Source organism: Brachybacterium sp. GCM10030268, from assembly GCF_042666305.1.
Taxonomy (GTDB): Bacteria; Actinomycetota; Actinomycetes; order Actinomycetales; family Dermabacteraceae; genus Brachybacterium.
Genome location: NZ_JBHTCW010000001.1, coordinates 113,727 through 226,541, shown reverse-complemented (window position 1 = coordinate 226,541; position 112,815 = coordinate 113,727). Strand labels below are relative to the sequence as shown.

Annotated in this window: 102 protein-coding genes and 1 riboswitch (2 of these 103 running past the window's edge); of the genes, 50 read left to right on the top strand and 52 right to left on the bottom strand. The window is 71.8% G+C overall.

Annotation, left to right across the window (positions count from 1 at the left end; genetic code table 11):
• Positions 1-32: the start of a flotillin family protein gene (locus tag ACFQRD_RS01040; protein ID WP_377803295.1), read on the bottom strand. The gene continues 1,534 nt to the left of window position 1, outside the view; only the first 32 of its 1,566 coding nucleotides appear in the window; its start codon is at positions 30-32; its stop codon lies off the left edge, out of view.
• Positions 33-250: 218 nt separating this feature from the next.
• Here ACFQRD_RS01040 and ACFQRD_RS01035 point away from each other — a divergent pair, with 218 nt between their 5' ends.
• Positions 251-1,654 carry an MFS transporter gene (locus tag ACFQRD_RS01035; RefSeq protein WP_377803294.1) on the top strand — a complete coding sequence of 468 codons (1,404 nt, stop codon included), beginning with the start codon at positions 251-253 and terminating at the stop codon, positions 1,652-1,654.
• A gap of 201 nt (positions 1,655-1,855) precedes the next feature.
• Here the strand turns inward: ACFQRD_RS01035 and pgi are convergent, their stop codons facing one another.
• The gene (gene pgi / locus ACFQRD_RS01030; protein WP_377019042.1) at positions 1,856-3,553 is read right to left on the bottom strand and encodes a glucose-6-phosphate isomerase; all 1,698 of its coding nucleotides are present in this window, start codon (positions 3,551-3,553) and stop codon (positions 1,856-1,858) included.
• A 290-nt stretch (positions 3,554-3,843) separates the two neighbouring features.
• Here pgi and ACFQRD_RS01025 point away from each other — a divergent pair, with 290 nt between their 5' ends.
• From ACFQRD_RS01025 to ACFQRD_RS00995, 7 genes are all read left to right on the top strand, one after another.
• Positions 3,844-5,484 (top strand): ABC transporter substrate-binding protein, encoded by a 1,641-nt coding sequence (locus ACFQRD_RS01025; protein WP_377794522.1) that lies wholly within the window; start codon positions 3,844-3,846, stop codon positions 5,482-5,484.
• 168 nt (positions 5,485-5,652) lie between these two features.
• The gene (locus tag ACFQRD_RS01020; RefSeq protein ID WP_377019043.1) at positions 5,653-6,582 is read left to right on the top strand and encodes an ABC transporter permease; all 930 of its coding nucleotides are present in this window, start codon (positions 5,653-5,655) and stop codon (positions 6,580-6,582) included.
• The gene (locus ACFQRD_RS01015) at positions 6,572-7,525 is read left to right on the top strand and encodes an ABC transporter permease (RefSeq protein WP_377019044.1); all 954 of its coding nucleotides are present in this window, start codon (positions 6,572-6,574) and stop codon (positions 7,523-7,525) included. Before ACFQRD_RS01020 ends, ACFQRD_RS01015 begins: the two co-directional genes overlap by 11 nt.
• On the top strand, positions 7,522-9,396 hold the full coding sequence (locus tag ACFQRD_RS01010) for an ABC transporter ATP-binding protein (protein WP_377803293.1): 1,875 nt from the start codon (positions 7,522-7,524) through the stop codon (positions 9,394-9,396). Before ACFQRD_RS01015 ends, ACFQRD_RS01010 begins: the two co-directional genes overlap by 4 nt.
• A 192-nt stretch (positions 9,397-9,588) precedes the next feature.
• Positions 9,589-11,511, top strand: coding sequence for a translational GTPase TypA (gene typA, locus ACFQRD_RS01005; RefSeq protein WP_377019046.1), 1,923 nt, complete (start codon positions 9,589-9,591; stop codon positions 11,509-11,511).
• A 4-nt stretch (positions 11,512-11,515) separates the two neighbouring features.
• Positions 11,516-11,953: a hypothetical protein gene (locus ACFQRD_RS01000; protein WP_377019047.1), complete on the top strand. Its 438-nt coding sequence runs from the start codon at positions 11,516-11,518 to the stop codon at positions 11,951-11,953.
• A gap of 18 nt (positions 11,954-11,971) precedes the next feature.
• Entirely contained in the window at positions 11,972-12,553 is a 582-nt protein-coding gene (locus ACFQRD_RS00995) for a CDP-alcohol phosphatidyltransferase family protein (RefSeq protein WP_377803292.1), read from the top strand.
• Here the strand turns inward: ACFQRD_RS00995 and ACFQRD_RS00990 are convergent.
• Positions 12,492-12,767 carry an acetyltransferase gene (locus ACFQRD_RS00990; protein ID WP_377803291.1) on the bottom strand — a complete coding sequence of 92 codons (276 nt, stop codon included), beginning with the start codon at positions 12,765-12,767 and terminating at the stop codon, positions 12,492-12,494. The genes ACFQRD_RS00995 and ACFQRD_RS00990 overlap by 62 nt on opposite strands.
• Positions 12,768-13,020: 253 nt before the next feature.
• Here ACFQRD_RS00990 and fdxA point away from each other — a divergent pair, with 253 nt between their 5' ends.
• Genes fdxA through ACFQRD_RS00975 form a run of 3 tightly spaced genes read left to right on the top strand, consistent with a single transcriptional unit; the run spans position 13,021 to position 15,974 of the window.
• Positions 13,021-13,350: a ferredoxin gene (gene fdxA / locus ACFQRD_RS00985; RefSeq protein WP_377019050.1), complete on the top strand. Its 330-nt coding sequence runs from the start codon at positions 13,021-13,023 to the stop codon at positions 13,348-13,350.
• 3 nt (positions 13,351-13,353) lie between these two features.
• Positions 13,354-14,523, top strand: a complete 1,170-nt coding sequence (gene dapC / locus ACFQRD_RS00980) for a succinyldiaminopimelate transaminase (RefSeq protein WP_377803290.1) — start codon at positions 13,354-13,356, stop codon at positions 14,521-14,523.
• A 53-nt stretch (positions 14,524-14,576) separates the two neighbouring features.
• Positions 14,577-15,974, top strand: coding sequence for a citrate synthase (locus tag ACFQRD_RS00975; protein WP_377803289.1), 1,398 nt, complete (start codon positions 14,577-14,579; stop codon positions 15,972-15,974).
• A 108-nt stretch (positions 15,975-16,082) separates the two neighbouring features.
• On the opposite strand, the gene ACFQRD_RS00970 is transcribed toward ACFQRD_RS00975, so the two are convergent.
• The 3 genes from ACFQRD_RS00970 to ACFQRD_RS00960 all read right to left on the bottom strand — a co-directional run bounded on the left by ACFQRD_RS00970 (position 16,083) and on the right by ACFQRD_RS00960 (position 18,973).
• A complete protein-coding gene (locus tag ACFQRD_RS00970; RefSeq protein ID WP_377019270.1) occupies positions 16,083-16,958 on the bottom strand; it encodes a hypothetical protein in 876 nt (291 codons plus the stop codon).
• 79 nt (positions 16,959-17,037) lie between these two features.
• Positions 17,038-18,036 carry a 2,3,4,5-tetrahydropyridine-2,6-dicarboxylate N-succinyltransferase gene (gene dapD, locus ACFQRD_RS00965; protein WP_377803288.1) on the bottom strand — a complete coding sequence of 333 codons (999 nt, stop codon included), beginning with the start codon at positions 18,034-18,036 and terminating at the stop codon, positions 17,038-17,040.
• A 43-nt stretch (positions 18,037-18,079) separates the two neighbouring features.
• The gene (locus ACFQRD_RS00960; RefSeq protein ID WP_377019054.1) at positions 18,080-18,973 is read right to left on the bottom strand and encodes a hypothetical protein; all 894 of its coding nucleotides are present in this window, start codon (positions 18,971-18,973) and stop codon (positions 18,080-18,082) included.
• A 64-nt stretch (positions 18,974-19,037) separates the two neighbouring features.
• On the opposite strand from ACFQRD_RS00960, the gene ACFQRD_RS00955 reads away from it, so the two are divergent.
• The 5 genes from ACFQRD_RS00955 to ACFQRD_RS00935 all read left to right on the top strand — a co-directional run bounded on the left by ACFQRD_RS00955 (position 19,038) and on the right by ACFQRD_RS00935 (position 23,144).
• Complete coding sequence (locus tag ACFQRD_RS00955) at positions 19,038-20,816, top strand: FAD/NAD(P)-binding protein (protein WP_377019055.1); 1,779 nt, start codon at positions 19,038-19,040, stop codon at positions 20,814-20,816.
• A gap of 43 nt (positions 20,817-20,859) precedes the next feature.
• Positions 20,860-21,993 (top strand): succinyl-diaminopimelate desuccinylase, encoded by a 1,134-nt coding sequence (gene dapE / locus ACFQRD_RS00950; RefSeq protein WP_377019056.1) that lies wholly within the window; start codon positions 20,860-20,862, stop codon positions 21,991-21,993.
• On the top strand, positions 21,990-22,736 hold the full coding sequence (locus tag ACFQRD_RS00945; protein ID WP_377019057.1) for a TIGR00730 family Rossman fold protein: 747 nt from the start codon (positions 21,990-21,992) through the stop codon (positions 22,734-22,736). The genes dapE and ACFQRD_RS00945 overlap by 4 nt, the downstream gene beginning before the upstream one ends.
• A complete protein-coding gene (locus ACFQRD_RS00940; RefSeq protein ID WP_377019058.1) occupies positions 22,733-22,894 on the top strand; it encodes a hypothetical protein in 162 nt (53 codons plus the stop codon). The genes ACFQRD_RS00945 and ACFQRD_RS00940 overlap by 4 nt, the downstream gene beginning before the upstream one ends.
• A 79-nt stretch (positions 22,895-22,973) precedes the next feature.
• Entirely contained in the window at positions 22,974-23,144 is a 171-nt protein-coding gene (locus ACFQRD_RS00935) for a DUF3117 domain-containing protein (RefSeq protein ID WP_377019059.1), read from the top strand.
• A gap of 234 nt (positions 23,145-23,378) precedes the next feature.
• On the opposite strand, the gene ACFQRD_RS00930 is transcribed toward ACFQRD_RS00935, so the two are convergent.
• On the bottom strand, positions 23,379-24,041 hold the full coding sequence (locus tag ACFQRD_RS00930) for an O-methyltransferase (RefSeq protein ID WP_377019061.1): 663 nt from the start codon (positions 24,039-24,041) through the stop codon (positions 23,379-23,381).
• Between the two features lie 124 nt (positions 24,042-24,165).
• On the opposite strand from ACFQRD_RS00930, the gene ACFQRD_RS00925 reads away from it, so the two are divergent.
• Positions 24,166-24,582: a twin-arginine translocase TatA/TatE family subunit gene (locus ACFQRD_RS00925; protein ID WP_377019062.1), complete on the top strand. Its 417-nt coding sequence runs from the start codon at positions 24,166-24,168 to the stop codon at positions 24,580-24,582.
• Between the two features lie 199 nt (positions 24,583-24,781).
• On the opposite strand, the gene ACFQRD_RS00920 is transcribed toward ACFQRD_RS00925, so the two are convergent.
• Genes ACFQRD_RS00920 through ACFQRD_RS00905 form a run of 4 tightly spaced genes read right to left on the bottom strand, consistent with a single transcriptional unit; the run spans position 24,782 to position 29,527 of the window.
• Positions 24,782-25,933 carry a P-loop NTPase gene (locus ACFQRD_RS00920; RefSeq protein WP_377019063.1) on the bottom strand — a complete coding sequence of 384 codons (1,152 nt, stop codon included), beginning with the start codon at positions 25,931-25,933 and terminating at the stop codon, positions 24,782-24,784.
• Complete coding sequence (locus ACFQRD_RS00915) at positions 25,930-26,643, bottom strand: DUF1003 domain-containing protein (RefSeq protein ID WP_377019064.1); 714 nt, start codon at positions 26,641-26,643, stop codon at positions 25,930-25,932. Before ACFQRD_RS00915 ends, ACFQRD_RS00920 begins: the two co-directional genes overlap by 4 nt.
• Before the next feature lie 2 nt (positions 26,644-26,645).
• Positions 26,646-27,974 (bottom strand): magnesium transporter MgtE N-terminal domain-containing protein, encoded by a 1,329-nt coding sequence (locus tag ACFQRD_RS00910; RefSeq protein ID WP_377019065.1) that lies wholly within the window; start codon positions 27,972-27,974, stop codon positions 26,646-26,648.
• A gap of 14 nt (positions 27,975-27,988) precedes the next feature.
• The gene (locus ACFQRD_RS00905; protein ID WP_377019066.1) at positions 27,989-29,527 is read right to left on the bottom strand and encodes an aminopeptidase P family protein; all 1,539 of its coding nucleotides are present in this window, start codon (positions 29,525-29,527) and stop codon (positions 27,989-27,991) included.
• Positions 29,528-29,564: 37 nt separating this feature from the next.
• Here ACFQRD_RS00905 and ACFQRD_RS00900 point away from each other — a divergent pair, with 37 nt between their 5' ends.
• Positions 29,565-30,449 (top strand): PHP domain-containing protein, encoded by an 885-nt coding sequence (locus ACFQRD_RS00900; protein WP_377019067.1) that lies wholly within the window; start codon positions 29,565-29,567, stop codon positions 30,447-30,449.
• Positions 30,446-31,075, top strand: a complete 630-nt coding sequence (locus tag ACFQRD_RS00895; protein WP_377019069.1) for a MarC family protein — start codon at positions 30,446-30,448, stop codon at positions 31,073-31,075. Before ACFQRD_RS00900 ends, ACFQRD_RS00895 begins: the two co-directional genes overlap by 4 nt.
• Before the next feature lie 146 nt (positions 31,076-31,221).
• Here the strand turns inward: ACFQRD_RS00895 and ACFQRD_RS00890 are convergent, their stop codons facing one another.
• The 4 genes from ACFQRD_RS00890 to ACFQRD_RS00875 all read right to left on the bottom strand — a co-directional run bounded on the left by ACFQRD_RS00890 (position 31,222) and on the right by ACFQRD_RS00875 (position 35,756).
• The gene (locus ACFQRD_RS00890; protein WP_377019071.1) at positions 31,222-32,991 is read right to left on the bottom strand and encodes a DEAD/DEAH box helicase; all 1,770 of its coding nucleotides are present in this window, start codon (positions 32,989-32,991) and stop codon (positions 31,222-31,224) included.
• A 78-nt stretch (positions 32,992-33,069) separates the two neighbouring features.
• Positions 33,070-34,800 (bottom strand): metallophosphoesterase, encoded by a 1,731-nt coding sequence (locus tag ACFQRD_RS00885; protein WP_377803287.1) that lies wholly within the window; start codon positions 34,798-34,800, stop codon positions 33,070-33,072.
• Positions 34,801-34,806: 6 nt separating this feature from the next.
• Positions 34,807-35,028, bottom strand: a complete 222-nt coding sequence (locus ACFQRD_RS00880; RefSeq protein WP_377019073.1) for a DUF3107 domain-containing protein — start codon at positions 35,026-35,028, stop codon at positions 34,807-34,809.
• Positions 35,029-35,084: 56 nt separating this feature from the next.
• The gene (locus tag ACFQRD_RS00875; protein WP_377019074.1) at positions 35,085-35,756 is read right to left on the bottom strand and encodes a TetR/AcrR family transcriptional regulator; all 672 of its coding nucleotides are present in this window, start codon (positions 35,754-35,756) and stop codon (positions 35,085-35,087) included.
• Positions 35,757-35,869: 113 nt separating this feature from the next.
• On the opposite strand from ACFQRD_RS00875, the gene ACFQRD_RS00870 reads away from it, so the two are divergent.
• Positions 35,870-39,157, top strand: a complete 3,288-nt coding sequence (locus ACFQRD_RS00870) for a PD-(D/E)XK nuclease family protein (RefSeq protein ID WP_377019076.1) — start codon at positions 35,870-35,872, stop codon at positions 39,155-39,157.
• A complete protein-coding gene (locus ACFQRD_RS00865; RefSeq protein ID WP_377019077.1) occupies positions 39,154-42,660 on the top strand; it encodes an ATP-dependent helicase in 3,507 nt (1,168 codons plus the stop codon). The genes ACFQRD_RS00870 and ACFQRD_RS00865 overlap by 4 nt, the downstream gene beginning before the upstream one ends.
• Positions 42,661-42,730: 70 nt before the next feature.
• Here ACFQRD_RS00865 and ACFQRD_RS00860 read toward each other — a convergent pair whose 3' ends face one another.
• A complete protein-coding gene (locus ACFQRD_RS00860) occupies positions 42,731-43,693 on the bottom strand; it encodes a phosphotransferase (RefSeq protein WP_377019078.1) in 963 nt (320 codons plus the stop codon).
• Positions 43,694-43,742: 49 nt separating this feature from the next.
• Between ACFQRD_RS00860 and nudC the strand changes: the two genes are divergently transcribed.
• From nudC to ACFQRD_RS00845, 3 genes are all read left to right on the top strand, one after another.
• Positions 43,743-44,660, top strand: a complete 918-nt coding sequence (nudC, locus tag ACFQRD_RS00855) for an NAD(+) diphosphatase (protein ID WP_377019080.1) — start codon at positions 43,743-43,745, stop codon at positions 44,658-44,660.
• 59 nt (positions 44,661-44,719) lie between these two features.
• On the top strand, positions 44,720-46,879 hold the full coding sequence (locus ACFQRD_RS00850) for an ATP-dependent DNA helicase UvrD2 (RefSeq protein WP_377803286.1): 2,160 nt from the start codon (positions 44,720-44,722) through the stop codon (positions 46,877-46,879).
• 426 nt (positions 46,880-47,305) lie between these two features.
• Positions 47,306-47,611, top strand: a complete 306-nt coding sequence (locus ACFQRD_RS00845; RefSeq protein ID WP_377019082.1) for a WhiB family transcriptional regulator — start codon at positions 47,306-47,308, stop codon at positions 47,609-47,611.
• Between the two features lie 98 nt (positions 47,612-47,709).
• On the opposite strand, the gene ACFQRD_RS00840 is transcribed toward ACFQRD_RS00845, so the two are convergent.
• Positions 47,710-47,868 carry a DUF5679 domain-containing protein gene (locus ACFQRD_RS00840; RefSeq protein ID WP_209901997.1) on the bottom strand — a complete coding sequence of 53 codons (159 nt, stop codon included), beginning with the start codon at positions 47,866-47,868 and terminating at the stop codon, positions 47,710-47,712.
• A 591-nt stretch (positions 47,869-48,459) separates the two neighbouring features.
• Between ACFQRD_RS00840 and ACFQRD_RS00835 the strand changes: the two genes are divergently transcribed.
• On the top strand, positions 48,460-49,056 hold the full coding sequence (locus tag ACFQRD_RS00835) for a SprT-like domain-containing protein (RefSeq protein ID WP_377794354.1): 597 nt from the start codon (positions 48,460-48,462) through the stop codon (positions 49,054-49,056).
• Here the strand turns inward: ACFQRD_RS00835 and ACFQRD_RS00830 are convergent.
• On the bottom strand, positions 49,044-49,637 hold the full coding sequence (locus tag ACFQRD_RS00830) for an NUDIX hydrolase (RefSeq protein WP_377803285.1): 594 nt from the start codon (positions 49,635-49,637) through the stop codon (positions 49,044-49,046). The two genes, ACFQRD_RS00835 and ACFQRD_RS00830, sit on opposite strands and share 13 nt — an antisense overlap.
• Complete coding sequence (locus ACFQRD_RS00825; protein WP_377803284.1) at positions 49,627-51,207, bottom strand: zinc-dependent metalloprotease; 1,581 nt, start codon at positions 51,205-51,207, stop codon at positions 49,627-49,629. The genes ACFQRD_RS00830 and ACFQRD_RS00825 overlap by 11 nt, the downstream gene beginning before the upstream one ends.
• Before the next feature lie 114 nt (positions 51,208-51,321).
• Between ACFQRD_RS00825 and ACFQRD_RS00820 the strand changes: the two genes are divergently transcribed.
• The 3 genes from ACFQRD_RS00820 (at position 51,322) to ettA (ending at position 54,997) form a co-directional block, all read left to right on the top strand.
• The gene (locus ACFQRD_RS00820; RefSeq protein WP_377803283.1) at positions 51,322-52,455 is read left to right on the top strand and encodes a PDZ domain-containing protein; all 1,134 of its coding nucleotides are present in this window, start codon (positions 51,322-51,324) and stop codon (positions 52,453-52,455) included.
• Positions 52,452-53,153 carry an HAD family hydrolase gene (locus ACFQRD_RS00815; protein ID WP_377803282.1) on the top strand — a complete coding sequence of 234 codons (702 nt, stop codon included), beginning with the start codon at positions 52,452-52,454 and terminating at the stop codon, positions 53,151-53,153. The genes ACFQRD_RS00820 and ACFQRD_RS00815 overlap by 4 nt, the downstream gene beginning before the upstream one ends.
• A gap of 161 nt (positions 53,154-53,314) precedes the next feature.
• The gene (ettA, locus tag ACFQRD_RS00810; RefSeq protein WP_377019089.1) at positions 53,315-54,997 is read left to right on the top strand and encodes an energy-dependent translational throttle protein EttA; all 1,683 of its coding nucleotides are present in this window, start codon (positions 53,315-53,317) and stop codon (positions 54,995-54,997) included.
• A gap of 171 nt (positions 54,998-55,168) precedes the next feature.
• On the opposite strand, the gene ACFQRD_RS00805 is transcribed toward ettA, so the two are convergent.
• On the bottom strand, positions 55,169-56,728 hold the full coding sequence (locus ACFQRD_RS00805) for a hypothetical protein (RefSeq protein WP_377803281.1): 1,560 nt from the start codon (positions 56,726-56,728) through the stop codon (positions 55,169-55,171).
• Between the two features lie 283 nt (positions 56,729-57,011).
• Between ACFQRD_RS00805 and glgP the strand changes: the two genes are divergently transcribed.
• On the top strand, positions 57,012-59,603 hold the full coding sequence (gene glgP / locus ACFQRD_RS00800; protein WP_377803280.1) for an alpha-glucan family phosphorylase: 2,592 nt from the start codon (positions 57,012-57,014) through the stop codon (positions 59,601-59,603).
• Positions 59,604-59,637: 34 nt separating this feature from the next.
• Here the strand turns inward: glgP and ACFQRD_RS00795 are convergent, their stop codons facing one another.
• Positions 59,638-60,591, bottom strand: a complete 954-nt coding sequence (locus tag ACFQRD_RS00795; protein ID WP_377803279.1) for an acyl-CoA thioesterase — start codon at positions 60,589-60,591, stop codon at positions 59,638-59,640.
• A 68-nt stretch (positions 60,592-60,659) separates the two neighbouring features.
• On the opposite strand from ACFQRD_RS00795, the gene ACFQRD_RS00790 reads away from it, so the two are divergent.
• Positions 60,660-61,190, top strand: a complete 531-nt coding sequence (locus tag ACFQRD_RS00790; RefSeq protein WP_377794347.1) for an acyl-CoA thioesterase — start codon at positions 60,660-60,662, stop codon at positions 61,188-61,190.
• 51 nt (positions 61,191-61,241) lie between these two features.
• Here ACFQRD_RS00790 and ACFQRD_RS00785 read toward each other — a convergent pair whose 3' ends face one another.
• The 4 genes from ACFQRD_RS00785 to ACFQRD_RS00770 are packed head-to-tail and all read right to left on the bottom strand — an operon-like array spanning position 61,242 to position 64,851.
• Positions 61,242-61,718 carry a globin gene (locus ACFQRD_RS00785; protein WP_377794346.1) on the bottom strand — a complete coding sequence of 159 codons (477 nt, stop codon included), beginning with the start codon at positions 61,716-61,718 and terminating at the stop codon, positions 61,242-61,244.
• 16 nt (positions 61,719-61,734) lie between these two features.
• A complete protein-coding gene (locus ACFQRD_RS00780; protein ID WP_377019095.1) occupies positions 61,735-62,685 on the bottom strand; it encodes a mechanosensitive ion channel family protein in 951 nt (316 codons plus the stop codon).
• Entirely contained in the window at positions 62,678-63,748 is a 1,071-nt protein-coding gene (locus ACFQRD_RS00775) for a FecCD family ABC transporter permease (protein ID WP_377803278.1), read from the bottom strand. The genes ACFQRD_RS00780 and ACFQRD_RS00775 overlap by 8 nt, the downstream gene beginning before the upstream one ends.
• Positions 63,745-64,851 (bottom strand): FecCD family ABC transporter permease, encoded by a 1,107-nt coding sequence (locus ACFQRD_RS00770; protein WP_377803277.1) that lies wholly within the window; start codon positions 64,849-64,851, stop codon positions 63,745-63,747. The genes ACFQRD_RS00775 and ACFQRD_RS00770 overlap by 4 nt, the downstream gene beginning before the upstream one ends.
• 105 nt (positions 64,852-64,956) lie before the next feature.
• Between ACFQRD_RS00770 and ACFQRD_RS00765 the strand changes: the two genes are divergently transcribed.
• Positions 64,957-66,009: an iron-siderophore ABC transporter substrate-binding protein gene (locus ACFQRD_RS00765; protein WP_377803276.1), complete on the top strand. Its 1,053-nt coding sequence runs from the start codon at positions 64,957-64,959 to the stop codon at positions 66,007-66,009.
• Positions 66,010-66,032: 23 nt separating this feature from the next.
• Here the strand turns inward: ACFQRD_RS00765 and pepN are convergent, their stop codons facing one another.
• Both pepN and ACFQRD_RS00755 read right to left on the bottom strand, forming a co-directional pair.
• Positions 66,033-68,651: an aminopeptidase N gene (gene pepN / locus ACFQRD_RS00760; protein ID WP_377803275.1), complete on the bottom strand. Its 2,619-nt coding sequence runs from the start codon at positions 68,649-68,651 to the stop codon at positions 66,033-66,035.
• Between the two features lie 64 nt (positions 68,652-68,715).
• Positions 68,716-69,387, bottom strand: a complete 672-nt coding sequence (locus ACFQRD_RS00755) for a TetR/AcrR family transcriptional regulator (RefSeq protein WP_377803274.1) — start codon at positions 69,385-69,387, stop codon at positions 68,716-68,718.
• Positions 69,388-69,452: 65 nt separating this feature from the next.
• Between ACFQRD_RS00755 and ACFQRD_RS00750 the strand changes: the two genes are divergently transcribed.
• Genes ACFQRD_RS00750 through ACFQRD_RS00740 form a run of 3 tightly spaced genes read left to right on the top strand, consistent with a single transcriptional unit; the run spans position 69,453 to position 72,190 of the window.
• Entirely contained in the window at positions 69,453-69,827 is a 375-nt protein-coding gene (locus tag ACFQRD_RS00750) for a hypothetical protein (protein ID WP_377803273.1), read from the top strand.
• Positions 69,828-69,865: 38 nt separating this feature from the next.
• Entirely contained in the window at positions 69,866-70,381 is a 516-nt protein-coding gene (locus ACFQRD_RS00745) for a hypothetical protein (RefSeq protein ID WP_377803272.1), read from the top strand.
• Positions 70,382-70,423: 42 nt separating this feature from the next.
• Positions 70,424-72,190 (top strand): ATP-binding cassette domain-containing protein, encoded by a 1,767-nt coding sequence (locus ACFQRD_RS00740; RefSeq protein WP_377803271.1) that lies wholly within the window; start codon positions 70,424-70,426, stop codon positions 72,188-72,190.
• Positions 72,191-72,215: 25 nt separating this feature from the next.
• Here ACFQRD_RS00740 and ACFQRD_RS00735 read toward each other — a convergent pair whose 3' ends face one another.
• The 3 genes from ACFQRD_RS00735 to ACFQRD_RS00725 form a co-directional block, all read right to left on the bottom strand.
• Entirely contained in the window at positions 72,216-72,899 is a 684-nt protein-coding gene (locus ACFQRD_RS00735; protein WP_377019103.1) for a DUF402 domain-containing protein, read from the bottom strand.
• A 121-nt stretch (positions 72,900-73,020) separates the two neighbouring features.
• The gene (locus ACFQRD_RS00730) at positions 73,021-74,118 is read right to left on the bottom strand and encodes a fatty acid desaturase family protein (protein ID WP_377019104.1); all 1,098 of its coding nucleotides are present in this window, start codon (positions 74,116-74,118) and stop codon (positions 73,021-73,023) included.
• A gap of 63 nt (positions 74,119-74,181) precedes the next feature.
• Positions 74,182-76,020 (bottom strand): sensor histidine kinase, encoded by a 1,839-nt coding sequence (locus tag ACFQRD_RS00725; RefSeq protein WP_377803269.1) that lies wholly within the window; start codon positions 76,018-76,020, stop codon positions 74,182-74,184.
• A gap of 38 nt (positions 76,021-76,058) precedes the next feature.
• Between ACFQRD_RS00725 and ACFQRD_RS00720 the strand changes: the two genes are divergently transcribed.
• Complete coding sequence (locus ACFQRD_RS00720; protein ID WP_377019106.1) at positions 76,059-76,745, top strand: response regulator; 687 nt, start codon at positions 76,059-76,061, stop codon at positions 76,743-76,745.
• Positions 76,746-76,802: 57 nt separating this feature from the next.
• On the opposite strand, the gene ACFQRD_RS00715 is transcribed toward ACFQRD_RS00720, so the two are convergent.
• The gene (locus tag ACFQRD_RS00715; protein ID WP_377803268.1) at positions 76,803-78,059 is read right to left on the bottom strand and encodes a protein kinase; all 1,257 of its coding nucleotides are present in this window, start codon (positions 78,057-78,059) and stop codon (positions 76,803-76,805) included.
• Between ACFQRD_RS00715 and ACFQRD_RS00710 the strand changes: the two genes are divergently transcribed.
• Complete coding sequence (locus ACFQRD_RS00710) at positions 78,058-79,371, top strand: hypothetical protein (RefSeq protein WP_377803267.1); 1,314 nt, start codon at positions 78,058-78,060, stop codon at positions 79,369-79,371. The genes ACFQRD_RS00715 and ACFQRD_RS00710 overlap by 2 nt on opposite strands.
• 38 nt (positions 79,372-79,409) lie before the next feature.
• Here ACFQRD_RS00710 and ACFQRD_RS00705 read toward each other — a convergent pair whose 3' ends face one another.
• The gene (locus ACFQRD_RS00705) at positions 79,410-81,272 is read right to left on the bottom strand and encodes an ABC transporter ATP-binding protein (RefSeq protein ID WP_377803266.1); all 1,863 of its coding nucleotides are present in this window, start codon (positions 81,270-81,272) and stop codon (positions 79,410-79,412) included.
• Complete coding sequence (locus tag ACFQRD_RS00700) at positions 81,269-83,092, bottom strand: ABC transporter transmembrane domain-containing protein (RefSeq protein WP_377803265.1); 1,824 nt, start codon at positions 83,090-83,092, stop codon at positions 81,269-81,271. Before ACFQRD_RS00700 ends, ACFQRD_RS00705 begins: the two co-directional genes overlap by 4 nt.
• Before the next feature lie 124 nt (positions 83,093-83,216).
• Between ACFQRD_RS00700 and ACFQRD_RS00695 the strand changes: the two genes are divergently transcribed.
• The 5 genes from ACFQRD_RS00695 to ACFQRD_RS00675 all read left to right on the top strand — a co-directional run bounded on the left by ACFQRD_RS00695 (position 83,217) and on the right by ACFQRD_RS00675 (position 87,037).
• Entirely contained in the window at positions 83,217-83,834 is a 618-nt protein-coding gene (locus ACFQRD_RS00695) for a disulfide bond formation protein DsbA (protein WP_377019112.1), read from the top strand.
• Between the two features lie 63 nt (positions 83,835-83,897).
• The gene (locus ACFQRD_RS00690) at positions 83,898-84,389 is read left to right on the top strand and encodes a ribose-5-phosphate isomerase (RefSeq protein ID WP_377794331.1); all 492 of its coding nucleotides are present in this window, start codon (positions 83,898-83,900) and stop codon (positions 84,387-84,389) included.
• Entirely contained in the window at positions 84,389-85,429 is a 1,041-nt protein-coding gene (locus ACFQRD_RS00685) for an Fpg/Nei family DNA glycosylase (RefSeq protein WP_377803264.1), read from the top strand. The genes ACFQRD_RS00690 and ACFQRD_RS00685 overlap by 1 nt, the downstream gene beginning before the upstream one ends.
• Positions 85,426-86,490 (top strand): alpha/beta fold hydrolase, encoded by a 1,065-nt coding sequence (locus tag ACFQRD_RS00680; protein WP_377803263.1) that lies wholly within the window; start codon positions 85,426-85,428, stop codon positions 86,488-86,490. Before ACFQRD_RS00685 ends, ACFQRD_RS00680 begins: the two co-directional genes overlap by 4 nt.
• A gap of 10 nt (positions 86,491-86,500) precedes the next feature.
• Positions 86,501-87,037: a GNAT family N-acetyltransferase gene (locus ACFQRD_RS00675; RefSeq protein WP_377019116.1), complete on the top strand. Its 537-nt coding sequence runs from the start codon at positions 86,501-86,503 to the stop codon at positions 87,035-87,037.
• On the opposite strand, the gene ACFQRD_RS00670 is transcribed toward ACFQRD_RS00675, so the two are convergent.
• The 6 genes from ACFQRD_RS00670 to ACFQRD_RS00645 form a co-directional block, all read right to left on the bottom strand.
• Positions 87,038-87,490: an ankyrin repeat domain-containing protein gene (locus ACFQRD_RS00670; RefSeq protein ID WP_377019117.1), complete on the bottom strand. Its 453-nt coding sequence runs from the start codon at positions 87,488-87,490 to the stop codon at positions 87,038-87,040.
• Between the two features lie 9 nt (positions 87,491-87,499).
• Positions 87,500-89,596 (bottom strand): ATP-binding cassette domain-containing protein, encoded by a 2,097-nt coding sequence (locus tag ACFQRD_RS00665; RefSeq protein WP_377803262.1) that lies wholly within the window; start codon positions 89,594-89,596, stop codon positions 87,500-87,502.
• Positions 89,597-89,606: 10 nt separating this feature from the next.
• On the bottom strand, positions 89,607-90,188 hold the full coding sequence (locus ACFQRD_RS00660; RefSeq protein WP_377019119.1) for an ECF transporter S component: 582 nt from the start codon (positions 90,186-90,188) through the stop codon (positions 89,607-89,609).
• Positions 90,189-90,234: 46 nt separating this feature from the next.
• Positions 90,235-90,342: riboswitch (TPP riboswitch) on the bottom strand.
• A gap of 34 nt (positions 90,343-90,376) precedes the next feature.
• Entirely contained in the window at positions 90,377-90,943 is a 567-nt protein-coding gene (locus tag ACFQRD_RS00655) for a glycosyltransferase (protein ID WP_377803261.1), read from the bottom strand.
• A 19-nt stretch (positions 90,944-90,962) separates the two neighbouring features.
• Positions 90,963-93,008, bottom strand: coding sequence for a M13 family metallopeptidase (locus ACFQRD_RS00650; protein WP_377803260.1), 2,046 nt, complete (start codon positions 93,006-93,008; stop codon positions 90,963-90,965).
• A gap of 49 nt (positions 93,009-93,057) precedes the next feature.
• The gene (locus tag ACFQRD_RS00645; RefSeq protein WP_377019122.1) at positions 93,058-93,873 is read right to left on the bottom strand and encodes a hypothetical protein; all 816 of its coding nucleotides are present in this window, start codon (positions 93,871-93,873) and stop codon (positions 93,058-93,060) included.
• 73 nt (positions 93,874-93,946) lie between these two features.
• On the opposite strand from ACFQRD_RS00645, the gene ACFQRD_RS00640 reads away from it, so the two are divergent.
• Both ACFQRD_RS00640 and ACFQRD_RS00635 read left to right on the top strand, forming a co-directional pair.
• Complete coding sequence (locus tag ACFQRD_RS00640; protein WP_377803259.1) at positions 93,947-95,005, top strand: ADP-ribosylglycohydrolase family protein; 1,059 nt, start codon at positions 93,947-93,949, stop codon at positions 95,003-95,005.
• 2 nt (positions 95,006-95,007) lie between these two features.
• Complete coding sequence (locus tag ACFQRD_RS00635) at positions 95,008-95,730, top strand: endonuclease/exonuclease/phosphatase family protein (protein ID WP_377803258.1); 723 nt, start codon at positions 95,008-95,010, stop codon at positions 95,728-95,730.
• 29 nt (positions 95,731-95,759) lie between these two features.
• On the opposite strand, the gene ACFQRD_RS00630 is transcribed toward ACFQRD_RS00635, so the two are convergent.
• Together ACFQRD_RS00630 and ACFQRD_RS00625 are read right to left on the bottom strand one after the other, a co-directional pair.
• A complete protein-coding gene (locus ACFQRD_RS00630) occupies positions 95,760-96,566 on the bottom strand; it encodes a PIG-L family deacetylase (protein WP_377803257.1) in 807 nt (268 codons plus the stop codon).
• Positions 96,563-97,804 (bottom strand): glycosyltransferase, encoded by a 1,242-nt coding sequence (locus tag ACFQRD_RS00625; protein WP_377803256.1) that lies wholly within the window; start codon positions 97,802-97,804, stop codon positions 96,563-96,565. Before ACFQRD_RS00625 ends, ACFQRD_RS00630 begins: the two co-directional genes overlap by 4 nt.
• 115 nt (positions 97,805-97,919) lie before the next feature.
• On the opposite strand from ACFQRD_RS00625, the gene ACFQRD_RS00620 reads away from it, so the two are divergent.
• Entirely contained in the window at positions 97,920-98,519 is a 600-nt protein-coding gene (locus tag ACFQRD_RS00620) for a class I SAM-dependent methyltransferase (RefSeq protein ID WP_377019128.1), read from the top strand.
• Between the two features lie 18 nt (positions 98,520-98,537).
• Here ACFQRD_RS00620 and ACFQRD_RS00615 read toward each other — a convergent pair whose 3' ends face one another.
• The 7 genes from ACFQRD_RS00615 to ACFQRD_RS00585 form a co-directional block, all read right to left on the bottom strand.
• Positions 98,538-99,158 carry an FAD-dependent monooxygenase gene (locus ACFQRD_RS00615; protein ID WP_377803255.1) on the bottom strand — a complete coding sequence of 207 codons (621 nt, stop codon included), beginning with the start codon at positions 99,156-99,158 and terminating at the stop codon, positions 98,538-98,540.
• Complete coding sequence (locus tag ACFQRD_RS00610; RefSeq protein ID WP_377803254.1) at positions 99,155-99,631, bottom strand: FAD-dependent oxidoreductase; 477 nt, start codon at positions 99,629-99,631, stop codon at positions 99,155-99,157. The genes ACFQRD_RS00615 and ACFQRD_RS00610 overlap by 4 nt, the downstream gene beginning before the upstream one ends.
• Before the next feature lie 33 nt (positions 99,632-99,664).
• Positions 99,665-101,437 (bottom strand): DUF222 domain-containing protein, encoded by a 1,773-nt coding sequence (locus tag ACFQRD_RS00605; RefSeq protein ID WP_377019130.1) that lies wholly within the window; start codon positions 101,435-101,437, stop codon positions 99,665-99,667.
• Positions 101,438-101,831: 394 nt separating this feature from the next.
• Positions 101,832-102,473 (bottom strand): response regulator, encoded by a 642-nt coding sequence (locus ACFQRD_RS00600; protein WP_377019131.1) that lies wholly within the window; start codon positions 102,471-102,473, stop codon positions 101,832-101,834.
• Entirely contained in the window at positions 102,461-103,828 is a 1,368-nt protein-coding gene (locus ACFQRD_RS00595; RefSeq protein ID WP_377803253.1) for a sensor histidine kinase, read from the bottom strand. Before ACFQRD_RS00595 ends, ACFQRD_RS00600 begins: the two co-directional genes overlap by 13 nt.
• A 108-nt stretch (positions 103,829-103,936) precedes the next feature.
• On the bottom strand, positions 103,937-104,428 hold the full coding sequence (locus tag ACFQRD_RS00590) for an SRPBCC family protein (RefSeq protein WP_377803252.1): 492 nt from the start codon (positions 104,426-104,428) through the stop codon (positions 103,937-103,939).
• A gap of 32 nt (positions 104,429-104,460) precedes the next feature.
• Positions 104,461-105,528, bottom strand: coding sequence for an NAD-dependent epimerase/dehydratase family protein (locus ACFQRD_RS00585; protein WP_377803251.1), 1,068 nt, complete (start codon positions 105,526-105,528; stop codon positions 104,461-104,463).
• 105 nt (positions 105,529-105,633) lie between these two features.
• On the opposite strand from ACFQRD_RS00585, the gene ACFQRD_RS00580 reads away from it, so the two are divergent.
• Positions 105,634-106,368 (top strand): TetR/AcrR family transcriptional regulator, encoded by a 735-nt coding sequence (locus tag ACFQRD_RS00580; protein ID WP_377803250.1) that lies wholly within the window; start codon positions 105,634-105,636, stop codon positions 106,366-106,368.
• On the opposite strand, the gene ACFQRD_RS00575 is transcribed toward ACFQRD_RS00580, so the two are convergent.
• Positions 106,352-106,666 (bottom strand): hypothetical protein, encoded by a 315-nt coding sequence (locus ACFQRD_RS00575; RefSeq protein WP_377019136.1) that lies wholly within the window; start codon positions 106,664-106,666, stop codon positions 106,352-106,354. The genes ACFQRD_RS00580 and ACFQRD_RS00575 overlap by 17 nt on opposite strands.
• A gap of 219 nt (positions 106,667-106,885) precedes the next feature.
• Between ACFQRD_RS00575 and ACFQRD_RS00570 the strand changes: the two genes are divergently transcribed.
• The 5 genes from ACFQRD_RS00570 to ACFQRD_RS00550 all read left to right on the top strand — a co-directional run bounded on the left by ACFQRD_RS00570 (position 106,886) and on the right by ACFQRD_RS00550 (position 110,233).
• Complete coding sequence (locus ACFQRD_RS00570; protein WP_377019137.1) at positions 106,886-107,173, top strand: FmdB family zinc ribbon protein; 288 nt, start codon at positions 106,886-106,888, stop codon at positions 107,171-107,173.
• 61 nt (positions 107,174-107,234) lie between these two features.
• Positions 107,235-108,491 carry a formamidase gene (gene fmdA / locus ACFQRD_RS00565; protein ID WP_377019138.1) on the top strand — a complete coding sequence of 419 codons (1,257 nt, stop codon included), beginning with the start codon at positions 107,235-107,237 and terminating at the stop codon, positions 108,489-108,491.
• Positions 108,492-108,546: 55 nt separating this feature from the next.
• Positions 108,547-109,074, top strand: a complete 528-nt coding sequence (locus ACFQRD_RS00560) for a hypothetical protein (RefSeq protein ID WP_377019140.1) — start codon at positions 108,547-108,549, stop codon at positions 109,072-109,074.
• Positions 109,071-109,673, top strand: coding sequence for a class I SAM-dependent methyltransferase (locus ACFQRD_RS00555; RefSeq protein ID WP_377019141.1), 603 nt, complete (start codon positions 109,071-109,073; stop codon positions 109,671-109,673). Before ACFQRD_RS00560 ends, ACFQRD_RS00555 begins: the two co-directional genes overlap by 4 nt.
• The gene (locus ACFQRD_RS00550; RefSeq protein WP_377019142.1) at positions 109,670-110,233 is read left to right on the top strand and encodes an AAA family ATPase; all 564 of its coding nucleotides are present in this window, start codon (positions 109,670-109,672) and stop codon (positions 110,231-110,233) included. Before ACFQRD_RS00555 ends, ACFQRD_RS00550 begins: the two co-directional genes overlap by 4 nt.
• On the opposite strand, the gene ACFQRD_RS00545 is transcribed toward ACFQRD_RS00550, so the two are convergent.
• From ACFQRD_RS00545 to ACFQRD_RS00535, 3 genes are all read right to left on the bottom strand, one after another.
• Positions 110,226-110,909 (bottom strand): alpha/beta fold hydrolase, encoded by a 684-nt coding sequence (locus ACFQRD_RS00545; protein WP_377019143.1) that lies wholly within the window; start codon positions 110,907-110,909, stop codon positions 110,226-110,228. The genes ACFQRD_RS00550 and ACFQRD_RS00545 overlap by 8 nt on opposite strands.
• Positions 110,910-110,915: 6 nt before the next feature.
• On the bottom strand, positions 110,916-112,628 hold the full coding sequence (gene ilvD / locus ACFQRD_RS00540) for a dihydroxy-acid dehydratase (protein ID WP_377019144.1): 1,713 nt from the start codon (positions 112,626-112,628) through the stop codon (positions 110,916-110,918).
• Positions 112,629-112,704: 76 nt separating this feature from the next.
• Positions 112,705-112,815, bottom strand: partial view of a PKD domain-containing protein gene (locus ACFQRD_RS00535; RefSeq protein WP_377019145.1) — the 3' end only. Its footprint extends 945 nt past the window's final position; only the last 111 of its 1,056 coding nucleotides appear in the window; its start codon lies beyond the right edge, outside the window — the gene reads right to left on this strand; the stop codon is at positions 112,705-112,707.

Below are 112,815 nucleotides of genomic sequence, written 5' to 3'. Positions count from 1 at the left end.
GCGCCGCCCAGGATCGGTATGAGTGCTTCCATGGAGTCCCCTCAGTCAGTAGTGGGCGGATCTGCTCCGTCCGAGACCCGCCGAGGGACAGTCTTCCATCGAACGCCGCTGTATGGCGGTCGATCTCAGAACCGGACCAGATGCCGCTGACCTGGGGCGATACGCTAATCGCCGGCACGGCCCCAGCGCTCGTCTCACGATGTGTGCAATTAGTCCGCATGATGGGATATGCGGGCTAGGGTCGGCGCTCGTGAACAGCACTCCGCCTTCTCCTCACCTCACGTCCGCGCCTGCGGCGGCACCAGCCAACACGCGCGGGCGCGTCATCACCGCGTCGATGGTCGGCACGACGATCGAGTTCTTCGACTTCTACGCGTACGCCACTGCGGCGTCCCTGGTCTTCCCGCAGCTCTTCTTTCCCACCCAGACCCCGGCGAACCAGCTGCTGAGCTCGTTCGCGGTCTTCGGAGTCGCGTTCGTGGCCCGGCCGCTGGGCTCCCTCATGTTCGGTCACTTCGGGGACCGCGTCGGTCGCAAGACCACGCTGGTGGCGAGCCTGCTGGTGATGGGCATCGCCACGTTCCTGATCGGTGTGCTGCCCACCGCATCGACGCCCGGCTTCGCGTTCCTGGCGCCGGCCATCCTGGTCCTCCTGCGCTTCTGCCAGGGCGTGGGTCTCGGCGGGGAGTGGTCCGGCGCCGCGCTGCTGGCGACCGAGAACGCCCCGCCGGGCAAGCGCGCGCTGTACGGGACGTTCCCGCAGCTCGGCGCGCCGATCGGGTTCATCCTCTCCAACCTGCTGTTCGTGGTCCTCAGCGTCACGATGACCGACGAGCAGTTCATGACCTGGGGCTGGCGCCTGCCGTTCCTGCTCTCGGCCATCCTGGTCGTGGTGGGCCTCTGGGTGCGGCTGAAACTCATGGAGAGCCCGGCGTTCCAGAAGGTCATCGACGAGCAGCGGGTCGCCGCGGTGCCGATCGCCCGGGTCTTCCGCACCGCCTGGAAGCCGCTGATCCTGGCCACCATCGCCATGGTCGCCACCTACGTGCTCTTCTACCTGATGACCGCCTTTCTCATGGTCGTCGGCACCACCGTCGCCGACGAGGAGACCGCCCGCGCCGCCGCCGAAGCCGCCGGCAACGAATTCAATCCCGACGCCTTCACGCCCGGCCTCGGCTATGAGCGGCCCGAGTTCCTGACCATGCTGATCATCGGCGTCGTGTTCTTCGGGATCTTCACCCTGGTCTCCGGTCCGCTCGCGGACCGGATCGGTCGCCGCAAGCTGCTGCTCGGCGTCACCGCCGGGATCGCCGTCTTCGGCCTGCTGATCGAGCCTCTGATCCACGCCGGCACGATCGGTGTGATGGCCACGCTGATCCTCGGATTCACGCTGATGGGCCTCACGTTCGGACCGATGGCGGCGTTCCTCCCGGAGATGTTCACGGCCGACGTCCGCTACACCGGCAGCGCGGTCAGCTACAACATGGCCTCGGTGATCGGAGCCGCGCCCGCCCCGTACGCGATGATCGCGCTGTGGCAGCTGATGGACGGTCCGCTGTGGCTGGTGGGCGGCTACCTGACGCTCGCCGCATTCATCACGCTCGCCGCACTGCTCATCGGCAAGGAGACCCGCGAGATCGACTACCTGGCGTGACTGCGTGACTGCGTGACTGCGTGACTGCGCGACTGCGCGGCTGCGCGGCTGCTGCGTGCGCGGTCACGTGGTCGACGAGCACGGTTCACGTCAGAAGAGGGCGGCCCCGTCAGGGACCGCCCTCTTCCGGCGCTCAGGTTCCTGCGCTCAGCGTGTCGGGGCCCGGCGCGCTCGACCGAGCGCCCGGCGCCCGCGCGCCGCTCAGCTCTCGCGGTGGCTGCGGTAGTAGCGGATCAGCGAGGCCGTCGAGGAATCCTCGCTCCCGATCGCCGCGTCGTCCCCGGCCACGGCCGCACCGAGGTCCTTGGCGAGCTGCTTGCCGAGCTCCACGCCCCACTGGTCGAAGGAGTTGATGCCCCACACGACGCCCTGGACGAACGTGATGTGCTCGTACAGGGCGATCAGCTGGCCCAGCACGGACGGCGTGAGCTTCGGCGCCATGATCGACGTGGTGGGACGGTCGCCGGAGAACTCCCGGGCGGCCACCAGCGGTCCCTCCGTGCCTTCGGCCCGTACCTCCTCGGCGCTCTTGCCGAAGGCCAGCGCCTTGGTCTGGGCGAAGAAGTTGGCCAGGAACAGCTCGTGGACGTCCTGGTCCCCGTCGGCCAGCGCGTGGTTGGGCGTGGCGAAGGCGATGAAATCGGCCGGGACGATGCGGGTGCCCTGATGGATCAGCTGGTAGAAGGCGTGCTGACCGTTGGTGCCGGGCTCGCCCCAGAACACCTCGCCGGTCTCCGTGGCCGCGGTCGAGCCGTCCCAGCGCACGGACTTGCCGTTGGATTCCATGGTCAGCTGCTGGAGGTAGGCCGGGAAGCGGTGCAGGTACTGGGAGTAGGGGAGGACCGCATGGGTCTCCGCCTCCAGGAAGTTCACGTTCCACACGTTGATCAGGCCCATCAGCAGCGGCACGTTCGCCTCGGCCGGCGCGGTGCGGAAGTGCTCGTCCATCGCGTGGAAGCCGGACAGCAGCTCCTCGAACACCTCCGGGCCGAGCACGACGGCCAGCACCGTCCCGATCGCGGAGTCCACGGAGTAGCGGCCCCCCACCCAGTCCCAGAAGCCGAAGGCGTTGTCAGGATCGATCCCGAAGGCCTCGACCTTGTCCAGCGCGGTGGAGACGGCCACGAAGTGCTTGGCCACGGCCTCCTTCTCCTGCTCGGGCGTGAGCGCGGCGTTCTCCCGCAGGCCCGACAGCAGCCACTGACGAACCAGGCGCGCGTTGGTGAGGGTCTCCAGGGTGGTGAAGGTCTTCGACGCGACGATCACCAGGGTGGTCTCGGGGTCGAGGTCCTCGGTGGTGGCGTAGGCGTCGGTCGGGTCGATGTTCGAGATGAAGCGGGCCTCGAGGCCGTCCTGGGCCAGGGGACGCAGCGCTTCGTAGACCATGACCGGTCCCAGGTCGCTGCCGCCGATGCCGATGTTGACCACGGTCCGGATCGGCTTGCCGGTCACGCCGGTCCACTGGCCGGAGCGGACCGCGTTCGCGAAGTCGTACACCCGGCGCAGGGTGGCCTGGACGTCCCGATCGATCTCCTGGCCGTCCACGACCAGGGCGTCCGGGGTGCCGACGGGCCGACGCAGCGCGGTGTGCAGCACGGCGCGGTCCTCGGTGGTGTTGATGTGCTCGCCGGCGAACATCGCGTCACGGCGCTGCTCGACGCCGACCTCACGGGCCAGCTGCTGGAGCAGTTCCATGGTCTCGGGGGTGATCAGGTTCTTGGACAGGTCCACGTGGAGGTCGGCGGCCTCGAGGCTGAAGCGCTCCGCGCGGTCGGGATCGGCGTCGAACCATTCGCGCAGGGAGCCGGTCAGCTCGAGGTCGTGCGCCTCGAGCGCCTCCCAGGCGGCGGTGGAAGTCGGGTCGACGGGGGCGGACGAAGCGGCGTTCGAAGCAGTCATACCGCCATTGAACACCGTCGGCCGCGATCGCCGACACCCCGCGGGAGTCGCGTCGAGCGCCCCTGTGCGCATGTGTGCTGTGCGCGCCCTGCCGCGCTCGACTCCGGGCGGACCGCCGCGCTGGACATCTGCGGGGCGGGCGCCGTGCGACAGGGCGAGGTGTCGCGGACGAGACCGAAGCGTTACCGACAGGTGGACTGTCGTTGACAGCCGAGGGTGCACACTGGCTTAAGCGTCGTGTGTGACGAAGCACGATGACCACAGCCCGAGTCATCTCCGAGGAGACCCCCATGGCCTTTTCCCGACGATCCCTCATGTTCGGTACCGCAGTCACCGGCGCTGCCGCGACCCTCGCCGCCTGCTCCGGTGGGGGAGACGGTGGCGGTTCCGGCGACGGCGGAGGATCCGGCGAGCCCGTCCTGGCCAATGGCACCGAGCCCCAGAACCCGCTGATCCCCACCAGCACCAACGAGGTCGGTGGTGGCCGCGTGGTCACGTCGATCTTCTCCGGGCTCGTGTACTACACGGCCGAGGGCAAGGTCGAGAACGAGATGGCCGAGTCCATCGAGTCCGAGGACAACCAGACCTGGACCATCACGCTGAAGGCCGACCAGAAGTTCTCCGACGGCACGCCGCTGACCGCGAAGAACTATGTGGACGCCTGGAACTTCGGGGCGAACGCCACCAACGCTCAGCTGAGCAACTCGTTCTTCGAGCCCATCGAGGGGTACGACGAGGTCTCGGCCGACGACGCCACCGAGGACATGACGATGTCCGGCCTCGAAGTCGTCGACGACACCACGTTCACGGTCAAGCTCGTCTCGCCCCAGTCGGACTTCCCGAGCCGCCTGGGCTACACCGCGTACTCCCCGCTGCCGGAATCCGCCTTCGAGGACATGGAGGCCTTCGGCGAGAAGCCCGTCGGCAACGGGCCCTACATGGTCGACACCTGGACCCACGACTCCGAGATCGTGCTGGTCCCGAACCCCGAGTACGCCGGCGCCCGCCCGGCCCAGAACGCCGGCGTCACCTTCGTGATCTACGCGGACAACGACACGATGTACAACGACCTTCAGTCGGGCGCCGTGGACGTCACCGACCAGATCCCGGACTCCGCGCTGGAGTCCTTCGAGGACGAGCTCGGCGACCGTGCGGTGAACGCCCCCGGAGCGGTGTTCCAGTCGTTCACGATCCCCAACTACGACCCCCAGTTCCAGGGCGAGGTCGGCAAGCTGCGGCGCAAGGCGATCTCCTACGCCATCGACCGTGACTCGATCTGCGAGAACCTGTTCTTCGGCACCCGCACCCCGGCGACCGACTTCGTGGCTCCGGTGATCGACGGCGGTGGCCAGACCGATATCCCCGGCGCCGAGGTCCTCACCTTCGACGAGGCGCAGGCTCAGGAGCTGTGGGCCCAGGCGGAGGAGATGGAGCCCTTCGAGGGACCCTTCACCCTGTCCTACAACGCCGACGGTCCGCACCAGAGCTGGGTCGAGGCAGTCTGCAACTCGATCTCCAACGTGCTGGGCATCGAGGCGTCCGGACAGCCGTTCCCGGCCTTCGGCGAGTTCCGCGAGCAGATCACCAACCGCGAGCTCGAGGGATCGTTCCGGTCCGGCTGGCAGGCCGACTACCCGTCGGTCTACAACTTCCTCGGACCGCTGTACTCGTCCGCCGCGGCCGATGGCGGCGGCAGCAACGACGGCGACTACAAGAACCCCGAGTTCGACGCCCTGCTCGAGGAGGGCCTGGCCGCTCCCGACCAGGATGCCGCGCTGGAGAAGTACAAGGAGGCTCAGGCGATCCTCCTCGAGGACCTGCCGGTGATCCCGCTGTGGTACCAGAACACCTTCGGCGGTTACTCGGACCTGGTCTCGAACGTGGAGTACGGATGGGACACGGTGCCGCTGTACTACGAGATCACCAAGTGATCCTCTGTGACGGATCAGACGTCGTTGCGGTCTGAACCGAACTGATCCGTCACACCCGTCAGCGGGGATCGGGCCGAGCCCGGTTCCCGCTGTCGTGCGCCCGGTACCCTTCGTCCCGGGCTGCCCGCCGGGGCCTGTGCCCCGAATCCGACGTCGAAAGCGAACAACGTGATCTGGTACATCGTGCGGCGATTGCTGCAGATGATCCCCGTGTTCCTCGGTGCCACCCTCATCGTCTATCTGATGGCCTTCGCCTCCGCCGGCGATCCCATCGCGACGATCGCCGGGGACAAACCCATCTCCGCGGCCATCGAGGACCAGCTGAGGCAGCAGTACAACCTCGACAAGCCGGTCCTGATCCAGTGGCTGATCTACCTGGGGAACCTGGTCCAAGGCGACTTCGGCGTCGGCTTCAACGGCCGGCCCATCGCGGATCAGATCGCCGCGGCGTTCCCGGTCACGTTCCGGCTCGCGATCATGGCGGTGGTCATCGAGGCAGTCTTCGGTGTGATCGCCGGCGTGATCTCCGGGCTGAAGAAGGGCACGCTGATCGACACCACGCTGCTGATGGTGTCCCTGCTGCTGATCGCGGTGCCGACCTTCGTCATCGGCTTCGTCGCCCAGTTCGTGCTCGGCGTCCAGCTGGGCGTGGTGCCCGTCAATGTCGGCCGCGACCCGTCCTTCGTGAACCTGCTGGTCCCGGCCACCGTGCTGGGAGCCGTCTCCTTCGCCTACGTGCTGCGCCTGACCCGCACCTCGGTCGCCGAGGTCGCCACGGCCGACCACGTCCGCACCGCGACCGCGAAGGGCCTCTCCCGCGGCGGCGTGATCACCAAGCACATCCTACGCAACTCGCTCATCCCCGTCGTCACCTTCATCGGTGCCGATCTGGGCGCCCTCATGGGCGGGGCCATCGTCACCGAGCGCATCTTCAACATCAGCGGCATCGGCTCGCTGCTCTTCCGGGCCATCAACGACGGTGAGAGCCCGCTGATCGTCTCGATCGTGACGCTGCTGGTGATCATCTTCCTGCTCGCCAACCTCATCGTGGACCTGCTCTACGCCGTGCTCGACCCGAGGATCCGTTATGCCCAGTGAAGCCCGCGCCATCCGCCCCTCGGCGGAGCACTACGTCGCGCCGCTCGAGGAGACCCCGCTGCAGGCCGTCGACGCCGTCGACACCACCGCGACACCGCGTTCGATGTGGGGCGAGGCCCTGCACAGCCTGATCCGCAACCCGGTCTTCATCATCTCCGCGATCATGATCCTGGGACTGCTGTTCATCGCCGCGTTCCCCGGCGTGTTCACGGATCAGGACCCGACCTACGGCGACCTCTCGCAAGCGCGGGAGGAACCCAGCGGCGAACATCCCTTCGGCACCACGATCCAGGGCTACGACGTGCTCGCACGCACGCTGTACGGGGCCCGCGCCTCGGTGACGGTCGGCTTCTTCACGATGATCCTCTCGACGCTGATCGGCAGCGTGCTGGGCTCGATCGCGGGCTTCGTCGGCGGCATCTTCGACGCGATCCTCTCCCGCGTCACCGACATCTTCTTCGCGGTCCCCCTGATCCTCGGCGCCATCGTGATCGGCAACCGCTTCGACAACATCAACGTGTGGATCGTGGTCCTCGTGCTCGGCATCTTCGGATGGACCAACATCGCCCGCATCATGCGCGGCTCCGTCATCTCGGTGAAGAACCAGGACTTCGTGACGGCCTCGACGGCACTCGGCGCCTCACGCACGTCGATCCTGCTGAAGCATGTGATCCCCAACGCGATCGCCCCGGTGATCGTCACGGCCACCGTGAACCTCGGCGTGTACATCGTGGCCGAGGCGACCCTGACGTTCCTCGGCGTCGGGCTGCCGCCCTCGGCAGTGTCCTGGGGCGGGGACATCTCCACCGCGCGGGACGCTCTGCGCTCCCAGCCGATGATGCTGTTCTACCCCTCGTTGGCGCTGGCCATCACCGTTCTGAGCTTCATCATGCTCGGTGACGCCGTGCGCGACGCCCTCGACCCGAAGGCGAAGAAGCGATGACCACCACCTCTCCGCAGTCCCAGCCCTTCTCCCAGCCGGAGAACCCGGGAGGGAAGCCGGCCGAGCCCCTGCTCGAGCTCTCCGATCTCGAGATCACGTTCACGACCTCCTCGGGTCCCGTGCAGGGCGTCCGGGCCGCGAATCTCGAGGTCTATCCCGGCGAGACCGTCGCGATCGTGGGCGAGTCCGGATCGGGCAAGTCCACCACCGCGATGAGCATCGCCCGGCTGCTGCCCGAGAACGGTTCGGTCACCGCCGGCTCGATCCGCTTCGCCGGACGGGACATCACCGATGTGCCCATGCGCGAGATCCTCGCCCTGCGCGGCAGCGAGATCGGACTGGTCCCGCAGGATCCGATGAGCAACCTCAACCCCATGTGGAAGGTCGGCTCCCAGATCCAGGAGGCTCTGACCGCGAACAACGTGGTCAAGGGCTCCGCCGCGCACGAGCGGACCATCGAGCTGCTGAAGGAGGCCGGCCTTCCCGATGCGGAGCGCCGCGCCAACCAGTACCCGCACGAGTTCTCGGGCGGCATGAAGCAGCGTGCGCTGATCGCGATGGGCCTGGCCGCGCGCCCGAAGCTGCTCATCGCCGACGAACCCACCAGCGCCTTGGACGTCACCGTCCAGCAGCAGATCCTCGACCATCTCGACTCGCTGACCAAGGAGCTCGGGGTCGCGGTTCTGCTGATCACCCATGACCTCGGCCTCGCCGCCGAGCGCGCCCAGAACCTGGTGGTCATGTACAAGGGCCGCGTCGTCGAGGCCGGCCCGGCGCTGGAGATCCTGCAGAAGCCGCAGCATCCCTACACCAAGCGGCTCATCGCGGCCGCGCCGTCGCTGGCCTCGCGCCGACTGGTCTCCGTCAGCGAGCGCGAGCGCACCTCCGCCGAAGCCCGGCGCCATGCGGCCGAACGGGACGACGCTCCTGGTCAGGGCTCCGACGACGAGGCGGTGATCCAGGTCGAGCACCTGACCAAGGACTTCCCGATCCGTGGGGCCGTGCCGTGGAGATCCACGCCGTTCCGCGCCGTCGACGACGTCTCCTTCGAGCTCCAGCGCGGCACCACCACGGCGATCGTGGGGGAGTCCGGCTCCGGCAAGTCGACCGTCGCGCAGATGGTCCTGCGGCTGCTGAAGCCCACCTCCGGCCGCGTGCTCTTCGAGGGCAAGGACGTCACGACGCACTCGCGCCGGGAGCTGAAGACGCTGCGCAGCAAGGTGCAGCCGATCTTCCAGAACCCCTACGGCACGCTGGACCCGATGTACTCGATCTATCGCACCATCGAGGAGCCGATGCGGCTGCACGGCATCGGCGATGCCAGGAGCAGGGAGGCCAGGGTGCGCGACCTGCTGGAGAAGGTCTCGCTGCCGGCCTCGATGATGCAGCGCTACCCCAACGAGCTCTCGGGCGGTCAGCGCCAGCGCATCGCGATCGCCCGCGCCCTCGCCCTGGACCCGGAGGTCGTCATCTGCGACGAGGCGGTCTCGGCGCTCGACGTGCTGGTCCAGGCCCAGGTGCTCGACCTGCTCAATGATCTGCAGGCCGAGCTGGGACTGTCCTATCTCTTCATCACCCATGACCTCGCGGTGGTCCGCCAGATCGCGGACCGCACGCTGGTCATGGAGAACGGCGAGGTCGTCGAGCAGGGGACCACCGACGAGGTCTTCCACGATCCGCAGCAGGACTACACGAAGCGCCTGCTCGCGGCGATCCCCGGCCGGACCATCCCGCTCGCGGGGGCCGAGACGATCGACGTCGACGCGCCCGCGGAGACGACAGCGGACACGACCGCGCACGACGCGGGGGAGACCGCCGATCCGCGACCGGACGACGTGATCGATCCGTTCTCGCAGTCGGGCCACGTCTGACCCCATGGCGCCCGCGGGATCGCGTTCGCGGTCCCCGGGGGCGCCATGGCGTCGAAACTCTCACTCCCTCGCCCCTGGGACTCGGCGCCCAGGCCGGTAGGATCGCTATGGCCCTGGAGCGGGCCGCACCCTGTGCGGCCGGGCGCTGCTCGGTCCGTGACCCGTCCCGCGACCCGAAACGAGCCTTCACGCATGACTCCCCGCCTCCGCACAGACCTGCGAAACGTCGCCATCGTCGCCCACGTCGACCACGGCAAGACGACCCTCGTCGACGCCATGCTCACCCAGGGTGGCGCCTTCGGCGACCACGACACGCACGACGAGCGGGCCATGGACTCCGGTGAGCTGGAGCGCGAGAAGGGCATCACGATCCTCGCGAAGAACACCGCGATCCGCTACACCGGCCCCTCGGCCGCCGCGGCCGGCGAGCCCGACGGCATCACCATCAACGTCATCGACACCCCCGGCCACGCCGACTTCGGCGGCGAGGTCGAGCGCGGCCTGTCCATGGTCGACGGCGTCGTGCTGCTGGTGGACTCCTCCGAGGGCCCGCTGCCGCAGACCCGTTTCGTGCTGCGCAAGGCGCTCGCGGCGAAGCTGCCCGTGATCCTGGTGGTCAACAAGGTCGACCGTCCCGACGCCCGCATCGACGAGGTCGTGGGAGATTCCACCGACCTCCTGCTGGGCCTGGCCTCGGACCTCGCCGAGGAGATGGACGACATCGACCTCGACGCGGTCCTGGACGTGCCCGTCGTCTACGCCTCCGGCAAGGCCGGTCGCGCCTCGACCACCAAGCCCGCCGATGGCGAGCTGCCCGAGGACACCACCGTCGAGCCGCTGTTCAAGACGATCCTCGAGTCGATCCCCGCCCCCAGCTACGACGACGAGATGCCGCTGCAGGCGCACGTGACCAACCTCGACGCCTCCCCGTTCCTGGGCCGTCTCGCGCTGCTGCGCATCAAGAACGGCGAGCTGACCAAGGGCGCGCAGGTCGCCTGGTGCACCCGCGACCAGACCGTCAAGCAGGTCAAGATCACCGAGCTGCTGGAGACCAAGGGGCTCTCCCGCGAGCCCATGACGCGCACGGCCCGCCCGGGCGACATCGTGGCCGTCGCCGGCATCCCCGACATCATGATCGGTGAGACCCTCGCCGATCTCTCGGATCCGCGCCCGCTGCCGCTGATCACCATCGACGATCCGGCGATCTCGATGACCATCGGCATCAACACGTCCCCGCTGGCCGGCAAGAACGGCAAGGGGCACAAGCTCACCGCCCGCCAGGTCAAGGACCGCCTGGACTCGGAGCTGATCGGCAACGTGTCCCTCAAGGTGCTGCCCACCGAGCGCCCCGACGCCTGGGAGGTCCAGGGCCGCGGCGAGCTGGCCCTGGCGATCCTCGTCGAGCAGATGCGCCGCGAGGGCTTCGAGCTGACCGTGGGCAAGCCCAAGGTGCTGACCCGGGAGATCGACGGCAAGGTCCACGAGCCGGTCGAGCGCATGATCGTCGACGTGCCGGAGGAGTACCTGGGCACCGTCACGCAGCTGATGGCCTCCCGCAAGGGCCGCATGGAGACGATGTCCAACCACGGCTCCGGCTGGGTCCGCATGGAGTTCGTGGTGCCCTCCCGCGGCCTGATCGGCTTCCGCACCCGGTTCCTCACCGAGACCCGCGGCAACGGCATCGCCTCCTCCTTCGCCGAGGGCTTCGAGCCGTGGATGGGGCCGATCGAGTTCCGGGCCACCGGTTCCCTGGTCGCCGACCGCCCCGGCACGGTCACGCCGTTCGCGATGATCAACCTCCAGGAGCGCGGTTCCTTCTTCGTCGAGCCGACCAGCGAGGTCTACGCCGGTCAGGTCGTCGGCGAGAACTCCCGCAACGAGGACATGGACGTGAACATCACCAAGGAGAAGAAGCTGACGAACATGCGTGCAGCCTCCTCCGACTCCTTCGAGAACCTGATCCCGCCGCGCCGGCTGACGCTCGAGGAGTCCCTCGAGTTCGCCGGCGAGGACGAGTGCGTCGAGGTCACCCCGGAGATCGTGCGCATCCGCAAGGTCATCCTCGACGCCAACGAGCGCTCGCGGGCGAGGGCGAAGGCCAAGGCCGGGCGGTGATGCGGTGACGGCGCCGCAGCGCGGGCCGGGGGTCACGGTCGACACGAACTCCCTCGCCGCCCGCCTCACGCAGGCGACGATGGCGATCGTGCTGGCCGTCATCTCCGTGCTGCTGATGGTGACCACCCATCGCGTGCGCCTCGAGATCGGCGGCGTCGACTGGCCGGCCGGCCTGCTCTTCGGCGGCGCATTCCAGGTCGTGGCCTGCGTGTTCCTCTACGCGGCGACCGGATCCCGGCTGCCGGTGGTGGTGCTCGGCTGCCTGTGGGGACTGCTCGCCTCCCCGTTCCTCGGCCGCGGAGCGGGCGGTGGGGTGCTGATGCCCGCGGTGATCAGCGAGCAGACGCAGTACTCGGGATGGATCGTGCAGGGCCTCGGCGTGGCGATCCCGTTCGCCGTGGCGCTGGTGGTCACGCTGCGGCGGCGGCTGTCCGCGCGCTGATCGGGGACAATGATCACCATGAGCTCCGCGCGTCGCCCCGATTGGGCGACCCTTCCCAATGCCGTGACTCTGGTGCGCCTGGTGCTGCTGGTGCCGGTCTGCGTGCTGCTGGCGGGAGGGCCGGACACGGTCGCTGTCGTCCTGCTGCTGCTGTGGGCCTCGACGGACTGGGTCGACGGCGTGCTGGCCCGTGCGCTGAACCAGACCAGCCGCACCGGGGAGATCATCGATCCGATCGCTGATCGGCTGGGGCTCGGGGCGATCGTCCTGACCATCACCCTCACGGGGCTGCTGCCCTGGCTGGCGCTGGTGGTGATCGTGGTCTCGGACGTCGCGGTCGCCCTGCTGGCGAGCCGGGCGGCCCTCGGTCGCCGGATCTCGGTCTCCGCACTCGGGAAGGTCCGCACGTTCGTGCTGATGGCCGCGGTGCTGCTGCTGGCCGCGGCGGCCGCCTGGGTGCCCGGTCTGCTCCCCGCGGTCCAGGCACTGCTGTGGGCCGGCGTGGCGATGCACGTGGTCGCCAGCGCGGACTACGTCCTCAGGGCGCGTCGGGCGCCGCGCGCCGCACCGGCGGGGGAGGGACCTCCTTCGCCGCGATGACCAGCCGTCGCGGGATCCGCACCTGGCCGCGCTTGGTCATCACCCGCACCTCCGCGTCGTCCGTCGTCAGGACGGTGCCCAGTGCGTCGGTCATCGATTCTCCGTGGGGCGAGGACTCGCGGTCGATCGCGTAGCGCAGCACCACGCGCCTGCCCGTCAGCAGGAAGGGCGCCCAGCCGGCACGCACCCGGTGTCCGTCGCGGATCGTCATCATGCAGTGCTCCTCGTTCGAGCGGTGGTTCGTTCCCCGGCGGTCCCGCTCAGCGCGCTGCCCGGGGCGTCCGGCCGACATCGTCTCAGGATGTCCGGCAGACATCGTGCCAGCACCTCGGCCGGAGACCGTGGCGAGGGTATCGCCGCCGGCCGTGTTCGTCGCGTCACGTCCGGCCCGCAGACTCTCGGTCGGCGGGCCGGTCCCGGCGCGGAATGAGATGATGGGGTCCGTCGCCGAGAGAAGGATGCTGCTCATGACCTATGTCATCGCGCTGCCGTGCGTGGACGTCAAGGACCGCGCGTGTGTGGACGAATGCCCGGTGGACTGCATCTACGAGGGCAACCGGATGCTCTACATCCAGCCCGACGAATGCGTGGACTGCGGAGCCTGCGAACCCGTGTGCCCGGTCGAGGCGATCTTCTACGAGGACGACACCCCGGACCAGTGGGCCGAGTACTACAACGCCAACGTCGACTTCTTCGACGACCTCGGTGCGCCGGGCGGCGCCGCCAAGATGGGCGTGATCGACAAGGACCACCCCCTCATCGAAGCCCTGCCCCCGCAGCCGAACCCGCTGGGCTGATCCGTGGCCGTCTCCGACCCGCAGGCCACCACCCGTCGCGGACTCGCCGGCCGCCTGCCCGCGTTCCCCTGGGACGCGCTGGCCACGGCCAAGAAGCGCGCCGCCGGTCACCCCGGGGGGATCGTCGACCTCTCCGTGGGAACCCCGGTGGATGCGACGCCGGCCTCGGTGCAGCAGGCCCTGATCGAGGCCGCGAACCGCCCCGGCTACCCCACGACCGTCGGCACCCCCGCCCTGCGCGAGGCCCTGGTGGACTTCGTGGGCCGCCACCGCGCGGCCCCCGCCCACCTCGGCACGGACGGCGTGCTGCCGACCGTCGGCTCCAAGGAGCTGGTCGCGCACCTGCCCTTCCAGCTCGGGCTCGGCCCGGAGGACGCCGTGGCGTTCCCGCGCATCGCCTACCCCACCTACGACATGGGCGCCAGGTTCATCGGCGCCGAGTCGATCGCCGTGGACATGGCGGCCCTGGCAGCGCACGGGGACGCGGCGCTGCCCGATCCGTCGGCCGTCTCCCGCATCCGCCTGCTGTGGCTGAACTCCCCGTCGAACCCGACCGGGGACGTGCTCGATGCCGCGCAGATGGCGGCGATCGTGGCGTGGGCGCGCGAGCGCGGGATCATCGTCGCCTCCGACGAGTGCTATGCCCTGCTGCCGTGGACGGTGGACGAGGTGCCCTCCGTGCTGGACCCGCGCATCAGCGGCGGCGTCCTGGACGGCGTGCTCTGCGTGTACTCGCTGTCCAAGCAGTCCAACCTCGCCGGGTACCGCGCAGCCTTCGTCGCCGGCGACCCGCAGCTGGTCGGAGAGCTGGTGGCCGTGCGCAAGCAGGCCGGCATGATGCTCCCCGGGCCGATGCAGGACGCCATGACCGTCGCCCTCGGCGACGACGCGGCCGCCGCCGCCCAGCGTGAGATCTACCGCGGCCGCCGCGACGTCCTGGAGCCGGCCCTGCGCGCCGCCGGGGGAGAGATCCGCGGCTCGCAGGCGGGACTGTACCTGTGGACGACCTTCGCCGAGCCGGCGATGAGCACCGTCGACCGGCTCGCGGACGCCGGTGTCCTGGTCGCTCCGGGGATGTTCTATGGTGAGGGGGGCGATGTCTTCGTCCGTGTCGCTCTGACCGCGACCGACGAGCGGATCACCACCGCCGCCAGGCGCCTCGAGCGCCTCTGATACCTGCGCCGCCGGCGCCACCCACAGGTCCCACCACGCACAACGGAGAGCCCATGGATCACGAGACGTCCTCTGCCCAGCTCACGCTCGGGGACAAGTCCCTCGACCTCCCCCTCGTCCCCGCCGTCGAGGGGAACTCCGGCATCGGGATCGGGCCGCTGCGCAAGGAGACCGGAGAGGTCACCTACGACCCCGGTTTCATGAACACCGCCAACGCCAAGTCCGCGATCACCTACATCGACGGCGACGAGGGCGTCCTCCGCTACCGCGGATACCCCATCGAGCAGCTCGCGGAGAAGTCCTCCTTCCTGGAGGTCTCCTACCTGCTGATCCACGGGGAGCTGCCCACCAAGGGCCAGCTGGAGAATTTCGAGGCCCAGGTGGAGCGGCGCACCCTGCTCGACGAGCGCTTCAAGCGCATGTTCGACGGGTACCCGCGCGACGCCCATCCCATGGCCGTGCTGCAGGCGGGCGTCTCGGGGCTGTCGACCTTCTACCAGGACTCCCTGGACCCCTTCAACGAGGAGCAGACCCGACTGTCCACCGTGCGCCTGCTGGCGAAGGTGCCGACGATGGCGGCCTACGCGCATCGCATCGCCCAGGGCCACGCGCTGCTGTACCCGGACAACCGGCTCTCGCTGATCGAGAACTTCCTGCGGCTGACCTTCGGCTTCCCGGTCGAGGACTACATCGCCGACCCCGTCGTGGTGCGCGCGATGGAGCAGCTGCTGATCTTGCACGCGGACCACGAGCAGAACTGCTCGACCTCCGCGGTGCGCCTGGTCGGCTCCGCGCAGGCGAACCTGTTCACCTCGATCTCCGCCGGCATCGGCGCGCTCTCGGGCCCCGCCCACGGCGGCGCCAACGCGGCCGTGATGGAGATGCTCGACGAGATCCAGGAGCGTGACCTGGATCCGCGCGAGTTCATGGAGAAGGTGAAGAACAAGGAGGACGGCATCCGGCTGATGGGCTTCGGCCACCGGGTGTACAAGAACTACGATCCTCGCGCCCGCTTCGTCAAGAAGATCGCCGACGACGTGCTCGAGACGCTCGGCGTCCACGACGAGCGTCTGGAACTGGCGATGAAGCTCGAGGAGATCGCGCTGAACGACGACTACTTCGTCGAGCGCAGGCTCTACCCCAACGTCGACTTCTACACCGGCATCATCTACAAGGCGATCGGGTTCCCGACGCACATGTTCACGGTGCTGTTCGCGATCGGCCGCCTGCCGGGCTGGATCGCGCAGTGGCAGGAGATGATCCACGACCCGGAGACGAAGATCGGCCGTCCCCGCCAGATCTACACCGGTCACGCCGAGCGCGAGTACGTGCCGATGGAGTCCCGCACGGGCACCACGGAGCTGCGCCTGGAGCAGCTCGCCTCGGAGCTCGAGGAGGAGCGGCGCGCCCAGCAGGAGAAGCTCGCCCAGGAGCGCCGTCTGGACCACTGAGACCGAACCGCTCCCGCCGGGGACAGCACGACACCGCAGACCCGCCGCAGCGCATCGACGATGCGCCGCGGCGGGTCGTTCGCGTCGGGCGGGCCGGTGGCGCCGCGGTCAGGTACCGCTGACCAGCACCACGACGCGGTCGGGGTCGCCGCCGGCAGCCTCGCCCCAGACCGCGGCGTCATCCCCGCGCAGGCTGCGGTCCCATATCCGGCCCTGGTAGGAGACCTGCACGACGCCGTCCTCCGCGGCGCGGGCCACGGCCCAGTTGGCCACCGCCCAGCCCCGCCCCTCGTCCCCGCCGGGGTCGACCACCAGCGCGGTCGCTCCGGCGCCGGCGGGCAGCTGCGGGGCCACCGATCCCGCGCCGGCGAGGGATGAGGTCAGCGCTCCGGAGTCCGTCAGCCGCGGGAACTGGCGCTCCAGCTGCGCGCTGACCTGCTCGGGGGAGACGGTGCTGCCGACGGCGCCCAGTGTGCAGACGAGGTTCGGGCCCGACTGGCCGGTCAGCGCGGAGGCGTACAGGCGGCCCTCGGTCTCATGATCGCGGTACGCCTCGGGGTGACCGCTGCGCTGGACCCGCTGGGCGACGTCGTTGATGTCGGCGCTGGTGTATCCCTCGATCTGCTCGAGCGCGTCGTAGAAGGCGTTGGTCGCATAGAGCGGATCCAGGAGCTCCTCCTCGCTGCCCCAGCCCTGTGAGGGCCGCTGCTGGAACAGCCCGAGCGAGTCACGGTCGCCGTAGTCGATGTTGCGCAGCTGCGACTCCTGGTAGGCGGTCGCCAGCGCGATCGACGCCGCCCGCGGCGGGAGGCCCCGGTCCACCGCTACCGCGCTGATGAGGGCGGCATTGGCCACGCGCTCGGTGGAGTAGCGGTGGCTGGTGCCCAGGCCGGTGGCCGTGCAGGTGCCGTCGTGCGCGGGTGAGCCGTAGCGCTCGAGGGCGAGGTAGGAGCCTCCGGCGATCCCGGCCAGCAGCAGCACCATGGTCAGCGGGATCGCCAGGTGCCGGACGAAGCCCCCGCGGGAGCGGGCGGTGCGTGCCACCTGATGCCCCCTTCGACCGTCAGTTCGCGTGCAGGGCGGCGTTGAGCTCGACGGTCTGACCCTGACGGGCGACGGCCTCGACCGCACCGGTCAGGGAGTTGCGGCGGAAGAGCAGGTTGGCCGTGCCCGAGAGCTCTCGGGCCTTGACCACGTGCTGCTCGCCCTCGGCGCCCCCGTCGGCCGCCTTCTCGCCGACCACGATCACCTTGGTGCCGGCGGTGAGGTAGAGACCCGCCTCGACCACGCAGTCGTCGCCGAGGGCGATGCCGATGCCGGCCTCCGCACCCACCAGCGAGCGACGGCCGATGCGCACGCGCTCGGAGCCGCCGCCGGAGAGGGTGCCCATGGTCGAGGCGCCGCCGCCGACGTCCGAGCCGTCCCCGACCACCACGCCCTGCGAGATGCGGCCCTCGATCATCGAGGTGCCCAGCGTGCCGGCGTTGAAGTTCACGAAGCCCTCGTGCATGACGGTGGTGCCCTCGGCCAGGTGCGCGCCCAGCCGCACCCGGTCCGCGTCCCCGATGCGCACGCCCGTGGGAAGGACGTAGTCGACCATGCGGGGGAACTTGTCGAGGCTGAACACGGTCGGAGTGCGACCGGCGGCGACGAGCCGCAGCCTGGTCTCCTCGAAGCCGGGAACGGCGCAGGGGCCCTCGGACGTCCACACCACGTTGGTCAGCGCCGAGAACAGGCCCTCGAGGTTCTGGGCGTTGGGCTGGACCAGGCGGTGGGAGAGCAGGTGCAGGCGCAGGTACGCATCGGCGGGGTCGGCCGGCGCGGCGGTCAGGTCGATGCTGCGCACCACGACCTCCTGCGTCGTGCCCCGTACCTCGTCGGCGTGGGCGGCGGCGCCGAGCTGGGCGTACAGGGGGTGGGATTCGGGTGCCTCCGGGGCGTCGCCGAGCTGGGGGGAGGGGTACCAGGCGTCCAGCGTGGACCCGTCGGCGGCGATCGTGGCGAGCGCGATGCCCCAGGCGTGGGTCGCGGCGGGAGCGGTGGTGTCCGTCGTCGTAGTCATGGGGAGAGTCTACGAATCCTGGGTGGGAGGGGACGCGCCCCGGTCACCGACCGGCGGGGTCCTGAGTCCCGAACCACTCCGTCGCCCGGACCCGGCGCGCGATCTGCTCGAGCCGACGACTTCGGAGATGGACGCAGAGCACCGCGAGCAGGAGGGCCGCGACTCCGCCGCCCAGCGACCACAGAGCCGGCGGGATCAGCGCGCTCTCGTCTCCGCGCAGCAGCGTGATCAGCAGGATCGCGGCGCCCGCGCAGATCGCGATCACCCCTGCGGCGACCAGCAGCGCGGGCAGCAGCGCCCGCAGGATCGCGGGACCCGCGGAGTCGCGCTGGAGGGGTCGGGCCAGGGGCAGCCCGCGGCCCAGCTGGCCCGGGCGGGAGACCGCCCAGTCCAGCAGCGCCCGGTCCCGCAGCCGGGTCGCGACCCGGCCGACGATCGCGGCGGCGGTCAGGGCAGCGGCGGCCACCACGGCCAGCGGCCAGGAACCCAGCGGGATCGCGCCGACGCCGGTCTCGTCGGAGGTCACCCCGAGGACGATCAGTGCGACCACGCATCCCAGCGCGACCAGCACCAGCGCGGTCTCCAGCACGCGCCATCCTCTCTGCCGTGCCGCCTGCTCCGCCTCCGCGGCGGAGGAGACCTCGTCGCAGACCCGATCAGCCCCCTCCTCGAGCACCACCCGGCGCTCGTCGGCCAGGCGCACGGCGAAGTCGTCGACGCTCTCCAGCGCCCGCAGGGACACGGCGTAGGTGGCGCGCTGAGCAGAGGTCAGCCAGGCGGTCAGCACCAGAGCGTCCGCCAGGGCCCGCTCCTCGGGGATCTGACTCGAGTTCGCGAGCGCACGGATCCGTGCGGCCCGGCGCCCGCCGAAGAGACCGCCCCGGGCGGCAGGGGCGCCATGGGACTGATGCCTCGGCGGCGTCGATGGGTTCTCCATGGGTCTCATGCTCCCAGACCCCGCGCTGCGCGGCAGCGGGACCCGCTCGCGCCATACTGGAGCGATGACCGCCGCCACCGAGCCCGCCCGCACCGTCGCCGTCGTCGGAGCCGGCCCGCGGGGCACGGCGATCGTCGAGCGCCTGGTCGCCGCCTCGAGGCGCGCGGACTGGCAGGGACACCTCACGGTGCACCTGATCGACCCGCACGTCGGCCGCGGCGGGTCGGTGTGGCGCCACGACCAGCCGGACGTGCTGCTGATGAACACCACCACCTGCCAGACCACGATGTACCCCGACGAGTCGTGCCGCCCCCTCCTGCCGACCCTGCACACCGAGACGCTCGCCGATCATCTCGCCCGCGAGGGCCTCGGACCGGGCGACTTCGCCTCCCGCGCCGCCCACGGGCGCTACCTCGCCCGCGTCCTGGCCACCGCGGAGGCCGACGCCGACCGCGCCCGGCTGCGCATCGTCCAGCACGCCGCCGAGGCCGTCGACGTCACCGGTCCGGCCGACGGCGCCCAGCGGGTGCGACTGTCCGACGGGCGCGTGCTGCGCGCCGACGCGGTCGCGCTCGCCCTGGGCCACCTGCCCACTGCGCTCGGCCCCCGCTCCCAGCAGCTCGCCGACGCCGCCGAGCGCCACGGCCTGATCCACATCGGGCCCGCCAACCCGCTCGAGGTCGACTACTCCTCCCTGCTGGGCCGGGACGCGGTCGCCGTCCAGGGGATGGGCCTGAACTTCTACGACGCCATCGGCATGCTCACGGCTGTCGCCGGCGGCCGCTTCGAACCCGACGCCGAGGCGCCGTCGGGCCTGCGCTATGTTCCCGGTGGCGAGGAGCCCCGCCTGGTGGTCGGCTCCCGCTCCGGCATGGTCTACCGGCCCAAGCCGGACCTGCCGCCCGACTCCCTCGCGCCCTACGTCCCGCAGGTCCTCACCGGGGAGCGGGTGCTCGAGCTCGCGGTGCGCCCCGCCGGCGTCGACCACGAGCGCGACGTGATGCCGCTGATGCTGGCCGAGCTGCGCCGCGCCCTCGCCGAGGCAGGGTTCACCGATCTCGCGACCGACGAGGCGCTGCTGCACCTGCTGTTCCCCTTCGGCCGGCGCGGCGGCGAGAGCCACGAGCCCCACCGTCGCACCCGCGACGTGCTGCGCCAGGCCCTGTGCGCCGCCACGGAGCCGGATCCGGCGTGGGTGCTGATCTACCGCGTGCTGGTCGCCCTGCGCCTCCAGGTGGGCCGACTGACGGACCTCGGCGCGTACACGACGGAGTCCGTGCGCCGCGACATCGATGGGCACCTGCGCAACGCCTTCGCCTCCTGGGCGTCGGGTCCTCCGGTGCTGCGCGTGCGCCAGCTGCTCGCCCTGGAGGAGGCCGGCCTGGTGACGTTCACGGGCCCACGCATGCACCTGGACATCGACGAGGAGGCCGGCCGCTTCGCGGCGCGCGCTGCGGACGGGAGCACCATCCTGTGCGACGGCGTGCTGGAGGCGCATCTGCCGCCGGTGGATCTGCCGGCCTACCGCAGCGCCCTGCTCGGTGCCTGGCGGGAGCGCGGCGAGGTGCAGAAGGACTCCTGGGCCTCTCGCGGGACCCGGCGCCGCATGCTCACCGGCTCGATCGCCGTGGACGGCCTGTACGCGCCGATCGGGGTCGACGGCACCGTCTACGAGCGTCGCCTCATGGTCGGAGTGCCGGTGAGCACCGCCCAGCCCGGCTCGGCGATCAGCGCCGAGCCCGGCACCTCCGCCCAGCTGCTGCGCCACGCCGAGGCCGTGGCTCTGCGGCTGGCCCGCGCCGGGGGCGCACTCGCCGAGGAACGGGAGCGGGTCGAACGGTGAGGCAGGGGCAGAGGCAGGGGCAGGGCATGGCACGATGGCGCCCATGACCACCCACGGCGCCCCCGCACTCGACCCGTCGGCCGACATCGTCGACCTCACGGCGGCGATCGTCGACATCGAGTCCGTCTCCGGCGACGAGCGCGCGCTCGCCGATGCGATCGAGACCGCCCTGCGCAGGCGGGCACCGCATCTCGAGGTGATCCGGGACGGGGACACCGTCATCGCTCGCACCCATCGCGGGCTCGGCCGGCGCGTGCTGCTGGCCGGCCACCTCGACACCGTGCCCGTCGCCGCCAACCTGCCGTCGTCGCGCCGTACCCGCGCGGGTCGTGAGGAGCTCGTCGGCCGTGGCAGCTGCGACATGAAGGGCGGCGTCGCGGTCCTGTTCAAGCTGGCCGTGGAGGCCGACGCCGCGCCCGTCGACCTCACCTGGGTCTTCTACGACCACGAAGAGGTCGCGGCGGCGGACAACTCGCTGACCCGCATCGCCGCCGAACACCCCGAGTACCTCGAGGCGGACTTCGCGATCCTCGGCGAGCCGACCTCGGCCGGGGTCGAGGGGGGCTGCAAGGGCACCATGCGGCTCGAGGTCACCGCCCGGGGCGTGGCCGCGCACTCCGCGCGCGACTGGGTGGGCGAGAACGCCATCCACCACCTGGCGCCGGTGCTGGAGCGCCTGGCCGGGTACGAGGCCCGGCGGGCGGTGATCGACGGGCTGGAGTACCGCGAGTGCCTCAACGCGGTGGCGATCTCCGGCGGCATCGCCGGCAACGTCATCCCCGACCGGGCGAGCGCGACGATCAACTACCGCTTCGCCCCGGACACCACCGTCCGGCAGGCGGAGACGCACGTGCGCGAGGTCCTCGCCGGCCTCGACCTCGACATCGCAGTCACCGACGCGTCCCCCGGTGCGCTGCCGGGCCTGGACACCCCGCCGGCGCGGGAGTTCCTCGCAGCGCTGGGCGAGGACGTCCCGGTGGCCGCCAAGCAGGGATGGACGGATGTCGCCCGGTTCGCGGCCCTCGGCACGCCCGCCGTGAACTTCGGCCCCGGGGATCCGCTGCTGGCCCACGCCGACGACGAGCACGTGCCGGTCGCGGACCTGGAGGAATCCCTGCGCGGCCTGCGCCGGTTCCTCGCCCCGCCGTCGGCGCCCGGGGATACGCTCGCTCCATGACGTCCCAGGCTCCACAGAACCGCCACGACCACCGGAAGGGACCCGTCACGCTGCGCGGGAACCTGCGCCCCACCCGCACCACCGATCAACGGCTGCTGGAGGAGGACGGTCCCGGCGACTGGGTCCACTCCGACCCGTGGCGGGTGCTGCGCATCCAGTCGGAGTTCGTCGAGGGCTTCGGCGCTCTCGCCGAGCTCGGCCCGGCGGTCTCCATCTTCGGCTCCGCCCGCATCGCCGAGGACCATCCCCACTACGCGGTCGCCATGGAGATCGCGCGCGGCCTGGTGGACATGGGATATGCGGTCATCACCGGCGGCGGCCCCGGAATCATGGAGGCCGGTAATCGTGGAGCTCAGGAGGCGGGCGGCGTCTCCGTGGGCCTCGGTATCGAGCTCCCGCACGAGCAGGGCATGAACCCCTACGTGGATCTCGGGGTCGACTTCCGCTACTTCTTCGCCCGCAAGATGATGTTCGTGAAGTACTCCAGCGGATTCGTGGTGATGCCCGGCGGGTTCGGCACCTTCGACGAGCTGTTCGAAGCGCTGTGCCTGATGCAGACCCACAAGATCGCCATGTTCCCCGTGGTGCTGGTGGGCCGGGACTACTGGAGCGGACTGATCGACTGGCTCCGCAGCGCGGTGCTGGACTCGGGGGCGATCAACAGCCCCGACGTGGACCTCATGCGTGTCGTCGACACCGCCGACGAGGCCATCGCCGTGCTCCGGGAGGCGGCGCAGCGATGACCGCCGTCAGCCCCATCGTGCTGCTCCTGCTGCTGGCCGCAGCGGTAGTCGGAGTGGTCATGGTGCTCGTGGCGCTGGGGCGTCTGGGCGACGGGATCAGCGTGCCGGAGCGGCGTCGCAGAGCGCGTCGCTCGACCACGTCACAAGACCTGAGATAATGGCCACCGTACGCGCGCTGTCCGAGGCCCCGTCCGGGGGAGCCACTCGGGGACAGCGACACCATCAAGGAGGCACGCCATGGCTGCTATGAAGCCGCGCACCGGGGACGGTCCGCTCGAGGTCGTGGAGGAGGGGCGCAGCATCATCATGCGGGTCCCGCTCGAGGGGGGCGGGCGCCTCGTGGTCGAGATCGCGGCATCTGAGGCCGAAGAACTGCGAGACGCCCTCCAAGGCGTTATCAAGGTCTGACCGACGTGCTGCGAGCTTGCGAGCGGTAGGAGGTCAGGAGGGTGTGCAGAGTCTGACCGACGTGCTGCGAGCACGCCGCCCAGCAGCCCCGCACCGCCACGGTGCGGGGCTGCTGTCGTTCCCCGGGGGAGGAGAGAGCTCGTCGGATCCGTGACCCGGTGGGAATTCGAGGCCCGTGGCAACCGGGTCACGGATCCGGCGAGAGCGCGGAGGCGAAAGATGTGGGGGCGGGTCTCAGGAGCCGGCGGGGCGCAGCACGGCGGCCAGCACGCCGTCGCCGCTGCCGGTGAGCACCGGGACCAGGTCCTCCGATTCGGAGACGGCCTTGAGCACTGCCCGCACGGACTGCGTGGTCGAGTCCCGGGCCGCCGGATCGGCGACGCGATCGTGGTAGAGCGCGTGAGGGATCACGAGCACCCCGCCGGGACGCAGCAGCCGGCGGGCATGGGTGAGCAGGTCGAGGGCGTGCGGTGCCTGTGCCGGGAAGCTGACGAGGTCGTAGGCGTGGTCGGTGAGGCGTCCGATGACCTCGCGGGGGCTGCCGGCGATGGTGCGCACCCGCGGTGAGCGGATCTTCGCCTCTGCGAAGGACTCGCGGGCGGCGCGGTGGTTCTCGACCTCGGGATCGATCGTGGTGAGCACGCCGTCGGCATGCATGCCCGAGAGCAGGTAGAGGGAGCCGACGCCGCTGCCCGTGCCGATCTCGACGGCGGACTTGGCCTGCACGGCCGCGGCGAGGACCCGCATCAGCGCACCGGCGCCGGGCAGCACCGGGGTGGCCCCGAGCTCGTTGCCACGTTCCCTGGCCCGTGCCAGGACGCCGTCGTCGGCGTAGAGGGTCGCCTCGTCGACGAACTCCTCGCCATGGGCCCAGCTGGCCACCTTTCCCGACGACATCTATGCATCCTCTCCTTCGGTCCCGTCACGGTCGGCTAAGACTACGACAGCGGCTGAGAACTCCTCACCGACTGCGGTGCAATAATGGCACTGCATATCAGCGGACGACACGTACAGGTGGAGCATGGGCGGCCAGGGATTCTTGGGACTCGGCGGGTGGGAAGTCGTCATCCTGCTGATCGTGTTCCTGGTCATCGTGGGACCTCAGCGTCTGCCTGATCTCACCCGTCAGCTGGTCCGCTGGGTCCGTCAGGCCCGGCAGTGGGTCGACGACTCCCGCGCCACGGTCGAGGACGAGATGGGTATCGCCATCGAGGACCTGCGCAAGTACGACCCGCGTCAGTACGACCCGCGCCGCATCATCCGTGAGGCCTGGGGCGATACCGACCCCGAGGATCTCCTGCCCAGCAAGGAAGCGATGTCCGCCGTCGCGGGAGCGGGAGCGGCCGGTGCCGCGGCGAAGAAGGGCTCCTCGAAGGGCGGGAAGGCGAAGAAGGACAAGGGCCCCCAGCGCGCCCCCTTCGATCCCGAAGCCACCTGAGCCGACGCGGAACCCGCTGAGCCGACGCGGAACCCGCTGAGCCGACGCGGAACCCGCTGGGCAGACCCCGAACCTGCTGAGCCGACCCGGACGCCATCAGGCGGCTCGGGACACGGGCTCGCACAGGCCGGAGCCGCCGGGCCCAGCACGGGCCGGAAACGCGCCCGACAGCGTCGCTCAGGACCGCGAGACCGGTCGCTCAGGACCGCGAGACAGTCAGCGGCAGCTTCATCTTGTCCAGCCCCCGCGGTGTGTGCACGAGCGAGCGGGCCACGCCCGACAGCGCCATCGCGGTGGGGGAGTCCGGGGCCGAGACCACCATCGGGACACCGGTGTCGGCACCCTCGCGCAGCGCGGGGTCCAGACCGACCCGGCCGAGAACCGGCACGTCATGGCCGACGGCCTCGGCCAGGGTCGCCGCCACGCGGTCGCCGCCGCCGGAGCCGAACACGTCCATCACGGAGCCGTCCGGAAGCGTCAGCCCCGCCATGTTCTCGATCACCCCGGCGATCTCCTGGCCGGTCGAGGTGGCCAGCGAGCCGACGCGCTCAGCGACGCTGGAGGCGGACTGCTGCGGCGTGGTCACCACGAGCATCTGCGCCGAGGGCAGCAGCTGGGCCACGGAGATCGCGACGTCCCCGGTGCCGGGCGGCAGGTCCAGCAGCAGCACGTCGAGGTCGCCCCAGTACACGTCGGAGGCGAACTGCTCGATGGCGCGGTGCATCTTGGGCCCGCGCCACACCACGGCCTGCCCCTCCGGCACGAACATGCCGATGCTCATCACGGCCACGCCGTGGCCCTCGGGCGGCATCAGCAGGTCGGAGACCTTGGTCGGCTTGTCGGTGACGCCGAACATGCCGGGCATCGAGAATCCGTGGATGTCCGCGTCGATCACGCCGACGCGCAGTCCGTCGGCCGCCATCGCGGCGGCGAGGTTCGCGGTCACGGTGGACTTGCCGACGCCTCCCTTGCCGGAGGAGACCGCATAGATGCGGGTCAGGGAGCCGGGCTGGTTGAACGGGATCTGGCGCCGCCCCTGCCGCAGGCGTGCGGTCAGCTCGCGGCGCTGCTCCTCGTTCATGGCCCCGGTGGTGACCTCGACGCGGCTCAGGCCCGGCACGGTGGCGGTGGCCTCGGCGGTCTCCCGTTCGATCCGGTCACGCATGGGGCAGCCCTCGATGGTCAGCAGCACCTTGACGTGGGCGGTGCCCTCGGCGTCGACGGTGACGTCGTCGACCATGCCGAGGTCGGTGATCGGCTGACGGATCTCGGGGTCGATGACGCCGCTGAGCGCCTCGTGGATGAGGGCGGCGCGGTCGTCGGTGGCGGAGGTCTGCTCTGTGGTGGTCACGAGAGGTCGTTCTCCTTCGGGTGGTCGGGGGAGCGTTCGGCCAGCGCGGCGGCGACCTCCTCGCGGAGGATGGTCCGCAGAGCGCTGGTCTCGAGGGTCATGACGGGGGACTGCTCGGTTCCCGCGCCGGACGCAGTCGAGGCGTCGGCGGGGTCCCTGTGGGAACTGTCGGGCTTCGTGCGGTTCCCGCTCTCTGAGGGCGCCTCGGCGTCGTCCGTCTCGGAGCCGGTGCGCTCCTCGAGCCCTTCGAGGAGGTCCCGCAGCTCGCCGCGCACGAAGTCGCGGGTGGCGACCTCGTTCAGGGCCAGGCGCAGTGAGGCGATCTCGCGGGTGATGAAGTCCGTCGTGGCGTGGTTGATCTCGTTGGACTGGCGATCCTGCTCCGCCTGCACGCGGTCGCGGTCGTCCTGGCGGTTCTGGGCCAGCAGCAGCAGAGGAGCCGCATAGGAGGCCTGCAGGGACAGGATCAGGGTCAGCAGGGTGAAGTTCAGGGCACGCGGGTCGAACTGCGCCGATTCGGGGGCCAGCGAGTTCCACGTCAGCCAGACCGCACAGAACAGGGTCATCCCGACCAGGAAGGCCGGGGTGCCCATCATCCGGGCGAAGGCCTCCGCCGCGCGGCCGAATGCGTCGCCACGGAGGGGGTTGCGCAGCCACGTGCGGCGGCGGGGACCGGGGTCGTCGAGGGGAGCGGGGTTGTGCTCGGCCATTCTCACTCCTCCTCGGCGTCATCACGGGCGGTCGCCCGGGCGATCTCGGACAGGTCGATCTGTCCGGTGGTGGGCACGGGTTCGTCCTGCTCGCGCCAGTCATCGGGCAGGACGTGATCGAGCACGTCGTCGACCGTGACCGTGCCGAGCAGGTGGCCGTCGTCGTCGATCACGGGGATGGAGACGAGGTTGTAGGTCGCCATCTCACGGGTGACCTCGGACAGCGGCGCGGTGGGGCCGACGGCGACGCGGTCGGCATCGAGGATCTCGCCGACGGGCCGGTCGGGCCGCTCCCGCAGCAGCTGCTGGAAATGGACGATCCCCAGCAGCCTGCCGGTCGGGGTCTCGAGCGGGGCGCGGCACACCAGCACGGTCGCGGCGAGCGCGGCGTGGAGATCCTCGCGGCTGATCATCGCCAGGCAGTGCGCCACCGGGGTCTCGGGGGCGACGATGATCGGCTCGGTGGTCATCATGCCGCCGGCGGTGTATTCGTCGTAGGCCAGCAGGCGGCGCACGTCCTCCGCCTCTTCGGGCTCCATCAGGCCCAGCAGCTGGGAGGCGACCTGCTCGGGCAGCTCCTGCAGCAGGTCCGCGGCGTCGTCGGGGTCCATGACGTCCAGCACGTCGGCGGCGCGGGTGGGATCCAGGCCGGTGACGACCTCGACCCGGACGTCCTCGGGCAGTTCCTCCAGCGCATCGGCCAGGCGTTCGTCGGCCAGCTCCCCGGCCAGCTCGATCCGTCGCTTGGCATCGAGCTCCTGGATGATCTCGGCCAGATCGGCGGGGTTGAGATCCTGGTAGGAGGCCGCCAGCAGGTGCGCCGACTGCTCCGCCTGGGTGCCGAACAGTCCGCTGACCTCGGTGATCTGGACGGTGAGCGTCTCCCCGCGCGAGACCAGGCGGCTCAGCGAGCTGCCGCGGCGACGGCGGCGCACGTGCAGCCGGGAGACCTCCCAGTCCTTGTGCCGGTTCTGGTCCAGGGCGATGTCCAGCACCGTCGCCTCGCCGGAGCCGTCGTTGAGCGTGACCGCGCGATCGAGCAGGTCACCGATCACCAGCAGCTCGCCGGCGCGCTTCTCGAAGCGGCGCACGTTCAGCACCCCGGTCGAGATCACCTGGCCCGGCGAGATGGAGGTGACGCGGGTGATGGGCAGGAACACGCGGCGCTTGGCCGCGACCTCGACCACGAACCCGACGGCCCGCGCCGAGCTGCGTGCCTGGGGCAGCACGACGACGTCCCGCACCTTCGCCACCACGTCCCCGATGGGATCGAAGACGGTGGTGCCGGCGAGCCGAGCCGCGTAGAAGCGCGCCAGCTGGGCGCTGCTCACTGCCCCGGACCTGCTCACGGCCGCCGGCCGCTGATCTCGGCGATCCACTTCTCGACGTCCTCGGCCCGACGGGGAGCCGCGGCCGAGAGGTTTTCGACGCCGTCGGCGGTGACCAGGACGTCGTCCTCGATGCGCACGCCGATGCCGCGCAGCTCCTCGGGGACCAGCAGGTCGTTCTCCTTGAAGTACAGACCGGGCTCGATCGTGAAGACCATCCCGGGCCGGAGCTCCGCGTCGAGGTACATCTCGCGACGGGCCTGCGCGCAGTCGTGGACGTCCATGCCCAGGTGATGGCTGGTGCCGTGGACCATCCAGCGCCGGTGCCACTGACCCTCGGGCGAGAGCGACTGCTCGGCGGTCCCCGGCAGCAGCCCCCATTGCTCGAGCCGGGCGGCGATGACCTCCATGGCAGTCGCGTGCAGCTGGCGGAAGCGCACGCCGGGCCGGGCGATCGCGAAGGCGGCGTCGGCCGCCTCCAGCACCGCGTCGTAGACCTTCCGCTGCGCCGGGGCGAACGTGCCGGAGACCGGCAGGGTGCGGGTGACGTCGGCGGTGTAGAGCGAATCGACCTCGACGCCGGCGTCCAGCAGCACCAGATCGTCCTCGTGCACGGTCCCGTCGTTGCGGATCCAGTGCAGGGTGCAGGCGTGGTCGCCGGCGGCGGCGATCGTGTCATAGCCGACGCCGTTCCCCTCGACGCGCGCGGTGCGGGCGAAGACGCCCTCGATCACGCGCTCGCCGCGGGCGTGGGCGACGGCCTGGGGCAGGTGGGCGATGACGTCCTCGAAGCCGCGGACGGTCGCGTCGACGGCCTTGCGCAGCTGGCGGACCTCGTACTCGTCCTTGACCAGACGCTGCTCACTGGTGGCTTCCTTCAGCTCGGCGTGCTGCGCGGCGGCGTCGTCCCCGCCGGGGAGCCCGTTCTGGGTACGGATCTCCTGGACCATCGATTCCACGGCGGCATCGACGCCCGGCATCACCGACAGCGACAGCTGCGCGCCGACGTCCTTGGCGAGGTGGTCGCGGAGATCATCGATGTGCCGCACCTCGATGCCGAGGCGCTGCGAGGCCTCCTCGAGCGTCGGCCGGCGACCCACCCACATCTCGCCGTAGCGCGAGTCGGCATAGAACTCGCTGCTGTCGAAGCCGGCGCGGGGCCGGAAGAAGTAGGTCGCCTGCGCGGTGCCCGGATCCTCCGCCGAGGGCTCGACGACGAGGACGCTGTCGGGCTCCTCGTCGGTGCCCAGGCCCGAGTAGTAGGCGAAGGCGGTGTCCGGGCGGAACTGGTAGTCGGTGTCGTTGGAGCGGACCTTGAGCACGCCGGCGGGCAGCACCATGCGGGTGGCGGGCAGACGTCGCACCAGCGCGTCGCGTCGCGCTGGTGTGAAATCCGCCGCCTCGCGGCGTTCGGCGTCGGGAACCGTCTCGTCCCATCCGGAGGCGATGAACTCGCGGAACGCCTCGTTGGTGGGGCGCTGCGAGCGGGCATCGCCGCGGGAGGCGAGACCGTTGCCGGTGGCGGGCGTGCTGGTGTCGGTGCTCTCGGTGCTCACCCCCCGATGGTCTCACGCGCCGGTCTACCCTGGAACTATGAGCGACAGGTCCGATCCCACCCGCGCGGAGCGCATCGACCTGCACGCCCATACCTCGTGGTCCGACGGCACGTGCGATGTCCACGGTCTGTTCCGGGGCGCCCGCGAGGAGGGGCTGGGCGCTCTCGCACTGACCGATCACGACACCGTGGCCGGCTGGGCGGAATTGCCCGGCGCGGTCAGCGCGAGCGGGGTGGCGGCCGTGCCCGGCGTCGAGGTCTCCTCCGAGCACGAACGCCTCAGCGTGCACATCCTGGCGCTGCTGGTGGACCCCTCTCCGGACACGGAGCTCGCGATGGAGATGGCCAGTGCGCGCTCCTCCCGCTCCCAGCGCGCTCGCCGGATGGTCGAGCTGGTCGCGGCCGACTATCCGATCACGTGGCAGGACGTGCAGGCGCAGGTGGCCGGTGAGCGCACCGTGATCGGGCGCCCCCACATCGCCGACGCCCTGGTCGCCCAGGGCAGCATCCCGGACCGCTCCGCCGCGTTCCGCGAGATCCTCAGCCCCTCCGGGCCGTACTACGTGCCGTACTACGCGCCCTCGCCGACGGTCGCGGTGCGCGCGATCCGCGACGCCGGGGGAGTGGCCGTGGTCGCTCACCCGGGCTCCGTCGCCCGCGACGGGGACCTTCCGCTGGAGCTGCTGGAGTCCATGGTCGAGGCGGGCCTGGCCGGCGTGGAGGTCGATCACCGCGAGCACGACGAGGCCGAGCGCGCCCGGCTGCGTGACTTCGCGCGCCGCCACGATCTGCTGATCACCGGTGGCAGCGACTACCATGGCGCCGGCAAACCCAACCGGCTCGGGGAGAACCTCACGCAGCCGTCCGTCCTAGCGGCGATCACCGAGCGCGCCACGAGCACCACCGAGGTCATCCGCCCGTGAACCTGGTCGATCCGAGCTTCCTGACCGGGGTCTTCGTCACCCTTTTCGTCATCATCGACCCGCCGGGCACGGTGCCCATCTTCCTGTCGCTGACCAGCACCATGACCGCGAAGCAGCGGCACCGGGCGGCGCTGGTGGCCGTCGGTGTGGCGATGCTGATCATCTCGGTGTTCGCCCTGTTCGGGCGGTTCATCCTCGACTACATGAGCATCTCGCTGCCGGCGCTGCAGTTCTCCGGCGGGCTCCTGCTGCTGATCGTCGCGCTGCAGCTGCTGACCGGGAAGATGGGGGAGATGGCCGCGAGCGAGGGCGTGAACGTGGCCCTCGTGCCGCTGGGCACGCCGCTGCTCGGCGGCCCCGGGGCGATCGTCGCGGTGATGCTCTTCGTCCAGCAGACCGAGGGCGAGGTCGCTCGGATCAGCTCGCTCGCCATCGCCATGGTGCTGCTGGCCGTGGCGATCTACCTCGCGATGCGGTTCGCGGGCGTCATCGCCCGGATCCTCGGCGAGGGCGGGGTCACGCTGGTCACCCGCATCTCCGGCGTGCTGCTGGCCGCGATCAGCACGCAGATGATCTTCGACGCGATCCACGCCTTCCTCGCCGCCTGGGGCGTCGTCCCGGCCTGACGTGCGGAGCCGCTCTGCGGATCTGCCCTGCGGATCTGCCCTATCGGGGCGTTCCTCGTCAGGACCTTCCCCGTGAGAGCACGAATGCCCGCGACCCGGATATCACTCGGGTCGCGGGCATTCTCGATGCTCAGCTCTCGGCGCGCTCAGCCCTCGGCGGGGGCGGAGGAGCCGCCGCCGTTGCCACCACTGCCGCCGCTGCGGCCGCGGCCGCCACGGGAGCGGCGACGGCGGGGACGTTCGCTGGACCCCGCGGCGTCGGAGCCCTCGCGGGGTCCAGCCGGGCCCGAGCTGCTCTCGGCGACGACCTCGCCGTTGACCCGGCGGGTGCGCGAGCGCGACCGGTTGCGGCGCGAGCGGTCGCCGGAGCCTTCCGTCTTCCCGTCCTCGCTCGAGGACTGCTCGCGGCGCTCACCGCCGCGTCCTGAGCCGCTGCGACCGCCGCTGTCACGGCCACCACGGCCGCCGCTGTCACGACCGCCGCGGCCTCCGCCGCGTCCGCTGTCCCGCGGCCCGCGGGAGCCGGAGTCCGGGCCGCCGAGATCCTCGATCGCCTCGGCGTCCAGGCCGTCGCGGGTGCGCTTGTCACGGGGCAGCGAGCCCTTGGCATCGGAGGGGATATCGAGCTCGGCGTAGAGGTGCTCCGAGGTGGAATACGTCTCCACGGCCTCCGTCGACTCCAGGCCGAGCTGGCGGGCGATCAGCGCCCACCGGGCCAGATCCTCCCAGTCCACGAAGGTCACCGCGGTGCCCTTCTTGCCCGCGCGGCCGGTGCGGCCGGTGCGGTGGAGGTAGGTCTTGTCGTCGTCGGGGCAGTTCCAGTTCACGACGTGGGTGACATCGGTGACGTCGATGCCGCGGGCGGCGACGTCGGTCGCGACCAGCACGTCGATCTTGCCGTGACGGAAGGCGCGCAGGGCCTGCTCGCGGGCACCCTGGCCCAGGTCGCCGTGCAGCGGGGCGGCGGCGAAGCCGCGGTCGGCGAGATCGCCGGCCACCCGGTCCGCCTGGCGCTTGGTGCGCATGAAGATGATCGTCAGCCCACGCTCGCGGGCCTGCAGGATGCGCGCCATCACCTCGATCTTGTCGAGCTGGTGGGCGCGGTAGACGACCTGCTTGATGTCGGCCTTGGTGCGCGCCTCGTCGCCGGGATCCTGCGCACGGATGTGCGTCGGCTGGCTCATGAAGCGGCGGGCGAGAGCCATGATCGGCCCGGGCATCGTCGCGGAGAACAGCATGGTCTGGCGTGTGGTCGGCACCGCCTGCAGCAGCTTCTCGATGTCCTCGAGGAAGCCGAGGTCCAGCATCTCGTCGGCCTCGTCCAGCACCGCGGTGCGCACCTGGGACAGGTCCAGGTACTTCTGACGCAGCAGGTCCAGGAGGCGGCCGGGGGTCCCGACGACCACCTCGACGCCGCGCTCGAGGGCCTCGATCTGCGGCTCGTAGGCGCGACCGCCGTACACGGTCAGGATGCGCACCGGACGCTTCGCCGAGGCCGCCTCGAGGTCCGCGGCGACCTGCACCGCGAGCTCACGGGTGGGCAGCACGACGAGGGCCTGCGGCTTCCCGACGGGGCGCCCGTCGGGGTTGTCCTCACCGGGTGCGACCGCTGCCTGCAGCAGGGGGATGCCGAAGCCGAGCGTCTTACCGGTGCCCGTCTTGGCCTGGCCGATGATGTCGCGGCCGCGCAGGGCGACCGGCAGAGTCATCGACTGGATCGGGAACGGAGTGACGATGCCCTTGGCGGCGAGGGCATCGATGATGTCGGAGCGGACGTCGAAGTCCGCGAAGGTCTGTTCGGGCGCGCTGGTCCGACCGGTCTGGTCGGTCGTCTGGTCAGCAGCGTTGCCGGAGCTCTGCTCGACGGCGGGGGAGGCCGACACGGCCTCATCGGTGTGCGGGATGGTTTCAGGCACCGTTCAACTCTCTAAGTCATGGATGTGCACTGCCATGGTAGCCCCCATGCCCGCGGGGCGCCGGGGGAGTGCCCCGATTCAGCCGGCGCCGCCGTCGCTGGAGGCAGGCAGCGGGCTGCTGGGATCCGTGGGAGTGACGCGTTCCTCGTCCTGCAGCCCTTCGCCCGGCTCGACCTCCTGCTCGGAGGGGACGGGCGCCTCCGGCGTCCGGTCCTCCTCGGGAATCCGTAGCTCAGGCTGCTCGGCGGGCATCTGGGAGCGCTGGATCGACACCGAGACCAGGCCCATCCCGCCCATCACGATGTCGTCGTAGGCGACCAGATCCCCGGTCTCCTTGTCGAAATAGAGCATCCGGGCCGTGAGATCGAGAGGGTCGTCACCCTGCAGCACCGGGGCGATCCCGCCGGAGGCGAGCGCCCCGCCGGTGGAGCCGACCGTCAGCCAGTTCGTGCCCGAGCTCTCGACGTCCAGCTCGACGTTCGAGGTGTGCATGTGGCCGGACAGCACCAGCGGCACCCGGCCGAGCAGGCCCTCCGGCTGGGTGGGGTCATGGATCAGGGCGAGATCGACCGGGTCCTCGGGGTGCTCCCGGTCGTAGTCGGTGATGGTCTCGCCGAGCTGGAACCCGCTGGCCGCGACGGCTTCCTTCCCCTCACGCCATCCGCCGGCGTCCGAGTCGTCGTCGGCCGCGAAGCGGGGATCGCCGATTCCGGCGATCTGCAGCCCGGCCACCTCGGTGACCTCGTTCTCTAGCACGGTCGCATTGGGCTGGTCGGCGATCACGGCGGCGGTGCTCGCCCCGTCGTGGTTGCCGGCGATGTAGACGTAGGGCACATCCAGGTCGCCGATCGAGCTGAGCAGCTCGTTCTCCAGCGACGTCCCCCAGGAGATGATGTCGCCGGTGTCGATGACCAGATCGATCGCGAACTGGGATTCCAGCTGCTCGATGACGTCGTACGCCTGGGGATTGTCGTGGATGTCCGAGACGTGCAGCACGGTCATGACGTTCTCGGCGTCCATCCCCACGGGCAGGGAGTCCGCCGCGATGTAGAGAGCGGAGACCTGCCCCACGAACTCGGCGAGCGTGTCGCGGTAGTTCTCGTAGTCCACGACCTTGCCCTGGCCGATGTCGGCGACGTAGCTGGCCTGGGACAGCAGTCCCTCGAACTTCGGCTGGTACAGCGACTCGGGCCTGAACGTCACCGACGTGGCGGCCACCGAGACCCCGACCACGGCGACCACTCCGCCGGCGGCGATCAGCGAGCGTCGTACCCGGCGGAACGTGAGGCCGACGGCCAGGCCGGCCCCTGCGGCCCCGCAGAGCGCGTTCAGGGCCGCATTCGTGGCGGCGGCGGCAGTGAGCGCCTCGGGTGCCGTCCGGGTCAGGTCGCTCAGGCCCTGGTCGGAGTAGAACAGCGCCTCGGCCTTGTCGATGTCCACGCCCTGCACGCGGGCCTCGATGCTGACCGGGGCGACGTGCGTGTCGAAGGCGATCTCGCCGACCGGGGGCAGCAGCAGGACGGTCTCGGAGGCGAACGAGGGACGCAGGTGGACCGTCGCGGTCAGCGGGCCGACGTCGACCCGGGTCGCGGGGGTCAGCAGGATGCCGACGACCGCCCCCAGGGCGGCGACCAGCACCGTGGTGCTCAGATGCAGGAGACGGATGCTGCGCCGTCTGCGCCGGCGACGCCCGGCCGCGGAGTCCTCCGGGGGCGCGTCCGCAGCGGTGGCCGACGAGTCCTCGTGCGCGGCCGCGGCATCCGGATCCGTCGAGGACTCGCCCGGCGAGTCCTCGTGGGCGGCGGCCACGGTGGGTCAGCCGAGGAAGCCGACGCGGCGGGGCTCCTCCGTGGAGAGCTCCGCGAAAGCGAGCTTCGCACCGGGGATCAGCACCGTGCGGCCCTTGTCGTCGACCAGCGTGACGGGGGTGCCGTCGGTGACGGCGGCGTTGAGGCGCTCGAGGACCTCGTCGGCCTTCTCCCCGGACTCGACGACGATCTCGCGGGGGGAGTGCTGGATGCCGATGCGGATCTCCATGTCGAAATCCTTCCCTCCGCCTCGGGGGCGGATGTCCGATGCTGTGCGCCGGAAGTCTACCGCTCGGAACCGGGGCGTGCGCTCCCGTCCCCCGCCAGCACGGGCCCGGCGACCTGCGGGTGCTCCAGCGGCTCGAATCCGGTGAGTCCGTGCACCATCGCCGCGGTCATCGTCTCGAGAACCTCCTCCCGCTCGGCCTCGTCGGCGGCGGCATGGAGCAGCAGGGCGGTGGTCTGGGCGATGGCGATGAACCCCCGGCCCACCACCCGTGCCTGGACCGTGCTCAAGCGGCGTGCAGCGGTCAGCACCCCGGCGAGCTCGATCGCCATCTCGTCCAGCACCAGGTCCACGCGCTCCTGGACCCGTGGGGAGATCGACTCGTGGCCGGTGAACAGGCGCAGGGCGTTCTCCAGGGACACGAACTGGTAGAAGCGCCCGAGACCGTGACGCACCCGGGCCGCCGTGCCGCCCGCGTGGTCCCCGATCGCCCGGACCTCGTCCAGCATCCGCCCGGCGAGGATGTCGATGACCTCGACGTACAGCGTCTCCTTCGAGTCGAAGTGCTGATAGAGGACCGGTTTGGTCACGCCCGCCGCGGCGGCGATGTCGTCCATCGACGTCGCCTGGAAGCCCTTCTCGGTGAAGACACGGGTGGCGAGCTCGAGCAGCTGGGAGCGCCGCTGCGCGCGAGGCATCCGGACCGTGGGCGCCTTGGACGGCGAAGACATGGCGTCGACCTCCGGAGGGTGTGGCTGATCCGCGGTGATCCGTGACACTCTACCGTCCCGGCGGGCACGGTCGGCCCCCGACAGGTGTCGGCCCGGTGCGGTCCAATAGGGCCATGGCGAGGCGAGCAGGAGCGACCACGGGCGAGGGCATCCGTCTGCTCGGGCCGGATCTCGGGTCGCTGCCGCCGCTGCGTGACCGTGAGGAGCTCGACGGGGATCAGCGCCGGGCACTGGACGCGTTCACCGCGGGCGATGACGTGATCGTCCACGGCGGACCGGCCAGCGGGCGCAGTGCTCTCGCCCTGGCTGCCGCGGCCGCACGCGGGGACGGCGCGCTGCTGCTCGCCCCGCGCCGCCTCGCCGCCGGCCATCTGCGCGACGCTCTCGGCGCCGGCGGCGCCGGCGAGGTGCGAGCCATGACCCCGCCGGCCCTGGCCCACGCGATCCTGCGCTCCGACGCGCTCGAGCGGGGGCTGGGGGAGCCGACCCTGGTCACGGGCGCAGAGCAGGACGCCCTGCTGGCCGAGCTGATCGCGGACCGGGAATCCTGGTATCTGGACGCCGATCCGGGGGCGCGCGCTCTGCCGGGCTTCCGCACCGAGCTGAGAGACCTGATCACGCGAGCGACCGAGCTGGGCCTGGCCCCGTCGGACCTCGAGGAGCTGGGCCGCCGACGGGACCGCCCGGCCTGGCGGGACGCCGCGGCGATCCTGCGCGACTATCTCGGGGTCCTCGATCTCGAGTCCTCGGCCGCCCTGGACGCGGGGCCGCGGCTCGACGCCGGCGGCCTGGTCCGGCGCGCTGCCCGCCTGCTGGAGGACCCGCGGACGCCCGCGCCCTTCCGGGCCGTCGTGATCGATGACGCGCAGGATCTGACCACGGCCGGGATCTCCCTGGTCGCGGCCCTGGCGGGGGCGGGGGCGCCGGTGCTGGTGTGCAGCTGCCCGGACGCGGCGGTGGACACGTTCCGGGGCGCCCTGCCCGATGCTGCCGACCGCATACGCGGGCTCCTCCGCCGCCCGGTGACCGAGGTCACCCTGCGCCGGTCCCACGGGGCGTCGGAGCGGATCGTCACGGGAGTCGACGCACTGCGCGGCCGGCTCCCGCTGGCCGGTGCCCCGGCGGCCTCCCGTCGCCCGCGGCCCGATGCCGTGTCCCTCGCTCGCGCTCCCGAGGCGCCCGCAGGCCCGTCCTCCGACGCTCGGTCCGCAGGCACCGCAGGCACCGCAGGCACCACGGGGATCGCGGTGCTGCGGGCGAGCGACCCGCTGGACGAGGCTCGACTGATCGGCTCCGCCCTGCGCGATCTCCACCACCGCGAGCAGATCCCCTACGACGACATGGCCGTCGTGTGCCGTTCCGGGGCCGCCGTCGCCGACGTCGCGGATCTGCTCTCGCGCACCGGCCTGCCGGTGCGCACGCCGCGCCGCCCCCAGCCGCTGCGCGACGTCCCGGCCATCGCCGACCTGCTCACGATCCTCGAGACCGGGCTCGCCCCGGAGGGGACCGTGCCGGATCCCCTCGTGGCCGATCGCCTGCTGCGCGGTCCCTTCGGCGACGCCGACACGCTGCGTCTGCGCCGTATCCGCCGGCTGCTGCTGGCTGCGCACCGCGCCGCCGGGACCGGGCAGGAGGTGGCCAGCGAGCAGCTGCTGGCCCGCGCCCTCACCGAGGACGAGGTCCCGGGCCTGCCCGCCCCGGATGCCCGGGACCGGGCCGCCGCCCCGGTCCACCGCGTGCGGGCGATGATCCGCGCCGTCCGCGAGCACCGCGACGCCGACGCCGAGCAGGTGATCTGGCACGCCTGGGATGCCTCCGGGCTGGCCGCAGGCTGGCGCCGCGCCGCCCTCGGCGCCCCCGGCGACGTCGACGGTGCCCGCTCCCGCCTGGCCGGATCCCGGCTCGACGCCCTGCTGGAGCTGTTCGCCGCCGCGGAGCGTCTGACCGATCGCCGTCCCGGCGCCGGCGCACTCGATCTCGTCGAGCAGATCCGCTCCCAGGCCGTGGTCGAGGACACCCTCGCCCCGGCCGCCGCCCCGCGGGGACGGCTGAGCGTGCTCACACCCGCCCAGCTCGCCGGTGAGCACCGGGACACGGTCGTCCTCGCCCGCGTCCAGGAAGGAGCCTGGCCGGACCTGCGCCTGCGCTCGACCCTGTTCGGTGCTGCGGAGCTCTCGCTGCTGGCCGGTGCCGGCGCCGATGCGGGGACGGAGGCCGGTGCCGGGATCCCCACCGGCCTCGAGGACCCCGAATCGCTGCGCGCCATCCAGCGCTCCCAGGTGGTCGCCGACGAACTGCGTCTTGCCGTCAGCGCCGTCGCCCGTGCCCGCACCCGAGTGCTGGTCACTGCGGTCGAGGACGATCAGCTGGCCCCGTCGGCGCTGGTCGAAGCCGTCGAGACGCTGCCCGGTGAGCCCTGGACGCAGCTGGACACCCTGCGGCAGGACCCCGGCCCCGCGCCCGATGCCCGCCGGCTCGTCGCCGCCCTGCGCCGCCGTCTGCACGAGGACGACCCGCAGCGGGCGCGGGATGCCGCGATCGCACTGGCGGCCCTCGGCCGCGCCGGCGCCCCTGGCACGGACCCGGCGCGCTGGTACCACCAGGAGCCCAGCACCACCGAGCCCCTGCACGATCCCGGCGCCCCCATCGCCCTGTCGCCCTCGGCGCTCGAGCGCGCCGTCGACTGCCCCCAGTCCTGGCTCATGGAGCGCTCCGGCGGCACCCGCGCCGGTGGGCCCGCACAGCTGATCGGGACCGCACTGCACCATCTGGCCCAGGTCCATCCCCGCGGCCCCGAGAACGGCACCGAGGACCTCCTGCGCGAGCTGCACGCGCTGCTGCGCTCGGTGCCCGGCACCGAGACCTGGTCCGGGCGCCGCCGCATCCGCCACGCCGAGGACGCCGCCCGGCTGCTCGCCGAGCACCTGCGCAGCGCCCCCGCCCCGCTGGCCGTCGAGGCCCCCTTCGAGGTGGAGCTGGGCAGGGTGCGGCTGCGCGGCAGCATCGATCGCATCGAGGGCGACGCGACCGGACTGCGGGTCGTCGATCTCAAGACCGGCAGGAATCCCAAATCCGCCGCCGCGGCCGAGAGCGACCTGCAGCTGGCCGCGTACCAGGCAGCCGTGCGCGAGGGCGCCCTGGCCGAGCAGCTCGGCGAGGACGCCCCCGAACGGCTGGGCGGGGCCCAGCTGGTCTACGTCGGCACCGGAGGGAAGAAGGCCGCGGTGCGCACCCAGAACGCGCTGCCGCGGGCCGAGGATCCCGCGTGGTTCGACGACCTGGTGGAGACGGTCGCGACGGAGGTGTCCGGTTCGCAGGTCACCGCCCGGCTGAACGCCCACTGCGCCCACTGCGCCGTGCGCAGCAGCTGCCCCCTGCAGCCGGAAGGACAGCAGCTATGAGCTCGTCCGCCTCCCGCCCGACCCGGGCTCCGGGGCACGGCCCGTCGGACCCCTCGACCCGGTCAGCCCTGCCAGCCGCGGCAGCCCCGCCGGCGCTGTCGGCGCAGCGGCTGGCCGACCTGCTCGGCCAGCCCACACCGACCGCCGAGCAGACCGCCGTCATCGAGGCTCCGCTCGCCCCGATGCTGGTCGTCGCCGGGGCCGGCTCCGGCAAGACGGAGACGATGGCCTCCCGGGTCGTGTGGCTGATCGCCAACGGCATCGTCGAGCCCCGCCAGGTTCTCGGCCTCACCTTCACCCGCAAGGCCGCCCACGAGCTCTCCGCCCGAATCTCGGCGCGCCTGGGCACCCTGGCCACCGCGATGCGCGAGGAGGGGCTGACGCTGCCGGCCGGGCTCGAGCGCGGCCACGACGACCTGGTGGGCCAGCGCCCCACCGTCGGCACCTACAACGGGTTCGCCCTCGACCTGGTGCGCGAGCATGCCCTGGCCGTCGGCATCGACCCCGAGCTGACCATGATGTCCACCTCGGCCTCGTGGCAGCTGGCCCACTCCATCGTCGAGTCCTGGGACGACAGCCTGGACCTCGAGGCGTCCCCGGCGACCCTGACCGCGGCGCTGCTGTCGCTGACCTCCTCGCTCGCCGACCACCTGGTGAGCCCCGAGCAGCTGCAGGAGCACCTCAGCACGATCCGCGACCACCTCTCCGGGATCCCGCTGCAGGTCGAGGGACGTCGCCGCACCACACCCAAGGCCGTCGCCTCGGTCCTGTCCGCGCTCGAGTCCCGGCTCGCCCTGATCCCGCTGCTCGAACGCTTCGCCCGGGTCCGCGCCGAGTCCGCCGCCCTCGACTTCGCCGACCAGGTCTCCCTCGCCGCCCGGGTGGCGCGCGAGGTTCCCGCCGCGGGCCGGCTCGCCCGGCGCATGCACCGGGTGGTGCTGCTGGACGAGTTCCAGGACACCTCGGTCGCCCAGCTGCAGATGCTCACCGACCTCTTCGGGCCGGGGCACGCCGCCTGCGCCGTCGGCGATCCCCAGCAGGCGATCTACGGGTGGCGCGGCGCCTCGGCCGCGTCCCTGGCCGGCTTCGCCGAGGCCTTCGCCACGGACGAGCAGCCCGTCCTGCAGCGCACCCTGTCCACCTCCTGGCGCAACGACGAGGCCGTCCTGGCCGTGGCCAATACGCTGGCCGCCCCCCTGCGCAGCGGAGCCGCCGGGCTGAGGATCCCCGAGCTGGCGGCCCGGCCCGGGGCGGGGGAGGGCGGCGCCGAGATCAGCGAGGCCTCCGACGAGCGCGCCGAGGCCCGGGCCATCGCCGACTGGGTCCTCGCCCGTCGCGCCGAGGCCGAGGACGACCAGGCCTCGGCCGCCGTGCTGGTCCGTGCCCGCCGCCAGATCCCCGCCCTGGTCGAAGGACTCGAGGAGAAGGGACTCCCGGTCCGGGTGGTCGGGCTCGGCGGCCTGCTGCATCGCCCCGAGGTGGCCGACGTGCGCGCCGTGCTGCAATGCGCGCACGACCCTGGCCGCGGTGATGCCCTGATGCGGCTGCTGTCCGGCCCTCGGTTCCGGGTGGGGGCCCGGGACCTCGCCGTGCTGGGTCGATGGCGGGACCGGCTGGCCTCTCGCCTGCGCCGGGATGCCGATACCCCGGGCGGGGAGGACGAGGCCGAGTCCGTCTCCCTCATCGACGCGGTCGACGACCTCCCGCCGGCGGACTGGAGCGATCCCTCGGGGCGCTCCCTGACAGCCACGGGCAGGGCCCGGCTCGAGCAGGTCCAGCAGCTGCTGCGCGAGATGCGCCGGCTGCTGCCCCTGCCCCTGCCGGACCTGGTCACCGCCGCCGTGCGCGTGCTCGAGGTGGATCTGGCGCTGCAGGAGCGCGACCCCGCCTCGGGCGCCCTCGCCGACCTCGAAGCCCTGCGGGATCACGCCGCCGCCTTCGACCGCACCGCTCCCCGAGGCGGCCTCGGCGCCTACCTCGACCTGCTGGAGATCAGCGAGGACGAGGAGGCCGGGCTCGCCGTGAACGCCGCCCCCGAGCATGCCCAGGCCGCTGCGTCCGAGGGCGATGACGGGGCGGAGCCCGTCGAGATCGTGACCATGCACTCCGCGAAAGGACTGGAATGGGACCTGGTCGCCGTGGCCGGGCTCACCGAGGGCAGCGTGCCCTCCTACGACCTGCGACGCGCGAAGGTCGACGAGGCCGGCCGAGTGCGGGTCCCCGCCAACGGGTGGCTGGACAAGCTCGCCTCCGCGTCCGTGCCCACCGCGCTGCGCGGGGACGCGGACACCCTGCCCGAACTGGCCTGGGCGGAGGCCGACACGCAGGTCGATGCCGAGTCCCTGATCGAGGAGTACCGGTTCGCGCAGGGCGAGGAGTCCCTGCGCGAGGACCGGCGGCTGATGTACGTCGCGGTCACCCGTGCCCGCCGCAGGCTGCTGCTGACCTCGGCGGCCTGGCGCGCCGGGCTGGCCACCGCCCGGCCCCGCTCGCGCTACCTGATCGAGGTCGCGAATCTGGTTCCGCCGCAGCTGCGCACCGTGCAGGAGGTCCCCGAGCACAACCCGATGGAGACCGAACGGCCGCAGGCCCAGTGGCCGCCCGCTCCCGGTGAGGCGGAGCTGGCCCGTCGGCGCGCCGCAGAGCTGCTCGAGGCGGCGACCGGCACAGGCGATGAGGAGGCCGGCTCCGCCACGCAGGCTCCCGCAGGGACCGGCGTCTCGCCCAGCGCAGGCACCGCCGGTCCCGGGCCGGATCTCGCCGCGCTGGCCGACCCGCACCTCGCGGAGATCGTGCGTCGGGCCGTCGCGGATCTCGAGCAGCAGGCCGCGCCCCCGGTCGTCCACTCCCCGCCGCGATTGTCGGCCTCGCAGGTGGTCCACCAGGCGCGGGACCCCCACGGCGCCGCGATCGACCTGCTGCGGCCGCTGCCCCGGCGGCCCTCGGCCGCTGCGGCCCGCGGCACCGCGTTCCACGCCTGGCTGGAGTCCCGCTACGACAGCGCGACCCTGCTGGACTACGAGGACCTGGCGGATCTGGCCGACGTCGGGGACGTCGCCGAGAGCTCGGACGTCCCGGGCCCGAGCGGCTCCGACGATGCCCCGGACGGGCGATCCGGGTCCCGGGCCGAGGAGCTCGCCCTGCGAGAAGCCTTCGCCGCCTCCGAATGGGCAGGCCGCACCCCGCTCGCCGTCGAGCAGCCGGTGACCACCAGGGTCGGGGAGATCACCGTGCGCGGCGTGATCGATGCGGTCTTCCCCGATCCCGATGACGCCCGGGGCGTGATCATCGTGGACTGGAAGACCGGACGGCTGCCACGACCGGCTCAGCTGCGCGAGCGCTCCCTGCAGCTGTCCGTGTACCGCATCGCCTGGCACGAGCGAACCGGGATCCCGTTGGGGCGTATCCGCACGGCCTTCCACTTCGTGGCCGACGGTGTCACGCACGAGGTGCGTCGCCATCCCTCGCGCGCCCGGATCGCCCAGATGCTCACCGGCGACTGACCGCGCTCGCCGGCGGGCGAGCCCGTCCACCAGCCGCGGACTGCGCGGGCGGCACCCGGTGAGGAGTCGCTCAGGCCTCGTCCTGGCGGGGGTTCATCTCCTCATAGGCCCGCTCGGCCTCGTCCCGCGCGATCTGCGCCAGATCGGCATCGAGGTCGGCGATCATGCCGCGGGCGTCGGCCACGATCGTCTCGTCGCCGGTCTCCAGGCCGTGCGCCAGCCATTCGGCGACGGCGAACTCGCCGAGCGCCTGAGCGCGCTCCATCAGCCGCGGATGCGTCGAGGTCGGCAGCTCCTCGCGGTACGCGGAGTACAGGTCGTCGAAGCGGTCCGGGTCCAGCGAGGAGATCAGCCAGGCCAGATCGGTGGCGGCATCGGCCACTTTGGAGGAGGACCAGTCGCGCACCGCGCTGACCCGGTCACCGGTCAGGAACAGGCTCTCCTCGGAGAGGTCGCCATGGATGAACTGCGGGGAGAAGTCCCACAGCTCGGTGTCCTCCAGCAGCGCCTCCCAGCGCTGGGCGACGGCTGCCGGCAGATGCCCGCCCTCCTTGGCCGTGCGCACCCGGGTGACGTGCTCGGCGTGGAGGACCTCCGGCGTGAAGGACTCCACCCCCGCCGCCTCGGCGGCGTAGCGCGGGACCGTGTGGATGCGAGCGAGGATCCGGCCCAGCGACCGCGCGAGCTCTGCGGACCGGTGCAGATCCTCGAGCATCAGCGGGCGCCCGACGGGAGCTTCGGTGACGGCCGCCCGGCCACCTTCGGAGAGCTTCACGAAACCGAGCACCGGCGGGATCACACCGCGCAGCGAGGTCCCCGAGAGCGCGTCGGTGACCTTCAGGTCGCGCTCGAGACGGATCCCCGCCGACGTCGAGGCGGGGGAGAGGACCATGACGCGCCGGTCGTCGTCGCCGACCACCCCGGCGACGTCCAGATCCTCAGCCGGGGTCGCGATCGCCGTGGTCCGCGCCGGGACCAGGCCGGGGACCGCCGCCGCGGCGAGAGCAGCCAAGGAATAGGAGTTGCGATGCACCCTTCCACCGTACCCGGCCCACCCCTGGACGCCGCGTAGGCTCGAGGGTATGGCGAAGCTCCGCGGCCCCTCTCTGCACACCCCCTTGACCCTGCTCGCGACGGACCGGGAGGCGGCCAGTCGGATCGACCCGGCGATGGTGGCTCCCGGCGAGGACGCCCGCTACCTCGTCACCCGCGGCGGCGCCGCGGCCGTGCACGAGCAGGAGGACGGCACCCTGGCCATCGCGCTGGAGACCGAGGACCCCCGCGGCGGTGCCCGCCAGCCGCTCGTGCTGCTGGGCCGTCGAGACGGCATGCGGGTCCTCGCCGTCGAGATCCCCGAGCCCAGCCCCGAGCTCGACGACCCCGGCCGTGATCTGCGTGACCTGCGGCGCGTCGCGGAGCAGCTCGAGGCGGAGGACGCCGGCCTCGCCCTGACCGCCGTCGCCATGGGCGCCTGGCACCGCTCCATGCGGCACTGCCCGCTGTGCGGCGAGCTGCTCGAGGCCGAGACCGGCGGCTGGGTGCTGCGCTGTCGCGAGGACGGCACCGAGCACTTCCCGCGCACCGACGCCGCGGTGATCATGGCCGTGCGGGACAGCGCCGACAGGCTGCTGCTGGCGCGCAACGTGAACTTCCGCGGCCGGTTCCACTCGGTGCTGGCCGGTTTCGTCGAACCGGGGGAGAGCCTCGAGGATGCGGTGGCGCGCGAGGTGGCCGAGGAGGTCGGCGTCAGGGTCGAGGAGGTCGAGTACGTCGGCAGCCAGCCGTGGCCGTTCCCGCGGTCGCTGATGCTGGGATTCCGGGCCTGGGTGCCCGGCTCGGTCGAGCTCACCCTGCAGGAGGACGAGATCGCCGAGGCCCGCTGGTTCACGCGTCAGGAGCTGGCCGCCGCGCTCGAGGCCGGCGAGGTCGAGCTTCCCGGTCAGGCCTCCCTGGGCCGAGCCCTGATCGACGACTGGTACGGGGCCCCGGCCGAGGTGTGAGGCACCACCGTCCACACCGGGCCGCGATCCGTCGGCTCCCGCTGGCAGGATGAGTGGTGATGACCCACCCACCCCAGTCCGCAGCGCACGAGACGCCCTCGGCTCCCGCCCCGCCGCCCGATGCCGAGAGCATCCTGGCGGCGCTGGACCCGGAGCAGCAGGAGGTCGCGCGCAGCTTCGGCACCCCGCTGTGCGTGCTTGCCGGTGCGGGCACCGGCAAGACCCGAGCGATCACGCACCGCATCGCCTACGGCGTCGCGACCGGTCAGCTCGATCCCCGCCACGTGCTGGCGGTGACGTTCACCGCGAAGGCCGCCGCCGAGATGCGCTCGAGGCTGCGAGATCTCGGGGTCCCGGCCGTCCAGGCCCGCACGTTCCACGCGGCCGCTCTGCGTCAGCTGCGCCACTTCTGGCCGCGCGTGGTCGGCGGAGGGATGCCGGAGATCATGCCCAACAAGTTCCCGGGGGTGGGCGAGGCCTGCCAGCGGCTGCACATGAGCGTGGACCGCGCCGCCCTGCGCGACATCGTCGCCGAGGTGGAATGGTCCCGGGTCTCGATGCTCACCCCCGAGTCCTATCCGGAGGCCGCCACCGCGGCCAAGCGCCCCGGGGTCTCCGGCTTCGACTCCCGCTCCATCGCGCGCATCCTCACCCAGTACGAGGAGGTCAAGAAGGAGCGCGGCGTCATCGATTTCGAGGACGTGCTGCTGCACATGGTCGGTTTCCTCACCGAGCGCGCCGACGTCGCCCGCGAGGTGCGCAGCCAGTACCGCCACTACGTGGTCGACGAGTACCAGGACGTCTCCGCTCTCCAGCACACCTTGCTGCGTCTCTGGCTGGGTTCGGGCGACGACGTCTGCGTGGTGGGCGACGCCGCCCAGACCATCTACACCTTCGCCGGGGCCCGCGCCTCGTACCTGCTCGACTTCCCCCGGGAGTTCAAGCGCGCCCGCACCATCCGGCTCGAGCGCAACTACCGCTCCACCCCGCAGATCGTGCGGATGGCCAACACCGTGCTGGACGGCGCCCGGGGCCGCACGCGGGACAGCCGCCTCACCCTGGTCTCCCAGCGGGAGGCGGGCCCGCCCCCGGTGGTGGAGTCCTTCGCCGATGATCCCGCCGAGGCCGACGGCGTCGCCGACCGCATCGCGGCCCTGGTCGCCGAGGGCCGCCCGGCGGCCGACGTCGCGATCCTGTTCCGCACCAACAGCCAGTCCGAGGCCTTCGAGCAGGCGCTGACCGCTCGCGGCATCGGCTATCTGGTGCGGGGCGGGGACCGGTTCTTCGAGCGCCAGGAGGTGCGGCGGGCCATGGTGGCCCTGCGCGCGGCCACCCGCGTCGAGCAGCTCGACCCCGCCCGCGCCGTGCGCGACGTCCTCTCCCAGCAGGGCTGGTCGCAGAAGGCCCCCGAGACCACGGGCGCTGTCCGGGACCGCTGGGACTCCCTGAACGCGCTCGTCTCCCTCGCCGACACCATCACCTCCCGTCCCGGGGCGACCATGGCCGATGTGGTCCGCGAGCTCGAGGAGCGCGCCGAGGCCCAGTCCGCCCCCGTCGTCGACGGCGTCACGCTCGCCTCCGTGCACGCCGCCAAAGGTCTGGAGTGGCCGGTGGTCCACGTGGTCGGCGCCAGCGACGGCCTGCTGCCGATCTCCATGGCCCGCACCGCCGCCGAGATCGAGGAGGAGCGGCGACTGTTCTACGTCGCCCTCACGCGGGCCCGGGACCTGCTCACCGTGAGCTGGTCCGCCGCACGCACCCCGGGGGCCCGCGGGTCCCGCAAGCCCTCCCGCTTCCTCGACGGGGTCCTCGAGCATCCCGACGCCCCGAGCACGGCTCCCGGCGCCGGTCCCCGGCGCACGGGACGGCGCGGCGCCACCGTCTACGCGGAGTGCCGTGTGTGCGGGCAGGGACTGGTCAGCCCCCGCGAGCAGCGGATCGGCCGCCACCAGGGCTGCCCGGCCACGGCCGCTCACACGCTGATCGAGACTCTGCGGGCTTGGCGGCGGGAGAGGACCCGCGGCAGCGGCGCCCCGGCGTACACCGTCCTCACCGATGCGGCCCTGGAGGCGATCGCCGAGCGGCGGCCGCGCACCCGGGCGGAGCTGCTGGAGGTGCCGGGCGTGGGCCCCGCCAAGGTCGAGGCCTTCGGCGGCGAGCTCCTCGAGCTGCTGGCCGCCGAGACGGGCGATGCCGAGAAGTCGCAAGAGACGTCGTGAGACGGACGGTCCCCGTCCGGCGGGAGGAGTCCTGGAGCGGGACGGGATCCTGAGCGGGGGAGGCCGCGAGAATCAGTCCGGCCGGCGCCTCGACCCGGGCCCGAGCGCGCGAAAGTGCAGGTCAAAAAATAGATGTGCGATCGCCGGGCCGTGTGTAGACTCATCATCGTCAATCGTCCGCATCGTGACCCGGGACACCGGGGAACGCGCAGCAGAAAGGGGGTGTGATCCGTGATCGATACCAGGAATCTCGCGGAGTACGGCGGCCACATCGGCGCGCCCACCCTTCTGCCACGCGAACGGGCCTTCGCCCCGACGGTGACCGCTTCCAGCTGACGAGACCACTTCTCGCTGCACGGTGCGGCACCGCCGCCGCACCTTCGCCCTCACGGGCTCGTCCCCGACGATCTTCGAAGCAGCGAGACGATGACTTCTCTTTTCACCACTTTCCCCAGCCCTGTCACCACGGCGGCGCACATGCTGCCGTGCCACGACGCCGACGCCGCTGACCTGTTCTTCTCGGAGCGGCCCGCCGACCTCGAGCGGGCCAAGGCCCTGTGTGCCGACTGCCCGCTGATCCAGGAGTGCCGTGAGGGCGCCCTGGAGCGCGCTGAGCCCTGGGGCGTGTGGGGCGGCGCCATCTTCGAGTCCGGCCGCATCATCGCGGTCAAGCGCGGCCGCGGGCGGCCCCGCAAGAACCGCGAGCCGGACCGGAGCGAGGACGCCGCCTGAACGGCGTCCTGACCGACGTTCCCGGACGCACGAGGGGCGAGGCACCGCTGCGGTGCCTCGCCCCTCGTCGTGCGCCGGGTCGAACCGGCCGGTCCGTATCAGGCCTTGCCGAGGATCCGGTTCAGCTTGGTGCCGCACTCGGGGCACACGGCCTTGGCCATACGACGACCGTTGGAGACGACGACGTCGCCCTCGGCCTCCCGCTTCTCGCGGCACTTCACGCAGTAGAACTCTCCGGCATAGGTCTCGTCGGCCATATCCGCTCCTCGTAAGAATCGTCGGTGGTGTTCGGTTCCCCGGACGCGCCGCGGATGCCGCGAGGCCGGGATCGATCCACTGTAACGGGGGCGAGGGGGCCGCACGAACCGAGCAGGGGGGGCGGCGCAGGCCCGGGACGGGTTCGTCACCGCTCCGGACGACGATCCGGAGGACCTCGCCGGCCGGGTCGGCCCGTCGCGCGCTTCGGGTTCAAGGGGCTCCGCGGAGCCGAGGAAGTGCGCGCGACGAGCCGACATCGTAAGGCCCGGACGCAGGTGAGGATGGCCTGGAGGGCCGTGGGGCCCCGGGGGCGCTCAGCACCACGCGCACCTTCCCCGTGTGCGTCCTGCTAGTTATCCCGGGGTCCCACGTGCAGGGAAACCTAGCCCCTGCGCACCGGGCGGGTCAAAGGAGTCCGGGGGACCGGCTGTGGACAACTCGCCAGGGCCTGTGGACATCCGTGCCGTGGCGGTGCGGCCAGTGTGGAGGACGGTCCGTCCACCGCGGTCACGACGCTGTGACGAGCACTTCCACGGCGCACAGGTGTGGACGAAGTTTCTTGGTCATCGGACGTGCCAGGCTTGGTGTCCATGAACGATCTGGTCCAGCACGAGCACGTCACCGGGCCGCGCGGGGAGCGGGTGCTGGTGCGGCGCTCGCAGCGCCGGCGCCGCACCGTCTCGATCACGCGCCGCGACGGGGACCTGGTGATCGCGATCCCGGCGTCGTTCAGCCGTCGTCAGGAGCGCGACTGGGTCCGCAAGATGGTCGACCAGCTGAGCCGCAAGGAGGCCCGCTCCGCCCCGGCGCGCCGCAGCGACGCGTCCCTGGCGGCGATGGCCGAGGAGCTCAGTGAGGCTTATCTCGACGGCCGTGCCCGGCCCCGTTCGGTGACCTGGTCCACACGTCAGAACCAGCGCTGGGGGTCATGCACCCCCGCTGATGCCACGATCCGCCTGTCGCACAACCTCGAGGGGATGCCGGATTTCGTGGTGCGCTCGGTGCTCATGCACGAGCTGGTCCACCTGCTGGTCCCGGGGCACGGCCCGGAGTTCCGTGCGCTGATGAACCGCTATCCGCAGGCGGAGAAGGCCCAGGGCTTCCTCGACGGCGTCTCCTGGGCCCAGAACCTGCCCGTCGGCGGCGACGTCGACGAGGCCCCGGGCCGCTCGGATCAGACGGCGTAGCGCGCCACGAACGGGGCCAGGCCATCGAGGGTGCCGGGCAGGTCGGTGACGGTGCCCTCGGGCAGGGCGGCGCTCGAGCGCTGCGACCCCTCGCCCACGAGCGGCCACGGGGCCCAGGTGACGTCGGGCGATTCCTCGCTCGCGGTCAGCGGCAGCTCGGATGCCGGGGCCGGGGCGCGCAGCAGGTACTGCACGTCCCAGTGCTCGCTGCAGGCGCCGAAGGCCGCATCGAGCCGGTGACGGTGCAGCACGGCCGGCCCCGCACCGACGCGCTCGAGAACGGTCAGGCCGATCTCCTCGGCGACCTCACGGCGGGCGGCCTGCTCGAAGCTCGACTCGCCCTGCTCGAGGTGGCCGCCCGGCTGGACCCAGAATCGTCCCTTGCGGTGCCACACCAGTGCGACGTGCTCGGCGGGGGCGTCGATCACCACGGCGCTCGCCGTGAGGTGGCGGGGTCCGCCGTCGCGGTACAGCGCCCGCGGCTCGGACCCCAGCAGTGCGAGGTAGTCCTCGGCGACCTCCGGACCGGAGACGGCCTCGCGGGCGAGACCGAGCTCGGTGCGAGCGCTCTCAGCGGGCATCGGGCCGGCCCGGGTCCGTCCCGCTGTCGCCGGACTCGCCGTCGCCGCCGCTGCCGTCGTCCTCCCGGTCGACCTCCCCGGCGTCGTCCTGCGGGGCAGTGCCGTCGGTGCCCGCCGCCTCACCGCTGCCGCGGACGTCCGAGAGCAGGCGCTCCAGCTCCGCGTCGAAGTCGGCGGGGATGTCCACGTCGGCCAGGGCCTCGGCCTCGTCCTCCGCGGCCGGCTGCGGCGCCTGCGGACGCCCGGAGAGCACCTCGGCGGTCGGCAGCAGGTCGGGGTGCTCCCACTTGCTCTCGCGGGCCTGCTCGCCCTCGGTCGCCAGCACGCTGTCCCACCAGGCGAGCGCCTCGCGCACGCGGCGGGGACGCAGCTCGATGCCGATGGTGCGCGAGAGCATCTGCTCGGCCGGAGCGCCCGCGGCCCGGCGCCGGCGCAGCACCTCGCGCATGGCCTCGAGCTCGGGCAGCTTGCCCTCGAGGGCGCGCGTGGTGACGTGGTCGACCCAGGCCTCGATCAGGGCGAGGGTGGTGGCGAGCTCCTCCAGGGCCCGCTCCTGCGAGGCCCGGCGGGTGAAGACGAACATCTCCTCGGGGCGGCGGGCCTGCAGCGCCTCCGGGTCCGAGAGATCCAGTCCGCGCACCATCTCGTCGAGGGCGTCGAGATCCAGGGTGATCCCGCGCGCGTAGTCGTCGATCGCCGAGAACAGTGCCTTGCCCAGCCAGGGCGCCGCGTCGAACAGTGCGGTGTGGGCCAGCTCGCGGGCGGCCAGGAAGATCCGAGCGGCCCCTGCGTCCAGGCCGTGCGCGGTGATGAGGTCCTCGACGTTGTTGGCGACCAGGGCCGGTTCGCCCTCGCGGCCGAGCGGCAGCGAGAGGTCCGTGGTGCCGGAGACCTCCCGGGCCAGGGACCCGATGGCGTGACCGAACTGCACCCCGAACATGGTTCCGCCGATCCGCTCCATCATCGCGGCCGGGTCACCCGGCATCGGCATCCCGGCCTCGCCCAGCCCGCCGAGCTCCCCGTCCTGGCCCATCCGGGAGGCGATCGCCTCGCCGATGGCGCCGGCCATGTACTTCGCGACGGGCTCGACGATGGTCTTCCAGTGCGGCAGGGTGCGGTGCAGCCAGGTGCCGCGGCTGAACACGCCGAGCTCATGGGCGGGCACGTCGATCGCGATCACCGGATCCAGCCAGAGCCGCGCTACCTGCGCCGCCTGGCGCAGGTCCTCGATTTGCGACTCGCTGGGGTTCGGGTCGCCGGGCGTGCCGGCGGGCTCCGGCGTGCCGGGGATGCCGGCCATGCCCGCGGCGGTGCGGCGCGCGATGTCCTCGGCCATGTCCCAGTTCACGGGATTGTCTCCCTGGGCGGCGAACAGGTGCTGCATCTGGGCGGCCGCCGCCCGCAGCTGGGCCGGATCCTGCGGCAGCTGCGCCTGCTCGGCCAGCGCCGAGAGGTCCAGTCCGTCCAGGGCACCCTCGGGCAGGGCGTCCCCGAACGTCTCCTTCAAGAAGCGCTTCAGCGCCTCCTCGTCCATGTCCCCGGGTCCTCCCGGGCTCGGCTCGTCGCTCATGGCCACCTCCAGCAGTCCGTGAAGGTTCAGCGTATCGACCGCGGCTGGGTGAGTGGGGAACCGGGGCGAGCGGGAAGCGCGGGAGGGACGAGGAGCGTGGGGCACAATGTCCGGGTGACTGACGACCAGCCCCGGCCTGCCCGCCTCCAGCGGGTCCGCTCGGCGATCTCGCGCTCGGTCGACGACGCCCAGCTGGCCCGCCCGCGGCTCGCCCTGGTCTCGATGGCGCTGCTGTGCCTGATGATCCTGGGCGGTTCCCTGATGCCGGTGCCCTACGTGATCGAACGACCCGGCCCGGCGATCGACGTGCTCGGCGAGTACGAGGACGAGCAGGTCCTCAAGATCACGGGCACCCAGACCCACCCGACGGACGGATCGCTGATGATGACCACCGTCTCCGTCGACGGCGGTCCCGGCTACCGGGTCACTCCCGTCGAGGTGGTCGCCTCCTGGTTCGACCGCACCCGGTCCGTGATGCCGCGGGAACTCCTCTTCCCCGAGGGCCAGACCCGTGAAGAGACGACCCTGACCAACACCGTCTCGATGAGCACGTCGCAGCAGGGCGCCGTCGCCGTCGCCCTCGACGAGGTCGGGGTCGACTACGAGCCCGTGGTGATGATCGCCGGCGTCGAGGAGGGCACCCCGGCCGACGGGGTCCTCGAGCCCGGGGACGTCGTCGTCTCCATCGGCGGCGCGAGCGCCGAGGACGTCGCCGGCTACCAGGAGCTGGCCGCCGCCATGCCCGAGGGCGAGCCCGTGGCGGTGACCGTGCGGCGCGACGGGGAGGAGACCAACCTCGAGGTCCCCACCGAGATGGTCGAGGGAGAGCCCCGCATGGGCGTCGTCCTCGCCAAGGGCTACGACTTCCCGATGGACGTCGAGATCGGCGTCGGGGAGATCGGCGGCCCCAGCGCCGGCATGATGTTCTCGCTGTCCGTCTACGACGAGCTCACCCCGGGCGCCCTCACCGGCGGCCACGAGATCGCGGGGACCGGCACCATCTCGGCCGACGGCGCCGTCGGCCCCATCGGCGGGATCCGCCAGAAGATGGTCGGCGCCCACGATTCCGACGCCGAGTACTTCCTCGCCCCCGCGGAGAACTGCGATCAGGTGGTGGGCTATGAGCCCGACGGGCTCGAGGTCGTCGCCGTGTCCACCTTCGACGAGGCGCTGGAGGCGACCGAGACGATCGCCGAGACCGGCACCACCGACGGCCTGCCCACCTGTGAGGACCACGAGGACCGATGAGCAAGCGAAACCGACGCCGCACACCGCCGAAACCGACCGTCGTCTTCGACTTCGGAGGAGTTCTCAGTGCCGGGCACGACCCGGTCCCGGACGTCCACGACCTCCTCGGCGGCGACATCGAGGCCGTGCGCCGGGAGCTGTGGGAACGACGCCCCGCCTACGACCGCGGCGCGAGCACGCCGTCGCAGTACTGGAGCGCCGTGGCGGCCGCGGCCGGCATCGATCAGCTCAGCGATGACGAGGTCGCCGAGCTCCAGGACGCCGACGACCGCTACTTCCTGCAGCTGGACCCCGACTCACGGGCGCTGATCCACGACCTCGCCCGCAACCGGGTGCGCCTGGCGCTGCTGTCCAACGCCTCCCAGGCCTTCGGCGAGGCGGTGCGGCGCACCGACTGGTTCGAGGCCTTCACGCTCGCCGTGATCTCCGGCGAGGAGCGGGCCGTCAAGCCCGACCGGGAGATCTACGAGGTGCTGCTGGACGTGCTCGCCCACGAGACCGGGGGAGTGTCGATCCCCTCGGCCGTCATCTTCTTCGACGACCGCGCCGAGAACGTCGAGGCGGCCCGGGCGCTGGGCATCGATGCGCACCTGTGGCCCCGCAACGGCGAGCAGCCGCCCGCCGGGTCGGAGCCGCCCGAGCACGGGGCGACCATGGCCCGTCGCGTGCTCACCGAGCGCGGCGTCCCGCTGGACTGAGCCCCACGGAGACCGGTGGCACGGCTCACCGTCACCGGGGAGAGCTCGACCCGATGCGGGTAGAGTCGGACACCGCGACACGTCCCGTGCGGCGCCGAGCTGCGGCGCGCCGGCCGATCCCCGAATTCCTCCGCACAGAACCCTCCGAACAGGACAACGAGTTGGCAGAGTTCATCTACACCATGTACAAGGCCCGCAAGGCCGTGGGCGACAAGGTCATCCTCGATGACGTCACCATGAGCTTCTACCCGGGCGCGAAGATCGGCATGGTCGGCCCCAACGGCGCCGGCAAGTCGACGATCCTGAAGATCATGGCCGGGCTCGATCAGCCCAGCAACGGCGAGGCCCGCCTCTCGCCCGGATACAGCGTCGGCATCCTGCTGCAGGAGCCCCCGCTGGACGAGTCCAAGACCGTCCTGGAGAACGTCCAGGAGGGGCTGGGCGACCTGTTCCGCAAGGTCCAGCGCTTCAACGCCATCGGCGAGGAGATGGCCGAGCCCGACGCCGACTTCGATGCGCTGATGGCCGAGATGGGCACGCTGCAGACCGACATCGACGCCGCGAACGGCTGGGACCTGGATTCCCAGCTCGAGCAGGCCATGGATGCGCTGCGCTGCCCGCCCGGCGACGAGCCCGTCACCCACCTCTCCGGCGGCGAGAAGCGCCGCGTGGCGCTGTGCAAGCTGCTGCTGGAGAAGCCGGATCTGCTGCTGCTGGACGAGCCCACCAACCACCTCGACGCCGAGAGCGTGCTGTGGCTGGAGCAGCACCTCCAGCAGTACGAGGGCGCCGTCATCGCCGTCACCCACGACCGGTACTTCCTGGACCACGTCGCCCAGTGGATCGCCGAGGTCGACCGCGGCCACCTCTACCCCTACGAGGGCAACTACTCCACCTACCTGGAGAAGAAGGAGGAGCGGCTCGCCGTCCAGGGCCGGAAGGACGCCAAGCTGGCCAAGCGACTCAAGGACGAACTCGAGTGGGTCCGCTCCAGCGCGAAGGGGCGTCAGGCGAAGTCCAAGTCCCGTCTGGCCCGCTACGAGGAGATGGCCGCGGAGGCCGAGCGCACCCGCAAGCTCGACTTCGAGGAGATCACCATCCCGCCGGGGCCGCGCCTGGGCAACCAGGTCATCGACGGCACGGACCTGAAGAAGGGCTTCGGCGAGCGCGTGCTCATCGACGGGCTCTCCTTCTCCCTGCCGCCCAACGGCATCGTCGGCGTCATCGGTCCCAACGGCGTCGGCAAGACCACGCTGTTCAAGACCATCGTGGGCCTGGAGCCGCTGGACGGCGGTGAGCTGAAGATCGGCAAGTCCGTCCAGATCAGCTACGTCGATCAGAACCGCGAGAACATCGATCCGGAGAAGAACCTCTGGGAGGTCGTCTCCGACGGGCTGGACTTCATCCAGGTCGGCAAGGTCGAGATCCCCTCTCGCGCCTACGTCAGCCAGTTCGGCTTCAAGGGCCCGGATCAGCAGAAGAAGGCGGGGGTGCTCTCCGGCGGTGAGCGCAACCGCCTGAACCTGGCGCTGACCCTCAAGCAGGGCGGCAACGTGCTGCTGCTCGATGAGCCCACCAACGACCTCGACGTCCAGACGCTGGGCTCGCTGGAGAACGCCCTGCTGGAGTTCCCCGGCTGCGCCGTGGTCGTCTCCCACGACCGCTGGTTCCTCGACCGCGTGGCCACCCACATCCTGGCCTACGAAGGGACCGAGGAGAACCCCGCGAACTGGTACTGGTTCGAGGGCAACTTCGAGGCCTACCAGGAGAACAAGATCCAGCGACTCGGGGAGGACGCCGCCCGCCCGCACCGGGTGACCTACCGTCGCCTGACGCGCGACTGACTCCGCGGCACCCGCGAGGGACTGCGGTCCACGAGGCCGAGACCACGGCGCCCGGCGGTGCGTCCCTGCGGGGACCGCACCGCCGGGCGCCGTCGTCCGTCGGCCGGTGCATCGGGTCCACGGCCCGTCCACCGGCCGCCGGCCCACTCATCGCCGCACGAGGAGCGGCCGTCAGCCGCCGAGCGGCGCCGGATCCGCGGTCAGCTCCGGATCCAGGTTCGCCACGACCCGTTCGGACGGCGTGCCGGACCTGTTCCGCGGTGCCATCTCGCGGGTGACGACCAGACTCTCGGCAGTCTCCGCGAGGGTGGCGCGCACCAGCCCGTCGCGGCCGAGCTCGAGCACACCGAGATCCGTCGGCACCCCGTCCTGCTCGCCCCACAGCTGGAGGACCTCGCCCTCATAGCCCGAGACGCCCTCGGCCCGCAGCGCGATGGCGTCCGCGGTGATCACGGCCTGCCAGCTGCCGTTGTCGCTGAGGCCGGGAACGAGCACGGCCTCGGGCTCGACGCTGAGCTCGGTCCAGGTCGAGGTGAACTCGTGCGCGGCGGCGAGCTCCCGTCGCGCGTCGAGAAGGAACCACGCCAGCAGCAGAGCGCCGATCAGCGCGAGCGCCGCGATCGCACGCGAGAACCAGGGGACGCCGCGCGGGGCGGGCCGGTCACCGTGCTCCGGCCGAGGGCGCTTGCCCGAGGCTCCTCGGGCCGCCGGTGAGCTGCTGTCACGGAAGCTGAAGGCGGGCGCCGGCGTCGGCCGGGCATCGTCGCCCGGGGGCGCGGCGTCCGTGGTGGGCGTCTGCGGCGAGGCGGACGAGGCCGCGGAGATGGTGTGGAGGGAGCCGGGCATCGCCGGCGGGCCGACGACGCGGCGCTGCGAGTCGGTGCCGAGCACCGGCGTGGCGTAGTCACCGCGATACGCAGTCTCCGGCTGCGGCTGCGGCTGCGGCTCCGTCTCCGTCTCCGGCTCCGGCTGCGGCCCCGGCCCGAACCCCTCCAGCACCGGCGGTCGCAGATCACGGGAGGGCACGATCGCGGTCAGCAGGGTCAACTGAGCCGCGGCCTCGATGGCACGGCGGCGCACGGCGGAGATCGCGGGGGAGCTGCTGAGCTCCTGCAGCCGCCGGCGCTCACTCTCATCGGCCAGCGCCAGCGCGTCCAGCGCGGAGAGGGTCTGCGCTTCGGCGTGGACCGGTCCGCCGAGCGGAACCAGCTGATCCAGCACTCCGGCGAGCACCTCGGCCGCCTCCGAGCGCCGGCTCCCGGTGTGGTCGAAGCGCCCCTGGGCAGCGGATTCGACGAGAGCACGGTGGCTCGCCGGCAATCTCAACAGGACACGCAGGACCTCGTTCTCCCGGCGATCGCGGGTGCGCTCGTCGGCGGGGTCCGACGCCACCAGGGAGCGGACGTCGCCGCTGGGGCGAGTGGCCACGCATGCGCGCCGGGCACGGTCCAGCACGGCGACCTCGCCGGGCAGGCCGCTCGCAGCGAGCTCGCCGGCGTCGGCCAGGCAGGACCGCAGCACCGAGACGGTCAGCTTCTCGGCCCGGGCCGAGGAGCCGGTCACGTGCACCGCCAGTCCATGGATGCGGGGGCCCAGCACGTCCACCAGGGAGGCGGCGGCGCCCTGCTCGCCGCGCGCGGCAGCACGCAGGAGTGTGCGCACCGGGTCGTGTCGTTCCCGGAGGTCCACGGTGTCCTCCGGGATCTCCCCGGTCCGGGTGTCGCTCCCCATCGGTCCCCTCCACGTGTTCGGCTGAGAGACGGCCTCGCCCCGCGATGCCGATCCATTCTCGCAGGCGGAGCCCGCCGGCGGCTCGTCGCTGGCCCCGGGGGCCGCCCCGGCACGGGCAGAGGACTCGTGCGAGGCGCGCAGTCGCGGATCCGATCGCTGCGGTCGTACCACCGGCTCTGCGAGTATCACTGCAGGCCGCAGCGCTGGAATGCCGTCGGGCGGGGACGACGGGGGCCGCACGAGGGGTGCAAGCGAGCGCTCGGATCTCCGGTACCGTGCAGGCATGAAGCCGATCTCCACGATCACGGTGTCCTCTCAGCTCCCGGCCGCTCTCGAGCCTCTGCGCGAACTCGCCTTCAACCTCCGCTGGACCTGGCGCCGCCAGTGTCTGGACCTGTTCCGCTCGCTGGACCCCGAGGCGTTCGCCGCCAGCGGGGAGAATCCCATCGGGATGCTCTCCCGGGTCCCCGCCGGCCGCCTGGCCGAAGCCGCCCGTGACGAGTCCTTCCTCGCGAAGATGCGCTCCGAGGTCGGCGACCTGCGCACCTACCTCGACTCCGGTCGCTGGTTCCAGCGCACCGTGCCCGGATCGGGCTCCGGGTCCGCGCCGGGTTCCGCCGCCGGGACCCCGGCCGTCGCCTACTTCTCCATGGAGTTCGGCATAACCCCGACGCTCCCGATCTACTCGGGAGGCCTCGGCATCCTGGCCGGGGACCACCTGAAGTCCGCGTCGGACCTGGGGGTGCCGGTGGTCGCCGTCGGCCTGCTCTACCAGTGGGGCTACTTCTCGCAGTCGCTGGACCGCAGCGGCTGGCAGCAGGAGAACTACCGCCTCAACGATCCCGATCAGCTCCCCGTCCAGCCCGTCCGCGGCGCCGACGGGCAGCAGCTGCGCGTCGCGGTGACCCTGCCCGGGGACCGCGAGGTCGCCATCGCCCTGTGGCAGGCATCGGTGGGCCGCGCCCCGCTGCTGCTGCTGGACACCAACGTCGAGGTCAACGACGACGAGGCCCGCCAGATCACCGACCGGCTCTACGGCGGCGATCACGAGCACCGGATCGTCCAGGAGATCGTGCTCGGCATCGGAGGGGTGCGCGCCGTGGACGCCTACGTCGCGGCCACCGGGTTCCCCGCCCCGAGCGTGTTCCACCTCAACGAGGGCCACGCCGGCTTCTCCGGCCTCGAGCGCGTCGGCCGGCTCATGCAGTCCGGCGCCGGTTTCGCCGAGGCGGTCAGCGAGGTGCGTGCCGGCACGGTGTTCACCACGCACACCCCGGTGCCGGCCGGCATCGACCGGTTCGAGGCGGGCCAGCTGCGCCATTACCTCGGCGCCGACGAGAACGGCATCTCCCATCTCATCCCCTCGCTCCCGGTCGAGGCCGCTCTGGCGCTCGGCATCGAGGAGGGCGGAGACATCTTCAACATGGCCCAGCTGGGCTTCCGCACCTCTCAGCGTGCCAACGGGGTGGCCGAGCTCCACGGGGCCGTCTCCCGCGCGATGTTCCAGGACCTCTACCCGGGCTTCGACGTCCCCGAGATCCCCATCGGCTCGGTCACCAACGGCGTCCACCGGCGCACCTGGACCTCGGCCCCCATGGACGACCTGTTCAAGAAGGCCCTCGGCGACGTGGACGTCTCCTCCCTCAGCGACTGGAGCGCCCTGGCGACGCTGACCGATCACGAGCTCACCGAGGCCCGCGACACCCTGCGCGCGGACCTGGTCGACATGGCCCGCACCCACGTCAAGGACTCCTGGCTGAGCCGAGGGGCCGACGAGGCCGAACTGGCCTGGACCGATCACATCCTCGACCCCGGCGCGCTGACCATCGGCTTCGCCCGACGGGTCTCGACCTACAAGCGCCTGACGCTGATGCTCTCGGACCCCGAGCGGCTGCGGCGCATCCTGCTGAACCCCGAGCGCCCGGTCCAGATCATCATCGCCGGCAAGTCCCACCCGGCCGATCGGCCGGGCAAGGAGTTCCTCCAGCAGCTGGTCCGGTTCGCCGACGACCACGGGGTCCGTCACCGCATCGTCTTCCTGCCCGACTACGACATCCGGATGGCCTCCGTGCTGATCGCCGGCTCGGACGTGTGGCTGAACAATCCCATCCGACCCGAGGAGGCCTCCGGGACCTCGGGGATGAAGGCCGTGCTCAACGGCGGGCTCACCTTCTCGATCTCCGACGGCTGGTGGGACGAGATGAAGGACGACGAGGCCGGATGGACCATCCCCACCGCGCACGTCCCCGAGCAGTCGGAGCGTGATCGGCTCGAGGCCGAGGCGCTGTACGAGATCCTCGAGAGCCGGATCGTGCCGCTGTTCTACGAGCGCGACGCCCGGGGCATGCAGCACGGCTGGCTGACGAAGATCCGCTCCTCGCTGGTCACGATCGCCCCGCAGATCACCGCTGCCCGGATGGTCCGCGACTACGTCACCGACCTCTATCTCCCGGCTGCTCGCGCGGCCTCGGCCTTCGTCGCGGATCCGACCCTGGCCGGCTCGTTCACCTCGTGGAAGGCCGACGTCCAGGAGGCCTGGCCGAAGGTCTCCGTGACCGACGTGGCGCTCGAGGGCGCGCGCGAGGACGAGGGCGGTGTGGTCGCCACCGGCGGCGAGGTCACGCTGCTGGCCGACATCGAACTCGGCGGCCTGCGGGACGAGGATGTGGTGGTCGAGGCGGTGCTGGGGTCGATCGGTCCGGACGGCGAGATCGCCGAGCCCCAGCTGATCCCGCTGCAGCGCGCCGACGATCGTCGCTGGGCCGCCCGGTTCGCGCTCACCGTCCCGGGTGACGTGGGGTACACCGTGCGGGTCACCCCGCAGCATCCGGTGCTGTCCTCACGCGCGGAGCTGGGACTGGTCGCCACCGCCTGAGGAAGCTTCCACCGTCCCGGCAGCGGGAGTGGAGTCAGTCGCCGGTCTTGACGCGGATCATGCCTTCCTGGGTCACCGTCGCGACGAGATCGCCGGCCCGGTCGAACACCTGGCCATGGGTGAGGCCGCGCCCGCCGGAGGCCGAGGGCGAGCGCTGGACGTAGAGCAGCCACTCGTTGGCGTCGACGTGGCGGTGCCACCAGATGGCGTGGTTGATCGTCGCCATCCGCAGGCCCCGGGTGATCCAGCTCAGTCCCTGCCGGCGCAGGATCGGCTCGAACGGCGTGTAGTCGCTGGCGAAGGCGAGGATCGCATCGTGCAGCAGCGGCGCGGCCTCGATCGGGGCGATCGTGCGCATCCACACCATCTGCGCGTCGGAGCCGGCCGCATTGGTGTCCGGCCGGAAGTAGATCGGGTCCGTCACGTGCCGGATGTCGATCGGGCGCTGGGTGGACCAGTACTGGGCGACGGGATGATCGATCCCGGACAGCACCTCCGCCGTGGTGGGGAGGCCCTCCGGATCGGGAGCCTGCGGGGCCCGCTCCTGGTGCTCGAGTCCCTCCTGCTGCTCCTGGAACGAGGCGGTCATCGCCAGGATCGTGCGCTCGCCCTCCTCGGCGGTGCGGCCCGGCTGCGTGGCCAGGACGCGACGCACCGAGAACGAGCCGCCGTCGCGCAGGGCGTCGACCTGGAAGCGGATCGGATGGTCCGGATCCCCGGGGGCGAGGAAATAGGAGTACATCGAGTGGATGCGGCGGCCCGCGGGGGCGGTACGGCCCACGGCGGTGACCGCCTGCCCCATCACCTGGCCGCCGAAGACGTGACCGCCGGGCTGCGGCGACGAGTCGCCCTCGTAGGCGGCGACGGTGGCGGGGGAGGCGAAGGCGGGATCCAGATCGATCGCGCGCAGATCGAGCAGGTCGATCAGGCCCGACGCGACGGCCGCTGGATCGTGCCGGGGATTCTCGGGTGCGGACGGCGTGGTCATGTCCTCGATCGTACTGGGCTGCGGTGTGCGGGAGCGTCACCGGAGGCGCTGGTCATACGATGGTGACCATGGCTTCTTCTCCGTCTCCGTCCTCGTCGTCGGCTCCCTCCTCTGCGTCCTCGCCGATCGACATCCCCGTCGCCGTCCGCTGGACGGACCTGGACGCCTACGGGCACGTGAACAACGCCGCGATGGTGCGGCTGCTCGAGGAAGCGCGCATCGCCGCCTTCTGGAAGGCGCCCGACGACCAGATCGCCCTCGGGGCACCGGCGCCGGTGGCCGCGCTTCCGGGCGGGGGAACCGATTCCGCGGTCGGCACCGTGATCGCCTCCCAGCGCATCGAGTACGTGCGCTCGATGGGGCACCGGCGCGACGGCGCGGTGGTGCGGCTGTGGCTCTCCCGCATCGGCGGGGCGAGCCTGTCCGTGGACTACCTGGTGCTCACCCGCGAGGATCCCGAGGGTCAGGCGCCCTATGCGCGCGCCCGCACCGTGGTGGTCATGGTCGACGCCGACAGCGGCGCCCCGGTGCGACTGGACGACGACTCCCGTCGGCGCCTGCAGGAGTTCGCCGCTCAGCCCCTGGTCTTCCGCGACTGACGCGCCGGCCGCTCCGCCGGACTCGATCCGTGCAGCCCGGCGGTGTGCGCCTCAGGTCAGGCGCGTGGGCACGGACTGCCCCGACATGGGTGCCTCGCCGCCGTCGTCGGTGTTGACCATGAAGTGCGCCGCCCGCTCGAGGTACTCCCACAGCGTCTCCTCGTGCTGCGGGGCCAGCTCGAGAGACACCACCGCCTCGCGCATGTGCCTCAGCCAGGCGTCCCGGGCGGCCGGGGAGACGGGGAACGGTCCGTGACGGATGCGCAGACGGGGATGGCCGCGCTGCTCGCCGTACGTCTTGGGCCCGCCCCAGTACTGCTCGAGGAAGGTCCGCAGCCGCTCCTTCGCCCCGGTGAGGTCCTCCTCGGGGTACATCGGCCGCAGCAGCGGATCCTCGGCCACTCCCGCGTAGAACCGGTCCACCAGGGCGACGAACGTGTCGTGACCGCCGACGGCCTCGTAGAAGCTGACCGGCTCGGGCGGTGTGCTCGCACTGGGCGGTGTGCTCTCGCTGGGCTCGCTGGTCATGTGGGGGTGCTCGCGATCAGGGCTTGAGGGTCTCGCCGAAGCGGGGCATGGCGAAGTCGATGCCGGCCTCGGCGAAGGCGACGCGGATCCGCCCGCGCAGCTCGCGCTCGAGCGTCCACTGCTCGCCGGGGGCGGCCTGGATGATGATGCGGCGCTGGTAGCGGTTGCCGTCGACGTCGAGCATGCCGCTGATGTCCGCCGGGCTCTGGATGATCTCCACCCAGTCGGGGTCCGTCGCCAGCTCGCCGGTGACCTTCTCGAGCACTTCGGTGACGCGGTCGTCGTCCGCGCCGGCGTCGATGTCCAGGGTCACCACGGCGTTGGAGTAGCCGCGGGACATGTTGCCGATGCGGATGATCTCGCCGTTGCGGACGGTCCACAGCACGCCGTCGATCGCGCGCACCTGCGTGACCCGCAGGTTGATGGACTCGACGGTGCCGCTGGCGTACTCGATGTCCACGAAGTCACCCACGGCGACGATGTCCTCGAAGAGCATCACGATGCCGGCGACGATGTCGCGGATGATGGTCTGGGCGCCGATGCCGGCGGCGAGGCCGATCACGCCGAGGGAGGCGATCACCGGGGCGATGTCCACGCCGATCTCGGAGAGGATCATCACCAGCGCTACGGCCCAGATGACCATGTGGGCCACGTTGCGGGCCACGTTCGAGAGGGTCTCGGCGCGCTGCTCGCGGCGGGCCTGGGCGGCCTTCAGCGAGCGCGGGTCGCGCTTGACGACCGCGCCGGCCACGTTCGTCAGCTTCGAGGATGACTCGACCATGGTGCGGAAGAAGCGCCGCAGCAGCCACGTCACCACGAGGCTGACCAGCGCGGCCGCCACGAGGATCAGCACGATCCGGACGCCGCTGGTCAGCACCCACTGGATCAGGGAATCGGCGATGGACACGGCCTCGTCGGCGCCGGGAGCAGCCAGCAGCCGACCGGGATCGAGGGGTTCGTCAGGCATGCCCCTGACGATAACGCCCGGGGGTGGATCGTGTCTGCAGGGCGGGAGCCAGCAGAAGCCCCACGAGGTAGATCCCACCCAGGACGATGGTGACCACGCCGACGGGAAGCGCGGTCGGCAGCACGTGCTGCGCCACCAGGTCCGCGCCTCCGAGCAGCACGGCGCCCATCGCGGCGCTCGCAGCCAGCGGGATCCCGGTCCCGCGCACCAGGCGCTTGGCGAGCTGGGGCGCGGACAGGGCGACGAAGGCGATCGGGCCCGACAGAGCGGTCACCGCCGCGACCAGGATCACGGCGAGCAGCAGGATCCGGCGGCGGCTCCGCTCCACGCCGACGCCGTGGACCGTGGCCACGTCGTCCCCGAGCTCGAGCTGGGCCATGAGCGGCACGCAGACGATCAGCGCCGGCACCGCCAGCACGAGCAGCCCCAGCACGGGAAGCAGTGCGGGCCAGTCGATCAGCGACAGCGATCCCGCGCCCCACATGCTCGCGGCCATCGCCACCTCGTCCTGCGCCTGCAGCAGCATCCACACGTTCACCGCGTGCAGCATGGCCGAGATCCCGATGCCGACGACGATCAGGCGGAACCCCTGGAGGCCGTCGCGCCGCGCCAGCAGGTAGACCACCACCGCGGTGCCCAGGCCGCCGGCCAGGGCTCCGACGATGGTCGCAGCGCCGCCCAGCGCACCCGAGGCGGCGCCGCCGGCCGCGAGCGTCAGCACCAGCACGCCCGTGTAGGCACCGGTGGAGAATCCGAGCACGTCGGGCGAGCCGAGCGGATTGCGGGTCAGGGTCTGGAAGATCGCCCCGGACAGCGCCAGCGCCGCCCCGAAGACGATCGCCGCCAGCGACCGCGGCAGCCGCCACTGCAGCACGATCGTGGAGGCGAAGTCCCCGCGGCCGGTCAGCGCCTCGAACAGCTGGCCGGCATCCAGCGGATAGTCGCCGCGGGAGAGGGAGACCAGGGTGATGGCCAGGGCGAGCGCGGTCAGCACGGCGCACACGGCCACATGGCGCCTGCGGCGCGGGGCCCCGGTGCGTGCGGAGGCGTCGGGGGCGCTCATATGCTGCTCGCCCGTCGGCCCCGGGCCAGCACGATCAGCACCGGCGCGCCGATCAGCGCGGTGACGATGCCGACGGGCACCTCGCCGGGCCACAGCACCACGCGTGCGAGCACGTCGGCCAGCACCATGATCGCGGCGCTCAGCAGCGCCGCCAGCGGCAGCAGCCGGGTCTGGTCGGGGCCGACGGTCCAGCGCGCCACGTGGGGAGCCATCAGACCCAGGAAGACGATCGGGCCGGCCAGAGCGGTGGCCGAGCCCGCCAGCAGGGTGATGGCGAGGACCATGAGCATCCGGGTGCGCTGGACGTGCGCGCCGAGAGAGGCCGCCATGTCCTCTCCCAGGGAGAGCACGTTCATCGCACCCGCGAGCGCGAGGGCGAGCACGACGCCGGCCGCGGCGACCGGCAGGGAGGGAGCGGCCGTGTCCCAGCCGCGCTGGGAGAGATCGCCGCTCTCCCAGATCAGCAGGATGGAGTACTCGCGCGGCGCGGAGAGGCGGAAGGCCGAGGTCAGCCCGGCCAGCACCGCACCGAGCGCGACCCCGGCCAGGGTCAGCCGCTCCGGGGTGATGACGCCGGCGCCCAGGGTGCCGATGGTGAACACGGCCAGGGTCGCGACGAAGGCCCCCACCAGGCACGCCGCCACGAACGCCGCGGGGGAGGAGGCGCCCACCAGCACGATGGCGAGCACGACGGCGAAGGCCGCCCCGGCGTTGACGCCGAGGATCCCCGGCTCGGCGAGCGGGTTGCGGGTCAGCACCTGCATGAGCGCCCCGGCCAGGCCCAGCGCGGCGCCGGCGGCCAGGGCGATCACCGTGCGCGGCACCCGGAGCGAGGCCACGGCCGAGTAGTCCTGCACGACGATCCCGAGCGCGTCGGCACGTTGCTGGACCGATTCCTCGGAGCCGACGTGGGTGGCCGCATCGACCAGGATCCGCCCGACGGTCGCGGGCGGGACCAGGCGCGACCCGATATACAGGCTCGCGGCGCACAGCAGTGCCAGGGCGACCAGGGCCAGGACGAGTGCGACGGCTGCCCGCGGGCGCGATGGAACGGTCCCGGGGCGCGGGCGCCGCGGGAGGGCGGGGGAGGAGGGTCCGCTCACAGTCTGCTTCCGGAGACGTCGGGGGCTTGTCGGCTCATGCTGAGGTAAGGGTAGCCTTAGCGACGGTTCGTGCCGGACCACCTTCACACCCACGGAGCAGCCACCATGATCCCTCAGCTCTCTCAGACCCCTCTGTCCCGCCAGATCTCACAGCGACCGCGGCTCTCTCGCCGGGGCCTGCTGGCCGTTCTCGCGGGAGGCACGGGGCTCGCACTGGCCGCCTGCAGCGACTCGGGCGGGGGCGAGGGGTCCGGCTCCGGTGCGTCCGACGGCGGCGGAGGCGCTTCCCCCACCGAGATCGCCACCAAGTTCGGCCCCGTCACCGTCGAGGCCCCGCCCCAGCGCGTCGTCGCCCTGGGCTGGGGTGATGCCGAGACCGCGCTCGCCCTGGGCGTCCAGCCCGTCGGCGCCTCCGACTGGCTGGCCTTCGGCGGGGAGGGCGTCGGCCCCTGGGCCGAGGGGATGTACGACCAGGCGCCGACGCTCATCGAGACCCTGGAGCCGTCATTCGAGGCGATCGCGGCGCTGGAACCCGATCTCATCCTGGACGTGAAGAGCTCCGGGGACCAGGAGCGCTACGACCGGCTGAGCCAGATCACCACCACCGTCGGCGTGCCCGACGGGGGCGACAACTACCTCACCACCACCGAGCAGCAGCTGCAGATGATCGCCCAGGCGCTGGGCCTGTCCGACGAGGGCGAGCGGCTCCAGAGCGAGCTCGACGCCCAGTTCGAGCAGGCCGCCGCCGACCACCCCGAGTGGGAGGGGCGCAGCGTCTCGGCGGCGACCCGCACCTCCGAGGGCTGGGGCGCCTACATCGACGGCACCGAGCGGGTGGAGTTCCTCGAGAATCTCGGCTTCGTGCTGGCCACGTCCGTGGCCGAGCTGGAGGCGGGCGCCTCCGGCTTCTCGGCCGACATCTCCTCCGAGCAGCTCGATCTGCTCGATGCGGACCTGGTCGTCGCCTTCCCGATCTACATCGAGACCACGGAGATCTCCGAGGACCCGCAGTGGCAGCAGATCCCGGCGGTCGCCGACGGACGCGCCCTGGTCATCGACGGCGACCTGGCCTCGGCCTACTCGCTGGGCTCGGTGCTGTCGATGCAGTACGCCCTCGAGGAGATGGTTCCCCAGATCGAGGAGGCGCTCGGCGCCTGAGCCGAGCGCCTCCTCGGCCGCCCTCACTCGATGTCGGCGGCGCGCACCCGCTCCTGCCGGGCCACGGTGTCCCGTCCCTCGATGATGATGCGACGCAGTCCGAAGGCGGCCTCCTCGGCGTCGGCGAGCCACGCGTCGGCGTCATCCAGCACGCTCTGGCCGCCGTAGGAGGACGGGAAGTAGCCCCGCACGATGCGGTTGGCGATCTCCGTCGAGCGACGTTCCCACACCTTCTCGATCATCGAGAAGTAGCGGTCCCGGTACGGCGCGATCAGCGATTCGTCGCTCACGCGGGAGAAGCCCTGGATCACCGCGGTGATCGACTCATTGGCCAGGGTGTCCTGCTCGGCGGTGAGACGCCATGCCTCCGCCTTGGCCTCCGCGGTCGGCAGCGCGGCCTTCGCGGTCAGGGCGCTCTTGCGGCCGGACTGCGTGTCGTCCGAGGCGAGCTCGCGGTCGATCCCGGCCTCGTCGATGCCGCCGAGGACGGCCAGGGCGATCACCAGCTTCCAGCGCAGGTCGGTGTCGATCGTGCGGCCGGGCAGCTCCACGCTGCCCTCCAGCAGGGACTCGAGGATCGTGCGGTGCTCCTCGGTCCGGGCCAGTCGCGCGAACGACTCCACGAACTGCAGCTGGGCGTCGCTGCCGGCCTCGGCGGCCCGGGCCAGCTCCCACAGGGCGCTGGCCGCGGCGGCGGTCCGCTCCGCGCGTCGGGCCGGGGCGGCGTAGGGCCCGGCCACGGCCTCGAGCTGCTGCAGCAGGGTCCGCACCACCGACGAGGATGCCTCACCGGTGATGTTGGCCAGCACCAGCTGCTGATAGCGGCCGCTGGGCAGCTCGCCGTCACGCACCATGTCCCACGCGGCCGACCACAGCAGCGTGCGGGCCAGCGAGTCGTCGAGCGTGCGGAGGTTGTCCATCGCGACCGCGAGCGAGGCGTCGTCGAGGCGGACCTTGGCATAGGCGAGGTCGCCGTCGTTGAGCAGCCACAGATCGGCGCGTCTGCCCGTCAGCTCCGGCACCTCGGTCAGCTCACCGTCCACGTCCAGCTCCACCTCGTCGGTGCGCACGAGCGCGCCGTCCTGGAGCGAGAAGCCCGCCACGCGCAGACGGTGGGGGCGCACGGTGCGGTGCTCCTCCGGAGCGCTCTGGGCGATGGCGAAGCGTGTCACCACGCCGCTGTCGTCCCGCTCTGAGCTGCCCGCGTCCCGCTCTGAGCTGCCCGCGTCCCGCTCTGAGCTGCCCGCGTCCCGCTCGATAAGTGGCCGCAGCGTGTTCACGCCGGCGGTCTGCAGCCACAGCTGCGCCCAGGAGCTCAGGTCACGGCCGCTGGTGGCCTCGAGCTCGACCAGGAGGTCCGTCAGCTCCGTATTGGCCCAGGCGTGCTTGGCGAAGTAGGCGCGCACTCCGGCGAAGAAGGCGTCACGGCCGACGTAGGCGACCAGCTGGCGCAGCACCGAGGCGCCCTTGGCATAGGTGATGCCGTCGAAGTTGGTCTCCACGGCGTCGAAGTCGACCATGTCGGCGACGATCGGGTGGGTCGAGGGCAGCTGGTCCTGCTGGTAGGCCCAGGCCTTCTCGGAGACGGCGAAGGTGGTCCAGGCGTCGGCCCAGCGGGTGACCTCGGCGCTGGCCAGCGTGGAGGCGTACTCGGCGAAGGACTCGTTCAGCCACAGGTCGTCCCACCAGCGCATCGTCACCAGGTCGCCGAACCACATGTGGGCGAGCTCGTGGAGGATGGTGAGGTCGCGCCGCTCGCGGATCGCGTCGGAGACCTCGGAGCGGAACACGTAGGTCTCGACGTAGGTGATGGCCCCGGGGTTCTCCATCGCACCCATGTTGTACTCCGGCACGAAGACCTGGTCGTACTTGGGGAACGGGAAGTCCTGATCGAAGGCCTCCTCGTAGAAGTCGATGCCCGCCTTGGTCACGTCGATGACGTTCTGGGCGTCCAGGTGCTCGGCCAGCGAGGCGCGGGCGAACACGCCCATCGGCACGATGCGGCCGTCGCGCGAGGTGATCTCGCCGGTGCCGCCCTGGTAATTGCCGGCGATGAGCGCGACCAGGTAGGTGGAGATCCGCTCGGTGGGCTCGAAGCTCCACGTGGCGGCCCCGTCGCGGCCCTCGAGCGGGGCCGGCTGCGGGGTGGGTGCGTTGGAGATGACCCGCCAGTGATCCGGAGCGGTCACGGTCAGACGGAAGGTGGCCTTGAGATCCGGCTGCTCGAAGCAGGCGAACATGCGGCGAGCGTCGGAGACCTCGAACTGGGTGTACAGGTAGACCTCGTCGTCGACCGGGTCCACGAAGCGGTGCAGGCCCTCGCCGGTGTTCATGTAGTTCCCGTCGGCGAGGATGCGCACGACGTTCTCGCCCTCGGCCAGGGCGGGCAGGCGGACGCGGGCACCGTCGAAGCGGGAGCCGGGATCCTCGAGCAGCTCGCCGTTGAGCTCGATCTCGTGGACCTCCTTCGCGATCAGATCGACGAAGGTCTCGCGGGCCTCGGCGGAGGAGAAGCGGATGGTGGTCTCGGTGCGGAAGGTCTCCGGGCCGGTGGTCAGATCCAGGCGGATCTCGTAGGAATCGGTGCTGAGGAACGAGGCGCGGCCGCGGGCCTCGTCGCGCGTGAGGTTCTCGGTTGACATGCTCTCCATCCTGCCACCGGCGCGCGCACCGCTTGGGGGAACGAGGTCTCGAGAGCATCTCGGCTCACGATCCCGACGGGACCTCGTCTCCTGGATACTGGCCGACCGGGCCGGTGAGATCGAGGGCGTCCACCAGCCGACGAGCCGTGGACCCGGGCTCTTGGATCGATTCGCCGGCATAGGTGGCCAGGAACGCCTCGTGCAGCGCGGCACCCGTGAGAAGGAGTGCGACGGCGTCCGTGTCGAGCCGAGGCAGGCGCTCCAGCTCCACCTCCTTCTCCAGGTAGCGCGCGAGGAGGGCCGACGGGCCGTGCGGGCCGACTCCGCGATCCGCCATGGCCTCGCGGTGCGCGACGAGCAGCTCCGTGCTGGAGAAGATGGACGCCGCGATCGGAAAGCTCTGCTCGTAGAAGGCGATCTGGTTCGCGACGAGCTGTGCGAGGTTCCCGGCGACGGTGCCGGTCCCCGGGAGATCGCCGCCACCGTCGATCCGCGGTGAGCGCTCGGTCAGCACGCCCAGGAAGATCTCACGCTTGTCGGGGAAGTGCTTGTACAGCAGCGCCTCCGAGCACCCGGCCTCTTGGGCGATCAGCCTGGTGGTCGCGCGCACCAGCCCGTCGCGCCGCATGATCGTCGCCGCGGCATCCAGGATGCGTTCTCGTGCAGAGGATGCCTGTTCGACGGGCGTGGACGCGGACGGCGAGGGTGAATCGGGTGTTGACGCTGCGGCGGGCATACCGTCATTGTAGGGGTGAGTGAGTGCTTACCCACCCCGGATATCGCCTCGAACCCTGGAGAGTCATGCCGCCCCTGGAGATCGCGCGTCTCGCGCTTCTCGTCATCCATTTCGTCGGCCTGGCCGCCGTGATCGGCCCGTTCCTTCTGCAGGTGCGGAGAACGCAGCCGCTCCGCCTGCGCGCCATGCTCACCGGTGCGGTCGTGCAGGTCCTCACCGGCAATGCCCTCATCGCCGCCAATCGCCTGCAAGGAATGGAGGTCGACGAGCTCAAGATGATCGTCAAGCTCTCCGTCGCCGTGGCCCTGCTCGTGGCGCTCATCGTCGCGGCCGTCATCCGGCGGCGCCGTGGTGACCGGGCGACGGCCGTGCGTCCGTTGTTCCGGCTCGCAGGCGGGCTCGCCCTGGCCGACGTCGTCGTCGCGGTGGTGTGGACATGACGCGCCGCGCCGTGGTCTGGGTACTCCTCGCCGGTGCTGTGCTGGTCGTCGAGCTCGGTGCGACGATCGGCACTGTGACCGGACGTCCCTTCGCGCCGGTGGATGGATGGGGCCCGACGCGTCCGGCCGATGTCCTCGCCTTCGCACTGGTGATTCTGGGATCGCTCGTCCTTGCCGCATACCCGCGTTTCCCGCTGGCGGTGTCGACGATCGCGACGGCTTCCTACATCGTCTTCGCGCTGCGCGACCATGAACTGGGTATGTTCCTGCCGCCGATGGTCGTCGCCCTCACCCTGGCGGCGCGGCCCGCCCGTCGGCTCCGCCTCGCAGCGATCGCCTGCGCCGGGGCGAGCCTCGCGGCGGGCCTGGTCTGGGTCAGTCATCGTGCCGAACCGATCGAGGAGCCGGGAGTGGCGCTGCTCGTCCGGGTCGCATTCGGCGTCGTGCTCGCCGTGTTCTTCCTGGCCCCACTGCTCCTCGGGGAGATCGTGCGCCTGCGGTCCGCGGCACGATGCCTGGCGCGTACCGGCCCACGTTCGGCACCGGCACACTAAATCACGGGCCCGTCGTGCCGAATCGCGGGTAAGGTCCGCGACATGTCGAGGGAGAGGACGGACGCCGAACCGCGTGCCGTCGGACTCCGGACGATCCTCGCCGGCGCGGGCTGGAGTCTTGCCGAAGCCGCCCGCCGCAGCCCCCGCTGGCTCGCCCTGACCGCCGCGACCTCTCTCCTGCTCGCCCTGGTCCCGGCCGCGCAGGTCCGTGCCGTCGCCTGGCTGGTGGAGACAGCGGACGCAGGGTCGTGGCGCTCTGCGCTCGTCCCCGTCCTCCTGCTGACGATGCTGGTGGGACTCGCACAGATCGTCTCCAGCGCGGAGAACCTCATGGGCCAGCGCGCGAGTCTCCGTCTGATGCGGGAGCTCAACACGCGGCTGGCCCGCACCGCGGCCCGGCTCGATCCGCGTCAGATCGCCGATCCCCGAATCCACGCTCTGCTCGACGGGTGTCGCACCAGCACGTTCGAGCTCTCTCGGGCTCCCGGCTCCGTGATCAGCGCCGTCGCCTCCTTGCTCGCGGCGGCGACCCTCGGGGCGGCGATCTGGCCGTTCTCCCCGCTCGCGGCGGTGCTGGTGGTGCTGGCACTGATTCCGAGCCTCGTGAACTTCGCATGGTCCGCGGGAGTGCAGGACGCACAGTTCGAGGTCGGTGCGAAGCATGGAGCACGATTCCGCTATCTGCTCGAGCAGCTGGTCGGCGCTCGGACCGCCACGGAGCTCGCGACGCTGGGGTCGGGGCCGAAGGTCGCCGACGCCGCGGCCGCGGCCCATGCCCGGTTCACCGCGCACAATGACCAGATCTATGCCCGGCTGATGCGCGGTGACCTGATCGGCGGAGCCCTCACCGCGGGCCTGCTCGGTGGGGCCCTGATCGCCGTGCTCGCCGAGGGCGGCGGAACCGCGGGCCTGAGCGCCGGGGTGCTGGGCGTGATCGCCGGCCTCCAGGCGACCCGCGGAGCAGGCTTCGCCTTCGGCGACGTCATCTCCGTCGCCCCGAAGGTCGCCCGCTTCCGGGAGCAGGAGAACCTTGCCGGTGAGCGGGAACAGGGCGGTCGTGCTCCCGGCATCCGGCGACTCGATGTCCGCGAGGTGACCGTCACGTATCCCGGCGCGTCGACTCCCGCGCTGCGAGACGCGAGCCTCCACGCGGAGGCGGGCGAGATGATCGCGCTGGTCGGCATCAACGGCGCCGGGAAGACCACGCTCGTAGGCGCTCTGCTGGGCATCGTCGAGCTCGACGGCGGCCTCGTGCAGCTCGACGGGGCCGATGCCTCGCAGCTGAGCCTGCCGGAGAGGTTCTCGCGCTTCGCTCTGGTGACCCAGGAGTTCGGTCGTTACGAGATGACCGTGCGCGAGGCCGTGGCACTCGGCACCCCGCGCCGGGATGTGGAGGACGAGGAGATCTGGCAGGCGCTCGAGGCGGCCCGCGCGCGCTCACTGGTCGAGCGTCTGCCCCGCGGGCTGGACACGATGCTCGGGCCTCAGTTCGACGGGGTGGGCCTCTCGGGCGGGCAGTGGCAGCGGATCGCTCTGGCGCGCATCCACGTGCGCGATGCCGGGGTCAGGATCCTCGACGAGCCGACGTCGGCGATCGACGCCGAGGCCGAGCAGGAGGTCTTCGCCCAGCTGCGGGAGAGCGCCGCCGGCCGGATCACGATCGTCGTCTCCCATCGCGCCTGGACCGTGCGCGGGATGGATCGCATCTACCTGCTGGACCACGGGCGCGTGCTCGAGTACGGCAGCTTCGAGCAGCTTGCCGCTCCGGGAACCCGCTTCTCCGAGATCTTCGCGCAGCAGCTGGGCTGAGTGTCCGCGCTGAGCGCATGACCCCTCACCGCTGCGTCAGGTCCAGATCCCAGGTGTAGTGCTCCGGCAGCGTCGGCAGGGGCCACGACGGGTCCGGGAAGAAGTACTCGTACCCGGCGGAGAAGGGGTAGGTCCACTCGGCGATGTGCTGCTCGGCCTCACGGCCGGCCGCCCGGATCTCCTCGACCTCCTCGGGAGTGAAGTATCCGGTGCGCTCGGCTCCCTCGAGCTCGTCCTCGTCCTTGTAGTGCCAGTCGCGGCGCGGCAGCACCACGAGGTCCAGCACCAGGTCCCGGGTGCGCACACCTTCGTCGGTGCGCTCGTACGGGGTCTCGAGGTTGACGTAGTAGCAGCCCAGCGAGCCGTCGTCCTTGTAGAACAGCCACACCGAGTACGGCTTCTCGGGCAGCCCGATCATGAGGATGCCGTTGCCGGTCCACAGCTGCTTGGACTGCAGGCGCGGGGCGGTGAACATGCCCTCGTCCCCGGCGCGGCGCAGCGCCGCCCCGGATTCGAGGACCGGCAGCAGCACTTCGGTGCCGGGCGCGATCCAGACCACGATGCCGCGGTCGTCGTCCAGCACGACGGTGCCGGGGCGGACGGTGCGGGTCGGGTGCTGTGGGGTGTAGTAGGTCCAGGTCACCTGGTCGCCGGGCGACCAGCGCGGGGTGCAAGACATGGTGGTGATCCCGGCCGGATCGGCCTCCACGGACGCCCCGTACCGTCCGGCCACCGAGCCGGGGCTGCGCTGCCCGTGAAGGGGTAGGCGTATGGGGCGACCATACCGCCTCGCCCCCGGCCCGGTGGGCGGCGCGCCGGGGCGTCAGGGCTCAGGCGGCCCGCACGGGGGCGCCGGTGCGCAGCTGGGAGACGATCGGGCAGTCCATCGGGTCGGCGTAGCCCAGTCCCACCCGGTTGAGGTACCGGATGATGATCCCGTAGGACGTCACGAGGTCCGTCTCGGTGTAGGGGATGTTCTTCTCGGCGCAGAACTCCTTGACCAGCGGGCGCACCTTGCGCAGGTTCGAGCTGGGCATCCGCGGGAACAGGTGGTGCTCGACCTGGAGGTTCAGGCCGCCCATCGCCCAGTCCATGGGTCGGCCACCGGTGATGTTGCGCGAGGTGAGCACCTGGCGCCGGAGGTAGTCGACCTCGAGGTCCTCCGGCAGCAGTGCCATGCCCTTGTGGTTGGGGGCGAACGAGCCGCCCATGTAGATGCCGAACACGGCGAACTGGACGCCGAGGAAGGCGAGCGCCCACAGCGGGCCCATCGCGGCGACGGCGAGGGCGGGGAATCCGATCAGACGGATGGCGACCAGCAGGCCCTCGGCGACGCGGTGCTTCATCTTCTTGTTCTTCACCACCGAGGAGATGGCCTCGAAGTGCAGCACGAAGGCGAACAGGCTCAGCATCGGGATAAAGGCCCAGCCCTGGCGCTTGGCGAGCCAGCCCATGAAGCCGGTGCGCCCCTTCTCGTCACCGGGGACGAACACCAGCACGCCGCCGGCGATGTCGCCGTCCTTGCCGATGGTGTTGGGATGGGCGTGGTGCTTGTTGTGCTTGCGGGTCCACCAGGCGAGGCTCAGCCCCACCACGAGGTTGCCCACGATCCGTGAGAACCACTCGTTGCGGCGGCCCGAGGCGAACACCTGCTGATGGGCGCTGTCGTGGGCGAGGAACGCGGCCTGGGTGAACAGGATCCCGAACACGCCGCCGATGGCCAGCTGCCACGGCGAGGAGCCGAGGGCGAACATCGCGGCGGTGGCACCGAGGAACGCGAGAGCGAGACCGGCGGTGCGCACCATGTAGGTGCCCACCCGTCGGCCCATGAGCCCGGCGGCCTTGGCGCGCTCGGAGAGCTCGAAGTAGTCGCGGTTGGGCGGTGTGGACCGCGCGCCGGTGGGGCGCGGTGCGGCGGTGGTCGTCATGCCCTCGACGCTAGAGGTCGCCAGGTCGGTTCCGCGTCCCTCCGGGGAGCGAACCTCGACCCCCTACCGGGGTAGGGGATCGGCGATGGGGATCCTGGCCACCACGGTGAACCCGCCATCGGCGGTGGGGCCCGCCTCGACGGTGCCGCCGAGGGCGGTGACGCGCTCCCGGGTGCCCGCCAGGCCCAGTCCGGAGCCGGGGATGGGCTCGTGCCCGGCGTCGGCGGCGCGGTTGGAGACCTCGACGTCCAGGGAGGCGCCGGTGGCCACTACCCGCACCTGGATCGCGGCGCCGCGCGCATGGCGCAGCGCATTGCTCAGGGCCTCCTGCACGACGCGGTAGGCCGTCAGCCCCACCGTGGGCGGAACCTCCGTCTCGTCGATGTCATCGAGGTCGACGTCGATCGCGGCCCCGGAGGCGCGGCTGGCCTCGGCCAGCTGCTCGATGTCCGCCAGGCCCGGCATGGGGACCTCGTCGAGGGAGTCGTCGGTGCGCAGGGTCGCCAGCAGTGAGCGCATCTCACCGAGTGCCTGCCGGGAGGAGGCGGCGATGTCCTCGAACTCCTGCTCGGCCTGCGCATCCAGGCCCGTGAGTCGGAACTTCGCGGTGCCGGCCTGCACGGTGATCACCGACATCGAATGGGCGACGACGTCGTGGAGCTCGCGGGCGATGCGGCTGCGCTCCTCCAGCTCGAACCGGCGCCGGACCTCCTCGGCGCTGACGGTCTGGGCCTGCTCGACGCGGCCGCTGATCAGCACCCACTGGCGCACGGTCAGCCCGAGCAGCACCACGCCGCCGCTGATGGCCACCAGCACCACGCCGTTGGTCATCACCCCGCGCAGCGTCCCGCTCGGCATCGAGGCCGGATCGGTCTCCAGCAGTGCCCCGAGAGTCAGTGCGGCCCCGGCGGACCAGGCAGAGACCGCCCAGAACCAGCGGTGGAAGACCGCCAGCACGGCGAGGACGAGGCAGTGTGCCAGCAGCGCGGTCACGGGCCACGGCCAGGGGGCCAGCGTCTGCTCGCCGGCGGTGATCAGGATCGTGGCCAGCGCGGCGAGGACCCCCAGGGACAGGCCCGCCCAGTTCCAGCGCACCGCCAGCAGGGCAGCGACGCTGTGGGCCACGGTCACGACCATCGCCAGGGCCGGATGGACGTGGTAGAGGGTGGCGGTCACGGGCCAGCCCACGACGACCAGGACGAAGCCGATGAAGGCGATGGTCATGCGGGTCCAGGCGTTCTCCCGCAGCCGTTCGTCGGCATCCGATCCGACCGTCGCCGGGGCCTCTCCGCTGCGACGGGCCCCCGGCACGGCACCACCCAGCAGGGCGGCAGTGACCGCGACGTCCAGCAGCGCCAGGGCATGCACGATGGCGGGGAATGTCAGGGCGAGCAGGAGGCCGACGACCAGGGCCACCGCCCACCCGCCGGGCAGGTCCTGGCCGGGGACGTCGCCGCTGCCGGGTGGCAGGAGCCGTCCCCACGCCCATGAGGTGAGGCACGCCACCGCGCCGACCGCCCAGAGCACCGTGGTCCCCACCGTCAATACGCGCACCGGCAGCGCGATCAGTGCCTCGAAGGCGAGGTCGAGCCAGCGGCGGGAGTCGGTGATCAGACGGAGCACCCCGGCGACGCCCCGTCCGCGGGGGCGGTAGCGCGGGGGAGTGACGTCGACTCCCCAGAGGGCGAGCCGCCAGCGGTCCAGACTCGCGCAGACCGAGGCGAGGGCGAGCGTCACCGGGAACAGCAGCACGCCCACCCAGACGATCGCCAGGACCGAGGAGACGGCCATCAGCGGGGTCAGCATGGCCACGGCAACCAGGGTCAGCGGCAGGCCCGGCAGGACCAGGGCCAGGTCATGGCCGAGGCGGCCCAATGCGCGACGGTCAGGGACCAGCAGCATGGGGCGCTCCTCCCGGGAAGCTGGGATACGGTGACCGCATGACCGACCCCGCCGAGCCGGCCTCCGCGATCCGTGTGCTGATCGTCGACGACCAGTCGATGATCCGCGGTGGCTTCGAGGCCCTGCTGAACGCCCAGGAGGGGATCGAGGTCGTCGGCACCGCGGCGGACGGCGCCGGCATCACCGGCATGGTCGAGGAGGTCCGGCCCCACGTGGTGCTCATGGACATCCGCATGCCCAACGTGGGCGGGCTGGACGCGACCCGGGCGGTGCTCGAGATGCCCGGCACGCCACCGAAGATCATCATGCTGACCACCTTCGATGCCGACGAGTACGTGTTCGCCGCCCTGCGGGCGGGAGCGAGCGGATTCCTGCACAAGGATTCCACACCCGATGAGCTCGTCCACGCGGTGCGGGTGGTCGCCGCCGGTGAGGCACTGCTGGCACCGCGCGTGACGCGCACGCTGATCGCGGACTTCGTCTCCCGACCGGAGCAGTCCGCGCGCCCGGACGTGAGCCTGGCGGCCCTGACCGAGCGGGAGCTGGACGTGCTGCGGCTGGTGGCCCGGGGACGATCGAACCGCGAGATCGCCGACGAGCTGTACATGGCCGAACAGACCGTCAAGACCCATGTCTCCCGGATGCTGGGCAAGCTGAGCCTGCGCGACCGCACCCAGCTGGTGGTCGCCGCGTACGAGGCCGGGCTGGTCCGCGCGGGCGAGTGACCGTCCGGGAGCGACCGTCCGGGAGTGGCCGGGAACCGCGCCGAACCGCGGCTCCTGTCACATCAGGGCGGCTGCGACCAGGGCAGCCGCGCCCGCGAGGCACAGCGCGGCGACCACCAGCAGGAGCACGCCGATCCAGGCGCCGGAGCGCCGAGCCGCCGCGGAAGGCGGCTGCGCGGTCGCGGGCCCGGACGGCGCAGCCTGCACCGGATGCGGCGGCAGGTATGACTGGGGATTGCGCCGCGTCGGATCGTGCATGAACTCCTCGGTGGAGGCCTGCCGCGCTCGCGGGCTCGGGCTCGGGTTCGGACTCGGGTCGGAGGAGAGAGTCGGGTTCGGGGCGGACCGCGCCGTGATCCGTTCGTGCAGCCCGGGGGCCAGCCCGGCGAGGCTCTCCGGACCATCCAGCGGCACCTCGGGGAGGTGGCCGGCCTCGACCTGATCGGCGACCACGAAGCGCTCGCCGCTGGCCGTGCGGGACCACTGCGCGGGGGGAGCGGACGGCGGGACGATGGCGTCCCGGGCCTGCACGGCCGCCGGGCGCCGGGTGGGGTCCGCGTCGAGCATGGCGCACAGCAGCTCCCCCAGCGGACCGGCCGCTGGATCGGCGCTGCCGGCGAGGGAGCGGGCGGCTCGGTCCGGAAGGGATGCCACGTCGACCCGCTGCCGGGGCGGCAACGGGTCGAGGGCCTCCAGGGCGCAGGCCGCTGCCGCCCAGACGTCCTGCGCCGCTGAGCTCGCCTCGCCCGTGAGCACTTCGGGTGCCATGAATCCCGGGGTGCCGTGCACGAGTCCCGTCTCCGTCAGCCGCACGTCCGACTCGTGCAGCGCGATACCGAAGTCGGCCAGGAGAAGGTGCGGTGCCGCATCCCCCGTGCGGTCCAGCAGCAGGTTCGCGGGTTTCACGTCCCGATGGACCCATGAGGAGTCGTGCATCGCTGCGAGGGCGTCGAGCAGCTGCCGCAGCAGGTGAGCGACCAGCGAAGGGGCCAGAGCGCCGTGGTCGGCCAGCGCCCCGGCGAGGGTGCCGCCGTGGACCAGGGGCATCACCAGCACGACGGTGTCGTCCTCGGCGACCCACGTGTAGGGCGGGAGCAGGTGGGGATGCTTGCCGAGGCCCTGGGCGGTGCCGACGGTCTGCTCGCGCACGAAGCGCAGCACCTCGGCGCCGTCCCGCTGGCGCATGACCTTCGCTGCGCAGATCGCCCCGTAGCGGCGGTCGATGGCGCGCCACAGCGACCCGGAGGCGCCGCGGGCGAGAGGATCGAGCAGCTCGATGCGGCCTGCGATGACATCGGACATGATGGTGGTCATGCTAGAGCACTCCCCGCGAGCGTCCGCCCCGGCCCCGGCGGCGCTGATCGTGGCACTGGCCATGGCGCTCGTGCTGCTCGGTGCGGCGCCGGCCGCGCTCGCCGATCCCTCGGACGAGCCGACCCCGCCGGAGCATGCCTATTCGGCCGACGGGAAGGACGTCCAGGGAGGGGCCTCCCTCGCCCAGGCCACGACGGTGGCTCCCGGGATCCATCGCGATTCCTTCGAGCGCGGCGCCGAGAGCACCTCGAAGGAGGGCACCGAGAAGTACTACCGGGTGGCCGTCGAGGACGGCGAGCGCGTGCATGCGGCCGCGACCATCGCGGCGCCGCCCTACCCGGATGGCCGGCCCGAGGACGACGAGGGACTGGGCCTGGCCATCGGCTTCCGCACCGCGGGAGGCGATACCTGTACCAGCGACGACGACTTCGCCGGGGAGGACATGACCGGGGACGGACCGGTGACGGCCTGGGCCGTCTCCGAGGCGGTCGGTCCCGACGGCTGCTCCGGCGAGGAGCTCTTCCTGCGGGTCGCCCGGCAGGGATCACGGGCGGCCGACGAGCCGCTTCCCGTGGAGATCCAGGTCGCGATCCAGCCGCCCGGGATCGGCGGCGGCGCACCCGCGGTGGACGAGGAGGTCGAGGACGACGGCGCGTCCCCCGTCTCTCCCGTCGACGACCAGCCGATCGAGCTGGGGCGGTCCTTCGCCGCTGCCACCCCGCTCGAGCCCGGCTCCCATGTGGTCGAGCTCGTTCCCGGGGAGACCGGAATGGTCTCGACACAGGTCCGCGAGGGTCAGCGTCTGCGCTGGCGCACGGAGGTCACCGCACAGCCCGACGGCGGCAAGGACGTCCTCGCGCTGCGGACCTTCAACGCCGCGCGTGAACAGGTGACGGTGGGCGGCGGCTCCTGGGCGGCCTACGACGGCGACCCGATCGCCGGGGGCGGCATGGCCGCCCCGGTGGATCTGGGCAATCGCAGCTCGGAGCTGCGCGCGGTGCAATCCGCCTGGCTGCCGGGGACCCACACGATCCAGCTCCAGCGGCTGCAGCTTCCGGCCGACGCGGAACCCGGCGCGGAGGAGCCGCTGAGGCTGATCCTCACCCTCGAGGTCGAGGGAGAGGTCGCGCCCGACGCCGTCGAGGGCACCGTGCTCGAACTGGGCGAGACCACCTCGCAGCGCGACGGACTGCTCGGGTCCGCCGGCGGCCTCGGACGCGTCGCCATGTTCGTGGGCGCCGGACTGCTGACGGTGACGGCACTGGTGACCGGCGTGGCCGGCATCCTGGTGCTGCGTCTGCGACGCCGCTGAACCGCGCAGTCGCCGAACCACCCAGTCGCCGACCCCGTTCAGCCCGCCCAGGCCCTCCACAGCCGGGCGTACTCGCCGCCCCGCGCCACCAGCTCCTCGTGGCTGCCCTGCTCTACCACCCGGCCGTCGGCCATCATCAGGATCCGGTCGGCGACCATCGCCTGGGACAGGCGGTGGGCCACGATGATCGTGGTGCGGCCCCGGGCCACCTCGAGCGCCGCCCGTTCCAGCACCCGGGCGCCGGAAGAGCCTTCGTCGGCCGTGGCCTCGTCGAGCACCAGCACGGCGGGGTCCTGCAGCGAGATGCGGGCCAGGGCCAGCTGCTGGGCCTGCTCCGCGGTGAGGCGCTCACCCTTCTCCCCGACCTCGGTGTCCAGGCCGTGGGGAAGGCGCTGCGCCCAGATCCAGGCGTCCACCCGGTGCAGCGCCGCCCACAGCTCCTCGTCGCTCGCCCCGGGCCGCGCCAGTCGCAGGTCCTCCCGGAGCGTGCCGCGGAAGACGTGCACGTCCTGGCTGACGATCGAGGCGTGGCTGCGCACCGCGTCGATGTCGGCCCGGGCGAGGTCGGCGCCGCCGTGCAGCACCGTGCCGTGGCGGGGGACCAGGGTGCCGGCGAGGATCGCCGCGAGCGTCGACTTGCCCGCCCCGGAGGCTCCCACCAGGGAGACCACCTCACCCGGGGCGATGTCGAGATCGATCGGATGCAGCACGGTCCGCTCCCGGCCCTCGTCGTCGGTGCCGTAGGCGTGGGAGACCTGCTCGAGGCGGATCGAGGCGTCCTGGGGGCGTTCCTCGCCCGGGGAGGCGGCGGGGTCGATCGAGGAGATCACCCCGACCATGCGCGACAGGCTCGCGACGGCGGACTGCACCTCGTCGAGGTTGAAGATGACCGCCATCATCGGCCAGAACAGGCTGACCAGGTAGATGCCGGCGGCGGTGACCACGCCGATCGGCGCTCCGGCCACGTGCACCATCACGAATCCGAGCCCGAGCACCAGCAGCAGGGCCAGGTTCTCCGGGATGGCGATGAAGGCCACCAGGCGGCTGACCAGGAACATCACCCTCATGTTCAGCACCGAGGCGGTCTCCGAGAGCACCGCGACGTGCCGGGTCTCGCGGCGCTCGATGCCGTAGGCGTGCACCGTGGGGATGCCGTGGATCGCGGAGAGCAGCCCCTGGGCGCGAGCGCCCATCGCGATCCGCTCGCGGCGGTACAGAGGTGCGGTGCGCCGCAGATACCACAGCGCCGCCAGCGCGTACATCGGCACCACCAGCACCACCAGGATCAGCAGCCACGGGGACAGGGTGGCCATGCCGACCATGGTCACCATCACGTAGAAGCCCATCTGGATCAGTGAGGGCACCAGGTTGTTCACGGCACGCGCGGCCACGTCGACGTCGTCGGCGACCCGGGAGAGGGCGTCGCCGATGCCGGAGCGCTCCATGGTGTGCGCGGGCAGGTCCAGAGCGCGGTCGATGACGTCCTCGCGCATCCCGGCCAGGATCCGCTGTCCGAGCGCCGAGACCATCGACCAGCCGGCGGCGGCCAGCACCGCCTGGATGATGCCGACGCCGAGGACCTGCGCGCCGAGCCACCATGCCGCGGCGGGGTCCCCGCCGCCCGCGACGACGTCGACCGCCGCGCCGATCAGCCGCGGCAGGATCGCCGCCGCGATGGCGCCGCCGATCGTCACCGCCGCGGTGGCCAGCGCGGCCAGGCGGTGCTCGCGGAGCCTGCCGAGCATGAACCGCGTCGCCTGGCCGGCGCCCGCGATCGGCAGCAGCTGGGCGTGCTCGGCGAGCTGGTGCTGGGCAGTGGCGTCATCGCCCAGCACCTCGTCCACCGGGCGCGTCCAGTCGAGGTCGTGCGTCGGCGTGCCGCGCCTCGTGGTCGCGCTCATCGCTGCACCATCTCCCGGTAGTCGTCACGGTCCATGAGCTCGAGGTGCTCGCCCTCGGCGACCACCTCGCCGGCGCGCACGTACACCACGCGGTCCGCCTCCCGCAGCAGAGCGGGGGAGCGGGCGAGCACCAGCGTCGCCCGGTCGCTGCGGCGGCGGGCGGCGACCAGGGCCTCGGCGATGTGCTGCTCGGTGACGGCGTCGACCGCGGTGGTGGGGTCCTGCAGCACGAGGACGGGGGTATCGGCCGCGACGGCGCGCGCGAGGGCGATGCGCTGGCGCTGGCCGCCGGAGAGGTTGGAGCCACGATCGAGGATGCGCGACTCGTACCCGTCGGGCAGGATCCGCAGCAGGTCCTCGGCGCCGGCGGCATGCAGGGCGGCATCCGCCCAGGAGTCGTCGCTGCCGTCGGTCGCGGCGGTCTCCGGGGCGCGGGTGGCCAGCTGCTCGCGCAGCGTTCCGTCGAACAGATCCACCACGTGCGGCTCCACCAGCAGGTCCGCTCGCAGGCTCGCGCGCTGCTCCGGGACGATCGGCCGCTCGCCCAGGGACGCCTGGAGGCCGTCCCCGTCGTCCGGTCCGCTGACGGCGTCGATGATGGCGTCGGCATCGGCCACGTCGGCACAGGCGACCGCGACGAATGTGCCGTCGGGCACGGAGATGTCGAGGCTGCGGCCATGGCCCCGGTTGCGGATGTGCAGACCGCCGGCCGCGCCGCGCCGTTCCCGGCGGGCGGCGGTGCCCTCGCCGCGGTCATCGCGCCCGACGGAGAGAGCTCTGAGCGTCAGAGCGGGATCGTCGACCTCGCGGCCGAGGTCGGCGAACAGGTCACGGACACGACGGGCGGATGTCGACATGCTCGCCCACCACACCGGCATCCCGGAGAGCCCCTGCAGCGACCCCATGACCTGGCGCGCGACGCCGACCACGGCGATCAGGGCGCCGATGCCCAGGTCACCCTGCAGCCCGCGGACGGTGGCGATGACGACGACGGCGGCCAGCATCGCCCCGGTGACCAGCGTGGTCAGGCCCGAGGAGAGACCCGAGTAGCGGGCGTTGACCAGCGCCGCCTCCAGCGCCACGCGGGAGCGGCGGCGGTAGTGGGCGCGGGCCCGGGACTGCACGCCCAGGCCCTGCAGCACCCGCAGTCCGTGCACCAGGTCGGTGGCGGTCGCGGCGGCCTCGGCGGCCTGGGTCTGCTGGGCGTCGTAGCGCTGGGAGAGCGTCGGGGTGATCACGCGGATCACGACCACCATCACCACGATCCCGATCAGCATGGCCGCTCCCAGCCACACGTCCTGGAATCCCATCCACACGGTGGCCCCGAGGATCACCATGCCGGCGGGGAATCCCCACGGCAGCAGGTCGAGCACGTCGGAGGCCTTGTCGGCGTCGGACGTCGCGATCGAGAGCACCTCGCCGGCCGGACGCCGGATCCGCCGGGAGGCCGGGTCCAGCACCGCGCCGGTCAGGCCCACGCGCAGACGGTGGCGCTCGTACATGCAGGCCTTCTGGCTCGCCAGGAAGGTGTAGATCCACAGCAGCATCCCGCCCAGGCGCACCGCGATGATCCCGAGCGCACCGAGCAGGGTGAAGGCCAGGTTCCCGCCGACGATGCCGCGGTCGATGACCACGCCGAGCAGGATCGGCAGCAGCATCTCGGCGCCCTCGGAGATCGTCGCCAGCGGCAGCACCTTCGCAAGCATCCGGCGATGGTTGCGCAGGATCGAGGCCATCACCCCGGGGCGTCGTGCGGCCGGGGCGGCAGGGCTGCGGGCAGGGGGAGCTGCGGCGGAGGTCTCCGCCGTCGACGAGGTCACGGACACCTGATAGATCCAACCCCGGCGACGCCGCAGGTGCAACGTCTTTTCCGCAGCGACTTTCCGCGGCGACGGCCCGCAGTGACAGAATGAGCGGCATCACCCCCGAGCACGAGGAGCTGTCATGTCTGCCCGCACCGTCGAGCTGTTCGTCGACCCTGCCTGCCCCTACGCCTGGATGACCAGCCGCTGGCTGCTGGGTGCCGCCGAGGTCCGCGAGGTCACCCCGAAGTTCTCGGTGATGTCTCTCTACGTGCTCAACGAGGGCCGCGACCTCGATCCCGACTACCGCCGCAGCACGGATCAGAACTGGGCTCCCGCGCGCCTGGCCATCGAGATCTCCCGCATGCACGGGGACGAGGCCTTCGCCCGCTGGTACACCGCCTGGGGCGAGCGGTTCCACGTCGGCGGCGACAAGGACCGTCGGGCGGTGGCCGAGCAGGCGCTGGAGGCCGCGGAGCTGCCGGCCTCGCTGATGGACGTGTTCGACCCGGTTGCCGACGACGAGACCGACACCGAGCTGCGCGCCTCCCACGAGCGGGCCATCTCCATGGTCGGCCAGGACGTCGGCACCCCGGTGATCTCCTTCGGCGAGGGCACCGCGTACTTCGGCCCCGTCGTCTCCCCGGCCCCGAAGGGCGAGGATGCCGGCCGTCTGCTGGACGCGATGGCGACCATGGCCACGCTCGAGGGCTTCTACGAGCTCAAGCGCACCCGCAGCGGCGGCGTCGACTTCAGCTGAACCGAACCGGACCGAACCGGACCGAACCGGACCGGCCTGACCCAGAGAGGCACATCCACCCCCATGCGCGTGCACATCGGCACCGACCACGCCGGCTTCGAGCTGAAGAACCGCCTGATCGCGGCGTTGCAGGACAAGGGCCACGAGGTCACCGACCACGGTGCCCACGAGTACGACGCCCTGGACGACTACCCGCCGTTCTGCACCGACGTCGGCGAGGCCGTGGTCGCCGATCCCGGCTCCCTCGGGATCGTCATCGGCGGTTCCGGCAACGGTGAGCAGATCGCCGCGAACAAGGTCACCGGGGTGCGTGCCGCCCTGGTCTGGAACGAGGACACCGCGCGCCTCGCCCGCCAGCACAACGACGCCAACGTGATCTCCGTCGGCGCTCGCCAGCACACCGAGCCCGAGCTGGAGGCGCTGATCGACCTGTTCCTGGCCGAGCCGTTCTCCGGCGAGGAGCGTCACCAGCGCCGTATCGACCTGGTCGCCCGCTACGAGGAGACCGGCGGCTACGGCGATCCCGCCGGCGTCGCCGCCCCCTCGGCGCCGTAGTGCCGGAGGGGCACACCGTCCACCGGCTCGCCGCGGCGCTGAGCCGCGGCTTCGGGGGCGAGAGGGTGCGCATCTCGAGCCCGCAGGGCCGCTTCGCGGAGGCGGCGCAGGTCGACGGCATGGTGCTGCTGGCCGCCGAAGCGGCCGGCAAGCACCTGTTCCTGGCACTGGCGCCCTCGGCGGACGTGGACCCGGACTCGCCGGTGGTCCGGCACATCCACGTCCACCTCGGCCTGTACGGCTCCTGGACCTTCGCCGGCGATCCCGGCTTCGCCGACGCCCACGCGATCGGCGCACCGCGCGTGCGCCTGGGCGAGCAGGAGGAGGAGCTGGGGGACGACGGCGTGCTGGACTGGCGGCGCCTGGTCCCGCGGCCGACGGTGCGGCTGCGCCTGGTCGGCGCTCGCGGGCTCGCCGAGCTGACCGGTCCCACCGCCTGCGAGGTGCTCGACGGGCCCGGCCGGCAGGCCGTCCTGGACCGGCTCGGCCCGGACCCGCTGCGACCGGACGCGAACGGCAGCGGCGGCGGCGACCGGCGCCGGTTCGTGGAGGCCGTGCGCCGCTCCCGCACGGCCATCGGAACGCAGCTGATGGACCAGAAGGTCGTGGCGGGCATCGGCAACATCTACCGCGCCGAGCTGCTGTTCCGGGCGCGCCTGGACCCGTTCGTGCCCGGCCGGGATCTCAGCGCCGGCATGCTCGATCAGATGTGGACCGACCTGGCCGCGCTGATGGCCTACGGGGCGCGCACCGGCCGGATCGTCACCACCCAGCCCGAGCACCGCGACCTCGAGGCCCGCATCGTCGAACGCTCCCGCGGCACCCGCCAGAACGGCGACGAGGACCCCTCCGTGGTGCCGCGCGAGAAGTCCTTCTACGTCTATCACCGCCAGAGCCTGCCCTGCCGGCTGTGCGGGACCACCATCCGCTCGCGCGACCTCGCCGCCCGCACCGTGTTCTGGTGCCCGAGGTGCCAGAGCGTGCGCAGCCGCCGGGCGGCCTGGACGCGCGAGCACCCCGCGGCAGAATGGGCGCTGTGAGCTCTGCGTCCGCACCCCCGCCCCTGCCTCTGAACGCCTCCGGCCACCTGCCCGTGGGCGACGGGCACGAGATCTGGTGGGAGGAGAGCGGCACACCCGACGGCGTGCCCGTGCTCTACCTCCACGGCGGCCCGGGGAGCGGACTGAGTCCCGGGTACCGCCGCAGCGCTCCCTCTGATCGCTGCCGGATCGTCGGCCTCTCCCAGCGGGGCGCCGGGGCCTCGACCCCGTCGGCCGGAGCCCCCGGTCCCGTCGACCTCGGTGCGAACACCACCGCGCACCTGGTCGCCGACATCGAGGCACTCCGCGAGCACCTCGGCATCGACGCCTGGATCGTCGAGGGCGTCTCGTGGGGCAGCACGCTCGCCCTCGCCTACGCCCAGGCGCATCCGGACCGGGTGCTCGGAGTGGTCCTCTTCGCCGTCACCAGCACCTCGCGGCGCGAGGTCGACTGGATCACCGAAGGGATCGGATCCGTGTTCCTCGAGGCCTGGGATCGGTTCGCCGGCTTCGCCGAGACGCACGGCGACTTCGATCGACGCGACACCTCACCGGCGCGAGTGCGACTGGTCGAGGCCTACCGTCGTCTGCTCGAGGGCGACGAACCCGATCTCGTCGACGCCGCGGCCGAGGCCTGGATGACCTGGGAGGACGAGCACATCCGCATCGGCACCGGCTCCACCGAGATCGCGACTCCGCCCGCGGATCTCACCGACGAGCAGCGACGTGAGCGCCGTACCTTCGCCCGCCTCGTCACCCACTACTGGGCCCACGACGGGTTCGTCGCCGACTGGGCCGCGCGCTGGGGCGGCGTGCCGGGTGCCGGCCTGCTGGGCGGTATGGGCCGCTTGGCCGGCGTCCCGGGCGTGCTGATCCACGGCCGACGCGACGTCTCCGGCCCCGCCGTGACCGCCTGGGAGCTGCATCGTGCCTGGCCGGGCAGCGAACTGGTGATCATCGAGGACGAGGGCCACGGTGGGCCGCGGATGGTCGAGCAGTGGCGGGCCGCCGTCGCGCGACTGGCGGCGACGGCGGGAATGCCGCAAGCTCCCGAGCAGTAATGTGGTGACCATGCCTGAACCCGTGATCCATCCAGCGGCGTCGGCTCCGGACCCGGAGACCGGCGCCGTGCTGCGACGCTCCGTCGTGCCCGACATCGACCCCCGCACGCTCTACCTGCTCGCGAAGCTCCGCCAGGACGTCTTCACCATGGAGCAGAAGGCCACCGACCCGGACCTCGACGGTCGCGACCTCGAGGCCACGACCACCCTTCTGTGGATCGAGGTGCCCGGGCCGGAGGCCGAGGCCGCCGGGCTGGAGCGCGAACCCGCCGCGCACATCCGCGTCCTCCACGAACCCGGCGGCGTGCTGCGCATCGGCCGGCTCGCCGTGCGGGCCGCGAACCGTCGCGACGGCTTCGGGCGCCGCATCATGCGCGCGGCGCTGGACGTGGCCCGCGAGCAGGCTCCGCAGGCCGAGGTGCACATCGACGCCCAGGCCTACCTCGAGACGTGGTACCAGTCGATGGGCTACGAGACCGTCGGCGGCCTGTTCATGGAGGCAGGCATCGAGCACGTGCCGATGGTCTACCGCCATCCGGCGGACTGATCAGTCCTCGCGTCGGGCCGCGTGCTCCTCGATCAGCGTGATCATCTCGCCGCGCTCGAAGAACCGGGCCGTCTCCAGCGCGTCCGGGGAGCCCAGGCCCGGGTCCGCCCCGGCCTCCAGCAGTGCCACGGCGACGTCCGTGTAGCCCTTGAACGCGGCCCCGGCCAGCGGGGACTGACGGCGGTCGTTCAGCAGGTCGACGTCGGCCCCGCGGGCGGCGAGCTCACGCACCAGCTCGGCGTGGCCGTGGTAGGCGGCGAGCATGAGGGCGCTGTTGCCGGAGGCGTCGCGCAGGTTGGCGGGGGCGCCCCGGTCGATCAGCGGCAGCAGGCCGTCACCGTCCCCGCGCCGAGCGGCGTCGAGCATCGAGTTGGCCAGGGCGATCACCTCCTCGTCCTCGGAGGCGGGCACGTCGGGCCGGGTGGAGGGCTGGGGCTGGATGTCGTCGTTCACGGTGCCAGGCTAGACCAGCAGCTCCGCGATCGCGGGCCAGATCAGCAGCGCCGCCGCGATCGCCGCGCCGAGCACGTCGGCCGGCCCGAACCGGCTGGGTTCGGCCCAGGTGCGCCGCGTCGCGGTCGCGAAGCCGCGGGCATCCATCGCCAGCGCCTGCTGCTCGGCGCTGCGCAGGGTGTCGACCAGCAGGGCGAACGTCGCCCCGGCCAGCAGCCGCGGCGAGGCGGCCGTGCCCAGCCCGCGCTGGATCCGGGTGCGCAGGATGATCTCCCACTGCCGCCCGAGGTGCCCGACCCGTACCAGCGCGACCACGGAGGCCGCGACCGGCCTGGCGGGCAGTCTCAGCCGGCCTCCGAGGGCGTCGCCGAGGGCGGTCACCTCCACGCTGCCCAGGGCCAGCACCCCCGGCGCGACGAACATCATGATCCGGGCCGCCTCCTTCAGCCCCAGCAGCCAGGCGTCCCCGGACAGCGCCGGCGCGTCCCCCAGCAGGGCGGTGGTCCAGGCCAGCCCGGCGGCCGAGAGCAGGATCGGGGTCAGCCGCAGCGCCGCGCCGCGCAGCGTGCGCACCGCCAGTGGGCCCAGCAGCACCAGCGGCAGCAGCGCGAGCAGACCGCCCTGCCAGGTCTGGACCGCGAACGAGCCGATGGCGGCGAGGATCCCGATCAGGCAGAGGGTCAGCGGGTTCAGGGCGTCGGCCGGGATCCGGCGGCGCGGCGGGGGAGGAACCCCGTGCTCTGAACCCGGCAGCTCGATCCGGTGATCGGCCCGGGCGATGAGCTCGGGGTCGTGGGTCGCGGCCAGCACCGCGCCGCCGCGCGCGGCGGCCTCCTCGAGCAGGTCCAGCACGGCGCCGCGGCGGCGCGCGTCCAGCCCGACCGTCGGCTCGTCGAGGACCAGCAGGTCGGGCTGCTGGGCGAGGGCGGCCGCGAGTGCGGTGCGGCGCTGCTCCCCGCCGGAGAGCCGATAGGGGTTGGCCCCGGCGAGATGGGCGAGGCCGGCGCGCTCCAGGAGCTCGTCCGCGAGGTGCTCGTCGTCGGCCCACGGAGAGGCCAGCAGCTCCTCGCGCACGGTGGCGGCGACGAACGAGTGCTCCGGATCCTGGGGGACGACGGCGATGCGCTCGCGATCCGGGCGCCGGACGCTGCCGGTCGCGGGGCGCATCGCCCCCAGCAGGGCGCGGACGACGGTCGTCTTGCCGGCGCCGCTGGGCCCGGTCAGCACCGTCAGCTGCCCGGCCCGCGCCTCCAGGCCGACGGGGATCGTGACGCCCCGGCGCGGCACGGTGACCTCATCGAGGGAGGCGACCACCGTCCCGGGATCGCTCCCGCTCGGACGCCGCGGAGACGGCCCGGCATCCGGCGGCACCTGCCGCCCCGCCAGCACTCCGGCCTCCTCGAGCAGATCGCTCTGGGCGGCCAGCACCGTCCGCGGGTCCCCGTCGGCGAGGATCCGGGCCTGCTCGCCGAGGACCACCAGACGGTCCACGTGATCCAGCCAGGGCTCGACCCGGTGCTCCGCGACGACCAGGGTGCGGCCCTCGGCGCTGGCCAGGATCGCTGAGCGCACCTGCTGGGCGGTCTCGGCGTCGAGCATGCTCGTGGGTTCGTCCAGCAGCAGCATGTCCGGGCCGAGCGCGAGGGCGCCGGCCAGGGCGATGCGCTGCTGCTGCCCGCCGGAGGCCTCCAGCGGGCCGCGCGAGGGCTCCAGGTCCACCTGCGCGGCATCCAGCGCCGCCGCGGCCCGCCGGTGGACCTCCGGCCGGGGCAGGGCCGCGTTCTCGGGCCCGAAGGCGGCATCGCGGCCCACGGTCGCGGCCACCAGCGCGTGCGCGGGATTCTGCAGCAGCAGGCCGCGCTCTCCGGGCCGGGACGAGACCGCCATGTGCCCCGAGAGCTCGCCGGCCTCCTCATCGAGAAGACCGGCGAGGGCGCGCAGCACCGTCGATTTCCCGCTGCCGCTCGCGCCGGCGAGCAGCACGCGCTGACCGGCGGGGATGCTCAGGTCGAGGTCGGCGACCGTCGGCTCCCGCCGCGAGTTCGGGCGCCAGCTGAGCCGGGACAGCGCAAGCGCGGCCCCGGCGGCGGATTCCCTGGTTCTCACGCCGCAGTCCTCACGCCGCGGCGGCGCGGGCGTGCTCCCGTCCCGCGGCGAGCGAATCCACCGCGCCGGTGGCCACCAGGGCACGGGTCGCGGCCCAGCCCAGGCCGCCGCCCAGCGCGGCGCCGGAGACGAGGAAGAACCCGAGCAGGATGAGGGCGAAGGGCCAGCTCATCTCGGGGTAGTAGGCGAAGCGCTCCCAGATCCATTCCAGACCGCCGGCGAGGACTCCGCCGAGGACGGCCACCGGCAGCGTGAAGCGGCGGTACGCGGTCAGCGCGACGGCGAGCTCGACGCCGCCGCCCTGCAGCAGGCCGGAGACCACGGTGCCCCAGCCCCACTGGCCGCCCAGCAGCATCTCGAGGCATGCCGCGATCATCTCGGCCAGCAGCGCCGCGCCGGGCTTGCGGACGATCAGGGCGGCGAGGACGGCGGGCAGGAACCAGATGCCCACCAGCAGACCCTCGGCGGGGCGGAACGCCATCGTCAGCGGGCTGATCAGGGTGTAGAGCTGGCCGTACCCCAGGAACGCGACGCCGAAGGCTGCCCCGATCATGACGGTGACCAGCAGATCAATGGTGCGAAAGCGTGTCATCACTTCTCCTTCCTCTCACGGAAGGGGCGCACGGCATCATCGATGCCGCACGGATATCCCGACTCCCTACGCCGGTGTGAACCGGATCAGGTTCGAGGGTCTGCGCAGGTTCGCGCACTCTCAGCACCCCGTTGGTGCTCCCCTGTCAGTGGATGACCAGCACTCAGGATACTCCCTCGGCGGTGGCGTCAGCGCCGCGCCCGGATCGCCTGGTCGATGGCCGCGGCCGTCGCCTCGGGGTCCTCGGGCGTCAGCAGATACCCGGTGCCCTCGCGGCCGACGATCTCGACCATGGTCCCCGGCCGGGTGACGACCATGCGGTAGGACTGCCGCGTCTCACCGCCGGTCAGCAGCTTCCGGTCGCCGACGGGCCGCAGCTCCTCGGGCCGGGCGGGGATCACCATGCCGCGGCGCCATCCGTAGCCGCCGAGGCTCGCCCCGACGGCAGGCTGCGGCACGATGCGGTACTGGACGGTGCGGAAGCCGGCCAGCGGCCACGTCGGGCGCGGGAGGAACCCGCCGAGGCTCACCGTGAGGCCGCGGTCGTCGACGATGAAGCGCGTGTGCTGGCCCATCCAGGTCCACAGCGCCAGCAGGGCGAACACCCCGGCGGTCGGCGGCACGGCGGCCACGAGGCCGCGCTGGGCCAGCACCAGCGCCAGGACCGCACCGAACAGCAGGGTCAGGGCGATGCGGGTCCACCCGACCCAGGAGGGCCTGGTGGTGCCGACGTAGAACGGCGCCTCGGGCCTCACGGGATCCTCACCGTCGTGCTCACCAGATCGACACCCGCTCCTCGGGGGCGCGGTACATCCCGTCGCCCTCGCGCACGCCGAAGGCGCTGTGGAACTCGTCGAGATGGCCGGCGACCGTGTTGCAGCGGAACTCCATCGGCGCGTGCGGGTCCACCGCGAGCCGGCGGATCGCCTCCTGCGTGCGGTTCTTGCCCCGCCACACCGTCGCCCAGGACAGGAAGATGCGCTGCAGACCGGTGTACCCGTCCAGTTCGGCCGCGGCCTCCTCGGCGGACCTGCTGGCCAGGTACGCCTTCACGGCGATGGAGAGACCGCCGAGGTCGCCGATGTTCTCGCCGATGGTGAGGGCGCCGTTGACGCGGTGGGAGTCGTCGAGGTCGCGCGGGGAGAGCTCGGAATACTGGGCGATGAGGGTGGCGGCGCGGTCGTCGAAGGCCTGACGGTCCTCGGCCGTCCACCAGGTGACCAGGTTGCCGTCCCCGTCGTACTTCGAGCCCTGGTCGTCGAAGCCGTGGCCGACCTCGTGGCCGATGACCGCGCCGATGCCGCCGAAGTTCACGGCGTCCTCCGCCTCGCCGTCGAAGAACGGCGGCTGCAGGATGGCGGCGGGGAAGACGATCTCGTTGCGCCCGGGGTTGTAGTAGGCGTTGACCGTCTGCGGCGTCATGTGCCACTCGGTCTCGTCGATGGGGCCGCCGACCTTGGCGTACTCGTAGTCGGCGTCGAAGCGGCGTGCGGCGCGCGCGGTGGCGACCAGGTCGCCGGGGACCACCTCGAGCCCGTCGTACTCGCGCCAGCGCTCGGGGTAGCCGATCTTGGGTGTGAACTTCTCGAGCTTGGCCAGCGCCTTCTCCCGGGTGGCCGGCGTCATCCACTCCAGGGTCCCGATCGAGCTGCGGTAGGCCTCCAGCAGAGCATCGACCAGGGCGGTCATGCGCTCCTTGTGGGCCGGCGGGAAGTGGCGGTCGACGTACTCGCGGCCGACGGCGAAGCCCACGGCGCCCTCGACGAAAGCGACGCCGCGCTTCCAGCGCTCGCGCAGCTCCTCGGCGCCGGAGAGCACCTTCCCGAAGAAGGCGAAGTCCTCCTCGACGATGGCCGCGGGCAGGTAGGGGGCGTACGAGGAGACGGCGTGGAGGGCCAGCCAGGTGCGCAGCACGGCGAGGTCCTCGCCGGCCAGCAGCTCGGCAGCGGCGGAGACGAACTCGGGCTGGCCGACCGAGACCACGTCGAAGACCGATTCCGGGGCGCCGGTGCCCTCGATGTAGGCGGTCCAGGGGAAGGCCGGGGCCAGCTCGCGGCGCTGCGCCTCGTCCATCGGGTTGTAGGACTTCTCGCGGTCGCGCAGGCGCACGACGTCGACGTGGCATCCGGCCAGGCGGGTCTCGAAGTCCATCACCGCGGTGGCCTGTGCGTCCGCATCGCCCTCGACCAGGCCCTCGCGGCCGGGCAGGCCGGTCAGGCGGGCGAGAGCGGCCAGGTGCTCGGTGTAGGCCTCGCGGATCTGCCCGTAGTGCTCCTCGCGGTAGTAGGACTCATCCGGCAGGCCGAGCCCGCCCTGATGCAGTTTGACCTGGTAGCTGGAGGAATCGTGGTCGTCGGTCCACACGTAGGCCAGCAGGGCGCTCGCGCCCGAATCCGGGGCGGCCATGGTGCGGGTGATGGCCTCGAGGTCGTCGGCCGCGGTGATGGCGCTCAGCATGTCCTCGAGGGGCGCGGTACCGGCCGCCTCGATCGCCTCGGTGTCCATGAACATGCGGTACAGCGCGCCGACGCGGCCGCGGTCGGTGACGGGTGCTCCCTCGGCGGCCCCGTCCCCGGTCCCCGCCGCCTGCTCGACCTCTGCCGCCGCCTGCTCGACGATCTCCCGCACCCGCTCCTCGGAGAGGTCGCGCAGCTGATGGAAGGCTCCGTCGCTGGAGCGGTCCGCCGGGATCCGGTGCTCGCGCAGCCATCGCCCGTTGACGTGGCCGAAGAGGTCGTCCTGGAGGCGGATGCCCGGATCGACCTGGTCGAGGACGAGGCCGGAGTTCGCGGTGGTCTCGGACGAGGGGGCAGTGGTCATCATCGCTCCTGCGGGATCGGACGGAGGGGACAGGTGTGGGGGTGCGCCGTCAGGGGGTCGCCAGACCCAGCGAGGCGAGGGCGAGGGTCAGCAGACCGATCACGAGTGGGGCGTACGCCCAGGGGGACCGGGAGCGCTGCGCCGGCGGCCGGCGCTGGATGACCAGGGTGGACAGGCCCGAGCCGACGGAGAGGACCGCGGTGCCGATGGCGAGGACCGGGGACATGATCACCAGTGCGGTCGCTCCCACCTGGAAGGCGACGGTGCCGATCACGTCCAGCAGCCGCATGATCACGGTGGAGCGGGCGCCGACGCGTCCTGCGAGCAGCGTCGAGACGGCGTCCTCGGACCATTGCGAGGGGCGCGCGATGCGGCGACGGGTCGCGACCGTCTGCACCGTGGCCAGGGCCAGCCACACGATGGCTGCGCCCGCGCCGACCCACACGCCGAGCTCGGCGCGGATGTCCGCCGGCCACAGCAGCATCGCCAGCAGCACCGCGGCCACGCGCAGCACCTCCTCGATCGTGCTGCGCACCGCGAGCAGCCCTGGGTTCACGGCCAGCTGCCGGCGGGTGCGCGCGACGAACAGGCTGGTCGCGACCAGGGCGAGCAGGTGCGAGGCGCCCAGGGCGACGCCCAGCAGGAGCACCACGGGGCTGGTGGGGGCCAGCGGCAGGATCGCCAGGAGCAGGACCACCCCGAGCACGGGGATGATCAGGGCGAGGATCGAGTAGCCCTGGACCAGGCCGCGCACCAGGTCGGCGCCTGTGGGCGGGTGGTCGTGGCCGGTGTGGTCGTGCGGGTCGGCGCAGGCCTGCTCCGCGGGCTGGCCCGTGGTGCCGGGGCGGCCGGAGGTGTCGGTCATGGAACTCCTTCGAAGTCCCTCTCAGGGTAGCGGGGCTCAGGAACCATTCCGGTCGGTGTGGAACGATGTGAGCGTGAGGACCGACGCTGCTGAGACCAGGGGACCAGGGTTGACCCCGGTGCAGCGCCAGCGCGCCATCGGTTCCGTGGTGGCGGCGGCCACGGGAGACGCTCTCGGCGCCCCGTACGAGTTCCACGCTCCGGTGGTGGCCTCCGAGGACATCGGCATGATCGGTGGCGGAGTGCTGGGCTGGCAACCGGGGGAGTGGACCGACGACACGTCCATGGCGATCGTGGTGCTGGAGGCGGCGATCTCCGCGTCGGACGGGCACGATCTGCGCATCGAATCCGCTCAAGATCACATCGCCCGCGAGTGGTACTCCTGGTCGCTGGGCACACCGGATATCGGCACGCTCACCTCGACGGTGGTGCGTCGCGCCGCAGACCTGGCGTGGGCGGACGGTCACTACGCGCCCAGGGCGGCGGACTTCCGCGCCGCGGCGGCCGGTGCGCACGAGGAGCTCCCGGCCAATGCCGGCAACGGGTCGCTGATGCGCACCCACGTCGCGGTCCTGCCCTACCTGCTCTCGTCCGACGACGACGTGGCCGACGCGATCGACGTGGTGTGCCGGCTCACACACGTCCATCCCGATGCCACCGAGGCCTGCATGCTGTGGGGCTTCGCGGTGCGCCACGCGATCCTCACCGGGGAGCTCGACGTGCGCCGCGGCCTGTCCCGGCTGGACGACGAGCGCCGGGCGCTGTGGATCGACCGCATCGAGGAGGCCGAGGCCGGGACCCCCGTCTCGTTCCGGCGCAACGGCTGGGTCGTCGGTGCGTTCCAGGCGGCGTGGTCCGCGATCACCGTGGTCAGCCCGATCCCGCAGGGCAAGTTCGACCAGCGCGACGCCATGGTCGCCGCCCTGGATGCGGCGGCCCGCGCCGGGTACGACACGGACACCGTCGCCTGCATCACCGGCGCCCTGCTCGGGGCCGCGCTGGGGCCGAAGTCGGTGCCGCCGGAATGGCGGCGCATGCTCTTCGGCTGGCCCGGCTACGAGGTCGACGAACTGATCGGCCTGGTCGACCAGGTGCTCGAGCCGATGCTCGCCCCTGCCGGCGAGGAGAACTGATCGTGTCGGAGCGAGGCTGGGATCTGCGCATCCTCAGCTGGAACCTGTGGGAGCTCCGGGGCGACCTGCGGGCCGCGATCGAGGCGATCGTCGACCTCGAGCCCGACGTGCTGCTGATGCAGGAAGCGCCGCGGTTCGTGCTGCCGACGGCGCGGCTGGCCTGGTTCGCCGGGCAGACCGGACTGCGCGTCCTGGTCGGCGGCGCGGGCGGCCGGGGGCTGGCGATCCTGGCGAGCGACGAGATCGCCCGGCAGGTGATCCGGCGCGGCGCCCATCCCGTCGCCCAGCGGCTGAGCGATCTGAACTCGACCTACCCGCGTGGGGTGGCCGCCGTGCGGCTCTCGGTGCCCGGTGGCGGCGCGGTCGTCGTCTCCTCCACGCACCTCGCGCTGCAGGAGGAGAACCGCATCGCCCACGCCGAGCACCTCAGTGCGCTGGTGCGCGGGGCGGGCGCGCCGGTGATCGTCGGCGGCGATCTGAACGAGACGGCCGACGGTGCGGCCCGCCGCCTCCTCGCGCCGGTGCTGGGGGACCCTGCGGAGCCCTCGGAGCTCACCTTCCCGGCGGCCCGTCCGCTCCGACGGATCGACGCGGTGATGACCACGCCCGCGGTGCAGGTGCGCCGAGCCGAGGCGGTCACCTCGACGCAGCGGGTCCCCGCGGAGCGTCTGGCCGGCGCCTCCGACCATCTGCCGACGCTGCTGGACGTGACGGTCCGGGGCTGAGCGGCCGGGGGTCGCTGCGCCGATCCCGGTCACCGCACCGGGTGCAGACCCGTCCGCAGCGCGATGAGGTCGTCCTGGCCGCCGACATGACGGATCGCCACGCCGTTCTCGTCTCGGCCGACCACGGTGAGCTGGGTGCGGTAGGCGTCGATCGCGCGATGCACGGCAGCGCCCGTCCCGGGATGCTCCCGCCAGGAGATCCCGGTCTTCTCACCATCGGTCTCCTCACCAGCGGACTCCTCACCGGCGGGCCGCTCACCGCTGGCGACCTCCACGAACGGGATCCCCGTGCGCCGGCAGGCCTCGAGCGTCACGTGGTGGGCGTGGACGTGGTCGGGGTGCCCGTACGAGCCGTCGTCGTCGTACCCGATCACGACATCGGGACGGATGTGCTCGAGGAGGGCCACCAGATCGGTCACCGCGTCCTCGAGGGGGCGATGCGTGAAGCTCGTCGGCCCCGCCGTGTCGGACGGGCCGGCGAGCCCGTCACGCACCCACTGCATCCCCGAGTCGCGATACCTGCGTGGTGCGGCACCGGCGGCGAGGGCCGGAGCCGTGCCGAGCATGTGCCGTTCGGCGACGCCGAGCGCGTTCGTGGCGGCGTCGATCTCCGTCTGACGGATCTCTTCGAGGGAACGGGGATCGTCCGCGGCGACGGAGCCCGGCACGATCTCGCCCTCCTCGCCGCGGGTCGCGGTCACCAGCACCACCCGGGTGCCGGCGGCGGCGAGGGAGGCGATCAGGGCGCCGGTCGAGAGGGACTCGTCGTCCGGGTGGGCGTGGACGGCGAGCACCGTCCCGGCGTCGTCGAGGAGCTGCCACGGATCCCGCGTCATGCCGACTCCCCGCCGGAGGGATGATTATCCGCGCCGTCGCGGCCGACGATGCGCGCGTACAGCGCCGCCAGGGCCTGGGCCCCGCTCTCCCAGGTCCGGGTGGCCGCGAAGTCGCGAGCGGACCGCACGGCGTTCGCATATCCGTCGGCGTCGCCGAGCAGTGACTGCACGGCCTCCGCCCAGACATCGGGATCCCGGCTGCTCAGCACCACGCCGCCGGGGCCGACGGCTTCCTGGACCCCGCCTGCACAGCGCCAGGCGACGACCGGGGTCCCGCTGGCCTGCGCCTCGAGGGCGACCAGCCCGAAGGTCTCGGACCAGCTCGTCAGCAGCAGCGCGCCGGCACAGCGCATCGCCTCGGCCAGCTCGTCGCGACCCATCGACCCGGCGAACTCCACGCGGTCGGCGACACCGAGCTCCTCCGCACGGTTCTCGAGCTCGCTGAGGTACTCCTCGAAGTCCTGGGAGGCACCCCCGGCGAGGAGGAGGCGCGCATCGAGCGCGGGGTCGAGGTGCGCGAGCACCTCGAGGGCGTGATCGGGTGCCTTGAGCGGCTGCAGGCGTCCGGTGAACAGCAGCGTCGGACGGTGGCGCCGCTCCTCCAGCGAGGAGCACGGACGGAAACGGTCCACGTCCACGCCCGGCCGGATCACGGCGAGCCGGTCCCCGGTGACGCCGTAGCGCTCGCCGATGGTGCGCGCTTCCGCTTCGGAGACGGAGACGACGAGGTCCGAGCCGTCGGCGACGAAGCGCTCACCCGGGATGCGGCCTGCGGATTCCGCGGGCTCCCCGGCGTCGAGGCTCTCAGCGTCCTCGGGGGCCGCCACGGAGTGGAAGGACTGCAGGTGCGGCACGCCCAGCTCGCGCGCGACGGGCAGGGCGGCGACCCCGCTGAACCAGTGATGGGAGTGGACGAGGTCCCAGGTCCCGGTGGCGAGGCTCCGGTGCAGGGCGTCCCGGAAGGGGGCGATCGCCTGCTCCATGTCGCTCTTGGCGAGGGGAGCGGCCGGGCCGGCGTCGAGATGGTGCAGCCGGACGCCGTCGGCGACCTCGATCACGGCCGGGGCCTCCGGGTCGCTGCGGCGGGTGAAGAGGTCGACCTGGTGGCCGAGGCGCGCGAGCGCCAGCGCCTGTTCGAGGACGACGACGTTCATCCCCCCGGCATCGGCACCACCGGGATCCTCCAGAGGCGAGGTGTGCAGAGAGATCGCGGCGACGCGCAGCGGAGCGACAGGCATGCCAGCCATCCTAAGCGGCGGAAAGAATAGGCCGTTGTTCGCCCATGACGAAACAAAGGGCGTCCTGGGTCACGGGAAGTTGAAACGGCGATCAGCATCATAGAGCCTGAGGGCCATGGATACGGCGGAGAAGGTTGATTGGGCGGCACTCAATGCCCATGCGGCGGGCCGTCCTGCCCGCCGGCTCGTGGCGAACGCGATCGCGGCGGCCGGCGGTGATCGGCACCGTGGGGTCGTCCTGGATCTCGGCGCAGGCGCCGGGGCCGACTCGCTGCAGTTCGCGCGCCGTGGGTGGACGGTGCATGCCTACGACACCGATGACACCCTGGCCGGTCGTCTCGTGGAGAACGAACGCATGCCCGGCTCGGTGCACTTTCACCACACCGACATCGCGGCGGTCGAGGAGTTCCCTCGCGCCCAGATCGTCTACTCGACCTACACGCTGGGTCTACTCGGGCCGACGGCCCTGCCCACGACCTGGGCGAAGCTCGTCGACGCCCTTCCGCGCGGGGGCGTGATGGCGGTCGACATGTTCGGCACCAATGACACGTGGGCCGAGCGCTCCGATATCGCGACTCTCCCGCTCGAGGAGATCGATGCGATGTTCCGCGGCTTCCAGATCATCGACCGCACGGTTCGCGACGAGGACGGCCGCTTCCTGGCCGACAAGAAGCACTGGCACGTCATCACGACGCTGGCTCGGAAACTGGGCTGAGCTGGTTCCGGGGCGTCCCTAGGGCGCCCGGACCGTCCTGACTTCTGCAGCTGACCTCAGCAGGCGATCGCGCAGACCTGCTCGTTCGTCCATCATCGCCAGCCGCATCATGGCCCCGGAAGCCAGCCGCCAGCAATGGCCGGCGAGAGCACGGCGCAGCGCGTAAGTGCGCAGTGCCTGCGAAAGCTCCCGCGGCGGCGGGGACGCTGTTGCACCGGATGCTGTCGAACTGAGTGTGGTCGGCCGGTCGCGAATCGACGCGGCAAGAGCCTCCGCGTCCCGCAGGGCGGTATGTGCGCCGTGGCCGAGGTTCGGCGCCATCGCGTGAGCCGCGTCGCCGATGAGCACCACGTTCTCCCGCACCGGATGGACGTGCGGCGCTGTGTGGATTCCATGGACCAGGGTCTGGCCAGGGCGCGCGGCCGCCAGGACGGCGTCGATCGGGTCGCGATGCCCGCCGACGGTCGCGGCCAGGTGCTCCAGATCCTCGCTGACCGACGCGGTGCGATGCTCGGGAAGACAAGCGAACCAGTTCGTGCGGTGACCGGCGATCGGCGTGATGCCGAACAGCCACCCGCCGCCCCAGGTCTCGGAGATCTCCGGGGGAGAGATATCCGCGATGCCGCGCAGTACGGTCATGTGGTGGCTGCGGGCGGCGGTGCGGCCGCCCACCCCGATCGCCGCACCAGGGAGTGGACGCCGTCGGCGCCGACGAGCAGATCGGCGCCTTCGCGCAGCGGACGCACGTCCTCGATCCGCCGCCGGACCAACCGGACCGTGTCCGGGACGGCGTGCTGGAGAGTCCGCACCAGGTGGGAGCGGGAGACCAGGAGTGCCTCGCCGGCAGGGAGCGAGGCCACTGCACGACCGTCGACGCCACGGATGGTGCCGGCGAGCGGCGCGGTGGAGCCGGCCTGGACGGCCTCGAGCACTCCGATGCGTGCCAGCACGCGCTGCGCCGAGCCGAACAGACCGAGCGCAGTGCCGATCGGCGGAGCGTCGAATCGTTCGTCGATGAGTTCGACGTGGTGTCCGTCCTCGGCGAGTGCGATCGACGCTGCCAGCCCGGCCACGCCGGCGCCGAGGATCCGCACCGTGAGCGGGGAGTGCATGTCTCGTCCTCCATCCACCTGATGGGCGCGACTCTATCGGCCGGGCCGGCGGCGAGGTGGGGGAACCGGGTCGTCCGGAGGCTCTGCACCGAGCGGGCGAGCCTGATGCGCGTCGGGGACCGCGGAGTCGAAGGGGAACGGCGCTGATTCGGAGGGGAACGGCTCGTCCCGGGCCGCGCCGGCCTCACGCGGGGCCGGCGGATCAAGCAGACGGGGTGTCCGGGAGGTGGCGTGGGCACCATGAGGACTCTGCCAAGCCCAGCCACGCGGGTCCGTCGCAGCGGGCGCTGTCGGATCCGTCGGGTCGGCGGTCGTGGGAGCGCGGCCTGTCGCAGCGGGGTCGGTTGACGTCAGCGGGGTGAGCACCCACCGTCCGTGCTCCTTGAGCAGGTTGCAGCGCACGCAGAGCCCCTGACCATTGGCATAGCTGGTCGGCCCGCCCTGGTGATGCGGCCGCGCATGGTCGATCTGCCGGATGATCGCATTGCACCACGGAGTGCGGCAGGTGACATCACGCCATCGGATCATGCGCGCCAGGCCGGCGGGGAACACGCGGGCGCGAGACTCCATTCCCGTCAGCTCGCCGGTGGTGGGGTTGGTGTAGAGACGCCGGTAGAAGGCGGTGACGTCCTCGTCGGGGTGCTTGTCCTCGCTGCCCCGCAGGTAACCCGGGGGAGTGCCGCGGAGGGTGTCGGTGATGATGTGCGCGGGGATCGCGCCGTAACCCTCGAGCTGCGCGCATTGCGCCTCGTCGTCCCGCCCGAGCAGGGCGGTGTCGGTGATGATGACTCCGACATCGAGTCCCTGCGCGGGACGACTGGGTTTGCGGAAGGGCGCGTCGCCCTCTTGGGTGACGCCCGGTTCGGCTCGGTCCGATCCTGGTCCGTCTTGGACGGCCGCTACCAGCAGATCGGCTTCGAGCGCGGAGACGGATTCCCTGGCGCCGCCGGCCTTCAGCGACTGTGCGCCGCGGTTCAGGGTCTGCATCATCCCGCTCGCGTCGACGCCGCGCAGGATGCCGGTCACCCGCGCCATGCCGTCGCTGAGCGGAGTCATCCTCACGTGCCGCGCTCGCGCCGCGCGCTCCGCCCGCGCACGGGAGTTGTGCGGCTCCATCCGCTGGATGATCTCCTGGACGCCGCGGCGTACCCGTCGCGGCCCCATGCCCTGGAGCGACTGCGGGTCCTCGCTCACGATCTCGTCGATCCGCGCGCACGTGGCAGGTTCGGCTCCGTCGAGCGCACCGGAGAGGGCGGCGACCTGCTGCTGCGTGACGTCCCCGTCCCGGAGCGCGGAAGCTACCCCCGGCAGCTGCTCGACCAGCCGACGGGACGAACCCAGGGAGAGGGAGGCGGACGAGGGGGAGACGCGACGCGCCAGGCCGATCTCGTGCGCCGCGCTCCGCCCTTGCTGGTCCTCGTCCACGTCAGCGTCCCTGTCCGCCGCGCGGATCCGGGCTTCGGCCTCGACCTGCCAGCGGGCGTCGATCGCCGAGAGTGCGGAACGCAGTTGATCGAGGCCGGCGAGCACGGCCAGTGCTTCCTGCGGCGTGCCGGGCACCGTGGAGGGGAGCGGATCGCGCACCGACGTGGTCCGGGTGAAGGCCTGCAGCGCGGCGTCGACGACCTCGGCGACCAGAGAGCCGGCTTCGTCGTGTCCCTCGAACCGGGCGAGTCGGCGCGCGACGTCGCGGAGCTGTGCGCCCCTTTCCGGTCCGGCCTGCGCACGTCCGCCCGGCGGGGTCTCACCCGGCCGGGCGTCGTGCCCGTCGGCCTCCCCGCTGCTGCTCGAACTCGTGTGCTCCATGCCTCGAGCGTACGCACATTCGAAACCCGCCAATAGGCCGCGGTCAAATGTGTGGACAACTTTTCCTATGTGGACGAAATGGTGGAGAAGTGGTCGCTGGGGAGGAATGATCCGAGCCTCCGTGACGCGACGCCCTGGCCCTGAGCTCCGCTGCACCACGCGCAGGTGGCCAGGGGTTCCGCTGGCAGGCGGCGGGACGAAGAGGCCTGGGCGGTGCCACGCACCGTAGTCGCACCGCGGCTACGGCATCGCGACCACACGAAAGTCCATTCGTCCAGTCCGTTATTTCTCTGGGGAAAACCGTGTACTGGGGAGGAATGGTCCCGGTGGGGCCGGCCGTGCCGACGGGAACAGGTACCGCAACCGGATCGGGAACGAGAACTGCAGGGTGGGTTCAGCGGCCCAGCAGGGTCAGGACCGCCGTCACGCGGCGATGCACGCTCGAATCCTCGCTCAATCCCAGCTTGGCGAACAGTCGCTGGGTGTGCTTCTCGACCGCGCCGCCGCTGATGTAGAGCCGCTGCGAGATGCCCGCATTGGTCAGGCCCTCGCCCATCAGTTCGAGCACCTCCCGCTCCCGCTGGGTCAGATCATCCAGCGGCGTCCGGCGACGCGAGGCGATCACCTGGCCCACCACGTCCGGATCGATGGCGACTCCGCCGTCGGCGACACGCTCGACGGAGTCCAGGAAGGAGCGGATGTCGAACACGCGGTCCTTCAGCAGGTACCCCGTGGCCCGTTCGCCGCTCTCGATCAGCTCGGTCGCGTAGCCGATCACGACGTACTGGCTGAGCAGGATGATCGGCGCCTCCGGCCAGGCCCTGCGAATCTCCTGCGCGGCGCGCAGACCCTCGTCGGTGTGGCTGGGCGGCATGCGGATGTCGGAGATGATCAGGTCGGGCCGCAGCTCCAGGGCGCGCACCACCAGTTCGGTGCCGGTCGCCGCGGTGCCGGCCACGGTGTGCCCGGCGTCCTCGAGCAGGAGCCGCAGCCCCTCACGCAGCAGGGCCGAGTCGTCGGCGATCAGGACCCGCACGGGATCACCGCCTCGATCCGGGTGCCGGCTCCCTCCGGTGAATGCACGGTCAGTCGCCCCTCGAGGGACGCGACCCGGCCGGCCAGCCCGGCGAGTCCGCCGCCGGTGCGCATCTCGGCGCCTCCGCGCCCGTCGTCCTCGATCCTCACCCGTGCATCATCGCCGATCCGGGTGATCTCCACGTGCACGGAGTCGGCCTCGGAGTGCTTGGCTGCGTTCGTCAGTGCCTCGGAGACCACGTAGTAGATGCCGATGTCGACATGATCGGGCAGATCCAGCTGTGGGCATTCGATGCTGGTGGGGATGGGGGAGATGGCCGCGAGCTCGGTGAGGGCGGCTGCCAGGCCCCGGTCCACGAGCACGGGCGGGGCGATGCCGCGGGAGAGGCGGCGCAGATCATCGAGCGTGAGGCCGAGCTGCTCGCGGGTCTCTCGCAGCACGGCCTGCGCCCGCTCGGGGTCGTTGACCGACAGAGCTTCGACCCGTGCCAGGTCCATCGAGGCTCGCACCAGGCGCTGCTGCGGGCCATCGTGCAGGTCGCGCTCCAGGCGGCGCAGGGCGGTGGATTCCGCGGTGCGCCCGGCGGCGCGGGACTCCTGGGTGCGCAGCAGCTGCTGCTGCTCCTCGTAGCGCGAGCTGAGCAGCCCGCGGGCCACTGCCTGGTGGGCAGCGGTGAGCCCGCGCACGAGCGGGCCGACGGTGAGCAGGAAGAACAGCCCGCACAGCATCTGCAGGCCGATATCGACCGTCAGCGCGTTGCGTCCGGTGAAGCCCAGCAGCTCGGCGAGCCCGTTGCCGGTGGAGTCGGGGAGGACCTGCTCGAGGATCAGGGTCGAGATGGGGCCGCCGACGGTGGCGATCGCGCCGAGCGTCCACGCCAGCGCGAGCGGGAAGGTGACCAGCGCTAGCAGGAAGTTCACGAGGATCCACAGCGCATCCAGCCACGACTGCGGATCGGTGAGCGGGGTGAGGAGGCGTCGCATCCGGCCGGCCCCGGCCGGAGCCGGCTTCGCCGCCGGCGTGGGCAGCTCCGTGCCGAGAAGGCCGGATTGGATCGCACGCTCGGCCATGGTGAACCCGCGAGCGGCGACCACCCCGAGCACGAGGATCGCGAGGCCGATCCAAATGATGGCGGTGCCCGCGCCCGCCGCCAGCAAGGAGATCACCAGGGAGAACCCCACGGTGCCGAGAAGCAGGGCGATGAAGCTGTAGGCCAGGAAGCGGCCGATCCGTGAGGCCCAGCGGCCGACGGACCAGCGTTGCGGGGCGTGGGTCTCGGTGCTGCGGGGCACGTCGGGGCCGGACGCGCCGGCGCCCGGGGCTTCGACGCTGCGGGGCATGGTCATCGTGTTCATGCCTCAACTCTGCCGCCGGATGTTCGCCGGCCCCATCCTGTCACCAGGCCGGTGGTTGTCGGGCATGCCCGACAGCGGCGGCTCCGCCCCACAGCAGGGGACGTCGCCTCAGCTGCTCTCGAGCACGCGTTTCAGCTCGGCCAGATCTGCCGAGACGGCCGAGGCGTCCTCCTCCAGCTCCTGATCCGACATGCTGCCGCGGCGCAGCGTGAACAGCACCTCGCTGCGCTGCTCGTCCAGCGGCAGCACCCGCATCGGATTCAGCGTCGACTCGCCGTCGGGCAGCGTCACCGTGTGGTCGAGCACTCCGTAGGCATTCTCCGGGACGAAGCTGACCAGCACGCGGCCCATCGGAGAGTTCATCGACCACTGCGAGACCTCGCGCTGGACATCGCCGCCGGCCAGTCCCGCCGCCCAGCGGGGGAGGTTGCGCGGATCGCTGACGTAGTCGTACACCTCGCGCCATGGCCGCTCGATGACGACGTCGAGGTGGACGGACGCGCTGGCGGAGCCCGCGGCGGTGGAGGGCTCCGTCCTCCTCGGCCGCTGCGCGTTCTCTGAGTTCTCTGGTTTCCCTGCGTTCTCCGGCGTGGCGCTCATGCCGCCGACGCTAGCAGCCGGCTCCTGCGTCTTCACGCGCCGACCGGATGCTCCGTATCAGGCGCGCCCTGCGACGCAGTGCTCTCCGAGACGGTGCTGCGCGGGTCCGTCGCCCCTGCCGTCCCCGCCGACCCCGCCAGCTGTGACGCCCGTGCCGCCTGCGCGGTGTCCCGCAGCGCGTCGGTCCACGACGTCGGCGCCAGGTCCTCCTGGCTGGTCAGGACACCGGGACGCAGGACCGCCGGCGCGTACCAGAGCCCGGAGATCCCGTGCAGCTCGCGCGCGAAGCTGTTCAGCGCTGCCAGCATCCGCAGCGCGACGCGCGGGATCGGCACGGGCCGACGCACCGGCTGATCGAGCAGCTCGGACGCGGCTGCGATCAGTTCGGACTGCGAACGGGCAGGGGCCGAGGGGGCGTGCAGGACGGCATCGCCACCGGCGCCATCAGGCGCAGAAGCCCCGCCTGCCAGGCGCTCGGCGTTCCGGGCGGCGTGGAGCATCGCGACCGCCAGGTCCGGGATGTAGGTCAATGTATGCGGGGCGCTCGCGGACCCGAAGAGGATCGGCCGGGAGCCGGCGGCGATCCGTTCGATGAGCATCGTGGTGACCACGGCGGCTCCGGTGCCCAGTGCCGTCGGCCCGATGAGGTCCGAGGCGATGATGCTGACAGTGCGCGCCGGATGCTGCCGGCGCTGCTCGAGCAGCTGGATGCGCACCCGGCCCTTGGCGTCGCGGGGTGTCGGGGCGGCGCCTTCGACGAGATCGCCGGCCTCTCCCACGAAGCCGTACATCGACTCCGGGAAGATGACGGGGATTCCTCGCGCGGCTGCTGCATCGAGCACGGCGCGCTCGCGCGGTGGGAGGTCGCGCTCCCAGACCCGTGCGTCGTAGACGGCGTGGAACGTGGCATGGACGGCGTCGGCCTCCGAGATGGCCTCGGCCAGCGCCGCCTCGTCGAGCACGTCGCCCGTGACCCGGCCGATGCCGGCGGACGGCGGGACGGGGGTGCGGCGCAGGACGGTGACCTCGTCCCCGTCGGCGAGGGCGCGCTCGATGATCGCGCGCCCGATCTGTCCTTCTCCGATAACCAGGTGATGCATGACGGCCTCCAAAGTGTGAGCACTGCTCTCTGTTGTGGAATCAGTGAACACTGCTCTCGGGTCGAAGTCAAGAGCGGTGCTCTCTGTCTGTGGCAGGATGGCCGTATGTCCGCCAGCGAGACCGCGAATGCCCGGCCGCCCCGCACCCCGCGCGCCGAGGCGCGCGAACGCACCATGCGACGGATCGTCGAGCTCGGGAACGCGCAGCTCGCCGCATCCGGCCCGGCGGCGCTCAGCGTGCGCGAGATCGCGCGCGGCCTGGGCATGGTCTCCTCCGCCATCTACCGCTACGTGAGCAGCCGTGACGAGCTGCTGACCCTGCTGATCGTGGAGGCCTACAGCGATCTGGCCGACGCGGCCGACGAGGCGGTCGCCGGCGCCGGGGACGATCCGCGCGCGCGGTTCATCGCGCTGGGCGAGGCCATGGCCGCGTGGGCCATCGCCCAACCGGAGCGGTGGACGCTGCTCTACGGCACACCGGTGCGCGACTACGCCGCTCCGGCCGAGACCACCAATGCCGCTGGTACGCGCACCATCGGCACCGTGCTGGCGATCGCGGCCGACGCCTCGACGGCGGGCTCCTACGACGGCGCCGTACCTCCGGGTGCCCGGCCCGATATGCCGCCCGAGGTCGAGTCACTGCTGGCAGAGAGCCTCGAGGAGTTCGGCGTGGGAGCCGATGCCGCCACGGCGGCCCGAGCCGTCACCGCCTGGAGCGGGCTGATCGGCATCATCAGCGCCCACGTGTTCGCTCAGCTCGGACCCGATGCCGTCGCCGTCGGCGAGAAGATCCTGGACGTCCAGATCCCGATGCTGGCCGACCTCATCGCGCCTCGCTGACTCGATCCAGCGCTGCCAGCGCCGTGCGGGCGACCGCCCCGACGCTCGCGGGCTCCCGCAGGCGGGCGCGGTCGGCCTCCGGGGAGACCACCACCCAGCGTGCGGCGCCGCGCCGGCGCATCCGACCGATCTCGATGCTGCCGCCCGTCGGCAGCGGGATCACCAGCGCGCCGCTGGGGCCCACCTGCATCCGCTGCGCGAGATCGGGGCGTTCCCCGACCAGCAGGTCCCGGATCTGCTCCCGCTCGCGCAGCGCAGTGCTCGGCGGGTCTGCGATGTTCGCGATCCTCTGAGCCATGCCTGGACGCTACGGACGGGCTCCGACAGATGGGCGGCGGGCCGGGAGCACGGCTGCGCCGCGCGTCCGCCGTGCGGGCCGCCGGATCACGTCGCCATCACGGCTCCAGTGTTCCTGTACGGCTGGTCGGCGAGCAGGCTAGAGTGGCAATGGTTATGACGCACGTCACGTGATCGGTCCGCGTGGCGGCCGCGCGCACGGCGAGGCTCGGAGGTCGAGGTGCCGCTGTACGAATTCCGGTGCGAGAGCTCGCACGTGCACGAAGTGATGCTCCCGATCAACGCCGAGGCGCGCGAGGCGACGTGCCCTGCGTGCGGGGGCGCCTCGGTCCGGCTGATCAGCTCGGCCCGGCTCGGCCGGCTGGGGTTCGACCGCGCGCAGCTCATCGAACGCACCCAGGCCAGTGCGGATGCTCCGGGGGTCGTGGACCGGATCCCCGGCACGGGGTCCGGGAACTCCGCCCCCACGACGACGGACCCTCGCCACGCGCGCCTGCCTCGCCCCTGAACCGCATCACCCCAATCCGGTGGGACCGGGCATCGGCTCCGCCGCCGTGGAAGGAGAGATCATGCCCCAGAACGTCTTCCCGCTGGACTCGACGAAGGCCTTCACCGATCAGCAGAAGCGTGGCCACAACCGCTGGCATCCCGAGATCCCGCCGACGGTCAGTGTCAGGCCCGGCGACACCTTCCGCGTCGACTGCCGCGAGTGGTTCGACGGATACATCAAGAACGATGATTCCGCCGAGGACATCGCGTCGGCTCCGCTGAACACCGTCCATGCCCTGTCCGGGCCGATCCGGATCGAGGGTGCACGGCCCGGCGATCTCCTGATCGTGGACATCCTCGACGTCGGCCCGATCCCGCAGGAGGATGAGGGGCCCCTGGCCGGGCAGGGGTGGGGCTACACGGGCATCTTCGCCAAGCGCAACGGCGGCAGCTTCCTGACCGACGAGTTCCCCGATGCCTACAAGGCCGTCTGGGATTTCCAGGGCGATCGGGCCACGTCCCGGCACGTGCCGGGCGTCGAATTCACCGGCATGATCCACCCCGGACTCATGGGCACCGCGCCCTCGCCCGAGCTGCTGACGACATGGAACGACCGCGAGGCCGCACTGATCGCCACCGACCCCGACCGGGTTCCGCCGCTGGCGCTACCTCCGGAGCCCGACGGGGCGGTTCTCGGCGATGTGCCCGAGGGCGAGAGCAATCGTGTCGCGGGAGAGGCCGCCCGCACGGCACCACCGCGGGAGAACGGCGGCAACCAGGACATCAAGAACCTCACAAAGGGGACCCGCATCTTCTATCCCGTCTTCGTCGACGGCGCGAACTTCTCCGTGGGCGACCTGCACTTCTCGCAGGGAGATGGTGAGATCACCTTCTGCGGCGGCATCGAGATGGGAGGGTTCATCGACGTCCACGTCGATGTCATCGAGGGCGGTATGGACAAGTACGGCGTCACCGAGAACGCCATCTTCATGCCGGGCACCACGGCGCCCCAGCACAGTCAGTGGCTCTCCTTCTCCGGCACCTCCGTGACGCTGGACGGCGAGCAGCGATACCTCGATTCCCATCTCGCCTACCAGCGCGCGTGCCTGCATGCCATCGACTACCTCTCGACCTTCGGGTGGTCGAAGGAGCAGGCGTATCTACTGCTCGGTGCCGCCCCGATCGAAGGCCGCTTCTCCGGCGTCGTGGACATCCCCAATGCCTGTGCAACGGTGTACCTGCCGCTGGACATCTTCGACATCGACATCCGACCCGGTTCGGGGGAGGCGCCGAAGATCGATCCGGGTATCGGCGCGCCGCACGCAAGCATCGGGTGACGGGGCTGGCCCCGCTGCGCGGATGCTCGGTGAAACTGACGTGGAGAGGGCCGGAGTGACGAGGACGAGCCCGACGTGCTCTGACGAGCTCGTACGCATCGCGGCGCCACCGGGAACCGGGAAGACGACCGTGCTGCCCCACCTCGTGGAGCTTGCGCACGGTCGAGCCGCCGTCGCTGACATCGACGAGATCCTGCAGGACGGGAAACTGCTCGGGGTCAGGATCGCGGACCCGACAGCGGCACCGATCTGGCCCGCTTACGATCGTCTGTGGAACCGGATCAGTGACATCGTCACCCGCGCGGGGTTCCCGATGCTGCTGTTCACCCAGGTCCCAGGGCCAGAACAGGACCCGGCGGATCTGCGACTGCTCGGCTGGGAGGTGGACGACGACGTGCGAACAGCACGCCTTCGGGCGCGCTCGGAGAGCGAACTCCTGACCGATGACGCACGCCAGGATGCCGCGATGCTGCGGCAGATTCTTCCGTCCGAGCGACTCGTGCGGACCACCTCAGACGCCGCCCCCGCTGAGTGCGCCCGCGAGCTCTGGTCCGCCGCGCAGAAAGTTTGGCGCGCCTCATGAGCGCCGTCGATGCCTACTCGAGGCGTGCCCAGGAGTACTCCGACCTCCTTGGCAGCATCGATGCCATGGCTCCGACGGACCGCCACCGTATCGAGACGTGGGCGGCCGAGGTGCACGGGCCGATCCTCGACGCCGGGTGCGGGCCCGGGCACTGGACCGCGCACCTGGCCTCGCTCGGTCACGACGTCGAAGGCCTCGACCCGGTGCCCGAATTCCTGGACATCGCCCGCCGGGCCCACCCCGAAGTCGCCTATCGAGCCGGATCCTTCGGAGATCTGGTCCACGAGCCGGGCAGGTACGGCGGGGTCCTGGCATGGTATTCGCTGATCCATCTCGATCCGGTCCAGGTGCCCGAGACCTTGTCGATCCTGCACGACGCGCTGCGCCCCGGCGGGACGCTCCTGCTCGGTTTCTTCGACGGGCCGTGCCAGGAGGCGTTCGACCACGCCGTGGCCACCGCCCAGTACTGGCCTGCCGCTCATATGGCCGAGCTGCTGGGATGCGCCGGATTCGACGTGCTCGAGGTGGAGCAGCGCCAAGATCCGGGCGTGCGGCCCCACGCCGCGATCACAGCTCGGCGCCCCGGGAGTCAGGCATGAAGGAACACATCTCCGCCACGCCCACGCTGATGCTCATCGGCGGTGCACCTGGCAGCGGGAAATCTACTCTCGCCTCGACGCTCGCGGCCGAGCGCCCCCTGGCGCTCGCGCTGGACATCGACACCATCAAGCACTCCCTCGGGACCTGGGAACGCGATCCCACGGCCGCAGGGCTGCAGGCCCGCCGACTCGCAGTGGCGATGATCGATCGGCACCTGACCGACGGCTACGACGTCGTCCTCGGGCAGTATCTGGCGCGCACGGCGTTCCTCGAGGAGCTCGAGAGTCTCGCCGCCGCGCGCAGGGCCCGGTTCATCGAGGCCGTGCTGGTTCTCGACGAATCGACCCTGGCACGGCGACTGGCAGGCCGGCGCGAACGGCCGGACCGGCCGGAGCACACCGTCAACGACCGTTTCGTCGGCCCGGCCGACGCGGGCGACCTGGTGCGTTCGATCGATCAGGTCCTCGCGCTGCGCCCGGGCGCCCATCGCGTCGACGCGTGCGGAAGCCCGGAGGAGACCGCGGCAGTTCTTCGACGACTGCTCACCGGAGTCAGCTGAGCGAGGTCTCCAAGGCGTCGGCCAGCTCCCGGGGGTGGCTGAGGGCGACGCAGTGGCCCCCGGGAACCTCTTCCGCCTCGACTCCGAGTCGCGCGCGGGCGAGGCGGCGCAGGAAGTCCGCAGGGAAGAAGCGATCCTCGCGGCACAGGAGGAACCGCGTCGGGACCTGCGGATGCTCCTCGAGCGGCCACGGATCCTCGAAGGACCGTCTGGACTGACCGCGCGAGCGGCGCATCGCCTCCTCCGCCAACTCGTCCGGGACCCCGTGGAAGAAGCTGACGAAGGGATCCTCGTGGCCGGTCACGCCGCCGTCACGCGCGGCCTGGTTCTCGACGGCCTGCGAGTAGCCGGTGTTCGACCACCAATCGCCGGCGCGCTCGCCGGGAGCGGGAATCATGGCGGCGAGGTAGACGAGTCCTCGCACTCGCGCCGGCATCCAGCTCGCGACGAGCGGGGCCGTGAAACCCCCGAAGGAATGACCGACGACCACGACGTCCTGCCGATCGCCGACGGCGCCGATGACCGCGTCTGCGGTCTCCCGGTGGCCTGTGGCCTCGTCCTCGCAGGGAAGGTCGGGCGCCACGACGTCGTGCCCGCGCGCCCTCAGCTCGGCCTCGACGAGGTGCCAGGACCATCCGACATCGCCGGCGCCGTGGAGGAGGACGAACGTGGCCATGACCGCTCAGTCCCCGAGGATCGCGCCCTTGGACGCGGACTTCACGAGCGTGACGTACTTGCCGAGCACCCCCTTGGTGAACTTCGGGGGCAGGGGAGTCCAGCCCTCCAGCCGGCGCGCCAGCTCGACCTCGTCGACCAGGAGGTCCAGGGCGCCGCTGGCGACGTCGAGCCGGATGCGGTCCCCGTCCTGGACGAACGCGATCGGGCCGCCGTCGACGGCTTCCGGCGCGATGTGGCCGACGCACAGTCCGGTGGTGCCGCCGGAGAAGCGCCCGTCGGTCATCAGCAGCACGTCCTTGCCGAGCCCGGCGCCCTTGATCGCGCCGGTGATCGAGAGCATCTCTCGCATGCCGGGGCCGCCCTTGGGGCCCTCGTAGCGGATCACGACCACGTCGCCGTGGGTGATGGTGCCGTCGTTCAGGGCATCCATCGCCTGCTGCTCGCGGTCGAAGACCCTGGCAGCGCCCTCGAAGACATCGGCCTCGAACCCGGCGGATTTCACCACGGCGCCCTCGGGGGCCAGCGAGCCGCGCAGGATCGTGATGCCGCCGGTCGGGGCGATCGGCGCCGAGGCGGGGCGCAGCACTGTTCCGTCAGCAGGGCGCGGTGCGAGGACCTCGAGGTTCTCGGCGATCGGGCGGCCGGTGACGGTGAGGCAGTCGCCATCGAGTAGTCCCTCGTCCAGCAAGGTCTTCATGACCACCTGGATGCCGCCGACGTGGTCGACGTCGTTCATGACGTAGCGGCCGTAGGGCTTGAGATCGGCGAGGTGGGGGACCTTCGCGCCGATGCGGGCGAAGTCGTCCAGGGTGAGGTCGACCCCGGCCTCGTGGGCGATGGCCAGCAGGTGCAGAACGGCGTTGGTGGAGCCGCCGAACGCCTGGACCACCGCGATGGCGTTCTCGAACGCCGGCTTGGTCATGATGTCGCCCGACGTGATGCCCCGGCGCAGCATGCCGACGACGGCCTCGCCGGCCCGGCGGGCGTCGGCATCGCGGCGACGGTCGGCCGACGGGGGAGTGGCGGATCCCGGGATCGACATGCCGATCGCCTCGGCCACGGTCGACATCGTGTTGGCGGTGTAATAGCCGCCGCAGGCGCCCTCGCCGGGGCAGATGGAGCGTTCGATGCGGCCGACGTCCTCGCGGCTCATCAGCCCTCGCCGACAGGCCCCGACGGCCTCGAAGCCGTCGATGAGGGTGACGTCCTTCTCCGTGCCGTCGGTGAGGGTGACGCGGCCCGGCATGATCGTGCCGGCGTAGACGAACACGCTGGCCAGGTCCAAGCGGGCCGCGGCCATGAGCATGCCCGGCAGCGACTTGTCGCAGCCCGCCAGCAGCACGGAGCCGTCGAGGCGCTCGGCCTGCATGACGGTCTCGACCGAGTCGGCGATGAGGTCGCGGGAGACGAGGGAATAGTGCATCCCGTCGTGGCCCATCGAGATGCCGTCGGAGACGGAGATGGTGCCGAACTGCAGCGGGTATCCGCCCCCTGCGTGGACGCCTTCCTTCGCGGAGCGGGCGAGACGGTCCAGGGACAGGTTGCACGGCGTGATCTCGTTCCAGGAGCTCGCGATCCCGATCTGCGGCTTGTCCCAGTCGTCATCGCCCATTCCCACGGCGCGCAGCATGCCGCGGGACGCGGTGGCGGCGAGGCCGTCGGTGACCTGGCGGCTACGGGGCTTGATGTCCGGTGAGGCGTCGTCGTTGGCGGTCATGGTGGCGAGCCTATGACCCAGCTGACGGGATGTATACGCCGTCTCCAGCGTGTCGGGCGTACGGCCGGATGGTGCCTCAGATCGTGCGGTGCGTGGCGCTGGGGTCTTTGGGGCCTTCGGTGTCTGTCGTGCGCCCGGGTATCCAGGGGTCTTCCTCCTCGTCGACCGGGACGTTGCCGTTGACGAG

Coding starts and splice junctions, on each gene's coding strand:
- ilvD (WP_377019144.1), bottom strand. CDS start 112,628: ATGACCGCCAACGACGACGCCTCACCGGACATCAAGCCCCGTAGCCGC.
- ACFQRD_RS00815 (WP_377803282.1), top strand. CDS start 52,452: ATGAGCAAGCGAAACCGACGCCGCACACCGCCGAAACCGACCGTCGTC.
- ACFQRD_RS00630 (WP_377803257.1), bottom strand. CDS start 96,566: ATGACGCGGGATCCGTGGCAGCTCCTCGACGACGCCGGGACGGTGCTC.
- pepN (WP_377803275.1), bottom strand. CDS start 68,651: ATGTCAACCGAGAACCTCACGCGCGACGAGGCCCGCGGCCGCGCCTCG.
- ACFQRD_RS00940 (WP_377019058.1), top strand. CDS start 22,733: ATGACCGCCGTCAGCCCCATCGTGCTGCTCCTGCTGCTGGCCGCAGCG.
- ACFQRD_RS00645 (WP_377019122.1), bottom strand. CDS start 93,873: ATGACCGACACCTCCGGCCGCCCCGGCACCACGGGCCAGCCCGCGGAG.
- ACFQRD_RS00605 (WP_377019130.1), bottom strand. CDS start 101,437: ATGGAGCACACGAGTTCGAGCAGCAGCGGGGAGGCCGACGGGCACGAC.
- ACFQRD_RS00675 (WP_377019116.1), top strand. CDS start 86,501: ATGCCTGAACCCGTGATCCATCCAGCGGCGTCGGCTCCGGACCCGGAG.
- ACFQRD_RS00925 (WP_377019062.1), top strand. CDS start 24,166: ATGGGCGGCCAGGGATTCTTGGGACTCGGCGGGTGGGAAGTCGTCATC.
- ACFQRD_RS00590 (WP_377803252.1), bottom strand. CDS start 104,428: ATGAGCGCCACGCCGGAGAACGCAGGGAAACCAGAGAACTCAGAGAAC.
- ACFQRD_RS00725 (WP_377803269.1), bottom strand. CDS start 76,020: ATGCTGCTGGTCCCTGACCGTCGCGCATTGGGCCGCCTCGGCCATGAC.
- ACFQRD_RS00785 (WP_377794346.1), bottom strand. CDS start 61,718: ATGACCAGCGAGCCCAGCGAGAGCACACCGCCCAGTGCGAGCACACCG.
- ACFQRD_RS00970 (WP_377019270.1), bottom strand. CDS start 16,958: ATGGTGCTGCTGCTGGCCGGGATCGCCGGAGGCTCCTACCTCGCCCTC.
- ACFQRD_RS00955 (WP_377019055.1), top strand. CDS start 19,038: ATGACCGCCGCCACCGAGCCCGCCCGCACCGTCGCCGTCGTCGGAGCC.
- ACFQRD_RS01025 (WP_377794522.1), top strand. CDS start 3,844: ATGGCCTTTTCCCGACGATCCCTCATGTTCGGTACCGCAGTCACCGGC.
- ACFQRD_RS00615 (WP_377803255.1), bottom strand. CDS start 99,158: ATGACCGTACTGCGCGGCATCGCGGATATCTCTCCCCCGGAGATCTCC.
- ACFQRD_RS00720 (WP_377019106.1), top strand. CDS start 76,059: ATGACCGACCCCGCCGAGCCGGCCTCCGCGATCCGTGTGCTGATCGTC.
- ACFQRD_RS00780 (WP_377019095.1), bottom strand. CDS start 62,685: ATGCCTGACGAACCCCTCGATCCCGGTCGGCTGCTGGCTGCTCCCGGC.
- ACFQRD_RS00915 (WP_377019064.1), bottom strand. CDS start 26,643: ATGGCCGAGCACAACCCCGCTCCCCTCGACGACCCCGGTCCCCGCCGC.
- ACFQRD_RS00695 (WP_377019112.1), top strand. CDS start 83,217: ATGTCTGCCCGCACCGTCGAGCTGTTCGTCGACCCTGCCTGCCCCTAC.
- ACFQRD_RS00790 (WP_377794347.1), top strand. CDS start 60,660: ATGGCTTCTTCTCCGTCTCCGTCCTCGTCGTCGGCTCCCTCCTCTGCG.
- dapD (WP_377803288.1), bottom strand. CDS start 18,036: ATGACTACGACGACGGACACCACCGCTCCCGCCGCGACCCACGCCTGG.
- ACFQRD_RS00595 (WP_377803253.1), bottom strand. CDS start 103,828: ATGAACACGATGACCATGCCCCGCAGCGTCGAAGCCCCGGGCGCCGGC.
- ACFQRD_RS00765 (WP_377803276.1), top strand. CDS start 64,957: ATGATCCCTCAGCTCTCTCAGACCCCTCTGTCCCGCCAGATCTCACAG.
- ACFQRD_RS00650 (WP_377803260.1), bottom strand. CDS start 93,008: ATGACCACTGCCCCCTCGTCCGAGACCACCGCGAACTCCGGCCTCGTC.
- ACFQRD_RS00705 (WP_377803266.1), bottom strand. CDS start 81,272: ATGAGCGCGACCACGAGGCGCGGCACGCCGACGCACGACCTCGACTGG.
- fmdA (WP_377019138.1), top strand. CDS start 107,235: ATGCCCCAGAACGTCTTCCCGCTGGACTCGACGAAGGCCTTCACCGAT.
- ACFQRD_RS00755 (WP_377803274.1), bottom strand. CDS start 69,387: ATGCCCGCCGCAGCGTCAACACCCGATTCACCCTCGCCGTCCGCGTCC.
- ACFQRD_RS00900 (WP_377019067.1), top strand. CDS start 29,565: ATGAGCGACAGGTCCGATCCCACCCGCGCGGAGCGCATCGACCTGCAC.
- ACFQRD_RS00610 (WP_377803254.1), bottom strand. CDS start 99,631: ATGCACTCCCCGCTCACGGTGCGGATCCTCGGCGCCGGCGTGGCCGGG.
- ACFQRD_RS00995 (WP_377803292.1), top strand. CDS start 11,972: ATGAGCTCCGCGCGTCGCCCCGATTGGGCGACCCTTCCCAATGCCGTG.
- ACFQRD_RS00945 (WP_377019057.1), top strand. CDS start 21,990: ATGACGTCCCAGGCTCCACAGAACCGCCACGACCACCGGAAGGGACCC.
- dapE (WP_377019056.1), top strand. CDS start 20,860: ATGACCACCCACGGCGCCCCCGCACTCGACCCGTCGGCCGACATCGTC.
- ACFQRD_RS01010 (WP_377803293.1), top strand. CDS start 7,522: ATGACCACCACCTCTCCGCAGTCCCAGCCCTTCTCCCAGCCGGAGAAC.
- ACFQRD_RS00990 (WP_377803291.1), bottom strand. CDS start 12,767: ATGATGACGATCCGCGACGGACACCGGGTGCGTGCCGGCTGGGCGCCC.
- ACFQRD_RS00975 (WP_377803289.1), top strand. CDS start 14,577: ATGGATCACGAGACGTCCTCTGCCCAGCTCACGCTCGGGGACAAGTCC.
- ACFQRD_RS01015 (WP_377019044.1), top strand. CDS start 6,572: ATGCCCAGTGAAGCCCGCGCCATCCGCCCCTCGGCGGAGCACTACGTC.
- ACFQRD_RS00805 (WP_377803281.1), bottom strand. CDS start 56,728: ATGGGGAGCGACACCCGGACCGGGGAGATCCCGGAGGACACCGTGGAC.
- ACFQRD_RS00880 (WP_377019073.1), bottom strand. CDS start 35,028: ATGGAGATCCGCATCGGCATCCAGCACTCCCCCCGCGAGATCGTCGTC.
- ACFQRD_RS00870 (WP_377019076.1), top strand. CDS start 35,870: ATGGCGAGGCGAGCAGGAGCGACCACGGGCGAGGGCATCCGTCTGCTC.
- ACFQRD_RS00625 (WP_377803256.1), bottom strand. CDS start 97,804: ATGCCTGTCGCTCCGCTGCGCGTCGCCGCGATCTCTCTGCACACCTCG.
- ACFQRD_RS00660 (WP_377019119.1), bottom strand. CDS start 90,188: ATGACACGCTTTCGCACCATTGATCTGCTGGTCACCGTCATGATCGGG.
- ACFQRD_RS00830 (WP_377803285.1), bottom strand. CDS start 49,637: ATGCCCGCTGAGAGCGCTCGCACCGAGCTCGGTCTCGCCCGCGAGGCC.
- ACFQRD_RS00840 (WP_209901997.1), bottom strand. CDS start 47,868: ATGGCCGACGAGACCTATGCCGGAGAGTTCTACTGCGTGAAGTGCCGC.
- ACFQRD_RS00845 (WP_377019082.1), top strand. CDS start 47,306: ATGACTTCTCTTTTCACCACTTTCCCCAGCCCTGTCACCACGGCGGCG.
- ACFQRD_RS00960 (WP_377019054.1), bottom strand. CDS start 18,973: ATGGAGAACCCATCGACGCCGCCGAGGCATCAGTCCCATGGCGCCCCT.
- ACFQRD_RS00875 (WP_377019074.1), bottom strand. CDS start 35,756: ATGTCTTCGCCGTCCAAGGCGCCCACGGTCCGGATGCCTCGCGCGCAG.
- ACFQRD_RS00835 (WP_377794354.1), top strand. CDS start 48,460: ATGAACGATCTGGTCCAGCACGAGCACGTCACCGGGCCGCGCGGGGAG.
- ACFQRD_RS00585 (WP_377803251.1), bottom strand. CDS start 105,528: ATGCATCACCTGGTTATCGGAGAAGGACAGATCGGGCGCGCGATCATC.
- pgi (WP_377019042.1), bottom strand. CDS start 3,553: ATGACTGCTTCGAACGCCGCTTCGTCCGCCCCCGTCGACCCGACTTCC.
- ACFQRD_RS00730 (WP_377019104.1), bottom strand. CDS start 74,118: ATGACGACCACCGCCGCACCGCGCCCCACCGGCGCGCGGTCCACACCG.
- ACFQRD_RS00930 (WP_377019061.1), bottom strand. CDS start 24,041: ATGTCGTCGGGAAAGGTGGCCAGCTGGGCCCATGGCGAGGAGTTCGTC.
- ACFQRD_RS00750 (WP_377803273.1), top strand. CDS start 69,453: ATGCCGCCCCTGGAGATCGCGCGTCTCGCGCTTCTCGTCATCCATTTC.
- ACFQRD_RS00795 (WP_377803279.1), bottom strand. CDS start 60,591: ATGACCACGCCGTCCGCACCCGAGAATCCCCGGCACGATCCAGCGGCC.
- ACFQRD_RS00935 (WP_377019059.1), top strand. CDS start 22,974: ATGGCTGCTATGAAGCCGCGCACCGGGGACGGTCCGCTCGAGGTCGTG.
- glgP (WP_377803280.1), top strand. CDS start 57,012: ATGAAGCCGATCTCCACGATCACGGTGTCCTCTCAGCTCCCGGCCGCT.
- ACFQRD_RS00715 (WP_377803268.1), bottom strand. CDS start 78,059: ATGACCACCATCATGTCCGATGTCATCGCAGGCCGCATCGAGCTGCTC.
- ACFQRD_RS00690 (WP_377794331.1), top strand. CDS start 83,898: ATGCGCGTGCACATCGGCACCGACCACGCCGGCTTCGAGCTGAAGAAC.
- ACFQRD_RS00580 (WP_377803250.1), top strand. CDS start 105,634: ATGTCCGCCAGCGAGACCGCGAATGCCCGGCCGCCCCGCACCCCGCGC.
- ACFQRD_RS00550 (WP_377019142.1), top strand. CDS start 109,670: ATGAAGGAACACATCTCCGCCACGCCCACGCTGATGCTCATCGGCGGT.
- ACFQRD_RS00555 (WP_377019141.1), top strand. CDS start 109,071: ATGAGCGCCGTCGATGCCTACTCGAGGCGTGCCCAGGAGTACTCCGAC.
- nudC (WP_377019080.1), top strand. CDS start 43,743: ATGGCGAAGCTCCGCGGCCCCTCTCTGCACACCCCCTTGACCCTGCTC.
- ACFQRD_RS00775 (WP_377803278.1), bottom strand. CDS start 63,748: ATGAGCGCCCCCGACGCCTCCGCACGCACCGGGGCCCCGCGCCGCAGG.
- ACFQRD_RS00620 (WP_377019128.1), top strand. CDS start 97,920: ATGGATACGGCGGAGAAGGTTGATTGGGCGGCACTCAATGCCCATGCG.
- ACFQRD_RS00825 (WP_377803284.1), bottom strand. CDS start 51,207: ATGAGCGACGAGCCGAGCCCGGGAGGACCCGGGGACATGGACGAGGAG.
- ACFQRD_RS00740 (WP_377803271.1), top strand. CDS start 70,424: ATGTCGAGGGAGAGGACGGACGCCGAACCGCGTGCCGTCGGACTCCGG.
- ACFQRD_RS00575 (WP_377019136.1), bottom strand. CDS start 106,666: ATGGCTCAGAGGATCGCGAACATCGCAGACCCGCCGAGCACTGCGCTG.
- ACFQRD_RS00710 (WP_377803267.1), top strand. CDS start 78,058: ATGCTAGAGCACTCCCCGCGAGCGTCCGCCCCGGCCCCGGCGGCGCTG.
- fdxA (WP_377019050.1), top strand. CDS start 13,021: ATGACCTATGTCATCGCGCTGCCGTGCGTGGACGTCAAGGACCGCGCG.
- ACFQRD_RS00865 (WP_377019077.1), top strand. CDS start 39,154: ATGAGCTCGTCCGCCTCCCGCCCGACCCGGGCTCCGGGGCACGGCCCG.
- ACFQRD_RS00545 (WP_377019143.1), bottom strand. CDS start 110,909: ATGGCCACGTTCGTCCTCCTCCACGGCGCCGGCGATGTCGGATGGTCC.
- ACFQRD_RS00850 (WP_377803286.1), top strand. CDS start 44,720: ATGACCCACCCACCCCAGTCCGCAGCGCACGAGACGCCCTCGGCTCCC.
- typA (WP_377019046.1), top strand. CDS start 9,589: ATGACTCCCCGCCTCCGCACAGACCTGCGAAACGTCGCCATCGTCGCC.